Here is a 114,498-nt window from a genome sequence, read left to right as displayed (position 1 = left end):
AATGGCCAGCGCGCCGCCGGAGCCGCCCTCGCCGACCACGGTGGCAATGATCGGTGTCTTGAGCCGCGACATCACTGCCAGGTTGTAGGCGATGGCCTCGGACTGGCCGCGCTCTTCGGCATCGATGCCCGGGTAGGCGCCGGGGGTGTCGATAAAGGTCAGCACCGGCATCTTGAAGCGCTCGGCCATCTCCATCAGGCGACACGCCTTACGGTATCCTTCGGGGCGCGGCATGCCGAAGTTGCGGCGCACCTTCTCCTTGACGTCACGGCCCTTCTGATGGCCGATCACCATCACCGGCTTGTCGTCGAGGCGCGCGACGCCGCCGACGATGGCGGCGTCGTCGGCGAAGTGCCGGTCGCCGTGGAGTTCATCGAAGTCGGTAAAGACGTGCTCGAGGTAGTCGAGGGTGTAGGGGCGCTGGGGGTGGCGCGACAGCTGCGAGACCTGCCAGGCGCTGAGGTCCTTGAAGATCGACTCGGTAAGCTTCTTGCTCTTCTCCTCGAGCTTGGCTACCTCTTCGCTGATGTTGATCTTGCTGTCGTTGCCGACCAGTCGCAGCTCTTCGATCTTGGCCTGCAGTTCGGCGATGGGCTGTTCGAAATCGAGATAGTTGGGATTCATAGTGGCTAAGCCGCCTTGTCATTGCTGTCGCCGGGGAGGGTGAATGGTGCTTGCCCCGGCAGCCATAAAGTCGAATGTCGGGCATTATCGCACCCTCAACGCGCTGCGCAAGGCAGGGGACGAGGAGTTCCTGCGTGCCAAGGGGCGCCGGGGACAGGTCGAAGAGGAGGTTTGCGCCATGGATGGCGCAAGGTAGCGCCCAGGGATGGGTTTACAGCGCCTCCTCGTAGGCCTGTCGCCGGCACAGCCCCGATGCCGGCGCGCCTCGTTTGCCCCGCGCAAGTATCCGTCATCGCTGCCTAGCGATATTTCAAGCGCACACCGTCCTGCCCCTCGACCTCGCGCAGGGCGATCAGCAGCTCGTCGCTGGGCGCCACCTTCCACTCCTCGGCCAGTTCCAGCCAGCCGCTGGCGTCCTGATTGCGGTACTTGAGCCGCACCGGCAGGCCGCTGGCATCGCGGTGCGGGGTGAGGCTGTCGCGCAGGCTGGCCACCATGCGGCCGTTGGCGCGGGCACCGTCCAGCGAGACTTCCACCGCCTGGCCGAACTTGCTGCGCGCCTCGACCATCGGCGTGATCTCCTTGCCGCGCAGGCGCAAGCCGCCGGAGTAGTCGTCGCTCGACACCTCACCCTCGACGATCAGGACCTGGTCGGCGTCGAGGCGACCGCGCAGCTGGTCAAACAGCTCGCCGAACAGCGAGGCCTCGATGCGCCCGGTACGGTCGTCGAGGGTGACGAAGGCCATGGTGTCGCCGCGCTTGGACTTCATGGTACGCATCCCCACCACCAGGCCGGCGACGCGCTGCGGCTCTCGCGACGGCTTGAGGTCGCTGATGCGCGTCGAGACAAAGCGCTTGAGCTCCTGCTCGTACTCGTCGATGGGGTGGCCGGTGAGGTACAGCCCCAGGGTGTCCTTCTCGCCGGCCAGGCGCTCCTTGTCGGTCCACTCCCGGGCGGCGCGATAGTCGGCATAGGCGTCGCCGGCCTCCTCGTCGACGAAGGCCTCGCCGAACATGTCGATCATGCCCAGGTTCTGGTTGCTGAGGTTCTGGGCAGCGGCCTTGAGCGCTGCCTCGAGTGCCGCGCTCAGTACGGCGCGACTGGGGCCGAGGTTATCCAGCGCCCCGGAGCGGATCAGCGCCTCGAGAGTGCGCTTGTTCATGCGCTTGGGGTCGACCCGGCGGCAGAAGTCGAACAGGTCCTTGAAGGGCCCGTCGGCCTCGCGGGCCTCGACGATGGCACCGATCGGCCCCTCGCCGACGCCGCGAATCGCCCCCAGGCCGTAGACCACGCGGCCCTCGGTATCCACGGTGAACTTGTAGCCGCCGACGTTGACGTCCGGCGGGGTCACGGTGAGCTTGAGGTTGCGGCACTCCTCGATCAGCGGCACCACCTTGTCGAGGTTGTCCATCTCGGTGGACATCACCGCCGCCATGAAGGGCCCGGGGTAGTGCGCTTTCAGCCATGCCGTTTGATAGGAGACCAGACCGTAGGCCGCCGAGTGCGACTTGTTGAAGCCGTAGCCGGCGAACTTCTCCACCAGGTCGAAGATATTGCCGGCCAGCTCCTTGTCGATCCCGTTGGCCGCACAGCCCTCCATAAAGCCGGCGCGCTGCTTGGCCATCTCCTCGGGCTTCTTCTTGCCCATGGCACGGCGCAGCATATCGGCCTGACCCAGGCTGTAGCCCGCCAGCACCTGGGCGATCTGCATCACCTGCTCCTGGTAGAGGATGATGCCGTAGGTGGGCTCGAGCACCGTTTTCAGCCACTCGTGCTGGTAGTCCGGGTGCGGGTAGGAGATCTCGGCGCGGCCGTGCTTACGGTTGATGAAGTCATCGACCATGCCCGACTGCAGCGGCCCCGGGCGGAACAGTGCGACCAGGGCGATCATGTCCTCCAGCGAATCGGGCAGCAGGCGCTTGATCAGCTCCTTCATGCCGCGGGATTCGAGCTGGAACACCGCGGTGGTCTCGGCGCGCTTGAGCATCTCGAAGGTCGGCGCATCGTCGAGGGGGATGGTGTCGATGTCGAGCGGGCCTTCGCCCTTGACGGCGCGCACCTTGTCGACCATCTCCAGCGCCCAGTCGATGATGGTCAGGGTGCGCAGGCCGAGGAAGTCGAACTTGACCAGCCCGGCCTCCTCGATGTCGTTCTTGTCGAACTGCACCACCAGGCCATTGCCCTCCTCGTCGCACAGCAGCGGCGAGAAGTCGGTGAGCTTGGTGGGGGCGATCACCACCCCGCCGGCGTGCTTGCCGGTGCCGCGGGTGATGCCCTCGAGCTTGAGCGCCATTTCCCAGATCTCGGCGGCCTCGTCGTCGTTCTCGACGAACTCCTTGAGCGCCGGCTCGGCCTCGATGGCCTTGGCCAGGGTCATGCCGACCTCGAAGGGGATCAGCTTGGAGAGCTTGTCGCCCAGCGAGTAGGGCCGCCCCTGGGCACGCGCCACGTCGCGGACCACCGCCTTGGCGGCCATGGTGCCGAAGGTAACGATCTGCGACACCGCGTTGCGACCGTAGCGCTCGGCCACGTAGTCGATCACCCGGTCGCGCTTCTCCATGCAGAAGTCGACGTCGAAGTCGGGCATCGAGACACGCTCGGGGTTGAGGAAGCGCTCGAACAGCAGGTCGTACTCCAGCGGGTCGAGATCGGTGATCTTCTGCGCGTAGGCCACCAGCGAGCCCGCCCCCGAGCCGCGCCCCGGGCCCACCGGCACGTCGTTGTCCTTGGCCCACTGGATGAAGTCCATCACGATCAGGAAGTAGCCGGGGAAGCCCATCTGGATGATGATGTTCAACTCGAAATCGAGTCGCTCGCGATAGCGCTGGTCGATCTCGGCATACTCGGCGCCGTCGCGCGGGTAGCGCTCGGCCGGGTAGAGGAAGTCGAGGCGCTCGGTGAGGCCATCGTGGGAGATCTTGCGGAAGAACTCGTCCTGGGTCATGCCCTCGGGGATCTCGAACTCCGGCAGGAAGATCTCGCCCAGGCGTACGTCGACGTTGCAGCGCGCCGCAATCAGCACGCTGTTCTCCAGCGCCTCGGGAATGTCGGCGAACAGTTCGGCCATCTCCGCCGGGCTCTTGAGGTACTGCTCCTCGCTGTAGCGGCGCTCACGGCGGCGGTCGTCGAGCGCCTTGCCCTCGCCGATGGCGACCCGGGTCTCGTGGGCCCAGAACTCTTCGCGATCGAGGAAGCGTACGTCGTTGGTGGCCACCACCGGGGTGCCGCTCTGCTCGGCCAGGGCCACCGAGAGGTGCAGGCACTCCTCCTCGTACTGGCGCGAGGTGCGGGTCAGCTCGAGGTAGAAGCGCCCCGGAAAGTGGGAGTTCCACTCGTCGAGCAACCCGCGGGCCTCGTCGGGGTGGTCGGCCAGCAGGTGGCGGCCGATCTCGCCCTCGCGGCCGCCGGAGAGGACGATGAGCCCCTCGCTCTGTTCGAACACCCAGGCCTTGTCGAGAATCGCCAGCCCCTGGCGCTGGCCGTCGGTCCAGCCGCGGGAGATGAGCTCGGTAAGGTTGCGGTAGCCGACGTCGTTCATGGCCAGCAGCGTCAGCCGATAGGGGTGGCCGGCGTCGTGGGGGTTATGCAGCCACAGGTCGCTGCCGATGATCGGCTTGAGGCCAGCGCCCTGGGCCGCCTTGTAGGCCTTGACCAGGCCAAACAGGTTGGCTTCGTCGGTGATCGACACGGCCGGCATGCCGCGCTCGGCGGTGGCCTTGACCAGCGGCTTGAGGCGCACCAGGCCATCGACCAGGGAGTACTCGGTGTGAACGCGAAGATGAACGAAGGGCGTGGTCATGGTGGACTCAAGATTTGGCGATAAGTGGTACGGGTAACGGTGCTCGGGCCGATCTGGCGCTTATGTATGCTGCCTGCTCGGCGCTGATCCGGCGCTTGCCTATGCGGCCCGCTCGGCGCTGATCCAACGACTGTGAGACCGGCCCCGCTCGGGCTGATCCGGCGCTCCTCGCTACGATATCGGGAGCCTGACCTTGCTAAAACAACGCCAGCTGGCGCTTGACCGGGCCGAAGGAGCGGCGGTGTTCGGGCAGCGCGCCGAGGCGCTCCAGGGCCGCCAGATGCTCGCGGGTCGGGTAGCCCTTGTGGCGAGCAAAACCGTAGTCGGGATGCCGGGCATCCAGCGCCGCCATGTCGGCGTCCCGGGCGACCTTGGCGAGTATCGAGGCGGCGGCGATGGCCGGATGGCGGGCATCGCCCTTGACCACCGCCTGGCCAGGAACATGATGCCCGGGCAGGCGATTGCCGTCCACCAGCAGGTATTCGGCGGCCGGCGCCAGGGCGTCGATGGCGCGGCGCATGGCCAGATGGGTGGCGTGGTAGATATTGAGTTCGTCGATTTCCTCAGCGCTGGCCTCGGCCACCGCGAAGGCCAGCGCCCATTCACGGATCTCGGCGTCCAACGCCTCGCGGCGTTTGGCGCTGAGCGCCTTGGAGTCGTTGAGCCCCTCAACCGGGCGCGCCGGATCGAGAATCACCGCCGCCGCCACCACGCTGCCGACCAGCGGCCCGCGCCCCACCTCGTCGACCCCGGCCAGGCGCTCGCCGCGGTAGTCGACCACCAGCGGCGGCAGCGTCGCCTTCTTCACGACGGCACCTCGGCGATGGCCTCCGGGGCCACGCTGTCAGGCAGCGGGTCGCCGGCGATCAGCGCTGCGATGGCGTCCACCGCCCGCTCGCTGGCGCCGCGCTGGAGTCCGGCGTGCATCTCGGCGAAACGTGACTCGAGGGTTGCGCGCCCCGCGGCGTCGGCGAGCATCGCATCGAGGCTGGAGGCGATCGCCTCGGGGCTGGCGGCGTCCTGGATCAGCTCGGGCACCAGCGCTTCCCCGGCGATCAGGTTGGGCAGCGAGATCCACTCGGTCTTGACCAGGCGCTTGGCCAGCCAGTGGGTGGCCGGTGCCATCTTGTAGGCCACCAGCATCGGTCGGTGGCACAGCATCGCCTCAAGCGCCGCAGTGCCCGAGGCCAGCAGCACGGCATCCGCCGCCACCATGGCCTCGCGGGAGCAGCCGTCGAGCAGGGTCAGGCGTGCGGCCAGCGCCGGGCGTTCGTCGAGCAGCGCGGCGAGCTCGCGGCGCCGCTGCGGGGTCGCCGCCGGCACCACCAGGTGCAGCGCCGGCCGCGCCTGGCAGAGGCGCTCGGCAGCATCGAGAAAGGTGGCACCGAGGAAACGGATCTCGTTGGCCCGCGAGCCGGGCAGCAGCGCCAGCAGCTCGCCGTCTTCACGCAGACCGAGCTCGCGGCGCATCGCCGCGCGATCGGTCTCCAGCGGCATGTCGTCGGCCAGCGGGTGGCCGACGAAGGCCACCGGTACGCGATGGCGAACATAGAAGGCCGCCTCGAAGGGCAGGAAGGTGAGCATGGCATCCACCGACTTGGCGATGCCCTTGACCCGGCCCTGGCGCCAGGCCCATACCGAGGGACTGACATAGTGGGCGGTGGTGATACCGGCCTCGCGCAGCTGGCGCTCGAGGCCCAGGTTGAAGTCCGGCGCGTCGATGCCGAGCATGATGTCCGGCTGCCAGGCCAGCGCATCGCGCCTCAGCTCGCGGCGCACGCCGATCAGCCGCGGCAGGTGCTTGAGCACCTCGACCAGGCCCATGACCGAGAGGGTCTCCAGCGGGTAGCGGCTATCGATGCCCTCGGCCAGCATGCGCGGACCGCCGATGCCGCGAAAGGCCACACCGGGATAGCGCGCCTTGAGCGCACGCATCAGGCTGGCACCGAGGATATCGCCGGACAGCTCGCCGGCGACCAGGTAGACCTTGAGCGCGGTGCCGTCCATAAACGCGGGGCCTTGCATGCCTAGCGGGTGATGCCGCGGGTGGCCACTTCGATGGAGGCGATGAAGGTATCGACCTCCGGCAGTTCATAGCGGCGGCGGATTTCGGCGAGGGCCTGCTCGACGGTGAGCCCCTGGCGATAGACCAGCTTGTAGGATTCGCTCAGTGCATTCAGCGCTTCGCGGGAGAAGCCGCGGCGCTTGAGTCCGACAAGATTGAGACCGCGGGCCTCGGCGGGATTGCCGTTGATCATCACGAAGGCCGGGGTGTCCTTGGTGATGATCGAGCCGCCGCCGGCCATGGCGTGGGTGCCGAAGTGGCAGAACTGATGCACCGCCGAGAGCCCGCCGAGGATCGCGAAGTCGCCCAGTTTGACGTGGCCGGCCAGGGTCACCTGGTTGGCCAGGATGCAGTCGCTGCCGATCACGCAGTCGTGGCCGACATGGGCATAGGCCATGAACAGGTTGCGCGAGCCAATGGTGGTCTCGCCGCGATCCTGTGCCGTGCCGCGGTGCAGGGTTACGCCTTCACGGATGACGTTGTCGTCACCCATTACCAGGCGGGTCGGCTCGCCGGCGTACTTCTTGTCCTGGCAATCCTCGCCCACCGAGGCGAACTGGAAGATGCGCGTACGTGCGCCGAGCACGGTGGGACCCTTGACCACCACGTGGGGGCCAATCTGCGAACCGGGGCCGATCTCGACGTCGGCGCCAATCACACTGAACGGGCCGACCTCGACGTCGTCGGCGAGCCGAGCGGCGGGGTCGACGAGCGCGGTGGGATGAATCAAGCGACCTTCCTCTCGGCGCAGATGATTTCAGCCTCGCAGGCGAGTTCGTCGTCGACGCTGGCACGGCACGCGAACTTCCAGATACCGCGCTTCTCGCGCATCACCTTGGCTTCGATATGCAGCCGATCGCCGGGCATTACCGGGCGCTTGAAGCGTACATTGTCGCTGCCCACCAGGTAGTAGACATAGCCGTCGGCGGGCAGCTTGTTGACGGTCTTGAAGCCCAGGATGCCGCACGCCTGAGCCATCGCCTCGATGACCAGCACACCGGGCATGATCGGATGGTGCGGGAAATGGCCGTTGAAGAAAGGCTCGTTGATACTGACGTTCTTGTAGCCGCGGATCAGCTCGCCGAGTTCCAGTTCGGTGACGCGATCGATCAGCAGAAAGGGGTAGCGGTGAGGCAGATACTCACGAATCTCGTTGATGTCCATTACCATCGATGCGACCTCTGAAATAGCGAAACGGCTCACCTTGGTGAGCATGCAGTGGCGCGGGCGCCTCCCTGGCCGGGACAGCGATTATACCGGCAGTCTGGCGAGACTCAACGGCCGCCTTGATGCTTTTCCAGGCGCACCAGCCGCTTGGCGATGTCATCGAGCTGCTTGAAACGCACGGCATTCTTGCGCCACTGAGCGTTGCTCATGGCGCCAGTGCCGGAGGAGTAGATGCCCGGCTCGTTGATGGAATTGGTGACCAGGCTCATGCCGGTGACCTGCACGCCGTCGCAGATCGTCAGGTGGCCAGACAGGCCAACGCCGCCGCCCAACATGCAGTGCTTGCCGACCTTGGTGGAGCCGGCGATACCGACGCAGCCGGCCAGGGCGCTGTGGTCGCCGATCTGCACGTTGTGGGCGATCTGCACCTGGCTGTCGATCTTGACGTCGTTGCCGATCAGGGTATCGCCCAGCGCACCGCGATCGATGCTCGAACAGCTCCCGACTTCCACGTCGTCGCCGAGCACCACGCCGCCGAGCTGGGCAATCTTGTGCCAGCGGCTGCCGTCGTGGGCGAAGCCGAAACCGTCGCCGCCGATCACGCAGCCGCTGTGCAGGATGGCACGCTCACCGATCACCACCGCGTGGCAGACGGTGACATTGGCGTGCAGCCGTGAATCGGCGCCGATGCGACTGTCGGCGCCGACCACGCTGCCCGGCCCGATGACCGTGCGATCGCCGATCACCGCGCCGGCCTCGATCACCGCCTGGGGCCCGACCTGGACATCGGCGCCCAGCGATACGCCGGCCTCGATCACCGCCGAGTCGTGTATGCCCTGGGCGGGGCGATTGGCCAGCGGATCGAACAGCCGCGACAGCTCGGCGTAGCCGAGATAAGGGTTGTCGAGGGTCAGGCAGGCGACCGGGCACTCCCCGGCGTAGCTGGGGTGCAGCAGCACTGCTGCCGCCCGAGTGCCGGCCAGGTGCTTGAGGTAGGCCTTGTTGGCGAGAAAGCTGATCTCGTCGGGACCGGCATCGCTAAGTGTGGCCAGCCCAGCGACCTGTCGGCTGCCATCACCGACCACCTCGGCGCCCAGGCGCTCGGCGAGGTCGTACAGCGTATAGCGGTGAGAGATGGCGTCGGTCATGGAACCTGGGTCGGCTGCAGGAGGCAGGGACCCGCCCTCAACGGGCGGGTGCTCAGTTCATCGAGTCGAGGATCTCGGTGACTTCATCGGTAAGATTCATCAGATCCTGATTGGTATTGATGATGCCATTGATATCCATCAGCACGTCGATACCGTGGCGCGCCATGACTTCGTCCACGGCACGCTCCAGCTTGGGCTCGGCGTCCTGCAGGAAGGCCTGCTCGGCCTGCTGCTGAGCCTGCATGATCTGCTGACGCAGCTCGACGAACTGCTGCTCCTTCTGCTGCCCCTCCTGCATCAGCGACTGGCGCTCGCTATCGGACATCACCGCACCGTCCTGCTGCAGGCGCTCCTGAAGCCGCTGCAGCTCCTGGCCCAGCGACTGCGCTTGCTGCTGCTGGTTGCCGATCTGGCTCTCGAGCTGGCTCATCGACTGCTGGGCGGCGCGGGTTTCCATCAGCGCCTGGCGCCAATCCACCACCGCCACTTCTGCCGCCTGGGCGACCGAGGCGAACAGGCCAAGCAGCCCCAGGGAGATGACTCCCATTACCTTACGCATGACACCACTCCCCTGAAAAACATGTCGCATCTAACTCTCCATGGTACCCGGCTTAGAAGGTCTGGCCCAGCGAGAACTGGAAGAACTGGGTATCGTCGCCATCCTTGTCGTTGAGCGGCTCAGCGATACTGAAGGTCAGCGGCCCCACCGGGGTCAGCCACGACAGGCCGATACCCACACTGTAGCGCAGCTCGCTTAAATCGACGCCTGACTCGCAGCGCGACTGGTCGCCGTCGAGGACCTCGTAGCAGTCGGTCAGGAAGGTGTTGCCGGCATCGAAGAAGAAGCCGGTCTGCACCGAGCGCTGGTCTTCCATGAACGGTGTCGGGAACAGCAGCTCGGCGGAGCCTTCGACCAGCACGTTGCCGCCCAGGGTGCGGTCGTTACCGCCACCGCGCGGCGTGGTGCGCGGCCCCAGGGTGTTGCCGGTGAAGCCGCGTACCGAGCCCAAGCCGCCGGAGAAGAAGTTCTCATAGAACGGATAGGGATCGTTGCCGATGGTGTCGGCATAGCCCAGGGTGCCGCCGAACTTCAGCGACCAGTCGTTATTGAGCTCGAACAGCTGCTGGGCGCGGGCACGCAGCTTGTAGTACTCGGCGTCGCTGCCGGGCGCGGCGGTTTCCAGCGAGATGCGCTGATAGTTGCCGGCAGTCGGCATCACACCGCGATTGAGGTTGTTGCGGGTCCAGCTGGCGGTGAGCTTGAGGCTCTGGGCACCGGCGCCCTGGTCATCGACGTAGCGCACGATTTCCGAGGCGGTATCGTTGTAGGTCTGGACCGTCAGGTCTTCCACCGTGGCGCCGAAGTTGAGGCGCGCCAGCTCGTTGATCGGGTAGCCGAAGTTGATCCCCGCGCCGTAGGCGTCGGTGGAGTAGGTCGAGATATCCGAGTCTTCGTAGTCGGTCTCGCGGTAGTAGAGGTTATAACCGCGCGAGATGCCGTCCAGGGTCCAGTAGGGGTCGGTGAAGCCGAAGTTGAGGCTGGTGAAGGTGTCGCTGCGCTGGGCGCCGACGTTGACCCGGTTACCGCTGCCGAGGAAGTTGTTCTGCGACAGCGCCGCGCCGTAGATCACACCGGCGCTCTGCGAGAAGCCGACGCTGGCCGAGATCGAGCCCGAGGGCTGCTCCTCGACGTTGTAGGTCACGTCGAGCAGGTCGCTCTCGCCGGGCACCGGCTGGGTGTCGACGTCTACCTGGCGGAAGAAGCCCAGCCGCTCGAGGCGCTGGCGCGACTGGCGAATCTGGTCGGTGGAGGCCGGCGCGCCCTCCATCTGGATCATCTCGCGACGCAGCACTTCGTCTTCGGTGGTGGTATTGCCTTCGAAGTTGATGCGCCGCACATAGGCGCGCTGGCCAGAATTGACGTTGAACACCACGTCCACCGTCTCGCCGTCGGTGGACGGCTGGGGACGGGCATCGACGTTGGCAAAGGCGAAGCCCTCGGCGCCGAGGCGCGAACGCAGTGCCTCGGAGGAGGCGGTGATATCGCTGCGCGAGAAGATTTCGCCGCGCTCGGCGGTGATCAGTTCGCGGGCCTCGGACTCGGGAATTTCCATGTCGCCGGCGAAGCGAATGTTGCCGAGACGGAACTGCTGTCCCTCGTCGACGTTGACGGTGATGAAGATTTCCGACTTGTCGGGACTGATCGAGACCTGGGTCGAGGCGATATCGAAGTTCACGTAGCCGCGATCCAGGTAGTAGGAGCGCAGCCGCTCGAGGTCGCCTGACAGCGCCTCGCGAGAGTATTCATCGCGGGAGAACCAGCCGAAGAAGCGGCCCGGGCGGTCATTGAGCTCGAACTGGTCGCGCAGGGTGTCGTCGTCGAAGGCCTGGTTGCCGACGATGTTGATCTGGCGAATCGAGGCCACCGCGCCTTCGTTGATATCGACGTTGACCCGCACCCGGCTTTCGTCGATCTCGTCGACGCTGGTCTCGATGCGCGCGCTGTAGCGCCCCTGGGCCTGGTAGACCTGCTCCAGCTCGCGCTGGATCTCCTCGAGGGTGGAGAGCTGCAGCACCTGGCCCTCGGCCAGCCCTGCCTCGCTCAATCCCTCACGCAGATCTGACTCGGAGATCTGCGAGTTGCCGGTGATGCTCAGCGCAGTGATGAACGGTCGCTCGACGACCTGGATGATCAGGATATCGCCGTCGCGGGCCAGCTGGACATCGTCGAACAGACCGGTGGCGAACAGCTCGCGGGCGGCGTCGGCCAACTCGCGCTCATCGACGCGGTCACTGGTGGTGACGGGGAAGGCATTGAACACGGAGGCTGCAGAAACTCGCTGCAGGCCCTCTACGCGGATGTCGGAAACATTGAAAGAGTCTGCCAGCGCTACCTGGGCGCTGGTAAGCAGCAGCGCCGCCAATCCGATGGTCTTGAGTTTCATGCAGTCGATTCGCTCGAGTTGGTCTGCCCGCGTGTGGAACAGGCACCATATACATTTGTGCAGGGTTCTGACAAGCCGAAGGCCGCCGAACCCCGCCGCGGGTCGTGTGTCACCATAGCCGCATCAGGTCGAAATATAGCGCCATCAGCATCAGGCTGCCGACCAGTGCCACGCCGATGCGCAGCCCCATGGCCTGGACGCGCTCCGATACCGGCTTGCCGCGCACCGCTTCGACGGCATAGTAGACCAGATGGCCACCGTCGAGGATCGGAATCGGCAACAGGTTGAGGATCGCCAGGCTGATCGACAGGTAGGCCAGGAAGCTGACGAAGGTCTCCAGACCGGTGCGCGCCGAGTCGCCGGCCACCCGGGCGATGGTGATCGGCCCGGAGAGGTTGGACGGCGAGATCAGGCCGACGAACATCTTGCGAATGGCATCGACGGTGAGCAGCGACATCTCGCCGGTGCGCGACAGCGACTGCCCCACCGCGGCCAGCGGACCGTAGCGGATCTCGCGACGATACTCCTCGGGCCACTCCACCGGCTCGGCACCGGCACCGATATAGCCGATCACCACGCCATCCTCCAGCTCATTGCGCCCCGGGGTCAGCTCGACGGCGAGGGTCTCGCCGTCCCGCTCCACCTCCAGGGCCAGCGACGACTCGGGGCTGGCGCGCACCAGGTCGACGAAGTGCAGCCAATCATCCACCGCCTCGCCGTCCACCGTCAGCACCCGGTCGCCGGGCTGCAGCCCGGCCTGGCCGGCGGCCTCGCCATCCAGCACCTGGCCCAGCACCGCCGGGAACGACGGCCGCCAAGGCTCGAGCCCCAGGCTCGGCAGCGGCTGCGGCGGATCCTGACGCACCAGCCAGTTGTCCACCGGCAGCTGATAGTCGCGGGCGCTGCTGCTGCCCTCGTCGCGGGCGCTGAACGACAGCGCACCGCTGTGGCCGATGGCCGCCACCAGCTTGAGGTTGATCTCGTCCCAGGAGCGCACGCTGTCTCCCTGCACGGCGACGATCTCCTGGCCGGGGCTGAGCCCGCCCTGCTCCGCCGGCGAGCCCGGGGCCACGCTGCCCACCACCGGTGCCACCGTGGTGGTGCCGACGACGAACATCAGCCAGTAGGCGACGATCGCCAGCAGGAAGTTGGCCAGCGGACCGGCGGCAACGATGGCGATGCGCTGCCACACCGTCTTGCGGTTGAAGGCCTGGTCCTGCTCGGCAGGATCCACCGGGCCCTCGCGCTCGTCGAGCATCTTGACATAGCCGCCCAGCGGGATCGCCGCCACGGCAAATTCGGTGCCGTGGCGATCGACCCGCGACCACAGCGGCTTGCCGAAGCCCACCGAGAAGCGCAGCACCTTGACGCCGCAGCGCCGCGCCACCCAGAAGTGGCCATATTCATGGAAGGTGATCAGCACGCCGAGAACCACGATCACCGCCAGGATGTTCTGTATCACGCCCATCTAGATCGTCTCCTCGAGCATCCGCACCAGGATTGCCTGGGCGGCCTGTCGCGCCTGGCGATCCTCGTCGAGGATCGTCGCCAGTTCATCTGCCGGCAGCACCGGACGAGCGTCACGCACCCTCGCCACCAGCTCGGCGATAGCGGCAAACGGCAGCCGGCCGGCGAGAAAGGCATCCACCGCCACCTCGTTGGCCGCATTGAGCACCGCCGGCGCCGTGCCGCCAGCGGCCATCGCCTCGCGGGCCAGGCGCAGGCAGGGGAAGGCCGTCTCGTCCGGCGCCTGGAAGTCGAGCCGCGCCACCTGGAACAGGTCGAGCGGCCCCACGCCGGCGTCGATGCGCTGTGGCCAGGCTAGCCCGTAGGCGATCGGCGTGCGCATGTCGGGATTACCCAGCTGGGCGATCACCGAGCCGTCGCTGTAGGCGGCCATGGAGTGGATAACGCTCTGCGGGTGGACCACCACCTGCACCTGCTCGGGCCGCGCATCGAACAGCCAGCACGCCTCGATCAGCTCGAGCCCCTTGTTCATCAGCGTCGCGCTATCCACCGAGATCTTGCGACCCATCGACCAGTTGGGATGAGCGCAGGCCTGGGCCGGGGTCACCTCGGCCAGCTGCGCCGGCGTCCAGCCCAGGAAGGGCCCGCCGGACGCGGTCAACAGCAGCTGGGTGACGCCGTGGCGCGAGAGCCCGCCGCGGTGCTCAGCGGGTAGACACTGGTAGATGGCATTGTGTTCGGAATCGATCGGCAGCAGGGTCGCGCCGTGGGTCGCCACGGCGTCCATGAACAGCGCCCCGCTCATCACCAGCGCCTCCTTGTTGGCCAGCAGCACGCGCTTGCCGGCGCGCACCGCGGCCAGCGTCGGCAGCAGCCCGGCGGCGCCGACGATGGCTGCCATCACCACGTCGACCTCACTGGCCTCGGCGACCTCGACCAGCGCCGCCTCGCCGGCCCGCGCCTGGGTGTCGAGCCCCGCCGCGGCCAGCCGCTCGCGCAGCCAGACGGCATCGGCCTCATGGGCCAGCACGGCCACCGCTGGATGATGCCGCTGGCACAGCGCCAGCAGCGCCTCCCGGGAGGTGTGGGCGGTCAGGGCGTGGAGGCGGTAGCGATCGGGATGACGAGCGATGACATCCAGGGTGCTGGTGCCGATCGAGCCGGTGGCCCCCAGCACGCTGACGCACTGCACGGCGTCGCTCATGGCAACCACGCGCGGCTCACAGCCAGCCGCCGAGCAGCGCAAACCACGGCACCGCCGCGGTCAGGCTGTCGATGCGGTCGAGCACGCCGCCGTGGCCGGGCAGCAGGGCGCTGGAGTCCTTGATGCCGCGGTGGCGCTTGAGCATGCTCTCGAGCAGGTCGCCGAGCACCGAGATCAGCGTCACCAGCCAGGTAATCGCCACCAGCGCCAGCACCTGGACAAGGCCCAGCGACTGCCAGAATGCAAACAGCAGCGCCAGCAGGGTGGTCGCGGCCAGGCCGCCGGCCACGCCCTCCCAGGTCTTGCCCGGGCTGACCCGCGGCGCCAGCTTGCGACGACCGAAGGCGCGGCCGGCAAAGTAGGCGCCGGTATCGGCACACCACACCAGCAGCAGCACGAACAGCAGCCACACGGCGCCGCTGTCGCGCAGGGCAATGAAGCCGACCCAGCACGGCAGCAGCACCCAGAGCCCCATGGCCAGGCGCCGCGGCGCGGCCTGCCACTGCCCCCCCTTGTCGGGGTAGTGGACGATCCAGTAGAGGTTGGCCAGCCAGCCAAGCACGCCGAGCCATAGCACCCAGGTCGCCTGTACGGCGCCCGTCAGCCACAGCACCAGCATCAGCAGCGCCATGCCGGCGACGCCGAGCAGACGCTGGCGCTGGCCTTCGAGGCCGGCCAGGTTGACCCACTCCCAGCTCGCCAGCAGCACGATCAGCGCCGTGAACAGCGCAAAGGCCCCACCGTCGAGCCAGAACAGCCCCAGCAGGACCAGCGGCGCCAGCCACAGGGCGGTAATGATGCGCTGTTTAAGCATGCTGCGCCTCGACCTGTTCATCGGTCATGCCAAAGCGCCGCAGGCGACCGCGGTACGCATCCAGAGCCTGGTCGAAGGCGGCGCCGTCGAAATCGGGCCACAGGAGCGGAGTGAAGTAGAATTCGGCGTAGGCCAGCTGCCAGAGCAGGAAATTGGAGATACGCTGCTCGCCGCTGGTGCGAATGCACAGGTCCACCGGCGGCGACCCGGCCAGGCACACCTGACTGCCCAGGGCGGCCTCGTCGACCTGGGCGGCGCGCAGCTCACCGGCCTCGACGCGCTCGGCTAGGCGTCGCGCAGCCCGCGCCAGGTCCCACTGGCCACCGTAGTTGGCGGCAATGACCAGGTGCAGGCCGCGGTTGTCGCGGGTCAGCGCCTCGGCGCGTTCGATATGTTGCTGAATCGCCGCCGAGAAACCGTTGCGGTCGCCAATCACCGAGAGCCGAATATCGTGCTCGTGGAGCTTCTTGACCTCACGCTTGAGGGCCCACAGGAACAGCTCCATCAGTGCGCTGACCTCATCGGCGGGCCGCCGCCAGTTCTCGCTGGAGAAGGCAAACAGGGTCAGCATCTCGATGCGCCGCTCGGCGGCACGGCGGATCACCGCACGCACCGACTCGACGCCGGCGCGGTGACCGCGCACGCCGGAGAAGCCGCGGGCACGCGCCCAGCGATTGTTGCCATCCATGATCACCGCCACGTGGCGTGGCAGACCATCACGGCACTCTTGTGAAGACAGCGTTGAGGTCATGGGGTCTCGCATCGGGAGAGGAGGTGGGGCGGGCGCGAGGCCCGCCAGCCGATCAGACCTGCATCAGGTCGTGTTCCTTGGCTTCCAGCAGGCTGTCGATCTCGCCGATGTACTTGTCGGTGAGCTTCTGGATCATATCCTCGCCCTTGTGCTGCTCATCCTCGGAGATATCCTTGTCCTTGAGCAGCGACTTGAGATCACCGTTGGCGTCGCGCCGCACGTTGCGCACCGCCACGCGGGCGTGCTCCGCCTCGCTGCGCGCCTGCTTGATATAGCCCTTGCGCGTCTCTTCGGTGAGCATCGGCATCGGCACGCGGATCACGCTGCCGGCGGTGGAGGGATTCAGCCCCAGGTCGGCGGTCATGATCGCCTTCTCGACCTTGGGCACCATGTCCTTCTCCCAGGGCGATACGCTCAGGGTGCGGGCGTCCTCGACGTTGACGCTGGCGACCTGGTTGATCGGCACCTGGCCGCCGTAGTACTCCACCATCACCGCATCGAGAATGCTGGTATGGGCACGCCCGGTACGAATCTTGTGGAAGTTGGCCTGCAGCGCCTCGAGGCTCTTCTTCATGCGAGACTCGGCGTCTTTCTGAATATCGTTGATCACGTCATTACCCTCTGTCTATCAGCGTGCCTTCCTTGCCGCCCACCACAAGGTTGAGCAGGGCACCGGGCTTGTTCATGTCGAATACGCGAACCGGCATGTCATGGTCCCGCACCAGGCAAATGGCGGTCAAATCCATGACCCCCAGCTTCTGATCGAGCACCTCGTCATAGGTCAGGTGCTCATATTTCACCGCGTCGGCGTGCTTGACCGGATCCTTGTCGTAGACCCCGTCGACCTTGGTGGCCTTGACCACCACGTCGGCGTCGATCTCGATACCGCGCAGGCAGGCCGCCGAGTCGGTGGTGAAGAAGGGGTTGCCGGTCCCGGCGGAGAACAATACCACGTCCCCGGAGGTGAGGTAGCGAATCCCGGTGCGGCGGTCGTAGTGCTCCACTACCCCGCTCATGGGAATCGCCGACATCACCCGCGAGCGGATGTTCGAACGCTCCAGCGCATCGCGCATGGCCAGGGCATTCATCACCGTGGCCAGCATGCCCATATGGTCGCCGGTGACACGGTCCATGCCCGCCTCGTTGAGCGCCGCACCGCGGAACAGGTTGCCGCCGCCGACCACGATACCAACCTGGACCCCGATCCCTACCAGTTGGCCGATCTCCAGCGCCATGCGATCCAGCACCTGCGGATCGATACCGAACTCGTGCTCGCCCATCAGGGCTTCGCCGGACAGCTTGAGAAGAATGCGCTTGTACTTCGACTTGGCACCGCGCTCAGGCTTGGTGCCGCGCTCGGCGCTCTGGGAATCGTGGCTCGTGGGCATGGAAGCTCTCCTGGTGGCTATGCGGGCGGGCATGGCTGGCATGCACCAGCCGGATACGCGAAGGCGTGCGCTTGCGCGCACGCCAACACGTGTCGATGGAGTCAGACCTCAGCTGCGGCGAGCCTGTTCCATTACTTCCTTGGCGAAGTCGACCTCTTCCTTCTCGATCCCCTCACCCACTTCAAAGCGCGTGAAGCCGACCACCTCACCGCCGGCGCTCTTGACGAACTCGGCGACGGACTGGTTGGGATCCTTGACGAACGGCTGCTCGGTCAGGCTGTTCTCGGCCAGGTACTTCTTGAGGCGGCCCTGCACCATCTTCTCGGCGATCTGCTCGGGCTTGCCGGCCATGTCAGGCTGGGCCAGGATGATGGCCTTTTCCTGATCGAGCTGCTCCTGGGGCATGTTCTCGGGCAGTGCCACGGCCGGATTGATGGCGGCGACGTGCATGGCAACGTCCTTGGCTACCTCGGCGTTGGCACCCTTGAGCACGGTCAGCACGCCGATGCGGCCGCCGTGGACGTACTCGCCCACCAGATTGCCGGCGCCAGCCTCAACCAGCACCGCACGACGCACGCTGATGTTCTCGCCGATCTTCTGCACCAGCTGCTCGCGGATGGCTTCCATGTCGCCGGCCATCAGTGCGGCCACGTCGTCGCTCTTGGCCTCGAACAGGGCGTTGACGACCTGGTCGGCAAAGCCCTTGAAGTTGTCGTCACGGGCGACGAAGTCGGTTTCGGAGTTGATCTCGACCATTACGCCGTAGCTGCCGTCGGCGGCCACGCGGGTCACCACGGCGCCTTCCGCGGCGGTACGACCGGCCTTCTTGGCGGCCTTGAGACCAGAGTTCTTGCGCAGGTCCTCGATCGCCTGCTCGATGTCACCACCGGCTTCGGTGAGGGCCTTCTTGCACTCCATCATGCCGAGCCCGGTACGCTCGCGCAGTTCCTTGACCTGAGAGGCGCTGATAGCTGCCATGATAATAACCTCTGAAATTGGTTCGACGTCGGTACGCGGATCTCCCGCGCAGCGGGAAAAAAGGGGGCCGAAGCCCCCCTTCTCGCCTGCTCATCGCACTCACGGCGCGGCAGCAGGCGCAGCGGTATTACTCGGCGGTTTCGCTGGCGTCGGCGTCCGAGACTTCAACGAATTCGTCGGGACGACCTTCCTTGGCGCGACCGCAGGCATCGGCGATGGCCTTGACGTAGATCTGGATGGCGCGGATGGAGTCATCGTTGCCAGGGATCACGTAGTCGACGCCGTCCGGGTCGGAGTTGGTGTCGACCACCCCGATCACCGGGATACCCAGCTTGTTGGCCTCGTTGATGGCAATCCGCTCGTGGTCGACGTCGATCACGAACAGCGCATCGGGCAGACCGCCCATCTCCTTGATGCCGCCCACCGAACGCTCGAGCTTGTCCTGCTCGCGGGTGGCCATCAGGACTTCCTTCTTGGTCAGCTTCTCGAAGGTGCCATCTTCGTGCATCGCCTCGAGCTCACGCAGACGCTTGATCGACTGACGAATGGTCTTGTAGTTGGTCAGCATGCCGCCCAACCAGCGATGGTTGACGAACGGCTGACCGACGCGATTCGCCTCTTCCTTGATGATCTTGCTGGCGGAACGCTTGGTGCCGACGAACAGGATCTTGTTGTTGGAAGCGGCCATCTTCTCGACCACGCCGATGGCGTCGTTCAGCGCCGGCAGGGTGTGCTCGAGGTTGATGATGTGAATCTTGTTGCGCGCGCCGAAGATGAACTTGCTCATCTTCGGGTTCCAGTACTTGGTCTGGTGACCGAAGTGGGCGCCTGCCTTGAGCAGGTCACGCATATTGACGTGTGCCATGGATGACTCCTGATAAATCGGGTTAGGCCTCCATGCACCCCATGGATCCGACCAGCGCACTCGCGTGACGCAGGCACCCGGGACCATGTGACGGTGCATGTGTGATTTAGGCGTTCATTACGCCCCCCGCATTATCGTCTCCCCGCGTCGAGCGCTCAAGGCCCGTCCGCACTCCGGTCAACGATTGCAGGAAAGCGCGCGGCTTTATACCATAGTTCGCTACCGAGATGAAGTCGCCGGCCGCCTTTGGCGTCCACTTCCGGCGCGTTACCCGCCTCCAGATTCGAGACCCCATGAACGTTCCCATCAAGACCGCAGCGGAAATCGACAAGATGCGCGAGGCCGGTCGCCAGGCCGCCCGCGTGCTGGAAATGATCGCCCCCCACGTCGAGGCCGGTGTCTCCACCGGCAGGCTCGACCGGCTGTGTCACGAGTTCATCGTCGACGAGCTGGGCTCGACGCCGGCCCCGCTCAACTACCACGGTTTCCCCAACGCCACCTGCACCTCGATCAATCACGTGGTCTGCCACGGCATCCCCGATGACGCCAAGAAGCTCAAGAAAGGCGACATCATGAACATCGACATCACCGTCAAGACCGCCGACGGCTACCACGGCGACTCGAGCAAGATGTTCGTGATCGGCGAGACCATCCAGGGCGAGCGGCTGTGCCGCGTCACCCAGGAGTGCCTCTACAAGAGCATCGCCCTGGTCAAGCCCGGCGCCCGGCTTTCCGAACTGGCGCGGGTCATCCAACAGCACGCCGAGACCAATGGCTATTCGGTGGTGCGCGACTTCTGCGGCCACGGCATCGGCGCCGGCTTCCACGAGGACCCGCAGATCCTGCACTACGACGGCTACGCCCCGGAGGCCGATATCGCCCTTGCCGAGGGCATGTGCTTTACCATCGAGCCGATGATCAACGTCGGCGGCTATCGCACCAAGGTGCTGCGCGACGGCTGGACCGCAGTAACCAAGGATCGCAGCCTGTCGGCGCAGTGGGAGCACACCCTGCTGGTCACCGCCGATGGCGTCGAGGTGCTCACCGCCCGCGCTGAGGAAGACCTCAGCTTCCTCGACCGCTGATATGCTACTGCACCACTACCGCTTCACGCCCGACACGACGCTGTTCGACGAGAACACGCTTCGCACCGAGCTAGACGGCAGTCGCTCGCCCATCGCGCCGTTCAAGGCGGCGCTGCGCGAGATCCAGGCCCGCCTCGACGAGCGCTTTCGCGCCGGCGCCGACATCCGTGACCTGATCCACGGCCGCGCCTGGTGCCTCGACCGGCTGCTGCAGGTGGCCTGGTCGCGCCACGCCTGGCCCGACGACGGCATTGCGCTGCTGGCGGTAGGCGGCTACGGCCGCGGCGAGCTGCACCCGCACTCCGACATCGACCTGCTGCTGCTGCTCGAGCACGACGACGACACCCCCTACCGCGAACCGCTCACCGATTTCATCACCTTCCTGTGGGACATCGGGCTCGAGATCGGCCACAGCGTACGCTCGCTCAACGACTGCCAGCGCGAGGCCGAGGCCGACGTCACGGTGATCACCAACCTGCTCGAGACCCGCACCCTGGCCGGCGACGAGCGGCTGCGCGAGGCCATGCGCGAGCGCCTCTCCACCGAGCGGCTATGGCCGGCGGACCGCTTCTTCGAAGCCAAGTGGCAGGAGCAGATCACCCGCCACTACCGCTACAACAACTCCGAGTATCACCTCGAGCCCAATATCAAGAGCTCCCCGGGCGGGCTGCGCGACATCCAGATGATCGGCTGGGTGGCCAAGCGCCACTTCGGCACCCTGCGCTACGAGGACGTGGTCGACAACGGCTTCATGAACGACGCCGAGCTGCGCATCCTCAGCCAGGGCCAGGCCTTCCTGTGGCAGGTACGCTATGCGCTGCACATGCTCACCGGGCGCGCCGAGGATCGCCTGCTGTTCGATCACCAGCGCGCCATCGCCGAGCTGTTCGGCTACCGCGACACTCCCGAGCGCCTCGCCGTCGAGCAGTTCATGAAGCGCTATTACCGCCACGTCACCGCCCTGGCCGGCCTCAACGACATGCTGCTGCAGCACTTCGACGAGGTGATCCTGCGCGGCGACGAGCGCCTGGAGACCGCCCCGCTCAACGACCGCTTCGAGATCACCGGCGGCTATATCCAGGCGCGCCACCCGCGGGTCTTCCGCCAGCGGCCGGCGGCGCTGCTCGAACTCTTCCTGCTGATGGCGCAGCATCCCGAGATCGAGGGCGTACGCGCCGAGACCATTCGCCTGATCCGCGACAACCGCCACCGCATCGACGACCTGTTCCGCGACGATGTGCGCCACCAGAGCCTGTTCATGGAGCTCATGCGCTCCAGCGGCAACGTGGCCCGCCAGCTGCGGCGCATGAACCGCTACGGCGTGCTCGGCAAGTACCTGCCGGAGTTCGGCCAGGCGGTGGGCCTGATGCAGCACGACCTGTTTCATATCTACACCGTCGATGCCCACACCCTGCGGCTGCTCAAGTTCATTCAGTGCTTCCGCGAGCCTGAGGGACGCGAGGCGTTCCCGGTGGCCGCCACCCTGGTCCATCAGTTGCCCAAGCTCGAACTGCTGTGGATCGCCGGGCTCTATCACGATATCGGCAAGGGCCGCGGCGGCAACCACTCGCTGATCGGCGCCCGCGACGTCGAGGGCTTCGCCGAGCGCCACGGCCTCTCGCCCCGCGACACCCGGCTGCTCAGTTGGCTGATCGAGCACCACCTGCTGATGTCGAAGACCGCCCAGAAGCGCGATATCACCGATCCCGACGTGATCCGCGACTTCGCCCGCCAGGTGCGTGACGAGGTACACCTCGACTACCTCTACGTGCTGACCGTGGCCGATATCAACGCCACCAATCCCTCGCTGTGGAACGGCTGGCGCGCCAGCCTGCTGCGCCAACTGCATGCCGAAACCAAGCGCGCCCTGCGCCGCGGCCTGGAGAACCCGCTGGACCGCGACGACTGGGTGCGCGAGACCCGCGAGGAGGCGCGCTCGCTGCTGGCCAGCGTCGGCGCCGACCCGGCGCGGGTCGAGCGCCTCTGGGAGTCGCTCGGCGAAGACTATTTCCTGCAGTACGCGCCCAGCGAGATCGCCTGGCAGACCCAGGGCATCCTCGGCCACGGCGACTCGCAGCTGCCGCTGATCCTGATCAGCGTGCCCACCGAGGACATGGCCGAGGGCGGCACCAAGGTGTTTATCCACACCCGCTCGGTAGACGACCTGTTCGCCGCCACCGCCGCCGCCATGGAGCAGTTGGGGCTGTCGATCCACGACGCGCGTATCGCCACCTCGAGCAACGACTGGACGCTCAACACCTTTATCGTGCTCGACGACGACGGCGAGGCGATCCGCGACCGCGAACGCATCGAGGCGATTCGCCGCCACCTGGTCGAGGAGCTCGACGACCCCGACGACTACCCCCAGATCGTCACCCGCCACACCCCGCGCCAGCTCAAGCACTTCAAGGTACCCACCCAGGTGCTGATCGAGCAGGACCCGGCCAACGAACGCACCCTGCTGGAGCTCACCGCCCCCGACCGCCCCGGCCTGCTGGCGCGGGTCGGGCGCATCTTCATGGAGCAGGACATCGCCCTCTCGGCGGCCAAGATCGCCACCCTGGGCGAGCGCGTCGAGGACGTCTTCTTCATCACCACCAAAGGCGGCGAGCCGCTTACCGACCCCGAGCGCCAGCAGCGCCTGCGCGAGCGACTGATCGAGGTGCTCGGCGTCTAGCGGGTTTGAGGCGCCTTCGCCGCTTCCCTATAATCCTCGGGTCATGCCGCCGCCGTCGGCGTCGACCCGCCCACGTTTCCGCCGCCTCGAGGCGACCAGGACAGCCATGAACCCCGATCTCGATGCCCTCAAGCCCTATCCCTTCGAGAAGCTCGCCGCGCTCAAGGCCGACGTCACCCCGCCAGCGGCGCTGACGCACATCCCGCTGACCATCGGCGAGCCGCAGCATGCGCCCTATGCCGGCGCCCTCGAAGCGCTGGTGGCGCATCAGCAGGAGATGGCACGCTATCCTGCCACCCATGGCATGCCCGAGCTGCGCCGCAGCATTGCCGGCTGGGCAGCGCGGCGCTTCAGCCTCGATGGCCTCGATCCCGACACCCAGGTGCTGCCGGTCAACGGTACCCGCGAAGCGATCTTCGCCTTCGTCCAGGCGGCACTCGACCGTAGCCGCCCAGCCAGGGTGGCGGTGCCCAACCCCTTCTACCAGATCTACGAAGGGGCGACGCTACTGGCCGGCGGCGAGCCGCTCTACCTCGACTGCGTGGCCGAGCACGGCTTTCGCCCGGACCTCGAGGCCGTATCCGCCGAGACCTGGCACCAGGTGCAGATCGTGTTCCTGTGTTCGCCGGGCAACCCCACCGGGGCGGTGACGCCGCTGGCCGATTTCCAGCGTCTGCTCGAACTGGCCGACGAATTCGACTTCCTCATCGCCTCCGACGAGTGCTACTCCGAGCTCTACCTCGACGAAGCCGCGCCACCGCCTGGACTGCTGCAGGCGTGTGCGGCGCTGGGCCGCCACGACTACCGGCGCTGCCTGGTCTTCCACTCGCTCTCCAAGCGCTCCAATCTGCCCGGGCTACGCTCCGGGTTCGTGGCCGGCGACGCCGCCCTGATTGCGCCGTTCAAGCGCTACCGCACCTACCACGGCTGCGCCATGTCGCTGCCGCTGCAGCGCGCCTCCATCGCCGCCTGGCAGGACGAGCAGCACGTGCTCGCCAACCGCAACGCCTACCGCGAGAAGTTCGCCGCGGTGACCGAGATCCTCGCACCGGTGATGGAGTTCCCAGCCCCCCAGGCAAGCTTCTACCTGTGGCCGGCGGTGCCCGGCGGCGACGACGCGGCCTTTACCCGGGCGCTCTACGCTGAAGAACATGTCAGCGTGCTGCCGGGCAGCTATATGGGCCGTACCAGCGCCGACGGCCACAACCCCGGCAGCGGCCGCGTGCGCCTGGCGCTGGTCGCCGAGCTCGAGGCCACCGTCGAGGGCGCCCGCCGCCTGCGTCGCTTCATCGAACGTCAGTGAAGGAGGACTGCCCATGCTGACCCTGTTTGGCATCAAGAACTGCGACACCTGCCGCCGGGCGCGCAAGGCCATGGACGCCTCCGGCGTGCCCTACCAGTTCCACGACCTGCGCGAGGATGGCCTCTCGGCGGCACTGCTCGAGCACATCCTCGAGCGGGTGCCGGTGATGACCCTGCTCAACAAGCGCAGCACCACCTGGCGCCAGCTCGACGACGCCGACAAGCAGGAGATCGACGCCAACCGCGCCCGCGAGCTGATGCTGGCCCACCCCACCCTGCTCAAGCGACCGCTGCTGGATACCGGTGACGATATCCTGGTCGGCTACCGCGACGGCGACTACGACAACCTGTCGGTCTGAGCCACGGCTCAGCCCGCTGACACCCTTTCACTGACGTCTTTCAAGAGGACACCTGCATGCTCAGCTTTGCACTCGGCATCGGCACCCAAAACACCCAGGGCGACTGGCTGGAAATCTACTACCCGGCGCCGCTGTTCCAACCCGACGCAGCGCTGGTCGAGGCCGCCCGCCAGGCCCTGGATGCGCCGGCCGGCAACGCTGCGGTGAGCTTCCTGCCCGAGCACTGCGGCGCACTGGCAGCCGCCCTCAAGGCCGCCGGCAACCCCGAGCAGGCCGAACTCGCCGAGTCGCTGGCGGCCAGCCAGCGCCCGCTGGTGGCGACCTTCCTCGACAGCGACACGCCGCCAGAGAACGCCCCTGAGGTCTACCTCAAGCTGCACCTGCTGTCGCACCGCCTGGTCACGCCCCACCAGTTGGACCTGACCGGCATGTTCGGCCTGCTGCGCAACATCGCCTGGACCAACGAGGGGCCCATCGATATCGAAGAGCTGCCGGCACGCCGCCTCAAGGCGCGCCTCGAGGGCCGCGCGCTGTCGGTGGACTGCGTCGACAAGTTCCCCAAGATGACCGACTACGTGGTGCCCAAGGGCATTCGCATCGGTGACACCGCGCGGGTGCGGCTGGGCGCCTACCTCGGCGAAGGCACCACCGTGATGCACGAGGGTTTCGTCAACTTCAACGCCGGCACCGAGGGCCCGGGCATGATCGAGGGCCGCATCTCCGCCGGCGTGATGGTCGGCAAGGGCTCGGATCTCGGCGGCGGCTGCTCGACCATGGGCACCCTCTCCGGCGGCGGCAACATCGTGATCAAGGTCGGCGAGGGCTGCCTGATCGGTGCCAACGCCGGCATCGGCATTCCGCTGGGCGACCGCTGCACCGTCGAGGCCGGGCTCTACATCACCGCCGGCGCCAAGGTCACCCTGCTCGACGATCAGGGTCAGGAGGTCAAGACCGTGGCCGCCCGCGAGTTGGCCGGCCAGGACGACCTGCTGCTGCGCCGCAACTCCCAGAACGGCCGCATCGAGTGCCTGACCAACAAGAGCGCCATCGCGCTCAATGAGGCGCTGCATGCCCACAACTGAGTCGCAGCCCCTGTCGCCGACCCTGGCACTGGCCATCGACCTGATGGCCAGGCCTTCGGTGACGCCCGATGACGAGGGCTGCCAGGCGCTGATGATCGAGCGCCTCGCGGCGCTGGGCTTCCACACCGAGCGGCTGCCATTCGGTGACGTCGACAATTTCTGGGCGGTACGCGGCCACCACGGCCCTGTACTGGCCTTTGCCGGGCATACCGACGTGGTGCCCAGCGGTCCGCACACCAGCTGGGAGACGCCGCCCTTCGCGCCCTGCATCGACGCCGAGGGCATGCTGCGCGGCCGCGGCGCCGCCGACATGAAGGGCAGCCTGGCGGCGATGATCACCGCAGTGGAGCGCTTCGTCGCCGCCCACCCGGACCACCACGGCAAGCTCGCCTTCCTCATCACCTCCGACGAGGAGGGCCCGGCGATAGACGGCACCCGCGCCGTGGTCGAGCACCTGCGCGAACGCCACGAGCGGCTCGACTACTGCATCGTCGGCGAGCCCTCGTCCACCGAGCGCCTCGGCGACGTGATCAAGAATGGGCGGCGTGGCTCGCTGGGCGGCGTGCTGCACGTCAAGGGCGTGCAGGGTCATGTGGCCTATCCGCATCTGGCGGCCAACCCCATTCATGCGGCGACACCGGCGCTGGATGCCCTGGTGCGCGAGCACTGGGACGACGGCAACGCCTTTTTTCCCGCCACCAGCTTCCAGATCTCCAACCTTCGCGCCGGGACTGGCGCCACCAACGTGATCCCCGGCGAGCTGGAAGCGGTGTTCAACTTCCGCTACTCCACCGAGGTGACCCACGAGCAACTGCGCGAGCGCACCGAAGCGATCCTCGACGCCCACGGCCTCGACTACCGCCTAGACTGGACCCTCAACGGCGAGCCCTTCCTCACCGCCGAGGGCGAACTGGTAGAAGCCGCGGTAAGCGGCGTCGAAACGGTGACCAAGCAGCGGCCGGCACTGTCGACCAGCGGCGGCACCTCCGACGGTCGCTTCATCGCCACCCTGGGCAGCCAGGTGGTCGAGCTGGGGCCGCTCAATGCCACCATCCACCAGGTCAACGAGCGCGTGCGCGCCGCCGACCTGGACACCCTGAGCGAGATCTACGAAGCCATCCTGGTGCGCCTGTTCGCCCATGGCGAGACCAACTGAGGTGCCCATGCAGCGCTATCCGGATATCGAGATCTACCTCGCCGCCGACGCCAGCGTCGAGGCAGTCAGCCAGTGGCTGAGTGAAAGCCTCGACGCGGCGCCACTAGGCCCTGCCGGCAAACGCCAGTGGCGCACCAGCGGGCACCTGCAGGGCCAGCGCATCCCGGTGCTGCTGGTCGAGCAGGCCGCCGACGGCTTCAGCAGCCTGTGGTTCGACAGCGACGCCACGCCCTGGCCGCGCGACGCCGACTGCGCCCGCGACGCCAGTCAGGCGCTGGCCTGCGAGGTGCGCTGCTCGCTGGGCGGCTGGCAGCCAGGCGACGACCCCGACCGCTTCTGGCGCATTCTCCCCGACGGCCGCGAAGAGGCCATTACCTGGCCCGACTCCGGCCAATAACCGAGGCCAGGCCTGAAACGACATCGCCCCGCGCGAGCGGGGCGATGTCTGATGATGGTGTAACCACCTAGCTATCGAAAGCTGACGAGCGAACTTCGCTTCAGGTAATCACGGTGACGTCGTCGGCTTGCAACCCCCGCTCATTCTCGACCACGTGGTAGCGTACCTTCTGGCCCTCGGCCAGGGTACGATGCCCCTTGCCACGGATGGCCCGGAAGTGCACGAAGACATCGTCGCCGTTGTCGCGGGTGATAAAGCCATACCCCTTGTTGACGTTGAACCACTTGACCTCGCCGATCTCGCGATCGTCGTTCTCGATGTCGGCCAATACGGCCGAGGCAGGCGACGCCGAGGGCGACAGCACCTGCACCGCACTGGTCGCGACCAGCAGTAGCAGGAAAACTGCCGCGGCGACGGCCATATAGACGCCAGCTACGCCACCGAGCTCGAGCGATGCCAGCAGCTGCTGGGACAGCAGACCGCCGGTGAACGAGACGAACAGAGTGATCAACAGGGGAGCAGGCGCGGCGAGCAGGAGACTGATGATAAGACAGCGAACAAACACCTTATGATTCATGGACCTCAACTTCTCTTGTTGTGGTGGACGTGGATACTAGCTATGACAATCACGGTCTTGCCCCCCGGCGTGATGACCGACGGACTACAGTGACATTGGATGAAGGTGCAGCGATGAACGGCAACACGCAACGCGGCGATTCTAGCATGCCTGATCACGAGTCGCTCGCCGGCCTGGCCGCGCGACTGGAGGCCCTCGAGAACCGCACTGCCCACCAGGAGCACTGGCTGGATCAGCTCGACGAAGCGGTCGCGAGTCAGGAGCGACGCCTACAGGAGCTGATCCGACTCAACGCCGTGATGCAAAAGCGCCTGCGCGAACAGCAGCAGGCGCTGAATGACCAGCCCGAGGGCTTCGACCCCGGGCAGGAGCTCCCGCCGCACTACTAGCCAGCAGTGGCGAGGCGCTGGGCGCTGGGCGCTAGCCAATCTCGTCCAGGTAGCGCTCGGCGTCGAGTGCCGCCATGCAGCCGCTGCCGGCGGAGGTGATCGCCTGGCGGTAGACATGGTCCATGACGTCGCCGGCGGCAAACACGCCCGCCACGCTAGTCGCGGTGGCGTTGCCCTCGAGGCCGGACTTGACCTTGATATAGCCGTTGGCCATGTCCAGTTGGCCCTCGAACAGGCCGGTGTTGGGGGTATGGCCGATGGCGATGAACACGCCGGGTGCGGCCAGTTCCTTGGTGCTGCCGTCGGCGGTAGACACCAGACGCACGCCGGTCACGCCGCTGTTGTCGCCCAGTACCTCGTCGAGAGTATGGTTCCACTCGATGGCCATATTGCCGTTCTCGACCTTGTCGAACAGCTTGTCCTGCAGAATCTTCTCGGCGCGCAGGCTATCGCGACGGTGCACCAGGGTCACCTTGGCGGCGATATTGGAGAGGTACAGCGCCTCCTCTACGGCAGTATTGCCACCGCCGATCACCACCACCTCCTGATTGCGGTAGAAGAAGCCATCGCAAGTAGCGCAGGCCGACACCCCCTGGCCCATGAACTGCTGTTCCGAGGGCAGCCCCAGATAGCGGGCGCTGGCGCCGGTAGCAATGATCAGCGCATCGCAGGTATAGGTACCACCGCTGCCGATGAGCGTGAAGGGTCGGCTGCGCAGGTCGACTTCGTCGATATGGTCGAACAGCACCTCGGTCTCGAAACGCTCGGCGTGACGCTTCATGCGCTCCATCAGCTCGGGGCCTTGCACACCCGCGTCGTCACCCGGCCAGTTGTCCACGTCGGTGGTGGTGGTTAGCTGGCCGCCGGCCTGCATGCCGGTGATCAGCAGCGGCTTGAGGTTGGCGCGGGCGGCATACACGGCGGCGGTATACCCGGCCGGGCCGGAACCGAGAATGATCAGGCGTTCGTGGCGTGCGTCCATGGATGACCTCATGGGTGTCTTGAATGATGGCGGGTAGCGTTAGTGTCGCACTGGCGACGCATTGCGGCATGGCGACCCCGGTCGACATGCCGCAGTGCACCGGAAGCCGAGTGTATCACTCCACCAACGCAAAGAGGCGGCCCGCAGGCCGCCTCCCAGCAAGCGCTCGGCTTACAGCGCCTTGGAGTGGGCGCCGAGGTACTTGGCGACGCCTTCCGCGGTGTCCTTCATGCCTTCCTGGCCTTCGTCCCAGCCGGCCGGGCAGACTTCGCCGTGCTGCTGGTGGTGCTTGAGCGCCTTGACCATGCGCAGCATCTCGTCGACGTTGCGCCCCAGCGGCAGGTTGTTGACGGTCTGGTGCTGGACCACGCCGTGCTCGTCGATCAGGAAGGAAGCACGCATGGCGACGCCGGCTTCCGGATGCTCGATGCCGTAGGCCTGGGTCACTTCGTGCTTGACGTCGGCCACGATCGGGAAGCCGACCTCGCCAATGCCGCCCTTCTCGGGAGACGTCTTGCGCCAAGCATGGTGGGTGAACTGGGAGTCGATGGAGACACCGATCACCTCGACACCGAGCTCCTTGAACTGCGCCAGACGGTTGTCATGAGCGATGATCTCGGAGGGGCATACGAAGGTGAAATCGAGCGGCCAGAAGAACAGCACGCGCAGCTTGCCGTGGCTGTCGGAAAGCTTGAAATCATCGACGATCTCGCCGTTACCCAGCACAGCAGCAGTTTCGAAATCGGGGGCTTGGCGGCCTACCAGTACGCTCATTCAGGTCTCTCCCTTGAGGTGCGAATGATGATTGTGTGATCAAAATAGTGGCTAAGACTAAAGTCAAAGCCATGATATTGGCAATCAAGTTGATCAATTGATGCCATAGTCCAATGCTATCACACCACGTCATCATCGCGCCCCAAGGCAACCCCCTCCAGCTCACCGCTCTGTGGCGATACACTGATACGCAGCTGGATCGGCGCGCAGCAGCGCGGACAGTCCTCCCATGTCATATGGCTGCCCTGGCTGGCGTCGACCAGCAGGTCGAAGGCGGTACTGCAGTAGGGGCAGTGCACCGCCCGTGAAGTGAGCATCTCTTCATGCATCGGGGAAGCTCCTGTCATCGTCGTGCCATTCGCGTGGGGTATTACCTAGATCGGCCCTGCTCGGGGGCACGCCTGCGTCACTCCAGCATAGACGCTGAGTGTGAAGACAGGACGCGTCACTCCGGCAGCGCTTGAAATCAGCGCCTATCATGACCATGTGATACGAGGGTCTGTTGACGTTTCGCTCACGGCCGCGCGATGAAACGTCAACAGACCCTAGCGACCGCGCTTTCGTGCGCCCCGGATGGGCGCCCATCGCTCTTCATGAGGAGGAGACCATGAGCCACACGACCCCCGACACACTGAGCCAACTCGAGGCCGGCGGGCAGACCTATCACTACTACAGCCTGGCCAAGGCTGCCGAGACGCTCGGCAATATCGATCGCCTGCCGATGACCCTCAAGGTACTGCTCGAGAACCAGCTGCGCTTCGCCGACGATGAGAGCGTCAGCGTCGACGACATGCAGGCGCTTGTCGACTGGCAGCAGCAAGGCCGCTCGAGTCGTGAGATCGGCTATCGCCCGGCCCGGGTGCTGATGCAGGACTTCACCGGCGTGCCCGGGGTCGTCGACCTGGCCTCGATGCGTGCCGCGGTGGCCGAGCTGGGCGAGGATCCGGCGCGCATCAATCCTCTATCCCCGGTGGACCTGGTCATCGACCACTCGGTGATGGTCGACAAGTTCGGCAACCCCACGGCGTTCAAGGACAATGTGGCCATCGAGATGGAGCGCAACCGCGAGCGCTACGAGTTCCTGCGCTGGGGCCAGGACGCCTTCGACAACTTCCGCGTGGTGCCACCGGGCACCGGCATCTGCCACCAGGTCAATCTCGAATACCTGGGCAGAACGGTGTGGACCAAGGAGGTCGACGGCAAGACCCTCGCCTACCCCGACACCCTGGTCGGCACCGACTCCCACACCACCATGATCAACGGTCTCGGCATTCTCGGCTGGGGCGTGGGCGGCATCGAGGCCGAGGCGGCCATGCTTGGCCAGCCGGTATCGATGCTGATTCCCGAGGTGATCGGCTTCAAGCTGACCGGTAAGCTGCGCGAAGGCATCACCGCCACCGACCTGGTACTGACGGTCACCGAGATGCTGCGCAAGAAAGGCGTAGTCGGCAAGTTCGTGGAGTTCTACGGCGACGGGCTCGACGACCTGCCGCTGGCCGATCGTGCCACCATCGCCAACATGTCGCCGGAATACGGCGCGACCTGCGGTTTCTTTCCGGTCGACGAGGAGACCCTCAACTACCTGCGCCTGACCGGCCGCGAGGATGCCCAGATCGCCCTGGTCGAAGCCTACAGCAAGGCCCAGGGGCTGTGGCGCGAACCCGGCGCCGAGCCGATCTTCAGCGACACCCTGCAGCTCGACATGGGTGACGTCGAAGCCAGCCTGGCCGGCCCCAAGCGCCCCCAGGATCGCGTCGCGCTGACCGACATGAAGGCGACCTTCGAGGCGCTGATGGGCGATCGCCTGAACGAAGTGCCGACCACCGAGAAGGGCCGGCTGTTCTCCGAAGGCGGCCAGACCGCCGTGGGCGTCGAGCAGAGCTATGAGAACGCCGACAGCCGGGATGTCGATTACGCTGGCCAGCAGTTCAGCCTCGACCACGGCGCGGTTGTCATCGCCGCTATCACCTCCTGCACCAACACCTCCAATCCCAGCGTGATGATGGCCGCCGGCCTGCTGGCGCGCAAGGCGCGCGAGAAGGGTCTGACCACCCAGCCGTGGGTCAAGACCTCGCTGGCGCCGGGCTCCAAGGTGGTCACCGACTACCTCGCCGCCGGCGGCGTGCAGGAGGATCTCGACGCCCTGGGCTTCAACCTGGTGGGCTACGGCTGCACCACCTGCATCGGCAACTCGGGGCCGCTTCCGGACTCCATCGAGCAGGCCGTCAATGAGGGCGACCTCACCGTGGCCTCGGTGCTCTCGGGCAACCGCAACTTCGAGGGCCGCGTGCACCCGCTGGTCAAGACCAACTGGCTGGCCTCGCCGCCGCTGGTGGTGGCCTACGCCCTGGCCGGCAACGTGCGCCGCGACCTCTCCAAGGAGCCGCTCGGCGAAGGCAGCGACGGCAAGCCGGTATATCTCCAGGACATCTGGCCGTCCCAGGCCGAGATCGCCGAGGCGGTGGAGAAGGTCAAGACCGAGATGTTCCGCAAGGAGTACGCCGAGGTGTTCGACGGCGACGACGTCTGGAAGGCCATCGACGTGCCCCAGAGCGAGGTCTATCAGTGGCCCGAGTCGACCTATATCCAGCACCCGCCGTTCTTCGATGGCATGGGCAGGGAGCCGGAGGCCATCGACGACGTCGAGGACGCACACATCCTGGCCATGCTCGGCGACTCGGTGACCACCGACCATATCTCGCCGGCCGGCGCCATCAAGCCCGATAGCCCCGCCGGGCGCTACCTGCAGGAGCACGGTGTCAAGCCGGTGGACTTCAACTCCTACGGCTCACGCCGCGGCAACCACGAAGTGATGATGCGCGGCACCTTCGCCAACGTGCGGATCAGAAACGAGATGCTCGACGGCGTCGAGGGCGGCTTCACCCGCCATGTGCCGAGTGGCGAACAGCTGGCGATCTATGATGCGGCGATGAAGTACCAGCAGGAAGGCACGCCGCTGGTGGTGGTGGCCGGCAAGGAGTATGGCTCCGGCTCGAGCCGCGACTGGGCCGCCAAGGGCACCCGGCTACTCGGCGTACGCGCGGTGCTGGCCGAGTCCTACGAGCGCATCCACCGCTCCAACCTGATCGGCATGGGCGTGGTGCCGCTGCAGTTCCCCGAGGGCGAAAGCCGCCAGTCGCTGGGCCTGACCGGCGACGAGACGATCTCCATCGAGGGGCTCGGCGAGCTCAGCCCGGGCAGCAAAGTCAAGGTGACCATCAAGAGCGACAAGGGCGAGAAGAAGCTCGATGCGCTGTGCCGCATCGATACCGCCAACGAGCTGGCCTACTACCAGCACGGCGGCATCCTGCACTATGTGCTGCGCAAGATGATCGGCAGCGCCTGAGGCCGCGAGCGGCGCCTGAAGGCGCCAACCTGAAACGCCCAGCCGGCTGACCGGCTGGGCGTTTTTGTGTTGGTTACGGCGATACATTCCCGCCGGCTACCCGGCGCAGGTCAACGCGAACACGCTGTGAATCCATCCCTGGACGCTCCATTTTTCGTCCTGAAAAATGAGGTTCGCTTATGACCTGCCCCGGTGCCGGCTGGCGCAGCTGCTAGGTGAGCTTAGGCTTTGTCTGAAAAGTCGGCGAGCGAAGGCCAGACAAGGCAAAAATCGGCGAAAAGACGGAGTTTACGGGGTGTAAATGAGTACTTTGAGCCGATTTTTAACGCCGTATGGCCGAGCGCAGCCAGTTTTCGGACAGAGCCTAAAACGCCTTGCGCCGATACTCGCGATAGCGCGGGTACCAGAAGTTGGCCTCGATAGCGTCGCGCAGCGTCTCGTCGTCGCAGGTCAGCGCCACGTCCTCGGCCATGGCCTGCTTGGCCACGTCGAAGGCGATCGCCTTGCTGATCTCGCGGATCTCGGACAGCGCCGGCAGCAGCGGCCCCTTGCCCTCCTGAACCATGGGCGCGCCCTTGGCCAATGCGTTGGAGGCCGCCATCAGCATGCCATCGGTGACCCGCGAGGCGCGCGCCGCGATCACCCCGAGGCCAATGCCGGGGAAGATATAGGAGTTGTTGCACTGGGCAATCGGGTACTGCTTGCCGCGAAACTCCACCGGCGCAAAGGGGCTGCCGGTGGCCACCAGCGCCTGGCCCTCGGTCCACACCAGGATCTCTTCCGGCGTCGCCTCGACCTTGGAGGTGGGGTTGGAGAGCGGCATCACCAGCGGCTTGGTGCAGCCGGCATGCAGCGTCTGGATCACCTCCTTGCTGAACAGCCCGCGCTGGCCGGAGACGCCGATCAGCACCGTCGGCTTGGCCTGGGCGACCACGTCGAGCAGCGCCGTGCCCTGCCACCCGGCCGGGTCGTGGGCGAGACGCGCCTGGAAGTCGTAGAGACCGTCCATGTCGCGGGTCAGCAGGCCGTGGCGGTCGACCATGAAGATCTGCGCGCGCGCCTCGGCCTCGCTCAGGCCCTCGACCTGCATCGCCAGCACGATCTGCTCGGCGATGCCGCAGCCCGCCGAGCCGGCGCCGACGAAGGCCACGCGCTGTTCACTGATCTTCTCGCCCTTGGCCTTGCACGCCGCCAGCAGGGTGCCGACGCATACCGCCGCGGTGCCCTGGATGTCGTCATTGAAGCAGCATAGCTCGTCGCGATAGCGCTCCAGCAGCGGCATGGCATTGGTCTGGGCGAAATCCTCGAACTGCAACAGCACATTGGGCCAGCGGCGCTTCACCGCGGCCATGAAGTCGGCGATAAAGGCGTCGTACTCGGCCTGGGAGACGCGTTCATGGCGCCAGCCCATGTACATCGGATCGTCGAGCAGCGCCTGGTTGTTGGTGCCGACGTCGAGGGTAATCGGCAGCGTATAGGCCGGACTGATCCCGCCACAGGCGGTATACAGCGACAGCTTGCCGATCGGGATGCCCATGCCGCCGATGCCCTGGTCGCCGAGACCGAGGATGCGCTCGCCATCGGTGGCCACGATCACCTTGACGTTGTCCTTGGTGGCGCTGCGCAGGATGTCATCCATGTACTCGCGATCCGGGTAGCTGATGAACAGCCCGCGATGGTTGCGGTAGATGTTGGAGAACTCCTCGCACGCCTCACCTACGGTGGGGGTGTAGATGATCGGCAGCATCTCCTCGAGGTGCTCCTCGAGCAGGCGGAAGAACAGCGTCTCGTTGTCGTCCTGGATCGCACGCAGGTAGATATGCCGGTCGAGGTCGTTCTGGCACAGCCGATACTGGCGGTAGGCGCGCTCGGCCTGTTCTTCGATGGACTCGACGTTCTGCGGCAGCAGCCCGATCAGGTTGAAGGCGATGCGCTCGTTGAGGGTGAAGGCGCTGCCCTTGTTGAGCAGCGGCATCTCGAGTAGCGAAGGGCCGGCATAAGGAAGGTACAGCGGGCGCTTGGCGGGTTGCGTCATCTCTCTCGTCTCATGATGTTGGGCGGAAGGTTAGGCGCTCTTGGCGGCGCATGAATGACGCCATTCTACCTGCCATTTCGACACCTTGCCCTCCCCACACGCAACGCGCCCCGGCAGTGCCGAGGCGCGTCTCGTACGACAGCGTGGGCTCAGCAGCTCTTGGCGGTAGGCCGACGCCCCGCCTCGCCGTCGAAGAACAGCGGCCGCAGCTTCACGCCCAGCATATTGCCGGCAAAGCCAGCCACCAGCCACACCCAACCGTGCAGGCTGCCCGAAGCGATGCCGCTGAAGTAGGCGCCGATGTTGCAGCCAAACGCCAGTCGCGCGCCGTAGCCGAGCATCAGCCCGCCGATCACCGCCGCCGCCACCGATTTGAGCGGAATGCGGAAATTGGGGGCGAAGCGGCCGGCCAGGGTGGCCGCCACCAGCGCGCCGAGGATGATGCCGATGTTCATCACCGTAGTGATATCGCTCCATACGCTGGCCTGCAGCGCCTGAGCATTGTCCGGTGCCTGCCAGTAACCCCAACCGGAAACGTCGCCGCCGAGGAACTCGAAGCCCTTGGCGCCCCATAGCGCAAAGGCCGAGGTGATGCCCCAGGGCCGCCCGGCCAGCGCCAGGGTGACAAAGTTGAGCAGCGCCAAGGCCACGGCGCCGAACAGCAGCGGCCAGGGGCCGGTCAGCCAGCGGCGCTCGCGCATCTCGACGCGGGGCGATTCCTCGAGCTGGCCGTGGCGGCGCTTCTCCATTGTCACGGTGAAGGCGGCAATCGCCGCGAACAGCAACAGGCTGATCGCGATACCACCACCGGACCCGGCGGCATCGACCAGCGATACCGGTTGAAAGGCCGGTAGGCTCTGCCACCAGGCGAAGTGGGCGCTGCCGATCAGCGAGCCGACGATGAAGAACAGCAGGGTGATCAGCATTCGTGCATTGCCGCCGCCGGCAGTGAACAGCGTGCCCGAGGCGCAGCCGCCGCCAAGCTGCATGCCGAGCCCGAACAGGAAGGCGCCAAACACCACCGACACGCCGATGGGCGCCACGAACCCCGACACCGGGTTGCCAAACAGGGTGCCGGCCCCCAGCGCCGGGAAGAACAGCAGCACGGCGACGGCCAGCATCACCATCTGGGCGCGCAGGCCGCGACCGCGGCGCTCGGTGATAAAGACTCGCCAGGCGGCAGTGAAGCCGAAGGCAGCGTGGTAGAGCACCATGCCGAACAGGCCACCGACCACCATCAACAGGCCAGTGCGAGACCCGAAGGAAATGCCGACCGCCACGGCGCCGAGCAGCAGTAGCCCGGCGGCAATCGGCGTGATCGGCGACAGGCGCTGCGTGGCCAGGTGAGTCGTCATGATGGCCTCCTGTGAGTTTCGGTGATGGGGCGGCATGTCTCCGCGATGCCAAAATACCTTAGTATTTCACTAGGAATAAAGGAAATGCATAGCGACTATCACCAGCATGCCCGAAGAGCATAACACCTCCCCCCAGGCAGCCCTTCGGGGAGGCCATCTTCCAGCGCGGCGGCTTAGGCGAAGCGCCCCAGCCCCGCCGCCTGGCGCAGGCGGTCCATAAAGGGTGCCGCCTCGGCGCGGGCGCGCTCGGCGCCCTTGAGCAGCACCTGCTCGATATGGCCGGGGTCCTCCATCAGCGCCTGGTAACGCTCACGCGGCTCACGCAGATGCTCGTTCAGGTACTCGAAGACACGGTTCTTGGCCTCGCCCCAGCCGATGCCGTTGGCATACTCGGCGCGCAAGGCAGTGGTTTCGTCGGCGCGGGCAAAGGCCGAGTAGATCTGGAACAGGGTGCAGCTGTCCGGGTCCTTGGGCTCGCCGGGCTCCAGCGAGTTGGTCTTGATCTTGCGCACCAGCTTCTGGAGCTTCTTCTCGGAGACGAACAGCGGGATGGTGTTGTTGTAGCTCTTGGACATCTTGCGCCCATCGAGCCCGTTCAGGGTGGCGACGTTATCGTCGACCACCGCCTCGGGGTGGGTGAAGTAGTCGCCCTTGTAGAGGTGGTTGAAGCGCCCGGCGATATCGCGGGCCATCTCGATATGCTGGATCTGGTCACGGCCCACCGGCACCTTGTGGGCGTTGAACATCAGGATATCGGCGGCCATCAGCACCGGGTAACCGAACAACCCCATGGTGATGCCCTTGTCGGGGTCCTGGTTGCCGGCGGCCTCGTTGTCGGCCACCGCCGCCTTGTAGGCGTGGGCGCGGTTCATCAGCCCCTTGGCACAGACGCAGGAGAGCATCCAGGTCAGTTCGGGGATCTCGGGCACGTCCGACTGGCGATAGAAGATGGCGTTGTCGGTATCCAGGCCCAGTGCCAGCCAGGTAGCGGCGATCTCGAGGCGCGATTCCTGGACTCGCTGTGGGTCCTGGCACTTGATCAGCGCGTGCAGGTCGGCGAGAAAGTAGTAGGACTGTACGCTGGGGTCCTGACTGGCGGCGATCGCCGGCTTGATGGCGCCGACGTAGTTGCCCAGGTGAGGCGTGCCGGTGGTGGTAATACCGGTGAGCACGCGGGTCTTGTCGGAAACTGCACTCATGGAAAGCGGACTCTCGTGGTCGGAAATGCCGCTATGGTAACGCGCGGCCCGGATCAAGGCGACCGAGGCATGAGTACCTAGCTTGAATGTAAGGCGGTGGCCACCTACCTCGTGGTTATGGCACCGGCGACAGGCCTGCGAGGGGGCGCTGTAAACCCGTCCCTGGGCGCTACCGATGCCATCCATGGCATCGAACCCCCTCTCCGGCCTGTCCCCGGGCCTTCAGTAATGTCGGTGGCATCCCCCGGCGCCGCTCACGCTGGTGACACCCCAACTCCGCGTTACTTCACTAGCCCGGCAGGGTCGACATACTCCAGCCCAAAGGCCTCGGCCACCGCGCGATAGGTGACCTGGCCAGCATGCATGTTGAGCCCCGGCAGGAAGTGGTGGTCGTCGGCCAGCGCCTGCTGCCAGCCCTTGTCGGCCAGCGCCAGCACGAACGGCATGGTGGCGTTAGTCAGCGCCTGGGTCGAGGTACGCGCCACCGCGCCGGGCATGTTGGCCACGCAGTAGTGCACGATGCCGTCGACGATATAGGTCGGGTCGGCGTGGGTGGTGGCGCGGCTGGTCTCGAAACAGCCGCCCTGGTCGATGGCCACGTCGACCAGCACGCTGCCTGGTTTCATGTCGGCGAGCATCTCGCGGGTGATCAGCTTGGGCGCGGCGGCCCCGGCGATCAGCACCGCGCCGACGATCAGGTCCGACTCGCGCACCGCCTTGTCCAGCGCATCGGCGGTGGAGTAGACGGTGCGAATACGCCCCTGGTAGCGGTCGTCGAGCACCTCGAGACGCGCCAGCGACTTGTCGAGAATGGTCACCTCGGCGCCCAGGCCCAGCGCCATGCGCGCGGCGTTCTCGCCGACCACGCCACCGCCGATCACCGTGACCTTGGCCGGTGCCACCCCCGGCACCCCGGGCAGCAGCACCCCGGCGCCACCCTGGGCCTTCTCCAGGCTATGGGCCCCGGCCTGGATCGCCATGCGCCCGGCCACCGCGCTCATCGGTGCCAGCAGCGGCAAACCGCCGTCGGCGCCGGTGATGGTCTCGTAGGCGATGCAGGTCGCGCCGCTCTGCATCAGGCCGCGGGTCAGCGACTCTTCGGCGGCCAGGTGCAGGTAGGTGAACAGGGTCTGCTCGGGCGTGAGGCGGGCGACCTCGTCGGGCTGCGGCTCCTTGACCTTGAGGATCAGCTCGGCGGATTGCCACAGCGTGGCCACATCCGCCTCGATGCTGGCGCCGGCGGCCTGGTAGTCGGCGTCGCTGAAGCCGGCACCCTCGCCGGCTCCGGCCTGTACCACCACCGTGTGGCCGCGGCCACTCAGCTCACGGGCACCGGTGGGGGTCAGGGCAACCCGGTATTCGTGGTTCTTGATCTCCTTGGGAACGGCGACCTGCATAATGACCTCCTGTGCGATGAGCGAGATACGATTCGACGCTACCCTGATTACAGCACAGGCACACGATCACGATAAAATCACGTTAAAATTCAGAAAATAAGCCAAGATCACGCAATTATAACGAGAAAGTATTCGGCCAGAAGCCCTTCCTACGATCCATCTTTCTCTTCGACCAGCACGCTGCCATAGCCGGCAACGTATTCTGCCGGCATACGCCGCGGCCGACCGCTGGAGAGCTCGATGCAGGCGAAGCGGGTGCGCGCCCGCAATAGGGTACGCCCATCGGCCGGGCGACACAGCTGGAAGCGGCGGGTAAGGGTCAGGCGGCCGTCGCAGGCGACGATCCAGGTGGCCAGCGCGAGACGTTCTCCGGCCAGTGCCGGCGCCAGGTAGTCGAGCTCGTGGCGATGCACCGCCATACCGCGGTCGAGCTCGCGGTAGCGCGCCAGGTCGAGTCCCAGCTCGGCGGAGTGTTGCCAACTGATCGCCTCGATCCAGCGCAGGTACTCGATATTGTTGACGTGGCCGTAGTCGTCAATGGCCGAGTCCTCGACCTCGATGTGCAAGATATACGGGCTGGTTAGGTCCCATTGCATGCTAGATCAGGCTCCTATGGCTTGGCGGTACCGCACTGCCAGCAGGCGTCGAAGGCTCCCTCCAGCCGCTCACCGCAGCCGGGGCAGGTCCAGTCCGCCGCCGGCTGCTCGGCGCCTTCGAGGCTCTGCTGGATCAGCCACCTGGCGCGCTCGACGTTGTGCGGGGCCACCCACACCTGGGGTTCGCACTCCCCCAGCGGCAGTTCGCCCGCTCCGCCGCCCAACGTCATGTTGCGCAGCTCGGCGGGGATATCGGCGGCACTCAGCACGTTGTGCAGGTGGCTGACCAGCAGCCCATTGGAGTGGGCGAAGACACGAACGTAATCGAATTCCGCCATGCCACTTAGTCGCGGAAGACGCGTACGCCAAGCGCTTTCAGATAGGCCGTCTCGGGAATCGCCGGATGCACCGGATGATCCGGCCCCTGGTGGCCCTGATAGATGACCTGCCCATGGCGGTCCTGGTGACGCACCGCTCCGCGCACGCATTCGACCAGCCGCTCTGGCGCCAGGTGCATGGAGCACGACGCCGACAACAGCAGACCGTCGCGACCCAGCAGGCGCATCGCCTCGCGGTTGAGTCGCGAGTATGCGCGCTCACCGTTGGGTATGTCCTTGCGCTTCTTGATGAAGGCCGGCGGATCGAGGATCACCACGTCGAACTGCTCACCGTCGGCCTTGAGCGCGGCCAGGGCCTCGAAGGCATCGCCCTCGCCAATCGCCACCTGCTCGGCCACGCCGTTGAGCGCGGCATTCTCGGCGACTCGCTCCAGCGCCTCGGCGGAGGCATCGATGCACAGCACCTCGCTGGCCCCGCTGGCCGCGGCCTGCACGCCCCAGCCACCCACGTAGCTGAATACATCGAGCACGCGCTTGCCGGCCACCAGACCGTTGAGCCAGGCGCGATTGGCGCGGTGGTCGTAGAACCAGCCGGTCTTCTGGCCATCCAGCACCGGGACCACGAAGCGCACTCCGTTCTCCTCGAGCAGCACCTGCTCGGGGAGCTCGCCCTTGACCACCTCGACATGCCGCTCGAGCTGCTCCTGGCGGCGTCCGGAGGAGTCGTTCTTGAACACGATGGCACGCGGCGAAAGTACCTTGTCGAGGGCGGCGACCACCTCTTCGCCGAGTCGCTCCATGCCCAGCGTATTGAGCTGCACCACCAGCACATCGTCGAAGCGGTCGACGATCAGCCCAGGCAGCAGATCGCCCTCACCATGCACCAGGCGGTAGAAGGGCTTGGCATATAGGCGCTGGCGCAGCCCCAGCGCCTGCTTGAAGCGATGTACCAGCAGCGAGCGGTCGAGGCGTACGTCGGGGTCGCGGGACACCACCCGTGCGCAGATAAGCGAGTGCGGGTTAACGTAGGCCACCCCCATCGCCCTGCCGTTGGCAGCCTCGATCACCGCCTGACCGCCGGGCTCGAAGCCCTTGAGCGGCGTCGCCTCGATATCGACCTCGTTGGAGTAGAGCCACAGATGCCCCGCCTTGAGGCGGCGGTCGGCATTCTTCTTCAAGCGCAGGCGTTCAGTCACGGATATCTCCAACAATAGGGATCAAGCTTGTAGAGGGATTCTAGCATTCACGTGGCGCTTTTCGGTTACCCGCAGCGGCTATGGCTGCGATCGACTGTCACCATCAGGTTTGGCAGTGACCGCAGAAAACGCTGGCGCGCTGGCCTAGGGTTATCAGACGCAGCTCAGCGCCACAGCGCCGGCACGGTTGGCCGTCGCGACCGTAGACGTTGAGGCGCTGGGCGAAGTAGCCCGGCTCACCTGTGCCGCTGACGAAGTCGCGAAGAGTGGTGCCCCCCTGCGTAATAGCCGCCGCCAGCACCTCGCGCACCGCCTCGGCGAGACGCTGGTAGCGCTCCAGGGAGATGCGCCCGGCGGCACGCCGCGGATCGATGCCGGCCAGGAACAGCGCCTCGCTGGCGTAGATATTGCCCACCCCGACCACTACGGCGTTATCCATCAAGAACGGCTTGACCGCGACACGCCTGCCACGGGACAGGGCGTAGAGCCGCTCACCGTCGAAGTCCGGCGACAACGGCTCGGGGCCGAGGCGCGCCAGCCGCGGGTCGCTGAGCACGCTACCGGCCAGCCAGTCGACGAAACCGAAGCGGCGCGGGTCGTGGTAGCGCAGGATGGCGCCCCCATCGAGCACCAGGTCAAGGTGATCGTGCTTGCGCGGCAGGTCACCGATACGCGCCACACGCAGGCTGCCGGACATGCCGAGATGCCACAGCAGAGTACGCTCGGCCACCGCCTCGCCCCCCGACAGCGGCACCAGCAGGTACTTGGCGCGGCGCCCCAGGTCACCGATACGCGCACCGACCAGGGCATTCTCCAGGCCGTCAGGCACCGGCGTACGCAGGCGCCGCTCACGCACGATCACCTCGCGAATCTCACGCCCCTCGACGTGGGGGGCAATACCGCGGCGGGTAGTCTCGACCTCGGGCAATTCAGGCATAGCGACATCTCATAACGGGCATGCGAAGACTCTACGGTGGCCCTGGGGCACAGCCAGACACGCGAAAACCCGGCACCGGGCCGGGTTCAGCGTCAGGCTCGCGCCTGCGGAGGAGACCAGATCAATTACTTGATCTTGGCTTCCTTGTACATCACGTGCTTGCGGACCACCGGGTCGAACTTCTTCATTTCGAGCTTGTCCGGGGTGTTCCGCTTGTTCTTGTCAGTGGTGTAGAAGTGGCCGGTACCGGCGCTGGACACCATTCTGATCTTGTCGCGCATGACTCGTTCTCCCTGGAATTCGCTTAGACGCGGTCGCCGCGCTTGCGGATATCGGCGATCACGGCCTCGATACCCTTCTTGTCGATGATACGCATGCCCTTGGAGGAGATGCGCAGCTTGACGAAGCGCTTCTCTGACTCCACCCAGAAACGGTGGGAGTGCAGGTTCGGCAAGAAACGACGACGCGTCTTGCGCTGGGAGTGCGATACGTTATTACCAGTCACCGGGCGCTTGCCGGTAACCTGACATACTTTGGACATGGGAGCCTCCAACCGCTTGGCCAGGTGTTCAAGACCTGAGTGTTCAAAACCTGTCGGGCAAACCGGGCCGGTAGAACGGCTGATAACCGCTGCCTGCCCCCTTATTTAACCCAAGGGAATTCAAAGGGTGCACTTTATACCAGACGCCACGACGAACAGCAAGCAACGTGCCAAATATTGCCGGACTGCGGCAGATACAACTAGCATTTAGCAGTGCCTGGCAGCAACGCTCGGGGCTGATCCGTCGGCAGGCCTACGAGGAGGCGCTGTAAACCCATCCCTGGGCGCTACCTTGCGCCATCCATGGCGCAAACCTCCTCTTCGACCTGCCCCCGGCGCCCCTCACTCCGCGGCGCCAGCTGCTACTCAGCCAATAATACACCGCATCGCTCTGCCCGTATTGACTGCCGCACCGCCAACCGCGCCTCTACAGCCACCCGCGTTCGGCGAAGGATATTACCTCACCGTCACCGACAACGAAATGGTCCAGCACGCGAATCTCGAACAGGCTGAGCGCATTGGTCAGCCGCTCGGTGATGCGCCGGTCGGCATCGGAGGGCTCAGCGACCCCGGAGGGATGATTGTGGGCGAAGATGATCGCCCCGGCCCCCAGCTCCAGCGCCCGCCGGGCGACTTCACGAGGATAGACCGAGGCGCTGTCGAGGGTGCCGCGGAACAGCGACTCGAAGCGGATCACGCGATGCTGGGTATCCAGGAACAGTGCCGCGAACTCCTCGTGCCCGAGGTGGCGCAGGTGAGCGGAGAGGAACGCCCGTACCAGGCTCGGCGAGGTCAGCGCCCCGCCGCGCTCGAGCTGGCTGGCCAGGTGACGCCGCGACAGCTCGAGCACCGCCTGCAGCTGCACGTACTTGGCCTCGCCCAGGCCGTGCTCGGCGCAGAAGCGCTCGCGCTCGGCCTCCAGCAGCTGGCGCAGGCCACCGTACGAGCCCAGCAGGTCGCGGGCCAAGTCCACCGCCGAGCGGCCCTTGACCCCTACGCGCAGGAAGATCGCCAGCAGCTCGGCATCCGATAGCGCCTCCGAGCCCAGTGCCAGCAGTTTTTCCCGCGGCCGCTCCCCCTCCGGCCAGTCACGAATCGACATCGGCGCCTCCCTGCTCCGTGATGCTTCCTGAACCGCCACTGCAACCACCTGTCGGTAAGCGGCGACGCATGAATATAAGCGTTACCCCCTTGAGTGTAGCGCGTCGCCCGCATACCGTCCGGCTACGCAAGAAGCGGCGCCAATGGTAAGGTAAGCGCTTCCCCCACAGCTGTTTGGAAGCTGCCATGTCACCGCTACTCGGCCAGCGCATTCTGCTCGGTATCAGTGCCGGTATCGCCGCCTACAAGAGCGCCCATCTCGCCAGGCTATTGAAGAAAGCCGGTGCCGAGGTGCGCGTGGTGATGACCGACGGTGCCCAGGCCTTCATTACCCCGCTGACGCTGCAGGCGCTGACCGGCGAGGCGGTGCGTACCTCACTGCTCGACCCCGAGGCCGAGGCCGGCATGGGCCATATCGAGCTGGCACGCTGGGCCGACACCCTGCTGATCGCCCCAGGCACCGCCGACCTGATGGCGCGCCTCGCCCACGGCCACGCCGACGACCTGCTGACCACCCTGAGCCTGGCAAGCGAAGCCAAGCGTGTGATGGCACCGGCCATGAACCAGGCGATGTGGCGCCATCCGGCGACGCAGCGCAACGCCGAACGCCTTGCCGCCGACGGCTGGCAGCTGCTCGGCCCCGCCGCCGGAGACCAGGCGTGTGGCGACATCGGCCCGGGGCGCATGCTCGAACCCGAGGAGATCGTCACCGCCCTGACGGTCGGCGAGAGTACCAGCCAGGGGGGCGACGCAAGCGCCAGTGCCTCTGGCCCCGCCGCCGGGCTGACCATCACCCTGACCGCCGGGCCGACCCGCGAGCCCCTCGATCCGGTGCGCTACCTGAGCAACCACAGCTCCGGCAAGATGGGCTATGCGCTGGCTGCCAGCGCTGCGCGCCTGGGCGCTCGGGTACGCCTGATCAGTGGCCCGGTCAGCCTTGCCACCCCACCCGGCGTAGAGCGCATCGACGTCGAGACCGCCGAACAGATGCACGCCGCCGCACTGCGCCTGGCGGTGGACAGCGATGCCTTTATCGGCTGTGCTGCGGTAGCCGACTACCGTGCCGCCGAGACTGCCGCTCACAAGCTCAAGAAGCGCGACGACACCGAAGGCCTGACCCTCGAACTGGTCAAGAACCCTGACATCATCGCCGCGGTAGCGGCGCTGCCGGCTGCCAGGCGGCCGCTGGTCGTCGGCTTCGCCGCCGAGACCCAGGACCTCGAGCATTACGCTCACGACAAGCTGACCCGCAAGGGCCTCGACATGATCGTCGCCAACGACGTGTCGCTGGCCGGCCAGGGCTTTGGTGCCGACCACAACGCCGCCCTGCTGCTGTGGCGGCAAGCCGATGCACCGACCCCCGGGCGTCACCAGACGGCGACGCTGACCAAGGCCGAGCTGGCCGACACCATCCTCCATCGCCTGCTGGAGCGGCTCGCCGCCCGGCAGGACAGCGCATAACACCTCAGGACATACCATGACCGCACCCGCAGACCGCCCCCGCCTAGCCGTCAAGATTCTCGACCAGCGGGTTCGTGAGTTCCCGCTGCCCCACTACGCTACCCAGGGCTCTGCGGGCATGGACCTACGCGCCCTGCTCGACGCCCCACTGACCCTGGCCCCGGGCCAGTGCGAGCTGGTGCGCACCGGGCTCGCCGTGCATATTGCCGACCCCGGGCTTGCCGGGATGATCCTGCCGCGCTCCGGACTGGGGCATAAACACGGCATCGTGCTGGGTAATCTGGTCGGCCTGATCGACTCCGACTACCAAGGCGAACTGATGATCTCTGTATGGAACCGCGGCAGCGCGGCCTTCACACTAGAGCCCTTCGAGCGCCTGGCACAGTACGTGCTTGTGCCTGTGGTACAGGCCGACCTCGAGGTCGTCGACGATTTCGACGCCAGCCTGCGTGGCGACGGCGGCTTCGGTAGCTCCGGTCGCCACTGACCCTTCTGGATAACGCAAAAAGGAATTGCCATGAGCTCTACACAGAATGCCAGCGTCCCGGCCTCGATCTTCCGCGCCTATGACATCCGCGGTATCGTCGACGAGACCTTGACCGAGACGAGCGTCGAGATGATCGGCCGCGCCATCGGCAGCGAAGCCGCCGCCCGCGGTGAATCGACGGTAGTCGTGGCCCGCGACGGCCGCCTCTCTGGCCCGCGCCTGGCCGCCGCCCTGACCCGTGGCCTGACGGCCGCCGGTCGCGACGTCATCGATATCGGCATGGTGCCGACCCCGGTGCTCTACTACGCCACCCATGTACTCGACGGCACCCAGTCCGGGGTGATGGTCACCGGCAGCCATAACCCGCCCGACTACAATGGCTTCAAGATCGTGCTCGGCGGCGAGACGCTGTCAGGTGATGCCATTACCGCCCTCTACCAACGGATCGTCGACGGCGAGCTGAGCGACGGCCAGGGCAACGTGCGCGAAGCGGACGTACGCGACGCCTACCTCGAGCGCATTCTTGGTGATGTCAGCCTCACTCGTCCGCTCAAGGCAGTGGTCGACTGCGGCAATGGCGTGGCCGGAGAGCTGGGCCCCAAGTTGATCGAGAAGCTCGGCGCCGAAATGATCCCGCTGTTCGCCGAGATCGACGGCACCTTCCCCAACCACCACCCGGATCCCGGCAAGCCCGAGAATCTGGTCGACCTGATCCGCACCGTCAAGGAGACCGGCGCCGACATCGGCCTGGCCTTCGACGGTGACGGCGACCGCCTCGGCGTGATCACCCCCAGCGGCGAGCTGATCTACCCCGACCGTCTGATGATGGCCTTCGCCGAGGACATGCTGTCCCGTAACCAGGGCGCCCGCGTGATCTTCGACGTCAAGTGCACCGGCAACCTGGCCCAGGTGATCGAGCAGGCCGGCGGCACCCCGGAGATGTGGCGCACCGGCCACTCGCTGATCAAGGCACGCATGAAGGAGACCGGCGCCCTGCTGGCCGGCGAAATGAGCGGCCATATCTTTTTCAAGGAGCGCTGGTACGGCTTCGATGATGGTCTCTATGGCGCTGCACGGCTGCTGGAGATCCTCTCCAAGCAGGACGATGATGCCGACACCTACTTCGCTCGCTTCCCCCAGGACCTCGGTACCCCGGAGCTCAATATCACGGTGACCGACGAGAACAAGTTCGCGATCGTCGAGCGCCTGGCCCGTGAGGGTGATTTTGGCGACGACGGCATCAAGACCACCCTCGACGGCATTCGCGTCGACTACCCGGATGGCTGGGGCCTGTGTCGTGCCTCCAACACCACCCCGGTACTGGTACTGCGCTTCGAGGGCAAGAGCGAGGCTGCCCTCGCGCGCATCCAGGCCCAGTTCGGCGAGGCGCTGACTCAGGTCGCCCCAGACGTCGAACTGCCCTATTGACCCGTTACACGCAAGGACCTTCGATGACCGATCAACAGACCCGCGACCCGCAGCTGACCGTCGAGGTGCTCTCCGAGGCGCTGCCCTATATCCAGCGTTTCTCGGGCAAGACCGTCGTCGTCAAGTACGGCGGCAACGCCATGACCGAAGACACCCTGATCGACTCCTTCGCCCGCGACATGGTGCTGCTCAAGGAGGTTGGCATCAATCCGGTGGTAGTCCACGGCGGCGGGCCACAGATCGGTGACCTGCTGGCCAAGCTCAAGATCGAGTCGCGCTTCGTCAACGGCATGCGGGTCACCGACGCCGAGACCATGGATGTGGTTGAGATGGTGCTCGGCGGGCTGGTCAACAAGGGCATCGTCAACCTGATCAACCAGGCCGGCGGCAAGGCCATCGGCCTGACCGGCAAGGATGGCTCGCAGATCCGCGCCCGCCAGCTCAAGGTGCACCACCAGACGCCCGAGATGACCGCGCCGGAGATCATCGATATTGGCCACGTCGGCGAGGTAGAGCATGTCTCTACCGAGCTGATCGAGATGCTCGCCGAGCGCGACTTCATTCCAGTGATCGCGCCGATCGGCGTCGATCAGGAGGGCCACAGCTACAATATCAACGCCGATCTGGTGGCCGGCAAGGTGGCCGAAGCGCTGTGTGCCGAGAAGCTGATGCTGCTGACCAATGTCGCCGGCCTGATGAACGCCGAGGGCGAGGTGGTCACCGGCCTGTCCACCGAGCAGGTCGATGCACTAATCGCCGACGGCACCATCCACGGCGGCATGTTGCCGAAGATTCGCTGTGCCCTCGAAGCGGTCAAGGGAGGCGTGGCCAGCGCACATATCATCGACGGCCGGGTGCCTCACGCCACGCTGCTGGAGATCTTTACCAACGCCGGGGTCGGCACCCAGATTCTCGAGACCGAGGCCGCCGGCGAGTGAGCGACGCCCTCGACTCACGTCGAGTTTGCTCCGCCGCGAGGGCAACAGTAGGATGAGCAAACAACGGGATCATTAGAAGAACATCATGACGCAGGAAAATTCGAAAACGAACCGCCGGGAGGAGATCCTCCAGGCGCTGGCGCTGATGCTCGAAGAGGACAGCGGCAAGCGCATTACCATTGCCGCGCTGGCACGCCAGGTAGGCGTCTCCGAGGCGGCACTCTACCGCCACTTCCCGAGCAAGGCGCGAATGTTCGAAGGGCTGATCGAGTTCATCGAGGAGACCCTGTTCGAGCGTATCCGGCGCATCCTCGACGAGACCCCTGAAGCGCTGCCACGCTGCCAGCAGATCCTCACCCTGCTGCTGGGCTTTGCCGAGAAGAACCCAGGCCTCACCCGGCTGCTGGGAGGCGATGCCCTGACCGGCGAGACCGCGCGACTGCGACTGCGCATCCACCAGCTCTTCGAACGCCTCGAGACCCAGCTCAAGCAGGTTCTTCGCGAGGCCGAGCTGCGCGAGCAGCGTCGTCCCAGCCTGCCGGCCTCGGCCGCCGCCAACCTGCTGATGGCCCACGCCGAGGGGCGCATCTCGCAGTACGTGCGCAGCGACTTCCGCCGCCGCCCCACCGAGTACTGGGAGGACCAGTGGCAGCTGCTCTCGGCCCAGCTTTTGATGGACGTGCCCAGCCTGGCGCGGGCCTAGCCGCCCTAAACGAACAACGCCCGAGCCATTGGCCCGGGCGTTGTGTCATGCATCGCGGCGTAGCGGCCGTCAGGCCACCAGCGCGTCTCCGATCTGCCGCTTGATCTTGTTCATGGCGTTCTTCTCGAGCTGACGGATGCGCTCGGCAGAGACGCCGTAGACGTCGGCCAGCTCGTGAAGGGTCGCCTTGGGCTCGTTGAGCCAGCGACGCTGGAGAATGTCCCGCGAGCGCTCGTCGAGCTGCTCCAGCGCCAGCTGCAGGCGGCGGGTCGAGTCCTCTTCCCAGTCGCTGTCCTCGAGCTGGGTTGCCGGGTCATAGCGGGCGTCGTCGAGGAAATGCACCGGCGCCTGGTAGGCCTGCTCGTCGTCATCGCCGGGCGAAGCGTCGAAGCCGGCGTCATAAGCGGTCAGACGCCCTTCCATCTCGCGCACTACTTCGGGCTTGACGTCGAGGTCCTTGGCGATGGCGTCGACTTCGTCATTATTGAGCCAGGCCAGGCGCTTCTTCGCACTGCGCAGGTTGAAGAACAGCTTGCGCTGCGCCTTAGTGGTGGCGATCTTGACGATGCGCCAGTTGCGTAGCACGAATTCGTGAATCTCGGCCTTGATCCAGTGCACGGCGAAGGAGACTAGCCGCACGCCCTGGTTGGGGTCGAAGCGCTTGACCGCTTTCATCAGGCCGACGTTGCCCTCCTGGATCAGATCGGCCTGGGGCAGACCGTAACCGGAGTAACTGCGCGCGATATGCACCACGAAGCGCAGGTGCGACATGACCAGGCGGCGCGCGGCCTCCAGGTCGCTATGTTCATGCAGGCGGAACGCCAGTTCGCGCTCCTCCTCTGCAGACAGCACGGCGATGCCGTTTACCGCCTGGATATAGCCATTCAGGTCGTGGCCCGGGGATAGATGACTAACAGGCTGAAGACGGGTACTCATGTGACGAGGGTCTCCAAAATTGCCTACTTCGATGAATGCCGGTACGTGACGATGGATAACCGTACGACCACTCTTAGCTGCCTAACTATCGACGAATATGACATCGCTCGTCCAGCAAAGTTCCCGTTTGGCCGTGCCAAAGGGCGACGAACGATACCCGCCGACTACTCTGGACGCATCTCGGCAAGATGACGACTGACCGCAATCCACGCCCCGAGCAGACCCAATAGTGTACTCGAAAACAGCAGGATTGCCGAGCCCGCGGCATCCAACCGCGGCAGACTGAAGTGCGCGCCGTAGCTCTCGGCCAGCGCCGTCACGGGAGCCGCCAGCCACTGCCCGCCCAGGCTCAGCAGCGCCCAGGCCAGCAGGCCGCCGCCGAGGCCGTACCAGGCACCGCTGTACAGGAAAGGCCGACGCACGAAGGCGTGCGTGGCACCAATCAGCGTCACCACCTGGATCTCCTGACGACGACTCTCCACTGCCAGGCGAATGGTATTGCCGACGATCAGCAGCACGCCGAGGCCAAACAGCACGGCCAGCGCCAGCGCCACCCGACGCCCCAGCTCGGCGAGCTGGGCGAGTCGCTCGATCCAGGCCAGGTCGAGGCGTACCTCGTCGACGCCGCTGACCGTCTCGAGCTGCTCGGCCAAGGCGCGCACGGCGTCCGGCTGGGTCTCGCGGGGCGAAACCACCACGCTGGCCGGCAGCGGATTGTCCTCGAGACGCCCCAAGGCATCGGCTAGCCCCAACGAGTCCTGGAACTCCGCCATACCCTCGGCGGCAGTGATCAGCCGCGTGGCATCCACTTCCGGGTGTGCCCCGAGCGCTTCGCTGATGCGCATCGCCTGGGCCTCGTCGACGCCAGCATCGAGATAGGCGGTAAGAGTTGCGCTCTCGTCCAGCTCGGCGTCTAGCAGACGGGCGCTGTCGAGCACCAGCCACAGCGCTGCCGGCAGCACCAGCGCAATGGCGATGGCCAGCATCGTCAACAGGCTACCCAGCGGATGGCGCAGCAGGCGCCGCGCGCTGTCGAGACACATGGCGCGATGGTGGCGCAGCCAGCTGCGCAGCCGGCTGCTGGTACGGGTGCGATGGCTCCGGGCACCGCGCCGCGGGGCTGGCTGGGTACCGCTCATGCGGCCTCCTGATCGGCCACCAGGCGGCCTTCACGCAGTTGCAGTACGCGGTGCCTCAGGCGTGCGATCAGCGCCAGGTCGTGGCTGGCGATCATCACCGTGGTGCCGATGCGATTGAAATCCTCGAACAGGGTCATGATATCGGCGGAGAGCTGCGGGTCGAGGTTACCAGTGGGCTCGTCAGCGAGCAGCAGCGACGGCTTGTTAACCACCGCCCGGGCAATCCCGACGCGCTGCTGCTCACCGCCGGAGAGCTCGATGGGCAACGCCTTCTCACGGTGTAGCAGGCCCACCTTGTCGAGGGCCGCACGTACCCGCCGCGCTGCCTCACGGGGCTCGACGCCCTGGATCTCCAGCGGCAGCGCCACATTATGATAGATCGAGCGATCGAACAGCAGCTGATGGTCCTGGAAGACCACGCCGATCTGACGCCGGTAGAACGGCACCTGGGAGTGGTGCAGGCGATTGATGTCGTGGCCGGCCACCAGCACGCGCCCACGCGAGGGCCGTTCGAGGCGCATGATCAGCCGCAGCAGCGAGCTCTTGCCGGCACCGGAGTGGCCGGTCAGGAACAGCATCTCGCCGCGCTCGACCTGGAAATCGATATTGGCCAACGCTTCGAAGCGCCCGCCGTAGCGCTTGCCGACGTGCTCGAACGCGATCACGGTTCAGTGTCGCTCGGCGTCGTGCTCGTCGCGGGCGAACAGCGCGTCGACGAAGTCGCGGGCCTCGAACGGGCGGAGGTCGTCGAGGGTCTCGCCGACACCGATATAGCGGATCGGCGTACCCAGCTGCTTGGCCAGGGCGAAGATAATCCCCCCCTTGGCGGTGCCGTCGAGCTTGGTCAGGGTGATGCCAGTGACGGGCACTGCCTCGTTGAAGGTGGTGGCCTGGGAGATGGCGTTCTGGCCGGTGCCGGCGTCGAGCACCAGCATCACCTCATGGGGTGCCGCGGCGTCTAGCTTGCCCATCACCCGCTGAACCTTCTTCAGCTCCTCCATCAAGTGCCCCTTGTTGTGCAGTCGCCCGGCGGTATCGGCGATCAGCACGTCGATCTTGCGCGCCTTGGCGGCGGCCACCGCGTCATAGATCACCGAGGCGCTGTCGGCGCCGGTGTGCTGGGCGATCACCGGCACGCTGTTGCGCTCGCCCCACACCTTGAGCTGCTCCACGGCGGCGGCGCGGAAGGTATCACCGGCGGCCAGCATCACACTGCGTCCTTCGGCCTGGAAACGCTTGGTCAGCTTGCCGATGGTAGTGGTCTTGCCGACGCCGTTGACGCCGACCATCAGGATCACGAAGGGGCCTTCACCTTTGGCTGGCAGCGCCAGCGGCGTGGCGACCGGGTCGAGCATGGCGCTGAGCTCGTCCTGCAGTGCGCGATACAGGGCATCGGCGTCGGCGAGCTCCTTGCGCGAGACCCGCGCCGAGAGGTTGTCGATGATCTCGCTGGTGGCTTCGATGCCGACATCGGCCATCAGCAGCTGTGTCTCCAGCTCCTCCATCAGATCGTCATCGATCTGCTTCTTGCCCAGGAACAGGTCGGCAATGCCATCGGTCAGGTTGGCGCGGGTCTTGCCCAGCCCCTGCTTGATGCGCGCCAGCCAGCCGCGCTTCTCGGGGACGCCATCGCTGCCCGCTAACGCCTCGGGCTCGGGCTCGGGCTCGGGCTCGGGCTCGGGCTCGGGCTCGGGCTCGACAACAGCCTCGACCGCGGCCGGCTCGGCAAGGTCGTCGACCTCATCCGCCAGCGGCGTCTCATCCAGTGCACTGACCTCGCCATCTGCAGACAGCGACTCCCCCAGCGCCTCGCGCGCCGCGGCCTGCTGGTGCTGCTCGGGGATAACCTCGCCGACAGCGACATCGGAGGCAGCCCCATCCTGGGCCGACTCGTGGTGGGATTGTTGGTGCTGCGATTCGTCGAGCGCCTGCTGATCCTTGGGTGATTGCTGGGACTCGTCCTGCTGCTTCTTGCGCTTGAAAAATCCGAACATGGGCGTGATCTGACCTCGGCACCTGGAGAATCGCGAAACAATCGGCTCATCCTACCACCGCCGGCGGTGACTGTGGATAAGCCCGGCGGTACAATTCAGCCCATGACTCGACGCCGCGCGCCCTCACACCGTCGCCCCGCCAGCAAGGCGGCCGGCCGCCTACGTATCATCGGCGGCGAATTTCGCCGTCGGCTACTGCCGGTACTCGACCGCCCCGGCCTGCGTCCCACGCCAGACAGGGTACGCGAGACGCTGTTCAACTGGCTGGCCGGCGCCCCCCCTGGCGCCCAGGTGCTGGACCTTTACGCCGGCACCGGTGCGCTGGGTCTCGAGGCACTGTCACGGGGCGCTCGGCAGGCCCACTTCGTCGAGGGCGATGCCGCGGTGGCCAGTACCCTGCGCAGCAATCTCGCCACCCTCGGCGCCAATGGCCAGGTCACCACCGGCGACGTCATGGCCCTGCTCGACGCTCCCGCTGACGCAGCGGCACCCTATGCGCTGGTGTTTCTCGACCCCCCGTTTCGTCGCGGCCTCGCCGAGCCGAGCTGCACAGCACTCGAGGCCGGCGGCTGGCTCGCCGAGCGGGCCTGGATCTACCTGGAAACCGAGGCCGAGCTGACGCCTCGGGTACCCGCCAGTTGGATACTGCATCGTGAGGTGCGCGCCGGCGACAGCCACGCGCGCCTCTATCGTCGCCTGTCGTCACCCGGCGACGCTTGCTGAGTCGCGCCACGCGTCGTACGCTGCCAACCCGGCCCCCCTTCCAGGCCCTATACGCCGCAATCACATCAGGAGATCAGGATGAGCATCGAACTCTTCAATCAGCTCGAGCAGAAAGTCGGCAACGCCGTCGAGGCCATCGAAATGCTCAAGATGGAGGCCGAGGAGCTGCGCGAGGAAAATGCCCGCCTGAAACAGGAGCATGACGAGTGGCAGCAGCGCCTCAGCGGCCTGCTGGAGAAGTTCAACGAGCTCGACGGCAGCACTAGCGGCAGCGCCTGAACCTCAGTCGTGGCAAGCGGCGAGCGGGAAGGACATCAGCACTGCATCCTCCCGCGCGCCACAGCCACCGAGTGGCGGATAGTAGCCACGGCGCACGCCATCGTCGCGAAAGCCACTACGCCGATAGAGCGCCAGCGCCGCTTGGTTGGAGGCGCGCACCTCGAGCAGCAGCCGTTCGCTGCCCCAGCCCCTGGCTTGGTCGATGAGCGCCATGACCAGCCGTCCAGCCAGTCCCCGCCGCCGCCCCCCAGGCACTACGGTGATGGTCTGCAGCTCGGCATCGAAGGGCTGACGAGCGAGTACCGCAAAGCCGCATAGTCCTTCTCTCGCCGGCTCTCCCATCCCAACGCCCCAGACACTGCCCCGCGGGTCAGTGAGCGCGCCCATCAACTGTACCCGTGACCATGGCGCAGGCTGGCCGAGGGCCTCGATCCGCTCCACCGCCTCCAACCAGTCGGCATCCAAGGTCCTTAGCCAGGGATCACTCATCGGCGACCTCATTGACAGCGGACTCGTCGGCGGCGCCCAGCCAGGCCGCTCGCCACTCCCTCAACAGCGGCAACAAGGCACGCTTGGCCGCGGCATCGCGCCCCAGGTCGGCAAGCGACGGCCCATGCCATGCGGGTAGCTGCAGCAGGTCGCAGCGCCCCGCTTCGATCGCCAACACCTCGGCCAGCGCCGGCGACTCGCCGAACAGCATGACCCGCTCGGGTCGCCAGCCGCCGCGCCGCCGCCCATTCAGGAAGGCGCGCAGGCCATCGCGGGCCTCGTCGAGGGGTGCCTCCACCGGCAGCTCCTCCATCATCGGCCACTGGAAGGCCTGGAACACCGGCGGCTCGGCCAGGTGGATACCGGCGGCCCCCAACAGATTGGCCAGCAGTCGCAGCGCAGTGACATCAGGGGCGCTTCCATGCGGCAGCAGCACCAGCCAGCGCCCCTCGAGGGCAGCGATCTGCAGGCTGAAGCGCAGCGCCTGTTGAGACGCTCGGGGAGCGCTGGTGATGGGAGGCAGGTTATCGACCTCGCGTTCAGCGACTGGCTCCTCATCGGTCACCCCCAGCATGGCCCGCGCCTTGCCACGCCGCAGCGGCTTGGCGGGGGACGGATCTTGCGCTGCCGGCGCAGTGGGGCGAGCCGGCACCTCATCGAGCAGCGCATGCAGCCGTTGCGACGGCGCCGGGGTCTCCGGCACCATCGGCGTCGGCCAGTCGCAGGCCGGCGTTTCCTGGGCGTTAGGCAGGCGGTAACGTGCCACCCAGGCGGTGACGCCCATGGCACTGAGGTACTGCAGACGCTGCGGCTCGCTGGTCACGCCCTGCTGCCACCCCGGCAGTCCGGCGAGTCCGGCCTCTGGCCGCCGCGCGCCTGCCACTCATCCGGGGTATAGGGGTGCAGCGCCAGGGCGTGTACCGGCCCGGCCAGCTCATCGGCGAGCAGCGCATAGAGCTGCTGGTGCCGCTTGACCGGCATCATGCCCTCGAAACGCTCGGATACCAGCGTCACCTTGAAGTGGGTTTCCGACTCGGGCGGCACATTGTGCCGGTGGCTCTCGTTCTCCACCGTCAGCCAGATGGGCGATAGCGTCTTGAGCTTGTCCTCTATCTGCGCCTGAATGCTCATGGCGGTTGCCTCGTGGTAATCGCGTCGTGAAGAAAGCGGGAATGGCACCATTGTACTCTTTCAATCCTGCCCCGGCGACGCGCGTTCGGCGACCGCCGGCTGAGTGGCAGAGACCAGCGGAATGCGCCGCAGGCTGACCGCCACGGCCAGCGCGCAGGCGCCGCAACCCAGCCACAGCGAGGACTGCACCGACCCTGACCCCAGCGCCAGGAACACCCCAACCAGCGCCACGCCCAGCGACTGGCCGATGGTGCGGGTGGTGCTCATCATCCCCGAGGCGTTGTTGCTGCGCTCCCTGGGTACGCTGCTCATCATCTCGCGGTTGTTGGGCGCCTGGAAGAACCCGAACCCGAGCCCGCACAGCGCCGTGCGCCACAGGATATCGACGATACCGGCGCCATCGGGCACCAGCGCCAAGGCCACCAGCCCCACCAGCAACAGTGCAAGCCCCAGGGTCGAGAGCAGGGTCGGATTGAAGCGGTCGGCCAGGCGTCCGGCCAGCGGTGCGGCAAACATGATGGTCAGCGGCCAGGGCGTGAACAGCCAGGCGGTCTGCAGTGGCGAGAAGCCCATCTCCTGCTGGTAGAGAAACGACAAGGCGATGAACGCCAGCCCCTGGCTGACGAAGGCCAGTCCCGAGACCACGATCGCCAGGCTGAAACGTGGCTCATCGAATAGCGATAGCGGCAGCAGCGGGTAGCTGGCGCGGCGCTGGCGGCGCAGGAACAGCCAGCCGGCGACCAGGCTGGCCAGCAGCAGCCCCAGCACCTGCCACCACGGCGCCTGGTGGCCGGCACCGTCCATGGCCAGGAAGAAGCTGGCCAGCATCGCCGCCGAGAGCAGCGCGCCAGCGATATCGAAGCCGCCGCGGCGGCGCGACTCGACGGGCAACGCCTTCACCGCCAGTACCAGCGCCAGCAGGCCCACCGGCACGTTTAGCGCGAACAGCCACGGCCAGTCGGCAAACGACAGGACCACGCCGCCCAGCGTCGGCCCCGAGGCGTAGCCGGCGGCCACCACCACCGCGCTGAGCCCCATCGCCGCGCCCAGCAGCCGGGTAGGAAAGATCAGCCGATAGATCGACGGCCCGATCGACAGCGTGGCCGCTGCCCCCAGGCCCTGGAGGGCACGAAAGGCCAGCAGCATCTCCAGGCCGTTGGCCAGGGCAGCGCCCAGCGAAGCCAGGGTAAACACCACCAGCCCGGCGATATACAGCCGGCGTCGGCTGACCAGCTCGCTGAGCGAGGCGAACAGCAGCAGCGTCGCGGCACACACGATCTGGAACAGGCTGACCACCCATACCGCCCGCGCCGCGGAGATCTCGAGGTCGCGGGCAATCGACGGCAGGGCGATATTGATCATGGTGGTGTCGATCACCGCCATCAGGGTGCCGACCATCACCACCAGCACGGCAATGCGGCGCTCGCGGCCGGGCAGGCCATCGTCATCGGGGCGGGTCTCGAACAATCGGCTCATTGGGTATCCTGGCGTTCCACTGACACGAAAAGACCGGCCTTGGCCGGTCTCGACTCCCCGCGGGGAGCTCCTGCTAGGTGGGCGGTAGCGGCGCCCACCGGCCACTCAGTCGCGGTCGGTCTCGAGCAGCAGGGCGTCGTCGACCTCGGCGATCTCCAGCGGTGCTTCATCGTCGAGGTCGACCGCCAGGTAGCTGTGCTCGACCTGCACGAAGCGCTGGAACAACGCCCAGTCGAGGCGCTCGGGCCACTGCCGCTCGTCCTCTTCCCAGGCGCGCAGCTCGGTCTCGAGGATCTCCATGTAGCGTTCGTTGATGAACGCTTCGAGGGCTTCCGGAGTATCCATCTCCGGAATCAGGTAGACGGTGTTTTCGCGGTCGATATCGTCAATCGTCAGATCATCGTCACCGACCGTGGGCTCCAGGGAGTTGATCCAATCCAGAAAGGCCTGGGTCGGCTTGACGCTCAGGGCGGAGCGATTAAGCAGTTTCATCACGATCTCCTCGACGGCGAAACGCCAACCATTATGGGCGCTCGAAGCGCACCTTACCAACACTTCCGGCCCATCCACTCTCGGAGATGAACGCCAGACGGACAAGGCAACGCCCACACGCTGTTAACCCTTCCCTGGGCGCTCCATTCTTCATCCCTGAAGAATGAGGTTCGCTTTTGCCTTGCCCGTCTGGCTCTGATGCGCCGCGCCTCCCCTTACAGCTGCCTCCGGCGCCCCTTCAGTCGGCTTCCGGGCGCATGGCCGGGAACAGCAGCACATCGCGGATCGAGGCGCTGTCGGTGAACAGCATCACCAGCCGGTCGATGCCGATGCCTTCGCCGGCGGTCGGCGGCAGGCCGTACTCCAGGGCGCGCACGTAGTCGGCGTCGTAGTACATCGCTTCCAGGTCGCCGGCGTCCTTCTCGGCGGCCTGCTCGCGGAAGCGCTCGGCCTGATCCTCGGCGTCGTTGAGCTCCGAGAAGCCGTTGGCGATCTCGCGGCCGCCGACGAAGAACTCGAAGCGGTCGGTGACGAACGGGTTGGCGTCGTTGCGCCGCGCCAGCGGGCTGACCTCGGCCGGATACTCGATGATGAAGGTCGGCTGGTCAAGGCGATGCTCGGCGACCCCCTCGAAGATCTCGGTATGCAGCTTGCCCAGCCCCCAGCTCGGCTTGACCTGGATGCCCAGGCGCTCGGCCACCGCTGCGGCGGCCTCGCGGCTGTCGAGATCGGCATCGTCGATGCCCTCGCCGTACTCGAGAATCGCCTGGCGCATGGTCAGGCGGTGGAACGGCTGGCCGAACTCGTAGGTGGTGCCCTGGTAGACCAGCGTGGTGGTGCCCAGCACCTCCTGGGCGGCGTTGCGGATCATCTCCTCGGTGAGATCGAGCAGGTCATGGTAGTCCGCATAGGCCCAGTAGAATTCGAGCATGGTGAACTCGGGATTATGACGGGTCGAGAGGCCCTCGTTGCGGAAGTTGCGATTGATCTCGAAGACCCGCTCGAAGCCGCCTACTACCAGCCGCTTGAGATACAGCTCGGGAGCGATGCGCAGGTACATGTCGATATCCAGCGCATTGTGATGGGTGATGAACGGCCGCGCCGCCGCGCCGCCGGGGATCGGCTGCAGCATCGGCGTCTCGACTTCCATGAAGCCACGCGCCTCGAAGAAGCGACGAATCGAGGCGATCACCCCGGCGCGCACCTCGAAGGCCTTGCGCGACTCGGGGTTCATGATCAGGTCGACGTAGCGCTGGCGGTAGCGCGCTTCCATGTCGGTGAGGCCGTGGAACTTGTCGGGCAGCGGCCGCAGGCTCTTGGTCAGCAGCGTGGCCTCGACCATCATCACGTAGAGGTCGCCCTTGCCCGACTTGTGCACCGGGCCACGGCCGGCCACGATGTCGCCGATATCCCAGCCCTTGATGTCGTCGAGCACCTCGGCGGGCAGCCCCTTCTTGTCGACGTAGAGCTGGATCTGCCCCGAGACGTCCTGAATCACGATGAACGGACCGCGCTTGCGCATGATGCGCCCGGCCACCGCGGCCTGGCGGTCGAGGGTTTCGAGCTCGGCCTTGTCCTTGTCACCCAGTTCGGCATCCAGCTCGGCGGCCAGGCTGTCGCGACGGAAGTCGTTGGGAAAGGCGCTGCCGCCGGTCTTGGCGGCCTGCTCGCGGCGCGCCGCCAGCTTGGCGCGGCGCTCGGCGATCAGGTGGTTCTCGTCGTGATGGGGGCTATTCTGTGAGGCGTCGTGGTCGGCCATGTCGTTACCTGTAAAGAATTGGCTGCGGGCTGCGGGCTGCGAGCTGCGGGCTGCGGGCTGCGAGCGACGAGCGCAAACGGCCCGTGGCTCGAAGCTACAATCCTTGCTTCAAGCTGGCTTCGATAAACTGGTCAATATCGCCATCAAGCACCTTGTCGCAGCTGCTCGACTGCACGCCGGTGCGCAGGTCCTTGATGCGCTGATCGTCCAGCACGTAGGAGCGGATCTGGCTGCCCCAGCCGATGTCGGCCTTGGACTCCTCGGCTTCCTGCTTGGCGGCGTTGCGCTTCTGCATCTCGTGTTCCCACAGCCTGGCCTTGAGCTGCTTCATGGCGAAGTCGCGGTTGGCGTGCTGGCTGCGCTGGCTCTGGCAGGCCACCACGATGCCGGTGGGCTCGTGGGTGATGCGCACCGCCGAGTCGGTGGTGTTGACGTGCTGGCCGCCCGCGCCACTGGAGCGATAGGTATCGGTGCGCAGGTCGGCGGGGTTGATCTCGACCTCGAAGCTATCGTCCACCTCCGGCGACAGGAACACCGAGGCGAACGAGGTGTGACGCCGCCCACCGGAGTCGAAGGGGCTCTTGCGCACCAGGCGGTGCACGCCGGTCTCGGTGCGCAGCCAACCGAAGGCGTGATCGCCCTGGACGTGGATGGTGGCCGACTTGATGCCCGCCACCTCGCCGGCCGAGACCTCGGTGATCTCGGCCTTGAAGCCATGATGTTCGGCCCAGCGCAGGTACATGCGCAGCAGCATGTTGGCCCAGTCCTGGGCCTCGGTGCCGCCAGAGCCGGCCTGGATATCAAGATAGGCGTTGTTCTCGTCCATCTCGCCGGAAAACATGCGCCGGAACTCGAGTTTCTCGAGGCTCAGCTGCATGCCGTCGAGCTCCTTGCGGACCTCCTCGACGGTGCCCTCGTCCTCTTCCATCTCGGCCAGCTCGAGCAGGTCCGCGCTATCGGCCAGGCCCTGGTCGAGCTCGTCGATGGTGGCGACGATCTGCTCCAGGGAGGCGCGCTCCTTGCCGAGCTTCTGGGCGTAGTCCGGATCGTTCCAGACATTGGGGTCTTCCAGCTCGCGGGTAACCTCTTCTAGCCGATCCTTCTTCTCGGCATAGTCAAAGATACCCCCTCAGGACGTCTGTCCGCTCGGACAGGTCCTTGATCTGATTGTGAATCGGATTGGTTTCCAACATGTGGTTCGCCTGAGTCTGCAGGGAAAACGGCCACCGCGGCACCGGCACAAGGCCGAACCGCGGTGGCACGAGAAAGAGCGACATTGTAGCGAAACCCGGCCGCGCCAGCTATCCCGTGGCACGCAGGCAGCCCTGAACGACGACACCCGGCCGCAGCCGGGTGTCGTCGTGTCGCGCGTGCTGTGCCTAGAAGCGGTAGGTCAACTGGGCGCCGAAACCGTGGGCCTCGTTTTTGTAGTCGGCGGAGTAGGTTGAGGTGACACCCGGAACATTATCGATCAACTCATCGGTACGCTCCTGATCGACATGCGTCCTACGCTCGGTGAGATAGGAGTAGGCGAAGTCGAGTGTGAGGTCGTCTGTGGGACTCCAGCCGGCACCAACGGAGAAAATCCGACGATCATCGGAGGGAATCCGCGCACTGCGGAATTGGTCACTAGTCGGTGTGTTGTCGATAGTCACACCACTACGCAGTACCCACTGCGGATTGAGCTGGTACTCACCGCCCACCGCGAAGGCCCAGGCATTAGAATAATCCTGTGGCTCACGCGTAATGGTATCGCCATCGCCGCCGGTCACCAGAATCTCATTAAAGCGACTCCAGCGAGTCCATGAAACGCCGGCCATGAGCTTGAGGTTGTCACTCATCTCCTGGGTCACAGAAAAGTTCACCGTCTCGGGCGTCGTTAGATCGAGGCTTGCGTTATCGTCTTGAGCAACCACATCACCCTGGCCAGCGCCAATTCCAAATGGCGGGGGATTGCCCAGGGTATTGTCATTGGCCGTCGCACGGAAGTCGCCTTCGAGGGTGTAACTCACCTTGGAGCGATAGGTGAGGCCAAACGTGGTCTCCGGCACCGGCTGATACATGATGCCAAGATTATACCCCCAAGCCTCATCATCCCCCTCTACGCGCGAATCAACTTCTCCGCCCAAAGCATGCGGCACCTGGCGATGGAGCTCTCCATCTACACGGTTATAGGTAATACCCGCACCAATTGCCCACTGATCATTGAAGCGGTAGGAGACAGTCGGCTGAGCACTCATTACCGTCAGCTCGGTGTAGTTGCCCAAGTTACGGCCCAAGAACCCATCTTCGTAATCGGTCTTTGAACCGAACGGCGCATAGACACCAAAACCGAAGGCCAAGCGCTCATTGACCGGCTGTGCATAAAAGGCGAAGGGAACGAGTGTCCCCGGCACCATGTCGCCTTCAGTAGTGCCTTCGATCGGTGCGCCGTTGCGGGTGGCGCTCGCATTATCGATGTCGCTATTGACGTTGAGGTAGGTGCCGCCCGCCGTCACCTGCGCCCGATCCAGAAACGACATCCCCGCCGGGTTGCCAAAGACGATAGTGGCGTCGTTGACGTTAGAGCTGCGCCCGGCGTGGCCGTAGCCCTGGCCGCTGACGCTCTGTTCGTTGATCTGGTAGCCGCCAGCGTTGACCTGGCTGGCGAAGGCGGCGGCCGCAATGGCGACGGCCCAGGTAAGCTTGTTGACCTTGTTATGCATATTATCGACGTCCTTTTCCAGGTGAGGCTGGAGCTGTTTTTCTGACTTGCCCGCACCGGGCAAGGGCGTACGCCCTCTTTTTCGCCCATCGCGCCGCCAGGATCAAGGCCAAACGTTTGTTTTAACGCAGTTTTTTCTAATACTTTGGTCGCACGAACGTTTGATCTCTCGAACTTTCATCGACTTAGCCTGTCTCGCCGCCGCTGTCCTCGGGGGTGTGCAACGTTGCTTGACCTAGGTGTAACCCAAAGGTTTTACACTTCTGCCACGACTTCAGATTGCGAGGCCACCATGAAAGTCAGCGAACTGGCCAAGGCCGCCGACGTCACCGCCGAGACGGTGCGCCACTACACCCGCGAGGGCCTGCTCACCCCACGCCGTCATCCGGAAAACGGCTATCAACTGTACGGGCAGCACGACCTGTCGCGGCTGCGCTTCATCCAGCGCGCCCGCACCCTGGGCTTCAGCGTGCGCGAGATTGGCGAGATCCTCGACCACGCCGACCACGGCGACTCGCCCTGCCCACTGGTGCGCGACATGCTCGCCGCCCGCCTGCCCGAGGTGCGCGCCAAGATCGCCCGGCTCGAGGAACTCGCCACGCGCATGCAACAGGCCCTCGACACCTGGGCCGACATGCCCGACGGCACGCCGGATGGCCATAGCCTGTGCCGGCTGATCGAGAGTTTTCCACAGCCCCTGGACGCCAGTCGAGGCGATCGCCATGAGTGATAGCCCCATCGAGCGCCGGGTTCCGGGGATCAGTTGCCAGGGCTGCATCGGCAAGATACGCCGCGCGCTGCTCGCCGAAGACCCCAGTGCCAAGGTAGAGGGTGACCCGGCCGCCAAGCGGCTGTGGGTGAGCGGCGTGCTGAGCGAAGCACGCCTCGATGCGCTGCTGCAGGAAAGCGGCTTTCCTCCCGGCGAGATACCGGGCGAGCCGACGGACAGCACCGCGGACGCCACCCCGCCACCTGCGGCCCGTAGCAGCGACAGCCAGCGCCTGGCGATCTCGGGCATGACCTGCGCCAGCTGCGTGCGCTCGGTGCAGGAGGCCCTTGCCAAGGCACCCGGCGTGGAGAGTGCTACGGTCAACTTCGGCAGCCATACCGCCCAGGTCTACGGCCGCGCTGAGCGTGACACCCTGGTCCGCGCCGTGGAGGCCGCGGGCTACGGCGCCGAGCCTATTCTCGACCTGCGTGAGGCCGAGCAGACGCGCCAGCGCAACGACGCCCGCGAATACCGCCGCCGGCTGCGCGGCAGCGCCTGGTCGCTGGCGCTCGCCATGCCGCTGATGGCCAGTATGTTTGTCTATCACCCCCACCCGGTGGGCATGGGCCGGCTGTTCTGGGCGCTGATCGGCCTGCTGACCCTGGCCGTGCTGCTGGGGCCAGGCCGCCACTTCTTCGTCAACGCCTGGAAGGCCCTGCGCCACCACCAGGCCAATATGGACACCCTGATCGCCATGGGCACCGGCACCGCCTGGCTCTACTCCATGGCGGTGGTGATCTTTGCCCCCTGGCTGCCGATGGTCGCCCACGGCATCTACTTCGAGGCCTCGGCGATGATCATCGGCCTGGTGCTGCTGGGCAATGCCCTTGAGCTGCGAGCCCGCGGCCGCACCAGCGAGGCGCTGCGGCGTCTGCTCGACCTGCAGAGCCGCCGCGCCCGGGTGATCCGCGACGGCGAGGAGTTCGAGGTCGAGCTGGATGCGGTGCGCCAGGGCGACCTGATTCGCGTGCGCCCCGGCGAGCGCCTGCCGGTGGACGGCGAGGTGGTCGAAGGCGCCAGCCATATCGATGAATCAATGCTCACCGGCGAGCCGCTACCGGTGGGCAAGGCCGGGGGCGACGAGGTCAGCGCCGGCACCGTCAACGGCAAGGGCGGGCTGGTCTACCGTGCCACCCGGGTCGGCGACGACACCCGGCTGGGCCAGATTACCGAGCAGGTGGCCCGCGCCCAGAACTCGCGACCGCCGATCGGCGCCCTGGCCGACCGTATCTCAAGCGTCTTCGTGCCCACGGTGATGATCATCGCCGTGCTCACCGCGCTGGCCTGGTTCAACCTTGGCGCCGAGCAGCGGGTGATCCATATGCTGGTAACCGCCACCACGGTGCTGATCATCGCCTGTCCCTGCGCGCTGGGCCTGGCGACGCCGATCTCGACCATGATCGGGGTCGGCAAGGCCGCCGAGCGCGGGGTGCTGGTGAGAAGCGGCGAGGCCCTACAGATCGCCAGTAAACTGACCACCCTGGTCGTCGACAAGACCGGCACCCTGACCCAGGGCAAGCCCCGGGTGACCGAGGCGCACGTTTTCCCTGATACAGACCTGGAGGCCTACCGGCACAGCGTGCTGGGCCTGGTGGCGGCGCTGGAGCGCGGCTCGGAGCACCCGCTGGCCGCGGCACTGCTGGCGCATGCCCAGGAGAGCGGCGCCGAGGCCGCCGAGATTCGCGGCTTCGACAGCGTCACCGGCGGCGGCGTCAAGGCCGAAAGCGGCGATGGCCGGCCGCTGCTGCTGGGCAATGCCCGGCTGCTGGCAGACGCCGGCGTCGACCTGACTCCCGGCAACGCCCAGGCGGGCGAGTTGGAGCAGCAGGCACGGACCGTGGTTTACCTCGCCATCGACGGGCGGCTGGCCGCGCTGTTCGGCATCAGCGATCCGCTGCGCGACGACAGCGTGGCCGCGGTCAGGCGCCTGCAGGCCGACGGCCTCAAGGTGGTGATGCTGACCGGCGACAACCCGCACACCGCCGCAGCCATTGCCCGCGAGGTAGGCATCGATGAGTTTCACGCCGGGCTGCTGCCCGAGGACAAGCACGCCGAGATCGAGCGCCTGCAGCAGGCCGGCGAGGTAGTGGGCATGGTCGGCGACGGCATCAACGACGCCCCGGCCCTGGCCCGCGCCGATGTCGGCTTCGCCATCGGCCAGGGCACCGACGTCGCCATCGAGAGCGCCGGCATCACCCTAATGCGCGGCTCGCTGCACGGCATCGCCGACGCCATCGAGATCAGCCGCGCCACGCTGACCAATATCAAGCAGAACCTGTGGGGCGCCTTCGGCTACAACACCCTGTGCATCCCGATCGCCGCCGGGGTGCTCTACCCCTTCACCGGCATGCTGCTATCGCCGATGATCGCCGGGGCGGCGATGTCGCTGTCATCGATCACCGTGGTCAGCAACGCCAACCGCCTGCGGCTGTGGAAGCCGCGTCAGGAGGCCGCCTCATGAGCTGGATCGTCAATCTTGCAGGCCTTGCCCTGATCGCCGCCATCGTCTGGTGGTTTTGGCTGGCCAAACGCTGACCGCCTGTAGACACGCTCTTAGCTGACGCCCATGTAGCGCCCGGGCTTATGATTCAGCGCCACGATCAGGTTGAGCACCAGCGCGCCGATCACCGATAGCGCCACCTTGTCCAGCGGCAGCATGAAGCAGGCGATCAGCAGCAGCAGAGCATCGACGGCCAGTTGCACGTAGCCGGCGCGCCAGCCGCGGCTGTCCTGCAGGTAGAGGGCGAGGATATTGATGCCGCCGAGGCTGGTGCGGTGGCGAAACAGCACCAGCATGCCGATGCCGATCAGGCTGCCGCCCATCAGTGCCGCATACACGGCGTTGAGGGCGGCCACGTCGAGCCAGCGGCCGGTGAGCTCGGCGAACAGCGACACCAGGGCGATGGCGACGAAGGTGCGCAGGGTAAAGCTCCAGCCCATACGGCGGATCGCCAGGTAGTAGAACGGCAGGTTGATCAAAAAGAACACTACCCCGAAGCGCCAGCCAGTGGCGTACTGGACCAGGAACGCCATGCCCGCGGTGCTGCCGGTGAGCAGCAGCGCCTGGCTGTAGAAGTGCACCCCCAGTGCCACCAGCAGGGTGCCGAGCAGCATCGCCATGACGTCTTCGTAGGGGCGATGCGGGTCCTGGGGAAGATCGATCTCTTCCATCCGTGAGTCCTTGTATCAATGCGTTTGTGACGCTCAGCGCGGCTCGGCGTGCTCGATCATCAGCTGCAGGCTCTCGCGCCCGCGCCAGCGGTTGCGGTTGAGCTTGTAGGCGCAGCGCAGCTGGGCCCCAAGGCCGAAGGGCGGCAGCTCGCCGGGGGTCAGGGCGCGGAACCAGATCGCCTTGAGGCTGACGCCCTCGCGGGACAGCTCGAGCATCAGGTGGTTGCCCTCGGCCCCTACCGCGCGCAGCGACTCGACCAGGAAGTCACCCTCGAACAGCGGCGCATCGAACTCGCGGCCGTAGGGTGCCAATGCCGCCAGTTCGTCGAGGCTGGCCAGGCTGAGCTGAGCGGCATCGAGCTCGCCGTCGGTGAGGATGCGTGGATAGAGCTCCATCTCCCCAAGCTGCTCACCGACCGCCTGTTGCAGCGCCGCGCGAAATGCGCCGAGCTGCTCAACCGGCACGCCGACTCCCGCCGCCCCGCGATGGCCGCCGAAGCGCGGCAGCGCCTCAGGCGCCAACTGGTGGGTGCGCTGCAGGGCATTGCGCAGGTGCAGCGCCTCGATGGAGCGCCCCGAGCCGGTAAGCATGCCGGGCTGGGCCGCCGGGGTGAGCACCAGGGTCGGGCGACCGTAGGCCTGCACCAGCCGCGAGGCGACGATACCCTGCACCCCGGCGTGGCCGTTCTCGAGAAACACCACCAGCACTGGCGCATTGTCGGCCAACTGCGGCTGGGCCAGCACCCGGGCCCGCTCGGCCATCTCGGCCTCGATGGCCTTGCGCGACTGGTTGTCCTGATCGAGCACCTCGAGATGCCGCTGCGCAAGGTGATCCTCTTCGGCGAGCATAAAGTGAAGCGCCGCATAGGGGTCGTCGAGACGCGAGCGGGCGTTGATCCGCGGCCCCATCTGAAAGGCCAGGGTCTCGGCGTCGAAGGGCACGCTGTCGGCGCCGAGGCGTTCGGCCATGGCTCGCCAGCAGGCGGCGTCCATGCGGTTGATCAGGCGCAGGCCCTGGCTGACCACGGCGCGATTGGCCGGGCTGCCGCCCAGCGACACGCAGTCGGCCACCGTGCCCAGCGCTACGTAGGAGAGCCACGCCGAGAGCTTGGGTGTGGCCTCGGCCAGCGCGCCCCACTCCACCAGCACCTGACGGGCCAGCGACATGGTCAGCCAGGCCACCATGCAGCCGGCGATGGTCGGGTCGGGGTAGTCGCAGTCGTCGCGGGTCGGGTTGACGCAGGCATAGGCCGAGGGCGGCGGCCCCTCCAGCGGCAGCGCGTGGTGGTCGCTGACCACCACGTCGATGCCCTCGGCCTTGAGCCGGGCGATGCGCGGTTCGTCGGAGCTGCCGCAGTCGGCGGTGATCACCAGGCTCGGCCGCGGGGTAAGACGCAGGGTACGCTCCACCAGCGGCAGGCTGATGCCGTAGCCGTCGTTGATGCGGTGGCCGATCAGGCTGTGCAGGCGGCTGGCCGGCACCCCGAACAGCTCGGTGAGGGTGCGCAGGATCACCACATGGGAGGTGATACCGTCGACATCGTAGTCGGTGAGGATACCGATATGCTCGCCCTCCATCACCGCCTGGGCGATACGCTCGGCGGCGCGACGACCGTCGGCGAGGCGCTCGGGGTGGGCAAGGTGGCGCAGGCTCGGCGCTACCAGCGCTTCGATCTCGCCTTGATAGCCGGCCAGCCGCCCGGCCAGCACCCGCGCCTGCAGCTCGGAGAGGCCTTCGCACTGGGCGCGGGCGTAGAGCGCTGCGTCGCGGGGGCGCGGCTCCAGTCGTGGCGTAAGCCGAGTATGCAGGTCGGTGGGATCGATCACAGCATCCACGCCGGACTCCTCTGGTTGGCATCCATGGGTGGCGATAGCAGCGACGCACCTAGCGAAGGGCGCCGGGGAGACCTGGGCACCAAAGGTGGCTGGTACCCGCTCAAGGCTGATCCGGCGACAGGCCTGTTCGGGGGCGCTGTAAATACCTCCCTGTACGCTACTTTTTCCTTCCCTGGAAAAAGACCCCCTCCAGACCTGTCCCCGGCGCCTCTCGCTACCACTCACTCGTAGCGCTTAGCGCCGATTGTCGGCCACGAACGCCTGCACCTTGTCCAGCTCCGCCGGCAGCACGCTATAGCGCTCCTCGCGCTCCAGCAGGTCGTCCATGTGCGGCGGCAGCGGCACACCCGGGAAGCCGGCCTTGACCACCGCCTCGGCGAACTTGGCCGGGTGGGCGGTGGCCAGGGTGATCATCGGCGTGGCGGCATCGGCCCGCGCCCGCTCGGCGGCGCGATAGCCGGTGGCGGTGTGCGGGTCGAGCAGCTCCTTGGTGCGGTGGTGCGCCTCGCGGATCACCTCGAGGATGGTGGCATCGTCGACGCTGTGGCTGGCGAACAGCGAGCGCAACCGCTCGAGCGGCGCCTCGGCCAGCGCCGTGGGCTCGGCCTGGAAGCGCTCGAGCAGTTGGCGAACCGCCTCGCCGTCACGCTCGTAGGCCTCGAACAGCAGGCGCTCGAAGTTGGACGACACCACGATATCCATCGACGGCGCCAGGGTCGCCTTGAGCTCCTGCTTGGAGAAGTCGTTGGCGGCCAGGGTGCGGTGCAGGATGTCGTTGGCGTTGGTGGCGATGATGAACTGCTTGACCGGCAGCCCCATGCGCGACGCCATGTAGCCGGCGAAGACGTTGCCGAAGTTGGCCGACGGCACGCAGAAGCTGACCTGGCGATGCGGCGCGCCCAGCGCCACGCCGGCGGCCACGTAGTAGACGATCTGGGCCATGATGCGCGCCCAGTTGATCGAGTTGACCGCCACCAGCCGGGTGCCGCCGAGGAACGACTGGTCGGCGAAGCTCGCCTTGACCATCGCCTGGGCGTCGTCGAAGTTGCCCTCGATGGCGATATTGAAGACGTTGTCGGCCAGCACCGAGGTCATCTGGCGACGCTGCACCTCGGAGACCCGGTTGTGCGGATGCAGGATGAAGATATCGAGGTTGTCGCAGTGGCGGCAGCCCTCGATGGCGGCGGAGCCGGTGTCGCCGGAAGTGGCACCCATGATCACCGCACGCTCGCCGCGCTTGCTCAGGAAGTGGTCGAGCAGCCGGCCGAGCAGCTGCAGGGCAACGTCCTTGAACGCCAGCGTCGGGCCGTGGAACAGCTCGAGCAGGAAGTGGTTGGCGTCGAGCTGGTTGAGCGGCACCACCGCATCGTGGCTGAAGGTGGCATAGGCGTCACGCACGATGCCGCGGAACGTCTCGTCGTCGATCTCGCCGTTGACGAACGGCTTCATCACCCGGAAGGCGATCTCGGCATAGGAGAGCCCGGCCATCGCTGCCAGGTCGTCACGGCTCAGCTGCGGGATCTGCTCCGGCACATAGAGGCCACCGTCGCTGGCCATCCCGGTGAGTACGACATCCTCGAAGGAGAGCGCGGGCGCCTGCCCGCGGGTACTGATATAGCGCATGGTGTTATTCCTGCTCGTCCAGCGATTCGACGCGAATACGGGTCAGCGGACCGGCGATATCGGCCAGCGACTCGAGCTGACGGATGGCGTCGTTCATGTTCTTCTCGCGGGTGCGGTGGGTAAGCAGGATGATCGGCACCAGCTCGCCCTCGGTCGCCTCTTTCTGGATGATCGCCTCGATCGAAATGCCCTGCTCGGAGAGGATCGTCGCCACCCGCGCCAGCACGCCGGGGCGGTCCACCGCCAGCAGCCGCAGGTAGTAGGCGGTGACGATATCCTCCATGGGCAGTATCGGCAGGTCGTTCTCGATCTCGGTAATGCCGCTGAACGCCAGGTAGGGCACCCGATAGTGGTGGGCCGTGGTGATGTCGCGAGCCACGTCGAGCAGGTCGGCGACCACCGCCGAGGCGGTGGGCTCGGCACCCGCGCCGGCGCCGTAGTAGAGGGTGGGCCCCACCGCATCGCCCATCACCGCGATAGCGTTCTTGACGCCGTGCACGTTGGCCAGCAGACGCTCCTTGGGAATCAGGGTGGGATGCACGCGCAGCTCGAAACCGTCGTCGGTGCGCTTGGAGATGCCCAGGTGCTTGATGGTATAGCCAAGGTTGTCGGCCTGCTCGACGTCTTCCGAGGTGATCCGCGAGATGCCCTCGGTATAGGCCTTCTCGAACTGCAGCGGCACGCCGTAGGCGATCGAGGCGAGGATGGTCAGCTTGTGGGCGGCGTCGATGCCCTCGACGTCGAAGGTCGGATCGGCTTCGGCGTAGCCCAGCGCCTGGGCCTCGGCCAGCACGTCTTCGAAGGCACGGCCTTCGTCGCGCATATGGGTGAGGATGTAGTTGCCGGTGCCGTTGATGATGCCGGCCAGCCACTGGATGCGGTTGGCGCCCAGGCCCTCACGCAGCGACTTGATCACCGGGATGCCGCCTGCCACCGCCGCCTCGAAGGCGACGATCACGCCCTTCTCGTGGGCGGCCTGGAAGATCTCGTTGCCGTGCACGGCGATCAGCGCCTTGTTGGCGGTGACCACGTGCTTGCCGTGCTCGATGGCGGTGAGGACCAGCTCGCGGGCCACGTCGTAGCCGCCAATCAGTTCGACCAGCACGTCGATATCGGGGTTGCGCGCCACCTCGAAGACGTCGCCGGTGGTCTTGACGCCGGTGGTGTCGCAGTCCGGATTGTCACGACGCATCGCCACCTGTTCGATGACGATCGGCCGCCCGGCTCGCCGCGCGATATCGTCGGCGTTGCGCGTCAGCACGTTGAAGGTGCCACCGCCGACGGTCCCCAAGCCACAGATTCCCACTCTCACCGGTTTCAAATCGCTCTCCCCTTGCTTGTGTGATGGCGTGTCGCTGCGCTTTATTGATCGATCTCGAGCATCTCCGCCAGGCGCTCGGCGGGCACGTAGCCCGGCACCATGCGGCCATCTGGCAGGATGATCGCCGGCGTACCCTGGACGCCGACATCCATGCCCAGATGATACTGGTCCTCGACCGGATTGTCGCAGTCATAGCCGTTGTCGAGGCGTGTTTCACGCTTGGCGGCACTCATCGCCTCGCTGGGGCTGTCGGCACACCAGACCTGTTCCAGGATGCGACCACCCTCGGCATTCATGCCCGAGCGTGGAAACGCCAGGTAATGCACCTCGATGCCCATGGCATTGAGCTGCGGCACTTCCTCGTGCAACCGCCGGCAGTAGGGGCAGGTGGGATCGGTAAAGACGTTGATCACCGCCCGGCTCTCGGCGCCGCGGAACACTACCTTGTCCTGCTCGGCAATGCGCGCCAGGCGCTCGGCCCGCGCCTCGTTGCGGCCCTGCTCGGTAATATTGACCAACCCGCTATCGGCGTTCTGGTAGATATCGCCGACCAGGAAATACTCGCCCGCCGCATCGCTGTAGAAGGTTTCGCCGTTCTCCAAGCGCACCTCGAAGAAGCCCGGCAGCGGCGTCTCGCGCACGTCCTCCACCGGCATCGGCTCGCCATTGACGGTCAGCCGCTCGGCCAGCTGATGATGGGTGGAGGCCAGCGCGGAAGCGCTGGCGGAGACGAGGGCCGCGGCCAGCAGGCGACTCAGCAGGGCAGGCAGTGATAACGTCATGTTCAACCTCGAGGATGATGGTCGGCGTGCAGCGTTTCCAGGCGAGCCTGGGCAACGTGCGTATAAATCTGGGTCGTCGACAGGTCGCTGTGACCCAGCAGCAGCTGTACGACACGCAAATTGGCACCATGATTCAACAGGTGCGTGGCAAACGCATGGCGCAGCGTGTGCGGCGACAGCGGCTTGTCGATACCGGCGCTGCGCGCATGGGCCTTGATACGGTGCCAGAAGGTCTGACGGGTCATGCAGCGATCGTGGCGGCCGGGAAACAGCGGCGGCCGGGTGATATCGCTCATCAGCGCACCGCGCCCGCCGCGCAGGTAGCGCTCGACCCATACCAGCGCTTCCTCGCCGAGCGGTACCAGCCGCTCCTTGTCGCCCTTGCCCAGCACCCGCACCACGCCCTGGCGCGGGTTGACGGCATCCACCGTCAACCCCACCAGCTCCGAGACGCGCAGCCCTCCGGCATAGAGCACCTCGAGCATGGTGCGGTCGCGCAACCCCAGCGGGGTGTCGGTGTCCGGCGCCGCCAGCAGCCGCTCCACCTCCTCCTCGTCGAGAGTGTTGGGCAGATTGGGCTGCACCCGCGGCAGCCGCACCTCGGCCAGCGGGTCGCGCTCGAGCAGGCCTTCGCCCAGCGCCCAGCGGTAGAAGCGCCGCAGGCTCGACAGCAGCCGGGCGTTGCTGCGCAGCTGGTAGCCGGCGGCGCGGCGCGCTTCCAGCCACGCCGCGATGCGGCTGTTGCCCGGCGCCAGCAGCGACTCGCCGTGCTCGGCGAGACAGGCTGCCCAGGCATTCAGGTCGCGCCGATAGGCGGCCAGGGTGTGCTCACTGGCGCCCTGCTCCAGCCACAGGGCGTCGAGAAACGCATCGATCCGCTCGCTATCCTGCATCGCCCCTCGCTTGGCCAGTCCGGCCCCAAATGCAACGAGACCCCGCCCCGCGCAAGCGGTGACGGGGTCTCGCGAGGCGTGCCATGCAGCACGCCATGGCCATCGCGCGGCGGCGCTTAGGCCAGCTTTTCCTTGATGCGCGCGGACTTGCCGCTGCGCTCGCGGAGGTAGTACAGCTTGGCTTGACGCACGTCACCACGACGCTTGACGTCGATGGCCGCCACCAGCGGGCTGTAGGTCTGGAAGGTACGCTCGACGCCGACACCGTGGGAGATCTTGCGCACGGTGAAGGCGGAGTTGAGGCCGCGGTTGCGCTTGCCGATCACCACGCCTTCGAAGGCCTGCAGACGCTCGCGGGAGCCTTCCTTGACCTTGACCTGGACGACCACGGTGTCACCCGGGGCGAAGGCCGGGATTTCCTTGGACATCTGCTCGGCTTCGATCGCCTGGATCACCTTGTTCTTGCTGCTCATTGCTAGCTCCTCGATACATTGATGCCAGTGGCCATGCCGCCTGGCTGTGACCCCGACGCTCGTCGCTGTTGCGATAACGCGGGAATCGCTGGTGTGTGACACAGGTGCCTCGCCGGTCGACGTCTCAGACGTCCGACTCAGGACGAGTGCCCTGCACCTCCGCCTGATCGGCGTAGTCGGCGATGAACTCCTCGAGCAGCTGACGCTGTTCGCGGCTCAACGCCTTGTCCTGCAACAGTTCCGGGCGCCGCTGCCAGGTGCGACCCAGCGACTGCTTCAAGCGCCAGCGGCGAATCTCGCCGTGATGGCCGCTGAGCAGCACGTCCGGCACCCGGCGCCCGTCGATCGCCTCGGGGCGCGTGTAGTGCGGGCAGTCCAGCAGGCCGTCGTTGAACGAGTCCTCGAGCGCCGAATCCTGGTGACCCAGCACCCCCGGCACCAGCCGCGCCGCGGCGTCAATCAGCACCATGGCCGGCAGCTCGCCGCCGCTGAGCACATAGTCGCCGATCGACCACTCTTCATCGATATCGGCCTCTACCACCCGCTCATCGATGCCTTCGTAGCGCCCCGCCACCACCACCAGCGGGCCGCCGCTGGCCAGCTCCTGCACGCCCTGCTGATCCAGTACTCGCCCCTGGGGCGAGAGGTAGATCACCTTGGCCGGCCGGCCGCTGGCGACCTGGGCGCGGTCGCGGGCGGCATGGATCGCCGCGCGCAGGGTGTCGACCTTCATCAGCATGCCCGGCCCGCCACCGTAGGGGCGGTCATCCACCGTGCGGTGCTTGTCCGTCGCGTAATCCCGGGGATTCCAGAATTCCAGTTCCAGCAGCCCCTGCTTCACCGCTCTCCCCGTTACCCCGTAACGGCTGATCGCATCGAACATCTCCGGGAACAGCGAGACAACCCCAATCCACACGGCACAATTTCCAGACAGCTAGAAGTCGGGATCCCACTCCACCGTCATCTGCTCGGCGTCGAGATCCACCTCAAGCACCACCTGGTCGGGTAGAAACGGCAACAGCCGCTCCCTGTCGTCGACGGCCTCGGCGTCGCCCCTGACCACCAGCACATCGTTGGCGCCGGTCTCGAACAGGTAGCTGACGCGGCCCAGGTCGACGCCCTCGCGAGTCATTACCCGCAGGCCTTCCAACTGATGCCAGTAGTACTCGCCCGGCGCGAGGCGCGGCAGGGCATGCTTGGGCAGCAGAATCTCCGCTCCCGCCCACTGCTCGGCCAGCTCGCGCGACGTCACCCCTTCAAGGCAGGCCACCAGGCCCTTGCCTTGCCGCCGCCCCTGGCTCAAGCGCCGGGTGACGGTGTTGCCGTCGAGGCGCAGCTGCCACTCGGGGTAGTCGAGGATGCCGTCCATCGGGCTGGTGTACGAATACACCTTCAGCCAGCCCTTGACCCCATAGGGACTGGTCAGCTTGCCCAGTACCACGTACTGGTCATCGCTGCCCGTCTCGGGGCCGGCCAATGACTCTCTCACGGCGTCACGCATCAGGCTCAGGCCTGCTTGCGGGCTTCCTTGAGGAGTTCGGCGACGCGGTCGGAGACCTGGGCGCCCTGGCTCTGCCAGTGGGTCACGCGGTCGAGGTCGACGCGCAGGCGCTCTTCCTGGCCACGGGCCACCGGGTTGAAGAAGCCGACGCGCTCGATGAAGCGGCCGTCACGAGACTTGCGCGAGTCGCTTACAGTCAGGTGATAGAAGGGACGCTTCTTGGCGCCACCACGTGCCAGACGAATGGTAACCATTGCGTTAACAGTCCTTCGGTTGGAGTTGCTGAAATGTCATTTGCTTACTGCTGCTCGGTCGGCGGGCCGCGGATAGTCGCGCGGTCATGCCACGAAGACGCAGCATTCTACGGAAAACGCCCCCGGTTGGAAACCTTTTTCCGCCTTGGCCGGGCGCTCAGCGCCACGGGAAGCCGCCGGGACCGCCCATGCCCCCCGGGCCGCCCATGCCACCACCGCCCATCGGGCCACCGGGGCCTCCCGGCCCGCCGCCGCCCATCATGCCGGACATACCGCGCATCATCTTCTGCATGCCGCCCTTCTTGCCGGCTTTCTTCATCATCTTCTGCATCTGCTTGTGCTGCTTGAGCAGGCGGTTGAGGTCCGGCACCTGCAGGCCGGCGCCGGCGGCGATACGCCGCTTGCGCGAGCCGTTGATGATCTCCGGCTTGTGGCGCTCCTTGGGCGTCATCGAGTTGATCAGCGCCTCGAGCTTGCCGAGCTCCTTCTCGGGCCCGGGCCCCTGGGCCATCTCGGCCATCTGCCCCATGCCCGGCAGCTTGCTCATCAGGCCGCCCATGCCGCCCATCTTCTTGAGCTGCTGCAGCTGGTCGCGGAAGTCCTCGAGATCGAAGCCGTCGCCCTTCTTGACCTTCTTGGCCAGCTTGTCGGCCTTGGCCTTGTCGACGGTGCGCTCGGCCTCCTCGATCAGCGACAGCACGTCGCCCATGCCGAGGATCCGCGATGCCACCCGGTCGGGATGGAAGGGCTCCAGGGCATCGACCTTCTCGCCCATGCCCATGAACTTGATCGGCTTGCCGGTGACATGGCGCACCGATAGCGCCGCCCCGCCACGCGCGTCGCCGTCGGCCTTGGTCAGGATCACCCCGGTCAGCGGCAGCGCCTCGTGGAAGGCCTTGGCGGTGTTGGCGGCATCCTGACCGGTCATGGCATCGACCACGAACAGGGTTTCCTGGGGCGAGACCGCCTTATGCAGCGCCTGGATCTCGGCCATCATCGCGTCGTCGATGGCGAGGCGACCGGCGGTATCCACCAGCACCACGTCGTGGAACTGGATCTTGGCGTGCTTGATCGCCGCCTCGGCGATGGCCACCGGCTGCTGGTCGCTGCGCGACGGGAAGAACTCGACGCCGACCTCGCTGGCCAGGGTCTCGAGCTGGTCGATGGCCGCCGGACGATAGACGTCGGCGGAGACCACCAGCACCTTCTTCTTCTCGCGCTCCTTGAGATAGCGCGCCAGCTTGGCCACCGAGGTAGTCTTACCCGCACCCTGCAGGCCGGCCATCAGCACCACCGCCGGCGAGCCCTTGAGGCTTAGCCCCTCGTTGGCCTCGCCCATGACCGCCTCGAGCTCCTGCTGGACGATCTTGACGAACTGCTGGCCCGGCGACAGGCTCTTGGAGACCTCCTGCCCCACCGCGCGCTCGCGCACCCGGTCGATGAAGGCCTTGACCACCGGCAGTGCGACGTCGGCCTCGAGCAGCGCCCGACGCACCTCGCGCAATGTATCCTTGATGTTGTCCTCGGTCAGCTTGGCGTGACCGCTGATGGACTTGAGCGTCTTCGATAGACGCTCCGACAGATTCTCGAACATGATGCCTCTCCGGCAATGTGCCTTGGCGTTGGGCGATGATTATACGCACAACCCGGGCCAGTCTCCATGGCGCCGGCTGGGCGGCGTCGAGCGGATTGGGTATAGTAGCGGCTCGGATCTCATTTCCAGCCAACTGCCGACTTCGACGGCGCATGGACAGCTACCGATGCAGGCGCTCCCTTTTGCCCTTCTTGCCATGATTCTCTACCTCGGCGCGGCCTCCTGGCAGGGCTTGACGCTGGTGCGCCGGGTGCCTTCGCGCCCGGCGCTAGTGCGCGGCGTCGGGGCGGCAGCACTGCTCTGTCATGCGCTGGTGATCGTGGCCATGATGCGCGAGGCCGACGGCCTGTGGCTGGGACTGTCGTCCAGCACCGCCGTGGTGAGCGCCGTGATCACCGCCGTGCTGCTCGGCGGCAGCATGGTCAAGCCGATCATCAACGTCGCCACCGCGCTGTTCCCGCTGGCCGCCGCCAGCCTGCTGCTGGCCGTGGGCCTGCCCGCACCGGCCCGCGACAGCGGCCTGACGCCGGGGATCGCGCTACACGTGATCAGCTCGACGCTGGCCTTTGCAGTGCTGGCCATCGCGGCGGTACAGGCGGTGCTGGTGGGGCTGCAGAATCAGGCCCTGCGTCACCACCATATCCGCGGCCTGGTCCAGGCGCTGCCGCCGCTGACCACTATGGAGCGGGTGCTGTTCGAATTGATCTGGGCCGGCATGCTGCTGCTCACCCTGTCGATCGCCAGTGGCTTCGTGTTCCTCGATAACCTGTTCGCCCAGCACCTGGCACACAAGACGATCCTGTCGCTGGCCGCCTGGGTGCTGTTTGCGATCCTGCTTGCCGGTCGCCACTTCCGCGGCTGGCGCGGCCTGCGCGCGGTACGCTGGACCCTGGGCGGCACCGCGCTGCTGCTGCTCGCCTACTTCGGCAGCAGGTTCGTGCTCGAGATCGTCTTCCAGCGCGGCTGAACCACCACCGTGATGCCTTGACAGGCCAGCACCGAATCCCTACAAACGAGCCTGACATGCCATTGAGGACTCACCCAACTTGAGCGACGACTTCCCGCTGGGACTGCTGTTCGGCCTGCTGTTTCTACTCATCTGTCTGTCGGCGTTCTTCTCTAGTTCCGAAACCGGCATGATGTCGATCAACCGCTACCGCCTGAGCCACCAGGCCGGCAGCGGCGAGCGCGCCGCCAAGCGGGTGCTGCGCCTGCTGGCCAGGCCCGACCGCCTGATCGGCGTGATCCTGATCGGCAACAACCTGGTCAACAATCTGGCCGCCGCCATCGCCACGGTGCTCGCCATCCACTTTCTCGGCGACGTGACCGGACCGGCCGTGGCCCCGCTGGTGCTGACCATCGTGATCCTGATCTTCGCCGAGGTCACGCCCAAGACCTACGCCGCAGTAAAACCCGAGCGCATCGCCTACCCCGCCTCGGTGATCCTCGAGCCGCTGCTCAAGCTGCTCTATCCACTGGTGTGGCTGGTCAACGCCATCTCCAACGGCCTGCTCAGGCTGATCGGCGTCAAGAACATCGATGGCGGCGCCGACAACCTGACCCGTGACGAACTGCGCACCGTGGTCCATGAAGCCGGCACCCTGATCCCGCACCGCCACCAGGCCATGCTGCTGTCGATCCTCGACCTGGAGAACGTCACCGTCAACGACATCATGGTGCCGCGCCACGAGGTGGTGGGCATCGATCTCGAGGACGACCTGGAGAGTATCCTGGCGCAGATCCGTACCAGCCAGCACACCCGCATCCCGGTCTTCAAGGGCGACATCAACAACATCATCGGCATGCTGCACCTGCGCAACGCGGCGCGCTTCCTGTCCAAGAACGAGGTCACCAAGGCCTCGATCGTGCAGGAGGCCCGCGAGCCCTACTTCATTCCCGAATCGACCCCGCTGCACACTCAGTTGCTCAACTTCCAGCAGCAGAAGCGACGCATCGGCATCGTGGTCGACGAGTACGGTGACGTGGAGGGCCTGGTGACCCTGGAGGACATTCTCGAAGAGATCGTCGGCGAGTTCACTACCGACGTGGCGGGGATGCACCAGGAGATCCACCTGCAGGACGACGGCAGCTACGTGATCGAGGGCACCGCCAACATTCGCGAGATCAACAAGTCGCTGGGCTGGCAGCTGCCCACCGACGGCCCCAAGACCCTCAACGGCCTGATTCTCGAGCATCTCGAGTCGTTCCCCGACGGCCCGGCCTCGCTACAGGTCGGCACCACTCGCATGGAAATCCTGCAGGTCAAGGACAAGCTGATCACCTCGGCGCGCTGCTGGCAGCACAATCGTCGCACGCCGCGCCGCAGCTGAATCCGTCAGCTTTCGCCACGCGGCGCCGGCAGCGCCCAGCCGTCGGCCTCGGTCTTGAGTTCGCGCACCCGCGCCTCGAGCATCCCGCAGCGCGCCGCCTGCGGCGACAGCGGCTCACCAAAATAGAGCGCCACCCGCGCGCGGAAGCGGCGCGGCCACTTGGTCAGCGCACGCCCATCCCGGTGTGATGTCCAGGATCCCCACAGCCCGGCCAGCCCGGCCGGCACCACCGGCACCGGGTCACGCGCCAGGATGATGTCCAGCCCGCGGCGAAAGGGGTGGATATCGCCATCCGGCGTCAGCCGCCCCTCGGGAAACAGCATCACCACCTCGCCATGGCGCAGTGCGTGGCTGACCTCGTCCAGCGCGCGGCGCACGCTACCCGGGTCGCGACGGTCGGCATCCACCGGAATCGCACCGACGATGCGGAACCACCAGTTGAGCCACGGTGACTCGTAGATCGGCCGGTCCATCAGGAAGCGCAGCGGCCGCGGGCTGGCGCCGCCGATCACCAGCGCATCCATGAAGCTGACGTGATTGCACACCACCAGCGCCGCGCCGCGCGCAGGGATATGATCGCGACCGCGAAACTTGAGCCGATAGATCAGGTGCACCAGGGCGAAGATCAGCAGCCGCAGCAGCGGCCGCGGGCCACGCACCAGCAGCCCCAGGCCGATCAGCAACGCGATGCCACCGAGACTCGCCACGAAGGTCGGCAGGCCGACCCCCACCACGCCCAGCATCAGCATGCCGAATAGCGCCGCGGTCAGCATCAGCAGCGCATTGAAGATATTGTTGGCGGCGATCATCCGCGCCCGCTGGCGTTCGCGGCTGAGCAGCTGGATCAGGGTGTAGAGCGGCACGATATACAGCCCACCGCCGATGCCCACCAGTGCCAACGCCGCCAGCATCCGCCAGAAGCCGAGCTGCAGCATCAACTCGCCGGCGGTCGCAGCCGTCAGCCCCAAGGGAGCCGCACCGGCCAGCCACAGGCCTCCGACGCCCATCAGCAACGCCCCCAGCACCACCAGCCCCAGCTCGAGCCGCCCCGCCGAGAGCCGCGCACATAGCATTGCCCCGGCCCCCACCCCCAGGGCAAAGGCCGCCAACAGTAGATTGAAGGCCGAGGCCTGACCGCCAACGACCTGGCTGGCCCAGGCCGGCAGCAGGGTCAGGTAGCCGGTACCCAGGAACCAGAAGGCACTGATGCCCAGCATCGCCGGCAGCAGTTGGGGTGAGCGCAGGCTATCGCCGAGCACCGCCCAGATACTGGCCAGCGGATGGCGTGGCACCTTCTCGCTGCTCGGCGGCGGCGCCGCAGGGATCATCAGGCTGGCCGCGAGACCAGAGACGGCCACCGCCAGCAGCGCCAACAGTGCCACCGGCCGCGCCGCGGTGGGTGGCAGCGTCGCTACCAGCCCGGCCAACAGGGTACCAGCGAGAATCGCCGCAAAAGTGCCAAAGCCCACCCAGGCGTTGCCGCGTACCAGTTCGGTAGGGGACAGGTGCTGAGGCAGGATGGCGTACTTGACCGGACCAAACAGCGCCGATTGCACGCCCATCAACAGCAGCAGGCCATACAGCAGCAAACGACTCTCCAACCACACCACTGCCGCGGCGAGCAGCATGATGCCGAGTTCGAACAGCTTGAGGCGACGGATCAGGCGCTGCTTGTCGAGCCGGTCGGCCAGCACCCCGCCCCAGGCAGAAAAGAGCAGGAACGGCAGAATGAAGAGCGCCACCGCCAGATTGGTCGCCACCCCCTGGCGTAACGGGTCATCGGGCAGTGCGGCAAACACCAGTACCAGCAGCAGCAGGGTACGCAGCAGATTATCGTTGAGCGCCCCGAGCGCCTGAGTCCAGAACAGCGGGGCAAAGCGACGCTGGGTGATCAACCGACTCACGAGGCACTCGACGGCTGCCGCAGGCCGGCGAGAATCGTGGTCAGCAGCTGATCGAGCAGTTCACCGACTTCGAGCTGCTGATCCTGCCAATAGCCCAAGCGCTGGTTGAGCCCCAACTGCACCAGGCCATGGACGCTGCCCCACAGGGTGCGCGCCAGGCGTCGCGCCTCGGCGTCGTCCAGCGCCGGCTGGTACTCCTTGAGCGTCGCCTCGACGCGCACGAACAGCGCTTCGATCATGTCGCTCTGGCGCTGATCGAGCTCGCCCTCCTCGGCCAGCGGATAGTCGAACAGCAGCTGCCAACGGTAGCGATCCTGCTGGGCAAACTGCCAGTAGGCGGTGGCCAGGCCTTTTAGGCGCGGCTCGGGGGTGGCCGCCGCCAGCCCCTCGATGGCCAGTTTGAGGCGCCCCAGGGTCTCGACGTTGACGTGCTGCAAGAGGTTGCCGAAGCTGCCGTAAAGCTTGAGCAAGGTGCTTGGCGCACAGCCCACTTCGCGCGCCAGGGCGCGTAGCGACAGCGTATGCACGGGCCGCTCCTGCAGCCAGGCGTCGCATGCGGCCATGACCTGCGCATGCAGCGCCTCGGGCGCGTGCTGTCTGGGACGAGCCATCGGCTTCCTCGCGAGTGAATGCACTATTCGAACAGTGTTTCCGGACAGCATATCGATACCTGAGTCAAACGCAAGCCCGGTATCACCCAGGGCGCTTTCGCGGGCGGCCCGAGTTGGTTACCCTGACGCCTCGTCGCTATCCAGGAGTGTCCATGGCCGGCCGGCTCTATATTGCCCCAACGCTCGACCTCGAGGGCCTGCTGGGCGGCATCGAGACGCTCGACGCACTGCTCGCCAGCCCCAACCTGGCACCCCGCCGACCGCTGTCGATGCTGCACCACGCCGCCGGCGGCCCGCGGCTGAGCAGCGCCTTCTGGGGGCTGACCCCGCCGTGGCTCAAGATCCTCGACCATGCGCCGCACTGCGCCCGCGCCGAGTCACTCGACAGCCGAGCCATGTTCCGCGAGGCCTTCGCCGCTCGCCGCTGCTTGATCCCGGTCAGTGGCGTCTACGTGTGGAAGCCGCAGCCGCGCATGAAACAGCCGTTCCTGATCACCCACCACCAGCGCCAGCCACTGCTGCTGGCCGGCCTGTGGTGTCGCTACCACACTGCCCCGACCGAGCATCATGACTCCTGCGCCTTGATCACCGTCGCCAGCAACGCGCTGCTGGCACCGCTCAGCGAACGTCTGCCGGCGGTGATAGCCCCGGCCCAGGCGCGCCACTGGCTCGACCCAGCCACGCCCCCGGCAGAGGCCCGCCAACTATTGAACCCGCCAGATTTGGAACTGTTGGGCGCTTTTCCTGTATCAAGACGAGTCAATGATCCTTCGCATCAGGACTGGGCCTGTGCTCACCCCACCGGCCCCATGCATCGCTGGACCACCGCACAGGAGACATGATGCGCATTACGTCCTCTTTTACCGCCCCGGGCGTCGCCCGTGCCGATGTGCCGCGCCTGGGACGTTCGCTACTCGGCGCCGCCCTGATCGCCGGGCTTATCGCCTCCCCTCTGCAGGCAGACGACGAGGGGATAGCCGAGGTCGACACGCCGCATATGAGCCCCCACGATACCCGCGACTATCGCACCCTGACCCTCGACAACGGGCTCAATGTGCTGCTGGTCAGCGACCCTGAGGCCGACAAGGCCGCCGCCTCGATGAACGTCAGCGTGGGCAGCGCCCAGGATCCCGACGACCTTGCCGGCCTGGCCCACTTCCTCGAGCATATGCTGTTCCTGGGCACCGAGCCGTTCCCCGAGGCCGACGCCTATCAGAGCTACATCTCGCGCCACGGTGGCAGCCACAACGCCTTTACCGCCCCCGGCGATACCAACTACTTCTTCGACATCGAGCCCGAGGCGCTGCCCGGTGCCCTCGATCGCTTCAGCCAGTTCTTCATTTCGCCCCTGTTCAACGCCGACCAGCTGGCCAGCGAGCGCAGCATCGTGCACTCCGAGTACCAGGCCAGAATCCGCGACGAAGGCCGCCGCCAGCTCGACGTGGTCAATCAGCGCCTCAACCCCGACAACCCCACCACGCGCTTCGCGGTGGGCAGCCGTGAGACCCTCGCCGACCGCCCAGAAGGCGAGCCGAGCCTGCGCGAGCGAGTGATCGAGTTTTACGAACAGTACTACGACGCCAACGTCATGAATCTGGCGCTGGTCGGCCCACAGTCGCTGGATGAGTTGGAAGGACTGGTTCAGGAGCGCTTCGTCGAGATCGCCGACCGCGGTCTCGAGCCGCCGAGCATCGACGTGCCGCTGGTACTCGACGACAGTATGCCCCAGGCGCTGGAGATCCAGAGCCTGCGCGACAGCCGCGAACTGCGCTTTCAATTCCCCATCGACGACCCCCGCGACGAGTACCGCACCAAGCCCGCCGACTATATCGCCAACCTGCTCGGCCACGAGGGCGAGGGCAGCCTGCTGGCGGTACTGCGCGAGGCCGGCCTGGCCGACGGGCTGTCCGCCGGCGTCAGCCGGGGCGATGGCAATCAGGCGCTGTTCACCGTGACCGTTAGCCTGACGCCGAGCGGCGCCGAGGCCATCGACACCATCCACGCCACCCTGTTCGACAAGGTGGCACTGATTGCCGACGAGGGTCTGGACGAGTGGCGCTACGACGAGCAGGCCAGCCTCGCCGAGCAGGAATTCACCTTCCAGCAGCACGGCGCGCCCCTGCGCAGCGCCATGCGACTGTCCATGAACCTGGCCTACTATCCCAGCGAAGACGTGCACTATGCCGCCTACCGCATGGATGGCTTCGACGGCGAGCGCATCGCCGAGTATCTCGAGGCCCTGCGCCAGGACAATCTGCTACGTGTCTATAGCGGTCCCGACGTCGAGGGCGACGAGGTCTCGCCGTGGTTCGATGCACCCTACCGGGTCGAGCACCCGGCCGAGTGGGCCGACGCCGAGCCGCTGCCGGGCCTGGCACTGCCCGATCCCAACCCCTTTATCGCCGAGGACCTTACCCTGCTCGAGGCGCAGGATGACGTGCCCTACCCGCTGATCGAGGGCGACCGCTTCTCGCTATGGCATCAGGCTCACGCCGGTTTCAACACGCCCAAGGTCGAGTGGCGCTTCAGCCTCCAGCATCCCCAAGCGACGCGCAGCGCCCGGGATGCGGCGCTGACCCGGCTGCTGGCCGGGTGGCTCGACGACAGCCTCAACGAGGCCTTCTACCCGGCGCGGCTAGCCGGCCAGCGCTTCGAGTCCTACGCCCACTCTCGCGGCATGACGCTCTCCTTCTCGGGCTGGCGCGACCGCCAGGAGCTACTGATGCGCCAGGCGCTGTCGCAGCTGATCGAGGGTGAGATCAGCGACGGCGCCGTCGAGCGGGTGCGCTATCGCCTCGAGCGCGAGTGGCGCAACGCCCCGCAGGCGGCGCTGCATCAGCAGGCCTATCGCACCCTCGGCGAAGCGCTGATTCGCCCCCAGTGGTCGACCCCGGTGCTGCTCGAGGCGGTGCGCGAACTCGAGGCCGACGACCTGCGCGACTTCCGCCGCCAGTTCCTCGACGAACTGCGCCTAGAGGCAATGGTGGTCGGCAACCTGCCCGCCGAACTCGCCGAACGCGAGGCGCGGATGGTCGCCGATGCGCTGCGTCCGCAGCTCGGCGAGGGCGATATCCCGCGCCTCGAACCGCTGCGCGCCAGCGACCTGGCACCACTGCACCCCGACACCGCGCGCCAGGAGTCGCTGGTACTGCGCTACCTGCAGGGCGCCGACCGCAGCCTCGACAGCCAGGCCCGCCTGGCGGTGCTGGCACAGCTCATCGATACGCCGTTCTACACCCGGCTGCGTACCGAGGAGCAGCTCGGCTACATCGTCAATGCCGGCTACTCACCGCTGCTCGACGCTCCCGGCGTGGCGCTGGTGGTGCAGTCTCCGGAGACCGACAGCGCCACCATCGGCGAGCGCATCGATGCCTTTCTCGACGACTTCGAGGCGCGCCTGGAAGATCTTGAGGACGACGACATCGCCGCCTATCGCCAGTCGGTACGCGACCGTCTGCTGACCCGCGACACCTCGCTCGGCAGCCTGACCAACCGCCAGTGGCAGGCGCTGGCCTACGGCGATACCGACTTCGACCGTCGCGAGCGCCTTGCCGCACGGGTCATGGAGGTGTCCGCCGACGAGCTGCGCGAGGTATGGCCGAGCCTGCGCCGCGATGCGGTGGTCGACGTCACCTTCGACCCCGGCGACGAGGCCAGCGACGTGGCCAGCGCCAGCGAGGAGTTGGAACCGCTGCCGCTGCCCGACGACTGATCGGCTGCCCCTGAACGCACCGCGCCCGGCCAAGTTGGCCGGGCGCGGTGGTTTGGGCTATCGACGACTCGCGTCAGCCGAAGGCCTGGGGCGGCACGATCGACTCGACGTGCATCACCAGTTCCTCGAGCACCTGCCGCTCGCGGTCGTCCAGCGCCACTTGGTTGAGGCGCTCGATCTCACGGGCGAAGCCGGCCAGGGTCAAGCCACCCAAGCTGGCATCGTTCATGCGCGCCCAGCGGAACTCCTCCCAGCGCGCCTGCTCCTCACTGGACAGGGTGTCGGGATAGCTCCGCGCACGAAAGCGGAACAGCATCTCCTCGAGGCGCGGGTCCTGGAAGGCGAAGGCGGTCTCGCCCAGCTCCCAGGGATCGGTATCGCGCACCCGCTGCATCTGCTGGCGATCCGCCGGCGAGAAGAAGCCGCCGGAGTAGAGCATCAGATCGGGGTCCTGGGGCCCCTCGGGGGGCGGCTCGGCAAACACCGCGGCGGCCTTGCGCGCCGCCTCAGGGTTGGCGCACAGCGCCTGCCAGTGCTGCTCGCAGCGCGTGCGGTCCAGCGACAGCCGCGCGGCCACCTCGGCAGTCACCGCCTTGATCGGCAGCACCACCGGGCTCTTGTTGATATGGATCACCTTGAGTGGAATGCGCGTCTCGCCTTCGGCCAGCTCGTCGGCGCCGACGAAGACCCGCGCACGAATCTCCTCGGGCGACAGCGAAAACAGCGGCGCCGGATCGTCGCCCAGATCGTAGACGATCACCCCGTTGGGGTTGGTGGGATGCTCGGCCAGCGGCATCACCAGCGCGCTGCAGCCGCGGCTCGCCGGGTAACGCCGCGATACGTGCAGCATCGGCTTGCGTGAGGGGATATCCAGCAGCCTGGCCACCTCGCGCTTGCTGCGCAGTTTCAGCAGGTAGTCGAACAGCTGCGGATTACGTGTCTTGAGCAGCCGCGCCATGGCGATGGTGGCGCGCACGTCGGCCAGGGCATCATGGGCACCGGCGTGCTCGATACCGTTGGCCGCGGTGAGGTGCTCGAGCTTGAAACTCGGTGCGCCGTCCTCGCGCTGCGGCCACTCGATGCCCTCGGGGCGCAGGGCGTGGAAGGCGCGCACGACGTCGATCAGGTCCCAGCGCGAATTGCCGTTCTGCCACTCGCGGGCGTAAGGATCGAGGAAGTTGCGATAGAACAGGTGGCGGCTGACCTCGTCATCGAAACGCAGGCTGTTGTAGCCCAGGGCGCAAGTGCCGGGCTCGCTCATCGCTGCATTGATGTGGCCGGCGAATTCTGCTTCGGGCATGCCACGCCGGCGCGCCTGCTGTGGCGTGATGCCGGTGATCAGGCAGGCCTGGGGGTGCGGCAGGTAGTCGTCGGCCGGCTTGCAGTACCACATCAGCGGCTCACCGATCTCGTTGAAGTCGGCATCGGTGCGAATGGCGGCAAACTGGGAGGGGCGATCACGCCGCGGGTCGGCGCCGAAGGTCTCGTAATCGTGCCACAGAAAAGTCTGTGGCGCGGCAGGGGACTGCGCCATGGGAAAAGTCGTCTCTCTTCAGCGGGCCGGACGCCAAGCCTAGCACATCGCCGGGGCACGCTCAGCCACCCCGACGTGCCACTCAGCTGCGCGGCAGGGTGACGTTGAGCTCGAGTACCGAGCAGTCGTCGTCGCGGTCGAGGCTGATGTTGATGGCATCCTGATCGACCTTGACGTAGCGCCGTATCACCTCGAGCAGTTCCCGCTCCAGCATCGGCATGTAGTCCGGCTGATCGCGCTGGCTGCGCTGGTGGGCGACGATGATCTGCAGACGCTCCTTGGCCACGGATGCACTCTTCTTGCGCTCACCTCTGAGAAAATCCAGTAGTTTCATCGGCGCCCTCCTCCGAATACCCGGCTCAGCAGACTCTTCTTCTGGTACTCGTGGAACCGCAGCGGGACCTCTTCGCCGAGTAGCCGCGAGACCGTATCGGTGTAGGCCTGGCCAGCATCGCTGTTGGCATCGTGGGTGACCGGAATCCCCTGGTTGGAGGCACGCAACACCGCTTCGGACTCGGGAATCAGGCCAATCAGGTCAATCGCCAGGATCTCGCGGATATCCTCGAGATTGAGCATGTCGCCATGATCGACCCGCGCCGGGTTATAGCGGGTGATCAGCAGGTGCTCCTTGATCGGCTCCTGATTGCGTTCGGCGCGGCGGGTCTTGGACGCCAGCAGGCCGAGGATACGGTCGGAGTCGCGCACCGAGGAGACCTCGGGATTGGTGACCACTACCGCCTCGTCGGCGAAGTACATCGCCAGCTGTGCGCCGCGCTCGATTCCCGCCGGCGAGTCACAGAGAATGTAATCGAAGTCCTCGGACAGGCTTTCGAGCACCTTCTCCACGCCCTCACTGGTCAGCGCATCCTTATCGCGGGTCTGGGAGGCCGGCAGGATATGCAGGTTGTCGACCCGCTTGTCGCGGATCAGCGCCTGATTGAGCCCGGCCTCGCCCTGGATCACATTGACCAGGTCGTAGACCACGCGCCGCTCGCAGCCCATGATCAGGTCGAGGTTACGCAGGCCCACGTCGAAATCGATCACAACCGTCTTGTTGCCGCGCAGCGCCAGCCCGGTGGCGATGGCTGCTGCGCTGGTAGTCTTGCCGACCCCACCCTTGCCGGAGGTCACTACGATGATCTTGGCCAAGATAAGCTTCCTGTTGCTATAGGGGTGTCGTCGTCACGCTCACGCCAGGCTGGCGATGGCCAGCTGATCGTCGCTGAGACGGACCTGCACCGCGCTGCCCAGCAGCCGCGGGTCGATGTCTTCCAGACGCTTGTAGTTGCCGGCGACAGAGAGCAGCTCGGCATGCAGCTCACGACAGAAGATGCCGGCCTGGGTATCGCCATGGATGCCGGCCAGGGCGCGGCCGCGTAGCGCGCCATAGACGTGTACGCTGCCCGCCGCCAGCACCTCGGCACCGGCATTGACCGCGCCGATCACCACCAGATCACCGTCGGGGGCCGTGACCTGCTGACCCGAGCGCACCGTACCACGGTGAATGCGACCGGCACCGGCAGCAACCGGCAGCGGGTCGGCCGCCTCTTCGGACGCAGGCGCGGCAACGCTCTCGAGATTGCGCGGCTTGATCTCCTGGGGCGGAAACCACCCCAAGCCCAGCGCCCAGGCCGACTGCTTGACCGGGTCGCTACCGCCGCGCACCGCCACCGGCAGCAGCTTGTGAGCGCGACACACCGCGCAGATGCGCTCCAGCGCCAAGTGAGGCTCATCGAGCTTCTCGACGCTGAGCACTACCGGGGTGTGTTGAAAGAACGCCGGCGACTGGCTGAGCTTGCCCGCCAGTTGCTCACGAATGCGCTCGGGATCGGCACTGGTCAGTTCCATGACCGTCATGGGCAGCATCCCGCCCTTGAAGGTAAAGGCTGTGCTGGCCCTGTCCACGTTCAGGCTCATGGCCGGACTCCACGTCGGATGATGTCAGTAAAGCTAAGCGAGGGGCGTCGTCCCTGCAACTGATCATAAGACCAGCCGAGCCACTTGTCAGTGTCTCCAGCGGGCAACACCGCTGCTGTGCTGGCCTTTTCCGCTGCCGCGTCACATGCTTAGATAGCAGGCTGGGCCTTCGCAGAGAACAACAAGATTGCCGCTTTTCACAGGGATACGCGTCGTCATGCCAGGAAGCTTCATGTCAGGATGGTTTCGTCAACTGTTCGCACCGCGCTGGCAGCACCCCGATGCCGAGCGTCGTCAGCAGGCCGCCGGTCAGCTCGATCCTCAGCAGCAACAGGAGCGTGCCGTCCTCGAGCAACTCGCTGGTGATGAGGATGCTCGCGTTCGCCAGGCCGCGCTGGCTCGCTTCGAGAGCATTGACCCGCTGCTGACGCTGATCGACAGCCAGTCAAGCCCCGAGCTGCGTACGCGGCTCGCTGCGCTGCTGGTCGGTGCCGCTGGCAGCACGCCGCTGGCCCAGCGCGTAGAGCACGTATCGCGCCTCACCGACCAGCAGTTGCTTCAGGAGATCGCCCTTCACGGCGACAATCAGCAACTGCGCCTGGCCGCCGTAGCAGCCCTCAGCGACGACGATGAAGACGCGTTGATCGTCCAGGCCTGCGAGAACGGCATTGCCGCAGTACGCCACGCCGCCGCTGTTAGGGTGAGCAGCGAAGCCGGCCTGCAGCAGCTCTGCCGCCGGGCGCGGCGCGACAAGCAGGTCGCCCGCCTGGCTCGCGAGCGGCTCAATGCACTGCGCGCCGATGCCGCTCAGCAGGCCGCCACCGAAGCGGAGCGCGAGCGCATCCTCAGCGCCCTGGAGCAGCACGGCCACCATGCCTGGGAACCGCTCTACGCGGGCCGCTATCGCCACCTGCAGCGTGAGTGGGAGGCACTCAAGGATCTGCCCAGCGCCGAGCAGGAACGCCGCTATCAGGATGCCTGCCTGCAGTGTCGCAAGACCCTCACCGACCATGACGCTCAGCAGCACGTTCACGCGGCCCTCGACCAGCGTCGCGAAGATGCCGACCAGACCCGCGAAGGCCTGCTGGAGGCGCTCGAAGAGACCCTGGAGGGCCTGCTCCGCAGCGAGCACCTGGCGGCCCAGGACATCGACAGCCTGCGCGCCCAGAAGCGCCTGCTGGCGACCCGCTGGCAGGCGCTGTCGGACCAGCACGCTCCCGACGACGCCCTGCGCCAGCGCTACGACCGCGCCCTAGAGGAGTACGACCGGGTCGGCCATGCCTGGGAGCGGTTTCGGGCCCGCGCCGCGGAACTCGACCAGGCCCTGACCGCCGGCGATCGTGCTGCGCTTCAGGCCCTGTTGGCGGCCTGCGCATGGCCCGACGATCTGCCCCCTACCAGCCTGCTGGCCCGCGCCGTGCGCAGCGTCGAACAGCAGCCAACCGCCTGCAGCACTGTCGACCCGGTCCAGTTCCAGCGCGAGGTGGATGAGCTCGGAGCGCTGCTCGAGCGCGGCGCCTTCAAGAGTGCCAGCCGCCTGCACCAGCGGCTGCGCCAGCGCCTTGAGCAGTTGCCCGAGGAGCACCGCCGCCGCCATCAGCCGGCTCTCAAGCGACTCGGCGCCCAGCTCGCCGAACTGCGCGACTGGCGCGGCTTCGTTGCCGGCCCCAAGCGTGACCAGCTATGCCAGGCGATTGAGGAGCTGGCCGAGGATACCCAGCTCAGCGAAAGCGCCCTCGACCGGCGCCACCGCCAACTGGTCAAGGAGTGGGCATCGCTGGGCGATGCCGCTGCCGACCGTGCGTTATCGGCGCACTTCCGCGCCTGCTCGGATCGCATCCATCAGCGCCTGGCCCCCTGGCGCGAGGCCCTCGACGCCGAACGACAGCGTAATCTCGAGGCCCGCGAAGCACTCTGCGAACAGCTCGAAGCGCTGCTCGACAAACCCGACCCAGAGGCCGACCCCGACGCACTGCGCGATATCCGCGATCGCGCCCGGGAGCAGTGGCGACGCTATTCGCCGGTGCCCCGCGACCAGGCTGAGGCCGTCGGCCGTCGCTTCGGCCGCATACGCCACGGCCTGCAGTCCCTGATCGACCAGCGCGCCCAATCCATCGCCGCTGCCAAGCGCGAGCTGATCGATGCCGCCCAGGCACTGCTCGACGGCGATCAGCCCAGCCAGCGACGCGCCGACCAAGCCAAGCGCCTGCAGCAGCGCTGGCGCGCGCTGGGCCGTGCCCCTAAGGGCGAGGAGCAGGCGCTATGGAGGGAGTTCCGCGGTATCTGCGATCGTATCTTCGCCAGCCGCGAGGCGGAGCGTAACGACCGCGCTCAACGGGCTCAGCGCCAGCTCGATGCCATGCAGGCGCTGATCGACCGCCTCGACGGCTGGCAGCCCGCTGCCACTGCAGACGCTGGCGTATTGGAGAGCGCCATCAACGAGGCCGAAGCCCTCGAACCGCTGCCCGCCGGCCGGCGCAGCGACGGCATGCGGCGGCGCTGGTCAGGCATCGTGCGCGCCCGACGTGAACGCCTGGCGCGGCTGGCGGTCTCCGAAGAGGTCAACCGCTGGCAGGCACTGCAGACGTTACTGAACGCCCACCTGGCGGCCGATGCCGCGGCGCTTGGCGGCCAGCCACCCGATGATGTCGAGGCCGATGACAGCCTCGGCGGGGATTGGCTCAGCGCCCATCGGTTGCGTAATGCCCGACGCCGCGAACCGCCAGCGCTACACGACGTCGAGGAGTCGCTGGCGCGGCTGCGAGTCCACCTGGCGCTACTGGCCGGCAGTCGCCTCGGTCAGCAGGACGAACCGCTGCGCCTGGCGATTCAGGTGGAGCGCCTCAACGAGGGGCTCGGCCGCGAGCTGAGCAAGGCCGAAGAACTCCACGAGGTGCTGCGCGAACTGCTCGCCACCGGGCCGGTTCCTGCAGAGCTGTGGCAGCGCGAGGCGCAGGAACTGGACGCCATTCTCACCCAGCTGCTGCGCCTGCCCCCGCCCTGAAACGCAGAACGCGAGGCCTGCGCCTCGCGTTCCCTGGCGACACCCATGTGCCGCATACTGGCATGCGCTCCGTCAGCCCATGAACTGGCCACCGTTGATATCGAGGTTGGCCCCGGTGATGTAGCCCGCCTGCTTGTCGGCCAGGAACACCACCGCGTGGGCGATCTCCTCGGGGGTCCCGTAGCGCTTGACGGGGATCGTCTCGCGGATCGCCTCGCGCACCTTCTCGGGAATCTTCATGATCATGTCGGTGGCGATATAGCCTGGCGACAGGGTATTCACGGTGATGCCCTTGGTCGCGGTCTCCTGCGCCAGTGCCATGGTCAACCCGTGCATCCCGGCCTTGGCTGCCGAGTAGTTGACCTGGCCGAACTGCCCCTTGCGCCCGTTAATCGATGAAATATTGATGATCCGACCATAGCCCTCCTCGAGCATGTCATTGATCACACAGCGACAGGTGTTGAAGACGCTATTGAGATTGCAGTCGATCACCTCGTGCCACTGCTCGGGGCTCATCTTCTTCATGGTGGTATCGCGGGTGATGCCGGCACAGTTGACCAGCACGCTGACCGGCCCGTAGGTGTCGCGAATCTCCTTCGCGCCGGCCTCGCAGGCCTCGTAGTCCACCAGGTTGGCGCCCGACAGGGCGATGTTGTCGTAGCCGTCGGCGCGTTGGGTCTCCAGCCAATTCTTGGCCTTATCGGGATTATTGTAGCCGGCCACTACCTGATAGCCCGCCTTGGCCAAGCCCCGGCAAATGGCGGTACCAATGCCGCCAGTGCCACCGGTGACCCAGGCGACGGGTGCTGAGTTGGTCATATGCAGTTCTCCCTGATGCCACGCCGCGATTTCAGCAACGCGGCTCAATGCGTCCAGTCTCGAGTGGTGAGCGCCGCTCCTCGGCACTCAATACCTAGTATGGCTGCTCTGGAGCGGGCTGCACGACCGTTTAACGACCTCTTGACGCAGCGCAAGAAAACGGTAGAATACGCCACACGTTGATGCGGGGTGGAGCAGTCTGGTAGCTCGTCGGGCTCATAACCCGAAGGTCATCGGTTCAAATCCGGTCCCCGCTACCATCTTCGAAAAAGCCGATACTCGAAAGGGTATCGGCTTTTTTATTGAACGCCAACGCGATGACCGTCATCGGTTCGCTTTGGTTTCAAGGTCAGCGGTCCCCGCGACCAAATATGAAAAAGCCGATACTCGAAAAGGTGTCGGCTTTTTTGCTTCCGGCTTTTAGCCCGCCGGCCTTCAGGCGCTCTCGTCTCCTGAAAGCAGCAGATCGGCTATCCCCCCGTCATGCTCATGAAGCGTACTACCTGAACGTCACCATCGGTGGTGAAGTGGTGGCGCTCGGGCTTCTTCGCCATGGCGGCGACGATGGTCTCCTTGAGGCGCTCGCCATCGCCGGGATGGCGGCGCAGCACGGCGCGCAGGTCCACCGAATGCTCGTTGCCGAGGCAGAGCAGCAGGCGCCCCTCGGCGGTGACCCGAACCCGGTTGCAGGCGTCGCAGAAGTTGTGGCTGTGCGGCGAGATAAAACCGACCCGCGAGTCGCTATCGGCCATGCGAAAGTAGCGTGAAGGGCCGAGGGTGGTCTCGGTGGTAGGCACCAGGGTATGGCGCGACTCGATGATGCCACGCACCGTATCGCTCGAGCAGAAGGTCGCGGCGCGATCATGGCCGATGGCCTCGCCTAGCGGCATCTCCTCGATGAAACTGATGTCGACTCGCTCCTGGCGCGCGAATTCGACCAGGTCGAGGATCTCGTCGTCGTTACGCCCCTTGAGGATCACCGCGTTGAGCTTGAGGCGTTCGAAGCCGGCCTCACGGGCGGCACGAATGCCGTCAATGACCTTCATCAGGTCACCGCTGCGGGTGAGCGCGCGAAAGCGGTTCGGATCGAGGGTGTCCAGGCTGATATTGAGGCGCTTTAGCCCCCCTTCGCGCAGGGCATGCGCGTACCTGCTCAGGCCGGCACCGTTGGTGGTCATGGCGAAGTCGGCAAGCCCCTCCATCGCGCCAACCTTGGATACCAGGGTCTCGATACCACGCCTGACCAGCGGCTCGCCGCCGGTGAGGCGGATCTTCTCCACGCCCAGATCGATGAAGGCACCGCACAGAGTGGTCATCTCTTCCAGGGTCAGTGTCTGGGCACGCGGCAGGAAGGTCATCTCCTCGGCCATGCAGTAGACGCAGCGGAAGTCGCAACGATCAGTGACCGAGAGTCGCAGGTAGCGGATAGTGCGGCCGAAGCCGTCGACGAGCTTGTTCATTCGCGGACCTCAGTACCCATCGGCAAGCGGGCAATTAACTCCCCTACTTCGGACGCCACTTCGGCCACGGTTTCCTCCGCGTAGCGCTGGCCACGCCGCTTGCGTAGTCCGCGCTCGTATAGCTTGACATGCTCGGTCGGAGTGACGCCGGCATTGGCCAGGCAGTGGCTGGCACAGTGCATCTGGCAGCCGTCGATGGCGACGATGGGCCGCCCGGAGCGTGCGATGCGCGTAAGGCCTGGCACCCCGCCACCGACACCGGCGATACAGGACATCTCGGCCACGCCAGCGTGGTCCAGGCGCAGCGCCACATCGTTGGCCAATTGGGCCACGTCGGAGCAGCCGGAGCAGGAGTAGATCAGGGTGCGGGGGTTGCTCGCGGATCGGGACATTTCGGCCTCCAGGGAGTAGCAACGGCAGTCCGGTCGATAAGATGAGCTCAGCCGTCGGTCATCATGAATTCGCGCAGCTTCTGCTCATCCAGCACGGTGAGCCGCTGCTGATCGATATTGATGGCGCCACTGTCGCGGAGCTTGGCCAGCAGACGCGACAAGGTCTCGGGAGACATGGAAAGCTGCGCTGCCAGCCAGCGCTTGGGAATGGTCAGTCGAATCACCCGCGGGGCTTTCGAGCGATGCGACGGCAGCTGACGCAGCACATAGCCAATCAATCGTGACATGGCGTCGCCTTGCGTAAGCTGCGCCAAATCTTCCAGCCGGTCGGTGAGCTCCAGCGCCAGGCGGCTCATGAACTCGGCTCGACAGGTCGGCTGGCGATCCATGATGTCACGACACAGCGGCGCCGGAATGGATAGCAAGTGGGTGGGCAGCAGCGCCTGGGATGAGTAGAGATAGACGCCGGCACTGGAGACCATGCTCAGCTCGCCAAGGGTGCCGCCGCGCTCCACACAGCGGATGGTTGCCGTGCGTCCGACACCGGTGACGCGCACCAGCCGCGTAGCACCGCTAATGACGATATGCAGCCAGTCGGCCGGGGTCTGCTGACGAAAGAGCCATTCACGCGGTGCCAGGGCTCGCAGCTCCGACGCGTCCAGCAGCGCATCGACCTCTTGTGTGCCCAGGTCTGCTAGCCAGGGCACCCCGACTACCAGCCTGCGCAGCTTGCAAGGGGTGAAGAGCCGCTCAGTCGAGGAACTGGGCGATGGGACAGTATTGGTAGGCATGGCCCTCCTCCACATGTTGATTGGCATCGACCACCAGATAGCCATGCGCCTGGCTCGCCGCACTGAGCATGTGCGACCCCTGGCCGCCGGCCAGGCGCGCCACCGGCGTCCCCGCCGCCCAGTCCAGCACCACGCGCAGCAGCTCACGACGCCCCCTGGGGCCGCGCCGGGAGAAGCCGGCAGTCACCGGAAAGCGCTGCAGCGGCGCCGCCTCGCGGCCCTGGCGGACCTGCACGAAGGGCAGTGCCAGCAGCTGCCAGCCCACCAGCGAGGCCACCGGATTGCCCGGCAGGGCAATCAGCGGCGTGCCGGCCTGGAGCGAATCGCCCAGGTAGCCGAGGGCGAAAGGCTTGCCGGGCTTCATGGCCACGCCGTGAAAGGCAATCCCGCCCAGCCGTTCGATAACCGGTCGCACATGATCCTCTTCCCCCACCGATACTCCGCCGGTACATATCACCAGATCGGCATCGTCGCGAGCCAGGCCAAAAGCCTGATGCAGATCAACGCGAGCGTCCGCAATCACCCCCAGATCGAGCACCTCGCAGCCGGCCTGATCCAGCAGGGCGCCCAGCAGCGCGCGGTTGCTGTCGTAGACCTGGCCGGGCACCCGGGCGGTGCCGGGCTCGATCAACTCGTCGCCGGTGGAGAGCAGCGCTACCGTCAGGCGGCGTACCACCACCACCTCGTCGATGCCGTGGCTGGCGAGCAGGGCGATGGCCGCTGCGTCCAGACGCGCCCCCGCAGGCAGCAGCAGCTCGCCCTCTCGGGTCTCCTCGCCGCGGCGGCGGATATTGGCCCCCTCGGTGAGCTCGCCCTCGATGTGCATGCGGCCGCGGTCATCCAGGGTCACGCGCTCCTGGGGCACCACGGCATCGGCGCCCAGCGGTAGTGGCGCGCCGGTGAAGATACGCGCACAGCCCCCCGCCGGCAGGTGCATCACGCCGGCCCCGGCGGGAACACGCAGCGCCACCGGCAGGCCCTGGTCAGAGCGCTCGGCCAGGCGCAGGGCGTAGCCGTCCATGGCGCTGTTGTCGACGCCAGGCATGTCCAGAGCCGCCAGGACATCCTCGGCCAGTACCCGGCGGGCGGCCTCGGCCAGCGCCACCCGTTCGCTGCCGGTGACGGGCCGGGCCGCCGCGATCATGCGCCCGCGGGCGTCGAAGAGGTCCAGCAGGCCCGACGTGACGACCTCGGCGCAGCCGCAGCCGCTCATGACTCCACCGCCTGGCGGTCCGCCTCGTGCTCTGCGGCCGGAGCCTGACGGCTGGCGCAGCGCTGGGCCGCATCGGGGAGCACCATGGCCACGAAGTTGCAGGGCCGAGTGCGGGCATCGAGCTGAGCCGCCAGGATGCCGTCCCAGGCGGTAGCGCAAGCCTTCGGTGAGCCGGGCATGGCAAAGACCAGGGTCCGGTCGATCACCCCACCCACGGCACGCGACTGAACCGTCGAGGTACCGATGCTCTCCCGCGACAGCTGGCGGAACAGCTCGCCGTAGCCATCGATGGCCTTGTCGAACAGCGGCATGAGCGCCTCCGGCGTGGTGTCGCGCCGGGTAAAGCCGGTGCCGCCGTTGACCAGCACCACCTGGATATCGTCACGCACCACCCACTTCGAGACCACGGCGCGGATACGGTAGACGTCATCGGGGACGATACGCCGCTCCACCAGGGAGTGGCCGGCTTCAGTGAGCCGCTCGCTGAGCAGGTCACCGCTACCGTCCTCATCGAACCCGCGGGTGTCGGAGACGGTCAGTACGGCGATGCCCAGCGGGGCGAAGGGGGTGTTAGCGTGAACGTGGGCCATGGGGTCCTCCTGACCGCCCGCAGATCGGGCGGCGGCATGCAAAAGGGTAATCGCCGAGCAGCAGGGCCGAGCACGCCCCGGCTTTTACTGCATCAGGCTGCCGGCGGCATCATCATCCAGGGCAATGCCCTCGACGCCGATCTCCGACTCCAGTACCAGCAGGTAGTGGCGCAGGGCTCGGCGAGTGGACTGCTCGCGAAGGCTGTGTCGCACACGCTCGGCGACCTGCTCATAGGGCAGCGCGCGCCCCTCGACGCGCTCGTCGACGGCCACCAGGTGCCAGCCGTAGCGCGAGGCCAGGGGACGGTCGTGCAGGCCCTCGGGCAGGTGCTGCAGGGCGCGGTCCAGCTCGGCCACGGTCTGGCCCGGCGCCAGCCAGCCCAGTTCGCCGCCCTGCTCCCTGGAGGGGCAGGCGGAGTGGCGCATGGCGAACTCGGCAAAGCGCTCGGGGATCTCGGCCAGGCCCTTGAGCAGCTTTTCGCCCTGGCGATAGCCGGCATCCCGGGCCTCGGCGTCATCCGGCGCCGCCGGCAGCAGGACATGGCGCACTTTCACGAGGGTCGGCTCGCTGAAGCGCTCGGCATGGGCGACGTGGAAACGGCGACAGTCCTCCTCGGAGGGTGCCGGCACGTCCAGCTCCTGTTCCAGCAGAGCGGCAATCGCGGCATCGCCTTCGTCTAGCGCGTCGCCAGAATCGTCGCCGAGGCCCAGTGCCGCGGCACGCTGGCAAAGCAGCTCGCGAACCACCAGCGCCCGGGCCGCCTTGAGCTGAGCGGTACCCGCGGAGTCCGCCGGGTGATACTGCATCTCCTGGGCGATGGCGGATTCCTCGATGGTGGCGCCGCCGACCCGGATGGGAGGGGGGCTCGCGCCCCCCGGGATCTGCTCGATCTCGATCATCTGCATGGTGATGACTCCTTAGCCTTTTTTACGCACCAGCTGGTAACGACGCGTGATATAGCCGAGCGGGATGCTCCACACGTGCACCAGGCGTGAGAAGGGAAACAGCAGGATGATGGTCAGGCCGAGGAAGATATGGAGCTTGTAGATCCAGGAGACACCGTCCATGTACTGGGCAGCGCCGCCGCCGAAGAAGACGATGGCCTGGGCCCAGCTCGACAGGGTGATCATCATTTCGCCATCCATGTGTCCCAGCGAGAAGATGATGGTGATCATGCCCAGGAAGGCCTGGAAGACGATCAGCCCGAGGATCACCGTATCCATGGTGCTGGAGGAGGCCCGCACCCGCGGGTTGAAGATGCGACGATGCAGCAGCATCGCACCGCCCACCAGGCACATGGCGCCCGCAATGCCGCCCACCACGATGGCCAGCAGCTGCTTGGTGCCGGCGTGCAGGAAGGGCGAATAGACCCAGTGCGGCGTCAGCATGCCGAACAGGTGACCGAAGAAGATCACGATGATGCCGATATGGAAGAGGTTGCTGCCCAGGCGCATGTTCTTCGACGAGAGCATCTGGCTGGAGCCGGTCTTCCAGGTGAACTGACCGTGGTCATAGCGCAGCAGGCTGCCGACCAGGAAGACGGTGCCGACCAGATACGGGTAGTAGCCGTAGATCAGGTGGTCGAGATAGGTACCAATCGCAGACATGGTGATTCTCCTGTTAACGGCCCTTCACCGAAGGCATCGCCTCGGGTGAGAGAATGCGAACGGCCTCGCTCTGCACGCCTTGCTTGCGCTCGGCCAGGCGGCGGCCCTCGGCGGACTGAAGCGCGCAGTCCTGGTCAGACTCAGCGGAGAAACGCACCGCCTCCTCTTCCCAGACGGCATCCAGCGCCTCAGGGGTGTGGTCCGGCTCCTCTGCCTGAACCGCCTCGCGGTGGGCCTCGGCCTGGGCCTCGGCCCCGATCAGCGCCAGCAGCCCACGCGGCACCAGGGCATGATCGGCGCCGCGCTCCTCGAGACGCGCGGTGAGCAGGCCAAGGATATGGCGGATCTCGCCCAGCCAGCGGCCGATTTCTTCCTCGGAGCGAGTAGATAGGTACTCAAGGAACACCGGCAGATAGTCCGGCAGCTCGCGGGCATCGAGCTCGAAGCCCGCGGCGTTATACTCGTCCATCAGGTCGACCATCGCCTGGCCACGATCGCGTGACTCGCCGTGGACGTGCTCGAACAGCAGCAGCGAGGTCGCACGCCCCTTGTCGAACAACGCCACGTACTCGGACTGCAACTCCAGCAAGTCGCCGTCATGGATGCGTTGGCACCAGTCCATCAGGGCGGTGCGCAGGGGCGCCGCGAGGCGGCGCTCCTGGTCGATGATGTCGATGAGTTCGCCGGCCGCCGCCTGGAGTTCCTGGGTGGGGTAGTCGAGCAGTCGGGCCAGCACGCGCAGGCTGCGCATGCCGACGACAGGCTCGGCCATCTTCATCGCGGCCTCAGTCATGACGCACCTCCTCTGCTTGCTCTTCGCGCCGCCGCTCGTGCTGCGGATCATAGGATTCCACTGGCTTGACCAGAGTGGTGGTCTGGGGGCGGCCGTTGAACAGACTCGGCTTGCTCTCGCCGTGGCAACCGTCGCCAAAGCTGAAGCCACAGCCGCCACGCTCGGGGAAGGCCTCGGTCGCCATCTCGCGATGGCTGGTGGGGATCACGAAGCGATCCTCGTAGTTGGCGATGGCCAGGTAGCGATACATCTCTTCAACCTGGGCCTCAGAGAGCTCGACGTCATCGAGCACCTCGGTATTGGGCTTGCCGTCGACGTGCTTGCCGCGCATATATAGGCGCATGGCCATCAGCCGCTTGAGCGCCAGCACCACGGGGGCCTCCTCACCGGCGGTGAGCATGTTGGCCAGGTAGCGCACCGGAATGCGCAGCGACTCGATCTTGGGCATCACGCCGTCAAACTCGATCTTGCCCGCCTCGGCAGCAGACTGGATCGGCGAGAGCGGCGGCACGTACCAGACCATCGGCAGGGTGCGATATTCCGGATGCAGCGGCAGCGCCAGCCCCCACTCCATGGCCATCTTGTAGACCGGTGACGCCTGGGCGGCGGCGATGACGTTGTCCGGTACGCCGTCCGCCTTGGCCTGGGCGATCACCTCCGGGTCGTTGGGATCCAGGAAGATCTCGCACTGGCGATGGTAGAGGTCGCGCTCATCCGGGGAGCTGGCCACTTCTTCGATACGGTCGGCATCGTAGAGCAGCACCCCGAGGTAGCGGATGCGGCCCACGCAGGTCTCGGAGCAGATGGTCGGCTGCCCGGCCTCGATACGCGGATAGCAGAAGATGCATTTCTCCGACTTCCCGGTCTTCCAGTTGTAGTAGATCTTCTTGTAGGGGCAGCCGGAAATGCACATCCGCCAGCCGCGGCACTTGTCCTGGTCGATCAGGACGATGCCGTCCTCCTCGCGCTTGTAGATCGCGCCGGAGGGGCACGATGCCACGCAGGTGGGGTTGAGGCAGTGCTCGCACAGCCGTGGCAGATACATCATGAAGGTGTTCTCGAACTGGCCGTAGATATCGGCCTGCACCTTCTCGAAGTTCATGTCCTTGCGGCGCTTGGCAAACTCGGTACCGAGGATCTCCTCCCAGTTCGGCCCCCACTCGATCTTCTTCATGCGCTCACCGGAGATCAGCGAACGCGGACGCGCCACCGGCTGATGCTTGCCGATCTTGGCGGTGTGCAGGTGCTGGTAGTCGAAGGTGAACGGCTCATAGTAGTCGTCGATCTCCGGCAGGTCGGGGTTGGCGAAGATATTCGCCAGCACCCGCCACTTGCCACCGATGCGCGGCTCGATCTTGCCATCCTTGCGGCGCATCCAGCCGCCCTTCCACTTGTTCTGGTTCTCCCACTCCTTGGGATAGCCGATGCCGGGCTTGGTCTCGACGTTGTTGAACCAGGCGTACTCGACGCCTTCGCGGCTGGTCCAGACGTTCTTGCAGGTCACCGAGCAAGTGTGGCAACCGATGCATTTGTCGAGGTTAAGGACCATGCCTACCTGGGAACGAATCTTCATTTCACCGCCTCCTGCACGTAGTCATTGCCCTCTTCATCCAGCCAGTCGACGTTCTTCATCTTGCGAACCAGGACGAATTCATCGCGGTTGGAGCCGACGGTGCCGTAGTAGTTGAAGCTGTAGGAGAGCTGCGCGTAGCCGCCGATCATGTGGGTCGGCTTGGGGCATACCCGGGTCACGGAGTTGTGAATCCCCCCGCGAGTCCCGGTGATCTCCGAGCCGGGTACGTTCACGTTGCGTTCCTGGGCGTGGTACATCATCACCATGCCGTCCTTGACCCGCTGGCTGACCACCGCCCGCGCCGCGATGGCGCCGTTGGCGTTGTAGACCTCGATCCAGTCGTTGTCCTCGACCCCGATCGACGCCGCATCGGGTTCGGAGAGCCAGACCACCGGGCCGCCGCGGTTGAGGGTCAGCATCATCAGGTTGTCGCTGTAGGTGGAGTGAATCCCCCACTTCTGGTGCGGCGTGATGAAGTTCAGCGCCTTGCTCGGGTAACCGTTGTCTTCGGGCAGCTTGAAGCCCTTGGCCGCCTTGGTATCGATCGGCGGACGATAGACCAGCAGGCTCTCGCCGAAGGCACGCATCCAGGCGTGATCCTGATAGAACTGCTGGCGGCCGCTGACGGTGCGCCAGGGGATCATCTCGTGGACGTTGGTATAGCCCGCGTTGTAGGAGACGTGTTCGTCTTCGAGGCCGGACCAGGTCGGGCTGGAGATGATCTTACGCGGCTGGGCGACGATGTCGCGGAAGCGGATCTTCTCCTCCTGCTTGGGATGCGCGAGGTGGGTATGATCCCGCCCGGTGATCTTGGAGAGCGCCCCCCAGGCTTTCACCGCCACCTGGCCGTTGGTTTCCGGCGCCAGGGTCAGGATCATCTCGGCGGCATCGACAGCGCTCTCGATCTGCGGGCGTCCCTTGTGCGGGCCGTCCTGCTTGCGGTGGTTGAGATTGCCCAGCAGCGCGACCTCGCTCTCGGTATTCCAGGCGATGCCCTTGCCGCCGTTGCCGATGCTCTCCAGCAGCGGACCCACGGAGGTGAAGCGCTCATAGGTCTCGGGGTAGTTGCGCTTGACCTCGATCAGCGCCGGCATGGTCTTGCCGGGGATCGGCTCGCACTCGCCCTTCTTCCAGTCCAGCACGTCAGGCTGGGCCAGCTCAGCCGGGGAATCATGCTGATGCGGCAGGGTGACCAGGTCGGTCTCCTCACCCAGGTGCCCCACGCACGCCTTGGAGAACGCCTTGGCGATGCCTTTGTAGATCTCCCAGTCGCTGCGCGACTCCCACGCCGGGTCAGTGGCCGCGGTCAGCGGGTGGATGAAGGGGTGCATATCCGAGGTGTTGAGGTCGTCCTTCTCGTACCAGGTGGCCGTCGGCAGCACGATGTCCGAGTAGAGGCAGGTGGTGGACATGCGGAAGTCCAGCGTCACCAGCAGGTCGAGCTTGCCTTCCGGCGCCTCGTCATGCCACTTGACCTCTTGCGGCTTGTGGCCGCCGAAATCGCCCAGGTCCTTGCCCTGGATGCCGTGGCGGGTGCCCAGCAGATACTTGAGCATGTACTCGTGACCCTTGCCAGAACTGCCCAGCAGGTTGGAGCGCCAGATGAACATGTTGCGCGGGAAGTTCTCCGGGGCATCCGGGTCTTCCGAGGCAAAGCGCAGCTCTCCACTCTTGAGCTGCTGAACGGCATAGTCCTGGGTGGACAGTCCGGCAGCCTCGGCCTTCTTCGCCAGGCTCAGCGGGTTGGTGCCCAACTGCGGGGCGGAGGGCAGCCAGCCCATGCGCTCGGAGCGCACGTTGAAGTCGATCAGGCTGCCCGGATAGTCCTCGGCCTTGGCCAGCGGGGAGAGGATCTCCTTGATCTCGAGCTTCTCGTAGCGCCACTGGGAGGAGTGGTTGTAGAAGAAGGAGGTGGAGTTCATGTGGCGCGGCGGGCGCTGCCAGTCGAGGCCGAAGGCCAGCGGGGTCCAGCCGGTCTGCGGGCGCAGTTTCTCCTGCCCCACGTAGTGCGCCCAGCCGCCGCCGCTCTGGCCGATGCAACCGCACATGACCAGCATGTTGATCAGGCCGCGGTAGTTCATGTCCATGTGGTACCAGTGATTCATGCCGGCACCCACGATGATCATGGAGCGGCCCCGAGTCTTGTCGGCATTGTCGGCGAACTCACGGGCAATGCGGGTGGCCTGCTCGGCGGATACGCCGGTGATCTTCTCCTGCCAGGCCGGGGTGTAGGGACGAACCTGGTCGTAGGACGTCGCACCGTCATCGTCGCCGGGACCGGTGAAGCCACGGTCGATGCCGTAGTTGGCGCACATCAGGTCGAACACGGTGACCGCCAGCATCTCGCTGCCGTCGGCCTTCTTCATCCGCTTGACGGGCAGGTTGTGGAACAGCAGGTCATCGACGGCTCCCACGCCTTCGCCTTTGACATGCTCGAAGTGCTCGTGCTCGATACCACCGAAGTAGGGAAAGGCCACCCGGGCCACGTCGTCATGGCGATCGGCTAGGCTCAGCAGTGGCTTGATCTCGGTGCCCTCGGCGTCCAGCGGCTCGAGGTTCCACTTGCCTACCTCAGCACCGGTCTCACCCCAGCGGAAGCCGATGGACCCCCGGGGCACCACCAACTGGTCGCGGGTCTCGTCCCAGGCCACGGTCTTCCACTCCGGGTTGTTCGCCTGGCCCAGGCTGGCGTCGAAATCGCTAGCGCGCAGCTGCCTGCCGGGGGCATAGCTGCCGTCCTCGCGGGCCTCAAGCTCCACCAGGCAGGGCATGTCGGTGTACTGGCGCACGTACTCGGTGAAGTACGTGCTGGGCTTGTCGAGGTGGAACTCCTTGAGGATGACGTGACCCATGGCCATGGCCAGGGCAGCATCGGTGCCCTGTTTGGCGGAGAGCCACTCGTCGGTGAGCTTGGAGACCTCGGCATAGTCCGGGGTGATCGAGACGGTCTTGGTGCCCTTGTAGCGCACCTCGGTGAAGAAGTGGGCGTCCGGGGTACGGGTCTGGGGCACGTTGGAGCCCCAAGCGATGATGTAGCCGGAGTTGTACCAGTCGGCGGACTCAGGCACGTCGGTCTGTTCGCCCCAGGTCATCGGCGAGGCCGGCGGCAGGTCGCAGTACCAGTCATAGAAGCTCATGCAGACGCCGCCGATCAGCGACAGGTAGCGGCTGCCCGCAGCGTAGCTGACCATCGACATGGCGGGGATCGGCGAGAAGCCGATGATGCGATCCGGGCCATACTGCTTGGCAGTGTAGACGTTGGAGGCGGCGACCAGCTCGTTGAGCTCATCCCAGTTGGCCCGCACGAAGCCGCCCATGCCGCGGGCGCGCTTGTACTGCTTGGTCTTGGCCGGGTCCTCGACGATCGAGGCCCAGGCGTCGACCGGATCCTTCTTCTCCTCGAGGGCGTCGCGCCACAGCTTGAGCAGCGGCTTTCTGATCAACGGGTACTTGAGGCGATTGGCGCTGTAGAGGTACCAGGAGTAGCTGGCACCCCGCGGGCAGCCGCGCGGCTCATGATTGGGCAGGTCAGGGCGGGTGCGCGGGTAGTCGGTCTGCTGGGTCTCCCAGGTGACCAGGCCGTTCTTGACGTAGATCTTCCAGCTGCAGGAGCCGGTGCAGTTCACACCGTGGGTGGAGCGCACGACCTTGTCATGCTGCCAGCGCTGACGATAGCTGTGTTCCCAGCCGCGCGACTCCTCGCGAGTCTCGCCATGCTCGTTGGCGAAGGGCTCGCGCGCCTTGCGGAAGAAATTCAGCCGATCAATGAAGTGACTCATGGTCGATCTCCAGGCTTCTTGGAAAGTAGGGCGTGACCGTCCCGGGTCACCCGGCCTGCCGTCTTGTCGAGTGCGATGGACTTAACGTCAGGCAGGAATCTTGGAGGCATTCTGGGCGATCAGAGGGTGGAATACTGCCTGGTTACCTCCATATACCGCCCCCCTACCCCCAAGGTGATAGGCCCGCCGAACCAGGGGGATATACCCCTCGTTCAGGCCGCACCGGATTGCCCGCTGGCGTGGTCCCAGATCATTACCAGCATGCACACCACAAGCGAGGCATAGAGGAACATGAAGCCCGCCGTGCGGATGCCGATCCACTCGTTGCCGAGTACGAACATCAGCGGAAGCAGGGCAGCGAACAGTCCACCCAGGGTCAGCGCCAACCCGCCCACTAGCGGCATCTCGTTTGCGTGATCGCGGTGCAGCAGACGCATCAGGCTGCCCTTGCCGACCCCCATCGCCGCGCCCATCAGAGATAGCAGTAACAGCAAGCCCCAGAGAGGCGCCTCATAGCGCACTGCGACCACGCCGTGGACGCCCTGCACCTGCATGGTGAAGGGGGGGTAGGAGAGCAGGAACAGACAGACTAATGTGAAGGCGCTGACCCACCATCGCAGGGCGCGGAAATCACGGCGGTCTGCCCAGGCACCACCGACTACCTGACCGATGCCCACCGCCACCGTGAAGGGCAAGGCAGCCAGGGCAGCCTCTTTGAGGGGAAGTTGAAACTGGGCGCTGAAGTAGGCAGGTAGCCATAGCGCCAACGCCACGAAGGCGCCGAAGAAGAAGCTGTAGACCAGCGCCAGGCGCCATAGCGCCCAGCAAGTCAGGCGGCGCAGCAGCGCCTGGCCAGACGGCGACATTTCCTCCGTCAGGTTCGGCGCAGCGTCGCGGTCGTCGGCAAACAGCCACAGCAGGGCGGCCACCAGCAGCACCGGCAGCAGGTAGATCAGCGGTGCGACTCTCCAGCCATAGGCCTGGCTGACCAGCGGCAGCAGCAAATAGCTGAGCCCGGCGCCAAGCATGCCGGCGCCATACAGCCCCAGCGCCAGGCCGGTGTGGCGTCTTGGGCACAGCCCTGCCACGTAAACCAGCCCCGCTGCGAGAGAGCCGGCCCCCAGGCCAAGGCCGGCACCCGCCAGCAGAAGGTGGTGGTAGTCGCGGGAGTGGGAGAGCCCCCACAGAAAGGGGCAGATTATCAACAGGCAGGCAATCATTACCCGCCGGCCGCCGAACCTCTGCGCCAGCAGGGCCGTAGGTAACGACGCCAGCGCGCCAATCAACATGGGCGCGGCTAATAGCAGGGCAAAGTGCCCCTCACCGAAGCCGAGCAGCGCCTTGAGCTCTACCCCAAGCACCGCAAAGATGGTCCAACTGGCGAACACCAGTGCAAAGGCCAGGGGCGAGAGCAGCACGACAACCAGGCGCCGATAGCCGCCGGTCGGGTCCTGGTCGAGTTGCTGAGCAGCTGTCATCATGGGGTCAGGAATCGGTGTGGGCCTCGCGAAAGTCTCGGGAGCGCGCCCCCCGAGGTCAAAGGAGCATAAGAGGTATGCGCTTTACCCCAATGGGGTAGTAGACTGGGCCCAGGCCCAACTATCATGAGGCGCAATGAAACTCCTGCGACACTCCCTGGTGGCCCGGATCATCGCCTCGCTACTGGCCATCAGCGCCATGGCGCTGATCAGCATCGTGGTCACCATGATCGTGGCTGCCCACAGCCGCGGTGACGCCGCTGCCATCAACATGGCCGGCTCGCTGCGCATGAACACCTACCAGATCGTCAGCGCCCTGCAGCGCTACGAGCAGCAGCCCGGCGCTGGGGAACGCGGCAGGGTGAGCGAACTGGCCGAGCGCTTCGAGCAGCGCCTGGTCAGCGCCGAACTCACCGGCGCCATGCCCCAGGCTCAGGACCATTCGCTGCAGCGCCAGCACCGTTTGATCCAAGCACGCTGGGAACAGGATCTTGCCCCTCAGGTAGCCCAGGCCACCGACGGGAGAGGCGTGGATTCCGACGCCCTGCGCGAGACCCTTGATGACCTGGTCGCCGAAATCGACGTCATGGTCACTCTGCTGGAGCAGAACAGCGAATCCAAGATTCAGCTGCTCAGCGTCCTGCAGATCATCTTCCTGGCGCTGATCGCCGTGGTGGTGGTGATCTCTCTCTACGATATCCGCCACAACCTGGTGATGCCGCTCCGCCACCTGGTGGTGCTGGCTCGGGAAGCCGCTCACCGCAATTTCGGTCACCGCACGAAACTCTCCGGTAACGACGAGCTGGCCCTGCTGGGACGCACCTTCGACACCATGGCCGAGGAGCTCGGTACCAGCTATGCCGAGCTCGAGGAGCGGGTATCGCGCAAGCAGGCCGAGTTGGAGCGCAGCAACCGCGCCATGCAGGTGATGCACGACGGCAGCCGCGCCCTCTACGGTGGTGGCAATGACCTCTGTGCCAGTGCTGCGCCCATGCTGCGGCGCTTGGAGCAGCTGCTGGAGATCGGCCCCATCCGCCTGTCCCTCAACGATCCCTACGACGACCGCCAGATCCCGATACTCGCCACCCACTCGGCACGCCGCCCCGAGTACTGTCGCGACTATGACTGTCATGCCTGCCTGATCGACCCCCAGCCCCTCTCCCTCCAGCAGACCGAGGCTGGCGAATGCCTGTTGCTGCCGGTCAGCGTGGGGGACTTGATGCTCGGCACCTTGGAGGTGTGGTACCCGAAGGACATCGCGCTGCCCGACAACGTCAGGCGTCTACTCAACGCCTTAGCCGACCAGCTGGCCACTGCGGTATATCTGCAGCGGCGTATCGAGGAGCAGCAACAGGTCACCCTGATGAACGAGCGCACTATCATCGCTCGGGAACTCCACGACTCCCTGGCCCAGTCGCTCTCATACCTGAAGATGCAAGTCGCAAGACTAGAGCGCATGCAGGCCAAGGGCGTGCCCCAAGCGACCCAGGGGGAAGTATTTGGTGAACTTCGTACCGGGCTGGACAGCGCCTATCGCCAGCTGCGCGAGCTGCTCACCACCTTCCGTCTAAAGCTCGAGGGCCCAGGTCTAAACGGTGCGCTTCGCCAGACGGTTGCAGAATTCAGCGAGCGGCTGGAAAGCCCCATTGCACTGGACGTCGACCTGCCGCCACACCTGCTCAATCCCAATGAAGAGATCCACGTACTGCAGATCGTGCGTGAGTCGTTGGCCAACGTGGTCAAGCACGCCAACGCCCACAGTGCGGCCGTATCCGTTGCCTTCCGGACCGCCCAGCTACATGTGGTCATCGAGGACGACGGCGTAGGCCTCGAGGACGACAGCTCGCCGCCCATGCACTACGGGCTGGTGATCATGCGCGACCGGGCCGAGACCCTCGGAGGCCAGTTGACCCTGTGCAACCGCCCCGAAGGCGGCACACGCGTTACGCTGATCTTCACTCCGCAGACAGCAAGACTCATAAGCCAGCACGCCGTGGAAACGCCGTCCCCCACCACGACGCTCGACCCACAGGTCGACACCCCCACCACCGATGACCATGGGAACAGGGAATAAACCAGGATGACAGCCAAGACCCCCAACACCCCCGCCAGCATCCTGATCATCGACGACCATCCGCTGCTGCGCCGCGGCGTCTCCCAGCTGCTCGAGCTGGAGGATGACATGACGTTGAGCGGAGAGGCCGGCGAGCCCGAAGCAGGCATCCGCCTGGCGTTGGAGCTCGATCCCGATATGGTGCTGCTCGACCTCAACATGCCCGGCATGAACGGCATCGAGACACTCAAGCAGCTCCGCGAGAGGGGCTTCGCCGGCAGGGTCGTGATGTTCACCGTCTCCGACCAGGAGGAGGACGTGGTAGATGCCCTGCAGGCAGGCGCCGACGGCTACCTGCTAAAGGACATGGACCCCGAGGAGATGATTCGCCAGCTACGCCAGGCCTCGCTGGGGCGCATGGTCATCAGCGAGAGCCTCACCGCCCTGCTCGCCGAGGCGCTGCGCAGCCAGCGCAACCAGCCCGCCGCCCCGGATATACACAGCCTGACCCAGCGCGAGCGCGAAATACTGCGCGAGCTGGCTGGCGGCCTTTCCAACAAGATGATCGCCCGTAAGCTGGATATCACCGAAGGCACGGTAAAGGTCCACGTCAAGCATCTACTCAAGAAGCTCAACCTGCGCTCTCGCGTGGAAGCAGCCGTGTGGGCGGTACAGGAAGGCATCGACCGCTAGCCGCCGACGGTTCTGTGTGGATACCTCCAAATATTCCCCGGGCGCCGCCGCGCCCCACCCGGCTAATGACATCACAATGAAACTTCTTTAAATACAGAAACCTGGCAATTAACCCCTGCTACCTCCCTGGAGGTATCCCGCCCTAATCTGGCGCTTTTCGCCACGTTTCGCCCCCCCGTACACAGGCGTATCTTTCCCCCAAAGCTCCATGCCTTGATACCAGTCAACCGGTATCTGGCACTGCGATCGCTGCGCTGTACATCAAGGGGGTACGCCATGACCAGTAAGAATGCCGACATCGAACACTGGGATGTCGAGAACCAGGAGTTCTGGGAAAGGGAGGGCAAACGGGTCGCCAACCGCAACCTGTGGATCTCCATTCCCAGCCTGCTGATGGGGTTCGCTGTCTGGATGATGTGGGGCATGATCACCACCCAGATGCAAAATCTTGGCTTTCCCTTCACCACCGACCAGTTGTTCACTCTGACCGCTACTGCCGGCCTCGCCGGTGCCACTCTGCGCATTCCGGCCTCGTTCATGATCCGTATCGCCGGTGGGCGCAACACGATCTTCCTGACCACCGCACTATTGATGATCCCCGCCCTGGGAACCGGCATCGCCTTGATGAACCCAGAAACGCCCTTCTGGATATTCCAGGCAATGGCCCTGCTCTCCGGAATCGGTGGCGGCAACTTCGCCTGTTCGATGAGCAACATCTCAAGCTTCTATCCGAAGAGCCAGCAGGGCTACGCCCTTGGCATGAATGCAGGCCTCGGCAATTTCGGGGTCACTACCATGCAGATTCTAGTACCGCTGGTGATGACAGTGGGCCTCTTCGGCGCTATTGCCGGCGCCCCCCTGGCGCTTGAGAGTTCAAGCGGCACCCTGATCGGTCGCATAGAAGCAGGCACCGATACCTGGATCCAGAATGCCGGATTCGTATGGCTACTGTTCCTGATTCCACTGGCATTCGCTGGCTGGTTCGGCATGAATAATCTGCGCCCCATTACTCCAAACCCGGGCACTCCCTTGCAGGCTTTTGGAAAGATCCTCGGCCTCTATAGCGTCGGAATACTGGCCACCGTGCTTGGTCTAATGGCACTTGAATGGCTCAACATGTGGCTTGCGCTTCCGCTAACCGTTGTGCTGACACTCGTCATGCTGCGACTCTTGCCCGGCGAGGATATCAAGCCAAATATTCAGAAGCAGTTCGCCATCTTCAGGGACAAGCATACCTGGTCGATGACCCTGCTCTATATCCTAACCTTCGGATCCTTCATCGGCTTCTCAGCGGCGCTACCGCTCTCTATCACTATCATCTTCGGCAGCATGGTCGAGGTTGCCGCAGATGGCAGTGTGACTCGCGTCGCCAACCCCGATGCCCCCAGCGCGCTGACCTGGTCCTGGATCGGCCCCTTTATTGGCGCCCTGGTTCGCCCCATCGGCGGCTGGGTCTCGGACAAGCTGGGCGGCTCATTTGTCACACAGGTCATCACCATCGTCATGGTCGTCGCCGCTATCGCAGCCGGTTACGTGATGATGCTGGCCTATAACGCCGCCGACCCCAACCCGTATTTCTGGATATTCATGCTGCTGTTCATCGTCCTGTTTACCGCCAGCGGTATCGGCAATGGCTCCACCTTCCGCAGCATCGGCTTCATCTTCGATGCCCAGAAAAAGGGACCGGTGCTGGGCTGGACGGCTGCAGTAGCGGGCTACGGCTCCTTTATCGCGCCGGTGATGATCGGCAACCAGATTCGGGCGGGATCCCCCGAGGTTGCCATGTACGGATTCGCAGCCTTCTATGCGATTTGCCTGGTGATCAACTGGTGGTTCTACCTGCGCAAGAACGCCTACGTGAAGAACCCATGACAATTCCTGCATTCGGCAAGGCGGCCGCCTAGGTCGCCTCCCCCCTACACACGCAAGGTGCACCATGAAGATCATGCTCGCCTATGACGGCTCGCGTAACGCCAAGCTCGCCTTGGCCCAGGCCGTGGAGATGTTCCGCTGCAATGTCCCGACGCTGATGCTTGTTGCCGTTGCCGAGAACCCCCGGCACTCCACCGACGCCAATGAGGATCTCTTCCAGGAGGAGGTCGAGGAATTGCACGCAGCCTTGGCAGAAGCGAAGACATTCGCCGAGAGCGAGGGCTTCGCCGTGCAGACCCACATGGCGGAGGGTGACGCCCGCAAGCAGCTGCTTCATGCGACTCGCAGGCTCCAGCCCGACCTGCTGGTGATAGCTCGCCACAGCCAGAAGCCCGACGGGGGCATTATCGCGCAATCGCTGAGCTACTTCGTCGATGAGCTCGACTACATGACCTTCGGCAGCGTCAGCTCTTTCCTGGCCAGACGCGTCGAGGTCCCGCTGCTGATCTTCCCGAGCCCATGAGACGGACGCATCGATTAGCCACCGTCATCACGTCCTTCTTTAATAGGATGATTTCACCATGAAAGTCGCCGACCTGTTCAAGGTACGTTCCCCGGAGATCAAGGCCCTGCACCTGACCTGGATCGCCTTCTTCATCACCTTTTACGTCTGGTTCAACATGGCGCCGCTGGCCACCAGCATGCTGCGCGACATTGACTGGCTGACCCAGGACCATATCCGCCTCTTCGCCATCGCCAACGTGGCCCTGACCATTCCGGCACGGATCATCGTCGGCATGGCTCTTGACCGCTTCGGGCCCCGTCGAGTCTTCTCCATCCTGATGGTGACGATGGCGGTGCCCGCCCTGGCCTTCGCATTCGGCAATACCATGACCCAGCTGCTGGTCGCGCGCCTGGTACTGAGCTCTATCGGCGCCAGCTTCGTGGTCGGTATCCACATGACCGCGCTGTGGTTCAAGCCCAAGCATATCGGTTTCGCCGAGGGCTTCTACGCCGGCTGGGGCAACTTCGGCTCTGCCGCCGCTGCCATGACCCTGCCCACCATCGCCCTCGTCTGGTACGGCGGCGACGAGGGCTGGCGCTGGGCGATCGCGCAAAGCGCCTTGGTGATGGCTGCCTACGGCATCTATTACTGGTTCGCCATCAGCGATGGTCCAGATGCCACTTCACACCGCAAGACCCGCAAGGCGCTGGCCATGGAGGTGAGCACCTGGGCCGACATGATCAAGCTGATCCTGTGGACCATCCCACTGGTGGGCTGCTTGGCCATCCTGGTATGGCGTATCCAGGACATGGGCTTCATGTCCACCACCACCGCCGTCTTCGCCTACCTGGCCATCCTCGCCGTGGTCGTCTACCAGGTGGTACAGATCATCCGCGTCAACGTGCCGATCCTGAAGAAGGGGGTACCGGATGACGACAAGTACCACTTCAATAGCGTGGCGGCACTAAACACCACCTACTTCGCCAACTTCGGCGCCGAACTCGCGGTGATCTCCATGCTGCCGATGTTCTTCGAGCAGACCTGGGGACTGTCCGCCGCCGCCGCAGGCCTGATCGCAGCCTCGTTTGCCTTCGTCAACCTGGTGGCGCGTCCGATGGGAGGGGCCGTTTCGGACCGCATGGGCAATCGCCGCTTCGTGATGCTCAGCTACATGTTCGGCATCGGCATCGGTTTCACCCTGATGGCGATGATGAATGCTAGCTGGCCACTGATCGTGGCGATCGCTATCACCATCTTCACCTCCTTTTTCGTGCAAGGCTCCGAGGGAGCCACCTTCGGCATCATCCCATCGATCAAACGCCGTATCACCGGCCAGATTTCCGGCATGGCCGGGGCCTACGGCAACGTGGGGGCGGTGGTCTATCTGACCATCTTCACCTTCGTCACCCCGACCCAGTTCTTCTATATCTTGGCGACGGGCGCCTTCTTCAGCTGGCTGGTCTGCTTCATCTGGCTCAAGGAGCCAGAGAACGCCTTCGCCGAGGAGTACCACATTTCTTCCGTGGACCGGATGATCGCCGAGCAGGAGCAGCTCAAGGCCGAAGGCAGAGCCTCACCGTAACACCTCGCCCCGATGGCCGGCTCTGGCCGGTCACCGGCATCGCTAGCAGGGGGCAGCATGGCAACTGTACGCTTCAAGCAATACTCGGTTCTCACCGCCAATACCTTCGCCTTCACCATGTGCTTCATGGTGTGGACCATGTTCGGCGAGATCGGCGTACCTATCGCCGAAGAGCTCGACCTCAACGGCACCCAGTTCGGGCTGCTGACATCGGTGCCCATCCTGACTGGCGCACTGATGCGCCTGCCTCTGGGAGCCTTGACTGACCGTATCGGCGGACGGCCGGTATTCATGGCACTGATGCTGGCTACGGTACCGGCCATCTGGGCGGTGCAGTTCGCGACCCAGTTCTGGCAGCTGATCCTGCTTGGCGCCGTGGTCGGGTTGGCCGGCAGTGGCTTCTCGGTTGGCATCACCTACACCGCCAAGTGGTTTGATCGCGACCGCCAGGGGCTCGCCATGGGGATCTTCGGCGCTGGCAACGCCGGGGCCGCCGTGACCAAGTACATTGCCCCGACGGTGATCATCTTGCTCGGCTGGCAGGCAGTGCCCAATATCTATGCGGCGATCATGCTCATTACCGCCGTCCTCTTCTGGTTCTTCACCTTTTCCGATCCGGCGCACCGCAACCCCGACCGCCCCTCGCTGAGCGAGCAGGTTGCCGTGCTGCGCGACCCCAAGGTATGGAAGTACTGCCAGTACTACTCGGTGGTGTTCGGTGGCTATGTGGGCGTGTCGCTGTGGCTGACCCGTTACTACATGAACGAGTACGGCATGGGCATCCAGCTGGCGGCGCTGATCGCCACCATCTTCGTGCTGCCGTCCGGGGTGGTACGTGCCTTCGGCGGCTGGCTCTCGGACCGCTTCGGCGCCCACACCGTGACCTGGGCCTGTATGTGGGCCAGCCTGATCGCACTGTTCATCATGTCCTACCCGGAGACCCAGTACGCGGTGCAGGCCGCTGGTGGCGAGGGCACCATCGAGTTCGGCTTTGGCATTCCGATCTGGCTGTTCACGCTGGCGCTGTTCGTGGTGGGCATCGCCTGGGGCATCGGCAAAGCCTCGGTGTTCAAGTACCTGTCTGACGAGTTCGACCGTAATCTTGGCCTGGTCTCCGGCATTGTCGGCCTGGCGGGCGGTGTCGGTGGCTTCCTTCTACCGATCATGTTCGGCGCACTGGTCGACTACACCGGCGTCGCCACATCGGTGTGGATGCTCTGCTTCGGCGTGACCCTGGTATCGATCATCTGGATGTGGTGGACCGAGCGACGCATGCCGATCTTTACTCGCGACGCGTATCACCAACCCACGGTGGTCAATTCCAATATCCGGGAAGTCTGAGCTGAGCCATAACGCCCAGGGCAACACCGGGGGGGCTCATCTCACACGTAAGGGGATGCAAGCCGGCAGCGCACTGCCGGCGGTGGGAAATCAGCCCTCGGTGAGGTCTTCTATCCAGGTCAGTGATGCCACGCCTGCGGGCAGCCCCAGGGTCGGAATGGCCAGCATGGCCACCTGCTTCAGCGCCTCGGGGGACTCGCCTTCCTCCAGGCCGCGGCGGGCATGGGAGTGCACCGCCCCCTCGGAGCGCGCACCCACGGCGAGTGCCAGCTTGACCAGCCGGCGCGTTCGCTCATCCAAGGGGCCGGCCTCGGCGCATGCTTTACCCAACTCCGCGTAGGCGCTCCACACCTCGGGGTATTGCTCGGCGACCTTGCCCGCGCCGGAGGGAAGTTGCTCTTGGCTCATCGAATCGCTCCTTGTGTGATGGGGTGTCCGGCAGTATAGCCGCAAGAATATGGGGTATCCGGATTAAATGGTTGATATGCGAGATTGGAAGATAAGCGACAAGTGAAACTCACAACGGATTAACTGATTGATGGCTGCTCAGT

104 protein-coding genes and 1 tRNA gene (1 of these 105 only partly in view) are annotated in these 114,498 nt (G+C 65.9%); 31 read left to right on the top strand and 74 right to left on the bottom strand.

Annotation, left to right across the window (positions count from 1 at the left end; translation table 11 throughout):
• A protein-coding gene (gene accA / locus QC821_RS13765; protein WP_309722512.1) for an acetyl-CoA carboxylase carboxyl transferase subunit alpha crosses the window boundary here: on the bottom strand, positions 1-624 show its 5' portion. 330 nt of this gene lie to the left of the window's left edge; only the first 624 of its 954 coding nucleotides appear in the window; its start codon is at positions 622-624; its stop codon lies beyond the left edge, outside the window.
• Between the two features lie 43 nt (positions 625-667).
• On the opposite strand from accA, the gene QC821_RS13760 reads away from it, so the two are divergent.
• Positions 668-820: a hypothetical protein gene (locus QC821_RS13760; protein ID WP_309722509.1), complete on the top strand. Its 153-nt coding sequence runs from the start codon at positions 668-670 to the stop codon at positions 818-820.
• 103 nt (positions 821-923) lie between these two features.
• Here the strand turns inward: QC821_RS13760 and dnaE are convergent, their stop codons facing one another.
• From dnaE to rpsB, 16 genes are all read right to left on the bottom strand, one after another.
• A complete protein-coding gene (gene dnaE / locus QC821_RS13755) occupies positions 924-4,424 on the bottom strand; it encodes a DNA polymerase III subunit alpha (protein ID WP_309722508.1) in 3,501 nt (1,166 codons plus the stop codon).
• 196 nt (positions 4,425-4,620) lie between these two features.
• Positions 4,621-5,232: a ribonuclease HII gene (rnhB, locus tag QC821_RS13750; RefSeq protein WP_309722505.1), complete on the bottom strand. Its 612-nt coding sequence runs from the start codon at positions 5,230-5,232 to the stop codon at positions 4,621-4,623.
• Positions 5,229-6,431, bottom strand: a complete 1,203-nt coding sequence (gene lpxB, locus QC821_RS13745; protein ID WP_309722502.1) for a lipid-A-disaccharide synthase — start codon at positions 6,429-6,431, stop codon at positions 5,229-5,231. Before lpxB ends, rnhB begins: the two co-directional genes overlap by 4 nt.
• 20 nt (positions 6,432-6,451) lie before the next feature.
• Positions 6,452-7,219, bottom strand: a complete 768-nt coding sequence (gene lpxA / locus QC821_RS13740) for an acyl-ACP--UDP-N-acetylglucosamine O-acyltransferase (RefSeq protein WP_309722499.1) — start codon at positions 7,217-7,219, stop codon at positions 6,452-6,454.
• Positions 7,216-7,659 (bottom strand): 3-hydroxyacyl-ACP dehydratase FabZ, encoded by a 444-nt coding sequence (gene fabZ, locus QC821_RS13735; protein WP_309722782.1) that lies wholly within the window; start codon positions 7,657-7,659, stop codon positions 7,216-7,218. The genes lpxA and fabZ overlap by 4 nt, the downstream gene beginning before the upstream one ends.
• Before the next feature lie 104 nt (positions 7,660-7,763).
• Positions 7,764-8,804, bottom strand: coding sequence for a UDP-3-O-(3-hydroxymyristoyl)glucosamine N-acyltransferase (gene lpxD / locus QC821_RS13730; RefSeq protein ID WP_309722496.1), 1,041 nt, complete (start codon positions 8,802-8,804; stop codon positions 7,764-7,766).
• 52 nt (positions 8,805-8,856) lie between these two features.
• Positions 8,857-9,363: an OmpH/Skp family outer membrane protein gene (locus QC821_RS13725; protein WP_309722493.1), complete on the bottom strand. Its 507-nt coding sequence runs from the start codon at positions 9,361-9,363 to the stop codon at positions 8,857-8,859.
• A gap of 52 nt (positions 9,364-9,415) precedes the next feature.
• Complete coding sequence (gene bamA / locus QC821_RS13720; RefSeq protein ID WP_309722491.1) at positions 9,416-11,749, bottom strand: outer membrane protein assembly factor BamA; 2,334 nt, start codon at positions 11,747-11,749, stop codon at positions 9,416-9,418.
• A gap of 109 nt (positions 11,750-11,858) precedes the next feature.
• Positions 11,859-13,217, bottom strand: a complete 1,359-nt coding sequence (rseP, locus tag QC821_RS13715) for a sigma E protease regulator RseP (RefSeq protein WP_309722489.1) — start codon at positions 13,215-13,217, stop codon at positions 11,859-11,861.
• A complete protein-coding gene (ispC, locus tag QC821_RS13710; RefSeq protein WP_309722487.1) occupies positions 13,218-14,420 on the bottom strand; it encodes a 1-deoxy-D-xylulose-5-phosphate reductoisomerase in 1,203 nt (400 codons plus the stop codon).
• 16 nt (positions 14,421-14,436) lie between these two features.
• A complete protein-coding gene (locus tag QC821_RS13705) occupies positions 14,437-15,234 on the bottom strand; it encodes a phosphatidate cytidylyltransferase (protein ID WP_309722484.1) in 798 nt (265 codons plus the stop codon).
• Positions 15,227-15,985 (bottom strand): polyprenyl diphosphate synthase, encoded by a 759-nt coding sequence (gene uppS, locus QC821_RS13700; RefSeq protein ID WP_309722481.1) that lies wholly within the window; start codon positions 15,983-15,985, stop codon positions 15,227-15,229. The genes QC821_RS13705 and uppS overlap by 8 nt, the downstream gene beginning before the upstream one ends.
• A gap of 52 nt (positions 15,986-16,037) precedes the next feature.
• Positions 16,038-16,595 carry a ribosome recycling factor gene (frr, locus tag QC821_RS13695; RefSeq protein WP_309722478.1) on the bottom strand — a complete coding sequence of 186 codons (558 nt, stop codon included), beginning with the start codon at positions 16,593-16,595 and terminating at the stop codon, positions 16,038-16,040.
• Positions 16,596-16,599: 4 nt separating this feature from the next.
• Entirely contained in the window at positions 16,600-17,373 is a 774-nt protein-coding gene (gene pyrH, locus QC821_RS13690; protein ID WP_309722475.1) for a UMP kinase, read from the bottom strand.
• 108 nt (positions 17,374-17,481) lie between these two features.
• Positions 17,482-18,351: a translation elongation factor Ts gene (gene tsf, locus QC821_RS13685; RefSeq protein WP_309722473.1), complete on the bottom strand. Its 870-nt coding sequence runs from the start codon at positions 18,349-18,351 to the stop codon at positions 17,482-17,484.
• Positions 18,352-18,478: 127 nt separating this feature from the next.
• Complete coding sequence (gene rpsB, locus QC821_RS13680) at positions 18,479-19,216, bottom strand: 30S ribosomal protein S2 (protein WP_309722470.1); 738 nt, start codon at positions 19,214-19,216, stop codon at positions 18,479-18,481.
• Positions 19,217-19,509: 293 nt separating this feature from the next.
• Between rpsB and map the strand changes: the two genes are divergently transcribed.
• The 7 genes from map (at position 19,510) to QC821_RS13645 (ending at position 27,274) form a co-directional block, all read left to right on the top strand.
• A complete protein-coding gene (gene map / locus QC821_RS13675) occupies positions 19,510-20,301 on the top strand; it encodes a type I methionyl aminopeptidase (protein ID WP_309722468.1) in 792 nt (263 codons plus the stop codon).
• Position 20,302: 1 nt separating this feature from the next.
• Positions 20,303-22,978, top strand: coding sequence for a [protein-PII] uridylyltransferase (locus QC821_RS13670; RefSeq protein WP_309722466.1), 2,676 nt, complete (start codon positions 20,303-20,305; stop codon positions 22,976-22,978).
• 106 nt (positions 22,979-23,084) lie between these two features.
• Complete coding sequence (gene dapC, locus QC821_RS13665; RefSeq protein WP_309722463.1) at positions 23,085-24,281, top strand: succinyldiaminopimelate transaminase; 1,197 nt, start codon at positions 23,085-23,087, stop codon at positions 24,279-24,281.
• Between the two features lie 13 nt (positions 24,282-24,294).
• Positions 24,295-24,639, top strand: a complete 345-nt coding sequence (locus QC821_RS13660; protein ID WP_309722461.1) for an arsenate reductase — start codon at positions 24,295-24,297, stop codon at positions 24,637-24,639.
• A gap of 56 nt (positions 24,640-24,695) precedes the next feature.
• Positions 24,696-25,721: a 2,3,4,5-tetrahydropyridine-2,6-dicarboxylate N-succinyltransferase gene (gene dapD / locus QC821_RS13655; RefSeq protein WP_309722458.1), complete on the top strand. Its 1,026-nt coding sequence runs from the start codon at positions 24,696-24,698 to the stop codon at positions 25,719-25,721.
• The gene (gene dapE, locus QC821_RS13650; protein WP_309722456.1) at positions 25,708-26,877 is read left to right on the top strand and encodes a succinyl-diaminopimelate desuccinylase; all 1,170 of its coding nucleotides are present in this window, start codon (positions 25,708-25,710) and stop codon (positions 26,875-26,877) included. The genes dapD and dapE overlap by 14 nt, the downstream gene beginning before the upstream one ends.
• A gap of 7 nt (positions 26,878-26,884) precedes the next feature.
• The gene (locus QC821_RS13645) at positions 26,885-27,274 is read left to right on the top strand and encodes a hypothetical protein (protein WP_309722453.1); all 390 of its coding nucleotides are present in this window, start codon (positions 26,885-26,887) and stop codon (positions 27,272-27,274) included.
• Between the two features lie 100 nt (positions 27,275-27,374).
• Here QC821_RS13645 and QC821_RS13640 read toward each other — a convergent pair whose 3' ends face one another.
• The gene (locus QC821_RS13640) at positions 27,375-27,851 is read right to left on the bottom strand and encodes a cold-shock protein (protein ID WP_309722450.1); all 477 of its coding nucleotides are present in this window, start codon (positions 27,849-27,851) and stop codon (positions 27,375-27,377) included.
• 146 nt (positions 27,852-27,997) lie between these two features.
• Here QC821_RS13640 and QC821_RS13635 point away from each other — a divergent pair, with 146 nt between their 5' ends.
• Positions 27,998-28,240 carry a SlyX family protein gene (locus QC821_RS13635; RefSeq protein WP_309722447.1) on the top strand — a complete coding sequence of 81 codons (243 nt, stop codon included), beginning with the start codon at positions 27,998-28,000 and terminating at the stop codon, positions 28,238-28,240.
• 31 nt (positions 28,241-28,271) lie between these two features.
• On the opposite strand, the gene trxB is transcribed toward QC821_RS13635, so the two are convergent.
• The 3 genes from trxB to QC821_RS13620 all read right to left on the bottom strand — a co-directional run bounded on the left by trxB (position 28,272) and on the right by QC821_RS13620 (position 30,325).
• Positions 28,272-29,222 carry a thioredoxin-disulfide reductase gene (trxB, locus tag QC821_RS13630; RefSeq protein WP_309722445.1) on the bottom strand — a complete coding sequence of 317 codons (951 nt, stop codon included), beginning with the start codon at positions 29,220-29,222 and terminating at the stop codon, positions 28,272-28,274.
• Positions 29,223-29,393: 171 nt separating this feature from the next.
• Positions 29,394-29,996: a peroxiredoxin gene (locus QC821_RS13625; RefSeq protein WP_076746281.1), complete on the bottom strand. Its 603-nt coding sequence runs from the start codon at positions 29,994-29,996 to the stop codon at positions 29,394-29,396.
• Between the two features lie 119 nt (positions 29,997-30,115).
• On the bottom strand, positions 30,116-30,325 hold the full coding sequence (locus QC821_RS13620) for a zinc ribbon domain-containing protein (protein WP_309722441.1): 210 nt from the start codon (positions 30,323-30,325) through the stop codon (positions 30,116-30,118).
• A gap of 278 nt (positions 30,326-30,603) precedes the next feature.
• On the opposite strand from QC821_RS13620, the gene acnA reads away from it, so the two are divergent.
• Positions 30,604-33,342 carry an aconitate hydratase AcnA gene (gene acnA / locus QC821_RS13615; RefSeq protein ID WP_309722438.1) on the top strand — a complete coding sequence of 913 codons (2,739 nt, stop codon included), beginning with the start codon at positions 30,604-30,606 and terminating at the stop codon, positions 33,340-33,342.
• Between the two features lie 364 nt (positions 33,343-33,706).
• Here the strand turns inward: acnA and QC821_RS13610 are convergent, their stop codons facing one another.
• From QC821_RS13610 to radC, 11 genes are all read right to left on the bottom strand, one after another.
• Positions 33,707-35,377: an NAD-dependent malic enzyme gene (locus QC821_RS13610; protein ID WP_309722436.1), complete on the bottom strand. Its 1,671-nt coding sequence runs from the start codon at positions 35,375-35,377 to the stop codon at positions 33,707-33,709.
• 149 nt (positions 35,378-35,526) lie between these two features.
• A complete protein-coding gene (locus QC821_RS13605; RefSeq protein WP_309722433.1) occupies positions 35,527-36,732 on the bottom strand; it encodes a YeeE/YedE family protein in 1,206 nt (401 codons plus the stop codon).
• Between the two features lie 173 nt (positions 36,733-36,905).
• Entirely contained in the window at positions 36,906-37,931 is a 1,026-nt protein-coding gene (locus QC821_RS13600; RefSeq protein WP_309722430.1) for a tryptophan--tRNA ligase, read from the bottom strand.
• 281 nt (positions 37,932-38,212) lie between these two features.
• Positions 38,213-39,328 carry an alanine dehydrogenase gene (gene ald, locus QC821_RS13595; protein WP_309722429.1) on the bottom strand — a complete coding sequence of 372 codons (1,116 nt, stop codon included), beginning with the start codon at positions 39,326-39,328 and terminating at the stop codon, positions 38,213-38,215.
• Positions 39,329-39,477: 149 nt separating this feature from the next.
• Positions 39,478-39,924, bottom strand: coding sequence for an acyl-CoA thioesterase (locus tag QC821_RS13590; protein ID WP_309722426.1), 447 nt, complete (start codon positions 39,922-39,924; stop codon positions 39,478-39,480).
• 14 nt (positions 39,925-39,938) lie between these two features.
• Positions 39,939-40,262 carry a putative signal transducing protein gene (locus QC821_RS13585; RefSeq protein ID WP_309722423.1) on the bottom strand — a complete coding sequence of 108 codons (324 nt, stop codon included), beginning with the start codon at positions 40,260-40,262 and terminating at the stop codon, positions 39,939-39,941.
• A gap of 5 nt (positions 40,263-40,267) precedes the next feature.
• Positions 40,268-41,458 carry a class I SAM-dependent rRNA methyltransferase gene (locus QC821_RS13580; RefSeq protein ID WP_309722420.1) on the bottom strand — a complete coding sequence of 397 codons (1,191 nt, stop codon included), beginning with the start codon at positions 41,456-41,458 and terminating at the stop codon, positions 40,268-40,270.
• A 103-nt stretch (positions 41,459-41,561) separates the two neighbouring features.
• Positions 41,562-42,395, bottom strand: coding sequence for a bifunctional DNA-formamidopyrimidine glycosylase/DNA-(apurinic or apyrimidinic site) lyase (mutM, locus tag QC821_RS13575; RefSeq protein ID WP_309722418.1), 834 nt, complete (start codon positions 42,393-42,395; stop codon positions 41,562-41,564).
• A gap of 125 nt (positions 42,396-42,520) precedes the next feature.
• Positions 42,521-42,676 carry a 50S ribosomal protein L33 gene (gene rpmG / locus QC821_RS13570; RefSeq protein ID WP_021819788.1) on the bottom strand — a complete coding sequence of 52 codons (156 nt, stop codon included), beginning with the start codon at positions 42,674-42,676 and terminating at the stop codon, positions 42,521-42,523.
• A gap of 23 nt (positions 42,677-42,699) precedes the next feature.
• Positions 42,700-42,936: a 50S ribosomal protein L28 gene (rpmB, locus tag QC821_RS13565; protein ID WP_076746270.1), complete on the bottom strand. Its 237-nt coding sequence runs from the start codon at positions 42,934-42,936 to the stop codon at positions 42,700-42,702.
• A gap of 427 nt (positions 42,937-43,363) precedes the next feature.
• On the bottom strand, positions 43,364-44,038 hold the full coding sequence (radC, locus tag QC821_RS13560) for a RadC family protein (RefSeq protein WP_309722416.1): 675 nt from the start codon (positions 44,036-44,038) through the stop codon (positions 43,364-43,366).
• A gap of 185 nt (positions 44,039-44,223) precedes the next feature.
• On the opposite strand from radC, the gene coaBC reads away from it, so the two are divergent.
• The 5 genes from coaBC (at position 44,224) to slmA (ending at position 49,054) form a co-directional block, all read left to right on the top strand.
• Positions 44,224-45,498, top strand: a complete 1,275-nt coding sequence (coaBC, locus tag QC821_RS13555) for a bifunctional phosphopantothenoylcysteine decarboxylase/phosphopantothenate--cysteine ligase CoaBC (RefSeq protein WP_309722414.1) — start codon at positions 44,224-44,226, stop codon at positions 45,496-45,498.
• 16 nt (positions 45,499-45,514) lie between these two features.
• On the top strand, positions 45,515-45,985 hold the full coding sequence (gene dut / locus QC821_RS13550) for a dUTP diphosphatase (protein ID WP_309722411.1): 471 nt from the start codon (positions 45,515-45,517) through the stop codon (positions 45,983-45,985).
• A 30-nt stretch (positions 45,986-46,015) separates the two neighbouring features.
• Positions 46,016-47,413 (top strand): phosphomannomutase/phosphoglucomutase, encoded by a 1,398-nt coding sequence (locus tag QC821_RS13545; protein ID WP_309722408.1) that lies wholly within the window; start codon positions 46,016-46,018, stop codon positions 47,411-47,413.
• 23 nt (positions 47,414-47,436) lie between these two features.
• On the top strand, positions 47,437-48,351 hold the full coding sequence (gene argB / locus QC821_RS13540) for an acetylglutamate kinase (protein ID WP_309722405.1): 915 nt from the start codon (positions 47,437-47,439) through the stop codon (positions 48,349-48,351).
• An 85-nt stretch (positions 48,352-48,436) separates the two neighbouring features.
• Positions 48,437-49,054: a nucleoid occlusion factor SlmA gene (gene slmA, locus QC821_RS13535; protein ID WP_309722402.1), complete on the top strand. Its 618-nt coding sequence runs from the start codon at positions 48,437-48,439 to the stop codon at positions 49,052-49,054.
• A gap of 69 nt (positions 49,055-49,123) precedes the next feature.
• On the opposite strand, the gene rpoH is transcribed toward slmA, so the two are convergent.
• The 4 genes from rpoH to ftsY form a co-directional block, all read right to left on the bottom strand.
• Positions 49,124-49,990, bottom strand: coding sequence for an RNA polymerase sigma factor RpoH (gene rpoH, locus QC821_RS13530; RefSeq protein ID WP_309722399.1), 867 nt, complete (start codon positions 49,988-49,990; stop codon positions 49,124-49,126).
• A 164-nt stretch (positions 49,991-50,154) separates the two neighbouring features.
• On the bottom strand, positions 50,155-51,129 hold the full coding sequence (gene ftsX, locus QC821_RS13525) for a permease-like cell division protein FtsX (RefSeq protein ID WP_309722396.1): 975 nt from the start codon (positions 51,127-51,129) through the stop codon (positions 50,155-50,157).
• Positions 51,126-51,794, bottom strand: a complete 669-nt coding sequence (ftsE, locus tag QC821_RS13520; protein ID WP_089658937.1) for a cell division ATP-binding protein FtsE — start codon at positions 51,792-51,794, stop codon at positions 51,126-51,128. Before ftsE ends, ftsX begins: the two co-directional genes overlap by 4 nt.
• Before the next feature lie 3 nt (positions 51,795-51,797).
• Positions 51,798-53,123, bottom strand: a complete 1,326-nt coding sequence (ftsY, locus tag QC821_RS13515; RefSeq protein WP_309722394.1) for a signal recognition particle-docking protein FtsY — start codon at positions 53,121-53,123, stop codon at positions 51,798-51,800.
• A 102-nt stretch (positions 53,124-53,225) separates the two neighbouring features.
• Here ftsY and rsmD point away from each other — a divergent pair, with 102 nt between their 5' ends.
• Positions 53,226-53,846 (top strand): 16S rRNA (guanine(966)-N(2))-methyltransferase RsmD, encoded by a 621-nt coding sequence (gene rsmD, locus QC821_RS13510; protein WP_309722392.1) that lies wholly within the window; start codon positions 53,226-53,228, stop codon positions 53,844-53,846.
• A gap of 78 nt (positions 53,847-53,924) precedes the next feature.
• Positions 53,925-54,125 carry a cell division protein ZapB gene (locus tag QC821_RS13505; protein ID WP_309722389.1) on the top strand — a complete coding sequence of 67 codons (201 nt, stop codon included), beginning with the start codon at positions 53,925-53,927 and terminating at the stop codon, positions 54,123-54,125.
• Positions 54,126-54,128: 3 nt separating this feature from the next.
• Here QC821_RS13505 and QC821_RS13500 read toward each other — a convergent pair whose 3' ends face one another.
• The 8 genes from QC821_RS13500 to QC821_RS13465 all read right to left on the bottom strand — a co-directional run bounded on the left by QC821_RS13500 (position 54,129) and on the right by QC821_RS13465 (position 62,177).
• The gene (locus tag QC821_RS13500; protein WP_309722387.1) at positions 54,129-54,614 is read right to left on the bottom strand and encodes a GNAT family N-acetyltransferase; all 486 of its coding nucleotides are present in this window, start codon (positions 54,612-54,614) and stop codon (positions 54,129-54,131) included.
• On the bottom strand, positions 54,607-55,437 hold the full coding sequence (locus QC821_RS13495) for a hypothetical protein (RefSeq protein ID WP_309722384.1): 831 nt from the start codon (positions 55,435-55,437) through the stop codon (positions 54,607-54,609). Before QC821_RS13495 ends, QC821_RS13500 begins: the two co-directional genes overlap by 8 nt.
• Positions 55,434-55,745 (bottom strand): BolA family protein, encoded by a 312-nt coding sequence (locus QC821_RS13490; RefSeq protein WP_309722381.1) that lies wholly within the window; start codon positions 55,743-55,745, stop codon positions 55,434-55,436. The genes QC821_RS13495 and QC821_RS13490 overlap by 4 nt, the downstream gene beginning before the upstream one ends.
• Positions 55,746-55,805: 60 nt before the next feature.
• Positions 55,806-57,221 carry an MFS transporter gene (locus QC821_RS13485; RefSeq protein WP_309722378.1) on the bottom strand — a complete coding sequence of 472 codons (1,416 nt, stop codon included), beginning with the start codon at positions 57,219-57,221 and terminating at the stop codon, positions 55,806-55,808.
• A gap of 105 nt (positions 57,222-57,326) precedes the next feature.
• Positions 57,327-57,713, bottom strand: a complete 387-nt coding sequence (locus QC821_RS13480) for a hypothetical protein (protein ID WP_163501055.1) — start codon at positions 57,711-57,713, stop codon at positions 57,327-57,329.
• A 238-nt stretch (positions 57,714-57,951) separates the two neighbouring features.
• Positions 57,952-59,472 (bottom strand): lysine--tRNA ligase, encoded by a 1,521-nt coding sequence (gene lysS, locus QC821_RS13475; RefSeq protein ID WP_163501056.1) that lies wholly within the window; start codon positions 59,470-59,472, stop codon positions 57,952-57,954.
• Between the two features lie 94 nt (positions 59,473-59,566).
• Positions 59,567-60,665, bottom strand: a protein-coding gene (gene prfB / locus QC821_RS13470) for a peptide chain release factor 2 (RefSeq protein WP_340349291.1) whose coding sequence is annotated in 2 segments (ribosomal slippage) — positions 59,567-60,589 and positions 60,591-60,665 — 1,098 coding nt in all. Because the reading frame shifts where the segments join, the coding sequence is not laid out codon by codon here.
• A gap of 186 nt (positions 60,666-60,851) precedes the next feature.
• Positions 60,852-62,177: an OmpP1/FadL family transporter gene (locus QC821_RS13465; RefSeq protein WP_309722372.1), complete on the bottom strand. Its 1,326-nt coding sequence runs from the start codon at positions 62,175-62,177 to the stop codon at positions 60,852-60,854.
• Positions 62,178-62,468: 291 nt separating this feature from the next.
• Between QC821_RS13465 and QC821_RS13460 the strand changes: the two genes are divergently transcribed.
• Positions 62,469-62,906, top strand: a complete 438-nt coding sequence (locus tag QC821_RS13460) for a MerR family transcriptional regulator (RefSeq protein WP_309722369.1) — start codon at positions 62,469-62,471, stop codon at positions 62,904-62,906.
• Positions 62,899-65,406 carry a heavy metal translocating P-type ATPase gene (locus QC821_RS13455; protein ID WP_309722367.1) on the top strand — a complete coding sequence of 836 codons (2,508 nt, stop codon included), beginning with the start codon at positions 62,899-62,901 and terminating at the stop codon, positions 65,404-65,406. Before QC821_RS13460 ends, QC821_RS13455 begins: the two co-directional genes overlap by 8 nt.
• 92 nt (positions 65,407-65,498) lie before the next feature.
• Here QC821_RS13455 and QC821_RS13450 read toward each other — a convergent pair whose 3' ends face one another.
• The 11 genes from QC821_RS13450 to ffh all read right to left on the bottom strand — a co-directional run bounded on the left by QC821_RS13450 (position 65,499) and on the right by ffh (position 76,393).
• Entirely contained in the window at positions 65,499-66,116 is a 618-nt protein-coding gene (locus tag QC821_RS13450; RefSeq protein ID WP_309722365.1) for a YitT family protein, read from the bottom strand.
• A 33-nt stretch (positions 66,117-66,149) separates the two neighbouring features.
• Positions 66,150-67,943: a single-stranded-DNA-specific exonuclease RecJ gene (recJ, locus tag QC821_RS13445; protein ID WP_309722776.1), complete on the bottom strand. Its 1,794-nt coding sequence runs from the start codon at positions 67,941-67,943 to the stop codon at positions 66,150-66,152.
• A gap of 243 nt (positions 67,944-68,186) precedes the next feature.
• Positions 68,187-69,575 (bottom strand): threonine synthase, encoded by a 1,389-nt coding sequence (gene thrC / locus QC821_RS13440; protein WP_309722363.1) that lies wholly within the window; start codon positions 69,573-69,575, stop codon positions 68,187-68,189.
• A 4-nt stretch (positions 69,576-69,579) separates the two neighbouring features.
• Positions 69,580-70,896, bottom strand: coding sequence for a homoserine dehydrogenase (locus tag QC821_RS13435; RefSeq protein WP_309722361.1), 1,317 nt, complete (start codon positions 70,894-70,896; stop codon positions 69,580-69,582).
• Between the two features lie 41 nt (positions 70,897-70,937).
• Positions 70,938-71,678: a DsbC family protein gene (locus QC821_RS13430; RefSeq protein ID WP_309722359.1), complete on the bottom strand. Its 741-nt coding sequence runs from the start codon at positions 71,676-71,678 to the stop codon at positions 70,938-70,940.
• 2 nt (positions 71,679-71,680) lie between these two features.
• A complete protein-coding gene (gene xerD, locus QC821_RS13425) occupies positions 71,681-72,571 on the bottom strand; it encodes a site-specific tyrosine recombinase XerD (RefSeq protein WP_309722357.1) in 891 nt (296 codons plus the stop codon).
• A 116-nt stretch (positions 72,572-72,687) separates the two neighbouring features.
• Complete coding sequence (gene rplS / locus QC821_RS13420; RefSeq protein WP_163501065.1) at positions 72,688-73,044, bottom strand: 50S ribosomal protein L19; 357 nt, start codon at positions 73,042-73,044, stop codon at positions 72,688-72,690.
• A gap of 124 nt (positions 73,045-73,168) precedes the next feature.
• Positions 73,169-73,960 (bottom strand): tRNA (guanosine(37)-N1)-methyltransferase TrmD, encoded by a 792-nt coding sequence (gene trmD / locus QC821_RS13415; RefSeq protein WP_309722349.1) that lies wholly within the window; start codon positions 73,958-73,960, stop codon positions 73,169-73,171.
• 18 nt (positions 73,961-73,978) lie between these two features.
• Complete coding sequence (gene rimM, locus QC821_RS13410) at positions 73,979-74,545, bottom strand: ribosome maturation factor RimM (protein ID WP_309722347.1); 567 nt, start codon at positions 74,543-74,545, stop codon at positions 73,979-73,981.
• A 5-nt stretch (positions 74,546-74,550) separates the two neighbouring features.
• On the bottom strand, positions 74,551-74,799 hold the full coding sequence (gene rpsP, locus QC821_RS13405; RefSeq protein ID WP_076746240.1) for a 30S ribosomal protein S16: 249 nt from the start codon (positions 74,797-74,799) through the stop codon (positions 74,551-74,553).
• Positions 74,800-74,956: 157 nt separating this feature from the next.
• Entirely contained in the window at positions 74,957-76,393 is a 1,437-nt protein-coding gene (ffh, locus tag QC821_RS13400) for a signal recognition particle protein (protein WP_309722342.1), read from the bottom strand.
• A 166-nt stretch (positions 76,394-76,559) separates the two neighbouring features.
• Here ffh and QC821_RS13395 point away from each other — a divergent pair, with 166 nt between their 5' ends.
• Positions 76,560-77,360: a cytochrome C assembly family protein gene (locus tag QC821_RS13395; RefSeq protein WP_309722339.1), complete on the top strand. Its 801-nt coding sequence runs from the start codon at positions 76,560-76,562 to the stop codon at positions 77,358-77,360.
• A gap of 79 nt (positions 77,361-77,439) precedes the next feature.
• The gene (locus tag QC821_RS13390; RefSeq protein ID WP_309722335.1) at positions 77,440-78,723 is read left to right on the top strand and encodes an HlyC/CorC family transporter; all 1,284 of its coding nucleotides are present in this window, start codon (positions 77,440-77,442) and stop codon (positions 78,721-78,723) included.
• A 5-nt stretch (positions 78,724-78,728) separates the two neighbouring features.
• Here QC821_RS13390 and QC821_RS13385 read toward each other — a convergent pair whose 3' ends face one another.
• Together QC821_RS13385 and QC821_RS13380 are read right to left on the bottom strand one after the other, a co-directional pair.
• On the bottom strand, positions 78,729-80,627 hold the full coding sequence (locus QC821_RS13385; RefSeq protein ID WP_309722332.1) for an MFS transporter: 1,899 nt from the start codon (positions 80,625-80,627) through the stop codon (positions 78,729-78,731).
• Entirely contained in the window at positions 80,624-81,238 is a 615-nt protein-coding gene (locus QC821_RS13380; RefSeq protein ID WP_309722330.1) for a TetR/AcrR family transcriptional regulator, read from the bottom strand. Before QC821_RS13380 ends, QC821_RS13385 begins: the two co-directional genes overlap by 4 nt.
• A gap of 152 nt (positions 81,239-81,390) precedes the next feature.
• Here QC821_RS13380 and QC821_RS13375 point away from each other — a divergent pair, with 152 nt between their 5' ends.
• Together QC821_RS13375 and QC821_RS13370 are read left to right on the top strand one after the other, a co-directional pair.
• The gene (locus QC821_RS13375) at positions 81,391-82,080 is read left to right on the top strand and encodes an SOS response-associated peptidase (protein WP_309722327.1); all 690 of its coding nucleotides are present in this window, start codon (positions 81,391-81,393) and stop codon (positions 82,078-82,080) included.
• Positions 82,080-84,950, top strand: coding sequence for an insulinase family protein (locus QC821_RS13370; protein ID WP_309722324.1), 2,871 nt, complete (start codon positions 82,080-82,082; stop codon positions 84,948-84,950). Before QC821_RS13375 ends, QC821_RS13370 begins: the two co-directional genes overlap by 1 nt.
• Positions 84,951-85,023: 73 nt before the next feature.
• Here QC821_RS13370 and sbcB read toward each other — a convergent pair whose 3' ends face one another.
• The 4 genes from sbcB to minC form a co-directional block, all read right to left on the bottom strand.
• Positions 85,024-86,484 (bottom strand): exodeoxyribonuclease I, encoded by a 1,461-nt coding sequence (gene sbcB / locus QC821_RS13365; protein ID WP_309722321.1) that lies wholly within the window; start codon positions 86,482-86,484, stop codon positions 85,024-85,026.
• An 82-nt stretch (positions 86,485-86,566) separates the two neighbouring features.
• Positions 86,567-86,818, bottom strand: a complete 252-nt coding sequence (gene minE, locus QC821_RS13360) for a cell division topological specificity factor MinE (RefSeq protein WP_076746231.1) — start codon at positions 86,816-86,818, stop codon at positions 86,567-86,569.
• Positions 86,815-87,633, bottom strand: coding sequence for a septum site-determining protein MinD (gene minD, locus QC821_RS13355; RefSeq protein ID WP_309722316.1), 819 nt, complete (start codon positions 87,631-87,633; stop codon positions 86,815-86,817). The genes minE and minD overlap by 4 nt, the downstream gene beginning before the upstream one ends.
• 39 nt (positions 87,634-87,672) lie before the next feature.
• Positions 87,673-88,401 carry a septum site-determining protein MinC gene (minC, locus tag QC821_RS13350; RefSeq protein WP_309722313.1) on the bottom strand — a complete coding sequence of 243 codons (729 nt, stop codon included), beginning with the start codon at positions 88,399-88,401 and terminating at the stop codon, positions 87,673-87,675.
• 232 nt (positions 88,402-88,633) lie between these two features.
• On the opposite strand from minC, the gene QC821_RS13345 reads away from it, so the two are divergent.
• Positions 88,634-91,405 (top strand): DUF349 domain-containing protein, encoded by a 2,772-nt coding sequence (locus QC821_RS13345; protein ID WP_309722310.1) that lies wholly within the window; start codon positions 88,634-88,636, stop codon positions 91,403-91,405.
• 72 nt (positions 91,406-91,477) lie between these two features.
• Here the strand turns inward: QC821_RS13345 and phbB are convergent, their stop codons facing one another.
• The gene (gene phbB, locus QC821_RS13340) at positions 91,478-92,224 is read right to left on the bottom strand and encodes an acetoacetyl-CoA reductase (protein ID WP_309722307.1); all 747 of its coding nucleotides are present in this window, start codon (positions 92,222-92,224) and stop codon (positions 91,478-91,480) included.
• A 183-nt stretch (positions 92,225-92,407) separates the two neighbouring features.
• Here phbB and QC821_RS13335 point away from each other — a divergent pair.
• Positions 92,408-92,484, top strand: a tRNA-Met gene (locus QC821_RS13335).
• A 210-nt stretch (positions 92,485-92,694) separates the two neighbouring features.
• Here the strand turns inward: QC821_RS13335 and moaA are convergent.
• The 11 genes from moaA to QC821_RS13280 all read right to left on the bottom strand — a co-directional run bounded on the left by moaA (position 92,695) and on the right by QC821_RS13280 (position 105,904).
• Positions 92,695-93,684 (bottom strand): GTP 3',8-cyclase MoaA, encoded by a 990-nt coding sequence (gene moaA / locus QC821_RS13330; protein WP_076746188.1) that lies wholly within the window; start codon positions 93,682-93,684, stop codon positions 92,695-92,697.
• A complete protein-coding gene (locus QC821_RS13325) occupies positions 93,681-94,076 on the bottom strand; it encodes a putative zinc-binding protein (RefSeq protein WP_076746187.1) in 396 nt (131 codons plus the stop codon). The genes moaA and QC821_RS13325 overlap by 4 nt, the downstream gene beginning before the upstream one ends.
• Positions 94,077-94,123: 47 nt before the next feature.
• The gene (locus QC821_RS13320; protein WP_309722301.1) at positions 94,124-94,867 is read right to left on the bottom strand and encodes a Crp/Fnr family transcriptional regulator; all 744 of its coding nucleotides are present in this window, start codon (positions 94,865-94,867) and stop codon (positions 94,124-94,126) included.
• A complete protein-coding gene (locus QC821_RS13315; RefSeq protein ID WP_309722298.1) occupies positions 94,827-96,080 on the bottom strand; it encodes a molybdopterin molybdotransferase MoeA in 1,254 nt (417 codons plus the stop codon). The genes QC821_RS13320 and QC821_RS13315 overlap by 41 nt, the downstream gene beginning before the upstream one ends.
• A complete protein-coding gene (gene moaB / locus QC821_RS13310; protein WP_309722295.1) occupies positions 96,077-96,670 on the bottom strand; it encodes a molybdenum cofactor biosynthesis protein B in 594 nt (197 codons plus the stop codon). Before moaB ends, QC821_RS13315 begins: the two co-directional genes overlap by 4 nt.
• A gap of 84 nt (positions 96,671-96,754) precedes the next feature.
• Positions 96,755-97,576: a peptidylprolyl isomerase gene (locus QC821_RS13305; RefSeq protein ID WP_309722292.1), complete on the bottom strand. Its 822-nt coding sequence runs from the start codon at positions 97,574-97,576 to the stop codon at positions 96,755-96,757.
• 12 nt (positions 97,577-97,588) lie between these two features.
• Positions 97,589-98,278, bottom strand: coding sequence for a respiratory nitrate reductase subunit gamma (gene narI, locus QC821_RS13300; RefSeq protein ID WP_309722289.1), 690 nt, complete (start codon positions 98,276-98,278; stop codon positions 97,589-97,591).
• 13 nt (positions 98,279-98,291) lie between these two features.
• Positions 98,292-99,071 (bottom strand): nitrate reductase molybdenum cofactor assembly chaperone, encoded by a 780-nt coding sequence (gene narJ, locus QC821_RS13295; RefSeq protein ID WP_309722286.1) that lies wholly within the window; start codon positions 99,069-99,071, stop codon positions 98,292-98,294.
• Positions 99,064-100,644, bottom strand: coding sequence for a nitrate reductase subunit beta (gene narH, locus QC821_RS13290; protein WP_309722283.1), 1,581 nt, complete (start codon positions 100,642-100,644; stop codon positions 99,064-99,066). The genes narJ and narH overlap by 8 nt, the downstream gene beginning before the upstream one ends.
• Complete coding sequence (locus tag QC821_RS13285) at positions 100,641-104,423, bottom strand: nitrate reductase subunit alpha (RefSeq protein ID WP_309722280.1); 3,783 nt, start codon at positions 104,421-104,423, stop codon at positions 100,641-100,643. Before QC821_RS13285 ends, narH begins: the two co-directional genes overlap by 4 nt.
• 212 nt (positions 104,424-104,635) lie before the next feature.
• Positions 104,636-105,904, bottom strand: coding sequence for an MFS transporter (locus tag QC821_RS13280; protein ID WP_309722277.1), 1,269 nt, complete (start codon positions 105,902-105,904; stop codon positions 104,636-104,638).
• 133 nt (positions 105,905-106,037) lie between these two features.
• Here QC821_RS13280 and QC821_RS13275 point away from each other — a divergent pair, with 133 nt between their 5' ends.
• The 6 genes from QC821_RS13275 (at position 106,038) to QC821_RS13250 (ending at position 113,947) form a co-directional block, all read left to right on the top strand.
• Positions 106,038-107,975 carry a type IV pili methyl-accepting chemotaxis transducer N-terminal domain-containing protein gene (locus tag QC821_RS13275; protein WP_309722273.1) on the top strand — a complete coding sequence of 646 codons (1,938 nt, stop codon included), beginning with the start codon at positions 106,038-106,040 and terminating at the stop codon, positions 107,973-107,975.
• Positions 107,976-107,981: 6 nt separating this feature from the next.
• Positions 107,982-108,647, top strand: coding sequence for a two-component system response regulator NarL (narL, locus tag QC821_RS13270; protein ID WP_076746177.1), 666 nt, complete (start codon positions 107,982-107,984; stop codon positions 108,645-108,647).
• 276 nt (positions 108,648-108,923) lie between these two features.
• On the top strand, positions 108,924-110,519 hold the full coding sequence (locus QC821_RS13265) for an MFS transporter (protein WP_309722267.1): 1,596 nt from the start codon (positions 108,924-108,926) through the stop codon (positions 110,517-110,519).
• 64 nt (positions 110,520-110,583) lie between these two features.
• Positions 110,584-111,042 (top strand): universal stress protein, encoded by a 459-nt coding sequence (locus tag QC821_RS13260; RefSeq protein ID WP_309722264.1) that lies wholly within the window; start codon positions 110,584-110,586, stop codon positions 111,040-111,042.
• 58 nt (positions 111,043-111,100) lie between these two features.
• Complete coding sequence (locus tag QC821_RS13255) at positions 111,101-112,606, top strand: MFS transporter (RefSeq protein WP_076746174.1); 1,506 nt, start codon at positions 111,101-111,103, stop codon at positions 112,604-112,606.
• A 57-nt stretch (positions 112,607-112,663) separates the two neighbouring features.
• Complete coding sequence (locus tag QC821_RS13250) at positions 112,664-113,947, top strand: MFS transporter (protein ID WP_309722259.1); 1,284 nt, start codon at positions 112,664-112,666, stop codon at positions 113,945-113,947.
• A 90-nt stretch (positions 113,948-114,037) separates the two neighbouring features.
• On the opposite strand, the gene QC821_RS13245 is transcribed toward QC821_RS13250, so the two are convergent.
• Positions 114,038-114,355, bottom strand: coding sequence for a carboxymuconolactone decarboxylase family protein (locus QC821_RS13245; RefSeq protein WP_083700635.1), 318 nt, complete (start codon positions 114,353-114,355; stop codon positions 114,038-114,040).
• Positions 114,356-114,498 lie beyond the last annotated feature (143 nt).

The organism is Franzmannia qiaohouensis, from assembly GCF_031451695.1.
Taxonomy (GTDB): Bacteria; Pseudomonadota; Gammaproteobacteria; order Pseudomonadales; family Halomonadaceae; genus Franzmannia; species Franzmannia qiaohouensis.
This window is presented reverse-complemented; position numbering and strand designations above follow the sequence as displayed.

Bases quoted from the DNA above. Each gene is read 5' to 3' on its own strand.
- QC821_RS13610 (WP_309722436.1), bottom strand. From the start codon at position 35,377: ATGACGCAACCCGCCAAGCGCCCGCTGTACCTTCCTTATGCCGGCCCT.
- QC821_RS13380 (WP_309722330.1), bottom strand. From the start codon at position 81,238: ATGGCTCGTCCCAGACAGCACGCGCCCGAGGCGCTGCATGCGCAGGTC.
- QC821_RS13585 (WP_309722423.1), bottom strand. From the start codon at position 40,262: ATGGCGGAATTCGATTACGTTCGTGTCTTCGCCCACTCCAATGGGCTG.
- thrC (WP_309722363.1), bottom strand. From the start codon at position 69,575: ATGCGCTATATCAGTACCCGCGGGCAGGCGCCCGCGCTCTCCTTCGAG.
- argB (WP_309722405.1), top strand. From the start codon at position 47,437: ATGACCGATCAACAGACCCGCGACCCGCAGCTGACCGTCGAGGTGCTC.
- QC821_RS13455 (WP_309722367.1), top strand. From the start codon at position 62,899: ATGAGTGATAGCCCCATCGAGCGCCGGGTTCCGGGGATCAGTTGCCAG.
- uppS (WP_309722481.1), bottom strand. From the start codon at position 15,985: ATGACCTCAACGCTGTCTTCACAAGAGTGCCGTGATGGTCTGCCACGC.
- dapC (WP_309722463.1), top strand. From the start codon at position 23,085: ATGAACCCCGATCTCGATGCCCTCAAGCCCTATCCCTTCGAGAAGCTC.
- QC821_RS13500 (WP_309722387.1), bottom strand. From the start codon at position 54,614: ATGAGTGATCCCTGGCTAAGGACCTTGGATGCCGACTGGTTGGAGGCG.
- mutM (WP_309722418.1), bottom strand. From the start codon at position 42,395: ATGCCTGAATTGCCCGAGGTCGAGACTACCCGCCGCGGTATTGCCCCC.
- QC821_RS13320 (WP_309722301.1), bottom strand. From the start codon at position 94,867: ATGCCTACCAATACTGTCCCATCGCCCAGTTCCTCGACTGAGCGGCTC.
- QC821_RS13605 (WP_309722433.1), bottom strand. From the start codon at position 36,732: ATGACGACTCACCTGGCCACGCAGCGCCTGTCGCCGATCACGCCGATT.
- QC821_RS13645 (WP_309722453.1), top strand. From the start codon at position 26,885: ATGCAGCGCTATCCGGATATCGAGATCTACCTCGCCGCCGACGCCAGC.
- QC821_RS13275 (WP_309722273.1), top strand. From the start codon at position 106,038: ATGAAACTCCTGCGACACTCCCTGGTGGCCCGGATCATCGCCTCGCTA.
- QC821_RS13485 (WP_309722378.1), bottom strand. From the start codon at position 57,221: ATGAGCCGATTGTTCGAGACCCGCCCCGATGACGATGGCCTGCCCGGC.
- narL (WP_076746177.1), top strand. From the start codon at position 107,982: ATGACAGCCAAGACCCCCAACACCCCCGCCAGCATCCTGATCATCGAC.
- trxB (WP_309722445.1), bottom strand. From the start codon at position 29,222: ATGGACGCACGCCACGAACGCCTGATCATTCTCGGTTCCGGCCCGGCC.
- rseP (WP_309722489.1), bottom strand. From the start codon at position 13,217: ATGGGCGTGATACAGAACATCCTGGCGGTGATCGTGGTTCTCGGCGTG.
- QC821_RS13625 (WP_076746281.1), bottom strand. From the start codon at position 29,996: ATGAGCGTACTGGTAGGCCGCCAAGCCCCCGATTTCGAAACTGCTGCT.
- radC (WP_309722416.1), bottom strand. From the start codon at position 44,038: ATGTCGATTCGTGACTGGCCGGAGGGGGAGCGGCCGCGGGAAAAACTG.
- lpxB (WP_309722502.1), bottom strand. From the start codon at position 6,431: ATGGACGGCACCGCGCTCAAGGTCTACCTGGTCGCCGGCGAGCTGTCC.
- QC821_RS13505 (WP_309722389.1), top strand. From the start codon at position 53,925: ATGAGCATCGAACTCTTCAATCAGCTCGAGCAGAAAGTCGGCAACGCC.
- moaA (WP_076746188.1), bottom strand. From the start codon at position 93,684: ATGAACAAGCTCGTCGACGGCTTCGGCCGCACTATCCGCTACCTGCGA.
- QC821_RS13760 (WP_309722509.1), top strand. From the start codon at position 668: ATGGTGCTTGCCCCGGCAGCCATAAAGTCGAATGTCGGGCATTATCGC.
- minC (WP_309722313.1), bottom strand. From the start codon at position 88,401: ATGAGCCTGAACGTGGACAGGGCCAGCACAGCCTTTACCTTCAAGGGC.
- pyrH (WP_309722475.1), bottom strand. From the start codon at position 17,373: ATGCCCACGAGCCACGATTCCCAGAGCGCCGAGCGCGGCACCAAGCCT.
- QC821_RS13315 (WP_309722298.1), bottom strand. From the start codon at position 96,080: ATGAGCGGCTGCGGCTGCGCCGAGGTCGTCACGTCGGGCCTGCTGGAC.
- QC821_RS13245 (WP_083700635.1), bottom strand. From the start codon at position 114,355: ATGAGCCAAGAGCAACTTCCCTCCGGCGCGGGCAAGGTCGCCGAGCAA.
- QC821_RS13260 (WP_309722264.1), top strand. From the start codon at position 110,584: ATGAAGATCATGCTCGCCTATGACGGCTCGCGTAACGCCAAGCTCGCC.
- rpoH (WP_309722399.1), bottom strand. From the start codon at position 49,990: ATGAGTACCCGTCTTCAGCCTGTTAGTCATCTATCCCCGGGCCACGAC.
- QC821_RS13545 (WP_309722408.1), top strand. From the start codon at position 46,016: ATGAGCTCTACACAGAATGCCAGCGTCCCGGCCTCGATCTTCCGCGCC.
- QC821_RS13465 (WP_309722372.1), bottom strand. From the start codon at position 62,177: ATGCATAACAAGGTCAACAAGCTTACCTGGGCCGTCGCCATTGCGGCC.
- QC821_RS13395 (WP_309722339.1), top strand. From the start codon at position 76,560: ATGCAGGCGCTCCCTTTTGCCCTTCTTGCCATGATTCTCTACCTCGGC.
- narJ (WP_309722286.1), bottom strand. From the start codon at position 99,071: ATGACTGAGGCCGCGATGAAGATGGCCGAGCCTGTCGTCGGCATGCGC.
- QC821_RS13635 (WP_309722447.1), top strand. From the start codon at position 27,998: ATGCCTGATCACGAGTCGCTCGCCGGCCTGGCCGCGCGACTGGAGGCC.
- QC821_RS13370 (WP_309722324.1), top strand. From the start codon at position 82,080: ATGCGCATTACGTCCTCTTTTACCGCCCCGGGCGTCGCCCGTGCCGAT.
- map (WP_309722468.1), top strand. From the start codon at position 19,510: ATGAACGTTCCCATCAAGACCGCAGCGGAAATCGACAAGATGCGCGAG.
- dapE (WP_309722456.1), top strand. From the start codon at position 25,708: ATGCCCACAACTGAGTCGCAGCCCCTGTCGCCGACCCTGGCACTGGCC.
- rplS (WP_163501065.1), bottom strand. From the start codon at position 73,044: ATGAGCAGCAAGAACAAGGTGATCCAGGCGATCGAAGCCGAGCAGATG.
- QC821_RS13250 (WP_309722259.1), top strand. From the start codon at position 112,664: ATGGCAACTGTACGCTTCAAGCAATACTCGGTTCTCACCGCCAATACC.
- QC821_RS13640 (WP_309722450.1), bottom strand. From the start codon at position 27,851: ATGAATCATAAGGTGTTTGTTCGCTGTCTTATCATCAGTCTCCTGCTC.
- rpsB (WP_309722470.1), bottom strand. From the start codon at position 19,216: ATGGCACACGTCAATATGCGTGACCTGCTCAAGGCAGGCGCCCACTTC.
- rpsP (WP_076746240.1), bottom strand. From the start codon at position 74,799: ATGGTTACCATTCGTCTGGCACGTGGTGGCGCCAAGAAGCGTCCCTTC.
- dut (WP_309722411.1), top strand. From the start codon at position 45,515: ATGACCGCACCCGCAGACCGCCCCCGCCTAGCCGTCAAGATTCTCGAC.
- phbB (WP_309722307.1), bottom strand. From the start codon at position 92,224: ATGACCAACTCAGCACCCGTCGCCTGGGTCACCGGTGGCACTGGCGGC.
- rpmB (WP_076746270.1), bottom strand. From the start codon at position 42,936: ATGTCCAAAGTATGTCAGGTTACCGGCAAGCGCCCGGTGACTGGTAAT.
- rpmG (WP_021819788.1), bottom strand. From the start codon at position 42,676: ATGCGCGACAAGATCAGAATGGTGTCCAGCGCCGGTACCGGCCACTTC.
- ftsX (WP_309722396.1), bottom strand. From the start codon at position 51,129: ATGAGCGGTACCCAGCCAGCCCCGCGGCGCGGTGCCCGGAGCCATCGC.
- lysS (WP_163501056.1), bottom strand. From the start codon at position 59,472: ATGGCCGACCACGACGCCTCACAGAATAGCCCCCATCACGACGAGAAC.
- coaBC (WP_309722414.1), top strand. From the start codon at position 44,224: ATGTCACCGCTACTCGGCCAGCGCATTCTGCTCGGTATCAGTGCCGGT.
- QC821_RS13265 (WP_309722267.1), top strand. From the start codon at position 108,924: ATGACCAGTAAGAATGCCGACATCGAACACTGGGATGTCGAGAACCAG.
- QC821_RS13590 (WP_309722426.1), bottom strand. From the start codon at position 39,924: ATGCAATGGGACCTAACCAGCCCGTATATCTTGCACATCGAGGTCGAG.
- QC821_RS13430 (WP_309722359.1), bottom strand. From the start codon at position 71,678: ATGACGTTATCACTGCCTGCCCTGCTGAGTCGCCTGCTGGCCGCGGCC.
- rsmD (WP_309722392.1), top strand. From the start codon at position 53,226: ATGACTCGACGCCGCGCGCCCTCACACCGTCGCCCCGCCAGCAAGGCG.
- QC821_RS13600 (WP_309722430.1), bottom strand. From the start codon at position 37,931: ATGAGTGCAGTTTCCGACAAGACCCGCGTGCTCACCGGTATTACCACC.
- xerD (WP_309722357.1), bottom strand. From the start codon at position 72,571: ATGCAGGATAGCGAGCGGATCGATGCGTTTCTCGACGCCCTGTGGCTG.
- sbcB (WP_309722321.1), bottom strand. From the start codon at position 86,484: ATGGCGCAGTCCCCTGCCGCGCCACAGACTTTTCTGTGGCACGATTAC.
- ald (WP_309722429.1), bottom strand. From the start codon at position 39,328: ATGCAGGTCGCCGTTCCCAAGGAGATCAAGAACCACGAATACCGGGTT.
- QC821_RS13670 (WP_309722466.1), top strand. From the start codon at position 20,303: ATGCTACTGCACCACTACCGCTTCACGCCCGACACGACGCTGTTCGAC.
- rimM (WP_309722347.1), bottom strand. From the start codon at position 74,545: ATGCGTGACGCCGTGAGAGAGTCATTGGCCGGCCCCGAGACGGGCAGC.
- ispC (WP_309722487.1), bottom strand. From the start codon at position 14,420: ATGAGCGACGCCGTGCAGTGCGTCAGCGTGCTGGGGGCCACCGGCTCG.
- QC821_RS13490 (WP_309722381.1), bottom strand. From the start codon at position 55,745: ATGAGCATTCAGGCGCAGATAGAGGACAAGCTCAAGACGCTATCGCCC.
- QC821_RS13345 (WP_309722310.1), top strand. From the start codon at position 88,634: ATGTCAGGATGGTTTCGTCAACTGTTCGCACCGCGCTGGCAGCACCCC.
- QC821_RS13325 (WP_076746187.1), bottom strand. From the start codon at position 94,076: ATGTCCCGATCCGCGAGCAACCCCCGCACCCTGATCTACTCCTGCTCC.
- dnaE (WP_309722508.1), bottom strand. From the start codon at position 4,424: ATGACCACGCCCTTCGTTCATCTTCGCGTTCACACCGAGTACTCCCTG.
- QC821_RS13705 (WP_309722484.1), bottom strand. From the start codon at position 15,234: ATGCTTAAACAGCGCATCATTACCGCCCTGTGGCTGGCGCCGCTGGTC.
- QC821_RS13255 (WP_076746174.1), top strand. From the start codon at position 111,101: ATGAAAGTCGCCGACCTGTTCAAGGTACGTTCCCCGGAGATCAAGGCC.
- QC821_RS13450 (WP_309722365.1), bottom strand. From the start codon at position 66,116: ATGGAAGAGATCGATCTTCCCCAGGACCCGCATCGCCCCTACGAAGAC.
- QC821_RS13375 (WP_309722327.1), top strand. From the start codon at position 81,391: ATGGCCGGCCGGCTCTATATTGCCCCAACGCTCGACCTCGAGGGCCTG.
- slmA (WP_309722402.1), top strand. From the start codon at position 48,437: ATGACGCAGGAAAATTCGAAAACGAACCGCCGGGAGGAGATCCTCCAG.
- QC821_RS13660 (WP_309722461.1), top strand. From the start codon at position 24,295: ATGCTGACCCTGTTTGGCATCAAGAACTGCGACACCTGCCGCCGGGCG.
- ftsY (WP_309722394.1), bottom strand. From the start codon at position 53,123: ATGTTCGGATTTTTCAAGCGCAAGAAGCAGCAGGACGAGTCCCAGCAA.
- QC821_RS13725 (WP_309722493.1), bottom strand. From the start codon at position 9,363: ATGCGTAAGGTAATGGGAGTCATCTCCCTGGGGCTGCTTGGCCTGTTC.
- QC821_RS13285 (WP_309722280.1), bottom strand. From the start codon at position 104,423: ATGAGTCACTTCATTGATCGGCTGAATTTCTTCCGCAAGGCGCGCGAG.
- moaB (WP_309722295.1), bottom strand. From the start codon at position 96,670: ATGGCCCACGTTCACGCTAACACCCCCTTCGCCCCGCTGGGCATCGCC.
- QC821_RS13280 (WP_309722277.1), bottom strand. From the start codon at position 105,904: ATGATGACAGCTGCTCAGCAACTCGACCAGGACCCGACCGGCGGCTAT.
- acnA (WP_309722438.1), top strand. From the start codon at position 30,604: ATGAGCCACACGACCCCCGACACACTGAGCCAACTCGAGGCCGGCGGG.
- lpxD (WP_309722496.1), bottom strand. From the start codon at position 8,804: ATGACCGACGCCATCTCTCACCGCTATACGCTGTACGACCTCGCCGAG.
- narI (WP_309722289.1), bottom strand. From the start codon at position 98,278: ATGTCTGCGATTGGTACCTATCTCGACCACCTGATCTACGGCTACTAC.
- QC821_RS13620 (WP_309722441.1), bottom strand. From the start codon at position 30,325: ATGCATGAAGAGATGCTCACTTCACGGGCGGTGCACTGCCCCTACTGC.
- QC821_RS13480 (WP_163501055.1), bottom strand. From the start codon at position 57,713: ATGAAACTGCTTAATCGCTCCGCCCTGAGCGTCAAGCCGACCCAGGCC.
- ffh (WP_309722342.1), bottom strand. From the start codon at position 76,393: ATGTTCGAGAATCTGTCGGAGCGTCTATCGAAGACGCTCAAGTCCATC.
- QC821_RS13305 (WP_309722292.1), bottom strand. From the start codon at position 97,576: ATGCAGATGATCGAGATCGAGCAGATCCCGGGGGGCGCGAGCCCCCCT.
- bamA (WP_309722491.1), bottom strand. From the start codon at position 11,749: ATGAAACTCAAGACCATCGGATTGGCGGCGCTGCTGCTTACCAGCGCC.
- tsf (WP_309722473.1), bottom strand. From the start codon at position 18,351: ATGGCAGCTATCAGCGCCTCTCAGGTCAAGGAACTGCGCGAGCGTACC.
- narH (WP_309722283.1), bottom strand. From the start codon at position 100,644: ATGAAGATTCGTTCCCAGGTAGGCATGGTCCTTAACCTCGACAAATGC.
- dapD (WP_309722458.1), top strand. From the start codon at position 24,696: ATGCTCAGCTTTGCACTCGGCATCGGCACCCAAAACACCCAGGGCGAC.
- minE (WP_076746231.1), bottom strand. From the start codon at position 86,818: ATGAAACTACTGGATTTTCTCAGAGGTGAGCGCAAGAAGAGTGCATCC.
- fabZ (WP_309722782.1), bottom strand. From the start codon at position 7,659: ATGGTAATGGACATCAACGAGATTCGTGAGTATCTGCCTCACCGCTAC.
- QC821_RS13460 (WP_309722369.1), top strand. From the start codon at position 62,469: ATGAAAGTCAGCGAACTGGCCAAGGCCGCCGACGTCACCGCCGAGACG.